The sequence below is a fragment of the Pseudomonas sp. ENNP23 genome, from assembly GCF_001728945.1.
Taxonomy (GTDB): domain Bacteria; phylum Pseudomonadota; class Gammaproteobacteria; order Pseudomonadales; family Pseudomonadaceae; genus Metapseudomonas; species Metapseudomonas otitidis.
The window spans coordinates 170388-281809 of sequence record NZ_LYSP01000001.1 but is presented as its reverse complement, the minus strand read 5'-3'; the positions used below and the strand labels follow the sequence as shown (position 1 = coordinate 281809).

The 111422-nt window shown below is 67.3% G+C and carries 103 protein-coding genes, 2 pseudogenes and 1 riboswitch (2 of these 106 cut by a window edge); of the genes and pseudogenes, 47 read left to right on the top strand and 58 right to left on the bottom strand.

Annotated features, from left to right (window positions below):
- From A9G05_RS01205 to A9G05_RS27010, 8 genes and pseudogenes are all read right to left on the bottom strand, one after another.
- Positions 1–1050 carry the 5' portion of a DEAD/DEAH box helicase gene (locus A9G05_RS01205; protein ID WP_069559231.1) on the bottom strand. 3039 nt of this gene lie to the left of the window's left edge, so 1050 of the gene's 4089 nt are visible here — the first part of the coding sequence; it begins with the start codon at positions 1048–1050; its stop codon lies off the left edge, out of view.
- 54 nt (positions 1051–1104) lie between these two features.
- On the bottom strand, positions 1105–1569 hold the full coding sequence (locus A9G05_RS01200) for a metallophosphoesterase family protein (RefSeq protein ID WP_139131050.1): 465 nt from the start codon (positions 1567–1569) through the stop codon (positions 1105–1107).
- 36 nt (positions 1570–1605) lie between these two features.
- On the bottom strand, positions 1606–2985 hold the full coding sequence (locus A9G05_RS01195) for a nucleobase:cation symporter-2 family protein (protein WP_069559230.1): 1380 nt from the start codon (positions 2983–2985) through the stop codon (positions 1606–1608).
- 212 nt (positions 2986–3197) lie between these two features.
- Positions 3198–3539 carry a hypothetical protein gene (locus A9G05_RS01190; protein ID WP_139131049.1) on the bottom strand — a complete coding sequence of 114 codons (342 nt, stop codon included), beginning with the start codon at positions 3537–3539 and terminating at the stop codon, positions 3198–3200.
- Between the two features lie 82 nt (positions 3540–3621).
- Positions 3622–5463 (bottom strand): dihydroxy-acid dehydratase, encoded by a 1842-nt coding sequence (ilvD, locus tag A9G05_RS01185; protein WP_069559229.1) that lies wholly within the window; start codon positions 5461–5463, stop codon positions 3622–3624.
- Between the two features lie 217 nt (positions 5464–5680).
- A complete protein-coding gene (locus A9G05_RS01180) occupies positions 5681–6499 on the bottom strand; it encodes an alpha/beta fold hydrolase (RefSeq protein ID WP_069559228.1) in 819 nt (272 codons plus the stop codon).
- A 2-nt stretch (positions 6500–6501) separates the two neighbouring features.
- Entirely contained in the window at positions 6502–7698 is a 1197-nt protein-coding gene (locus tag A9G05_RS01175) for a class I SAM-dependent rRNA methyltransferase (protein ID WP_069559227.1), read from the bottom strand.
- Between the two features lie 83 nt (positions 7699–7781).
- Positions 7782–7871 (bottom strand): annotated as a pseudogene (locus A9G05_RS27010) (protease); the annotation flags it as partial.
- 194 nt (positions 7872–8065) lie between these two features.
- On the opposite strand from A9G05_RS27010, the gene A9G05_RS01170 reads away from it, so the two are divergent.
- The 5 genes from A9G05_RS01170 to A9G05_RS01150 all read left to right on the top strand — a co-directional run bounded on the left by A9G05_RS01170 (position 8066) and on the right by A9G05_RS01150 (position 12723).
- Positions 8066–8878, top strand: a complete 813-nt coding sequence (locus A9G05_RS01170; protein ID WP_165664898.1) for an HDOD domain-containing protein — start codon at positions 8066–8068, stop codon at positions 8876–8878.
- Positions 8879–8908: 30 nt separating this feature from the next.
- On the top strand, positions 8909–9721 hold the full coding sequence (gene mutM / locus A9G05_RS01165) for a bifunctional DNA-formamidopyrimidine glycosylase/DNA-(apurinic or apyrimidinic site) lyase (RefSeq protein WP_069559225.1): 813 nt from the start codon (positions 8909–8911) through the stop codon (positions 9719–9721).
- A gap of 47 nt (positions 9722–9768) precedes the next feature.
- Positions 9769–10347, top strand: a complete 579-nt coding sequence (locus tag A9G05_RS01160) for a lysophospholipid acyltransferase family protein (protein WP_069559224.1) — start codon at positions 9769–9771, stop codon at positions 10345–10347.
- An 81-nt stretch (positions 10348–10428) separates the two neighbouring features.
- Complete coding sequence (locus A9G05_RS01155) at positions 10429–10770, top strand: multidrug transporter (protein WP_069559223.1); 342 nt, start codon at positions 10429–10431, stop codon at positions 10768–10770.
- Positions 10771–10884: 114 nt separating this feature from the next.
- Positions 10885–12723: a Na/Pi cotransporter family protein gene (locus A9G05_RS01150; RefSeq protein WP_069559222.1), complete on the top strand. Its 1839-nt coding sequence runs from the start codon at positions 10885–10887 to the stop codon at positions 12721–12723.
- Here A9G05_RS01150 and ggt read toward each other — a convergent pair.
- The 6 genes from ggt to A9G05_RS01120 form a co-directional block, all read right to left on the bottom strand.
- Complete coding sequence (gene ggt, locus A9G05_RS01145; RefSeq protein WP_069559221.1) at positions 12707–14434, bottom strand: gamma-glutamyltransferase; 1728 nt, start codon at positions 14432–14434, stop codon at positions 12707–12709. The two genes, A9G05_RS01150 and ggt, sit on opposite strands and share 17 nt — an antisense overlap.
- 5 nt (positions 14435–14439) lie before the next feature.
- Positions 14440–14691, bottom strand: a complete 252-nt coding sequence (locus A9G05_RS01140; RefSeq protein ID WP_044403636.1) for a YfhL family 4Fe-4S dicluster ferredoxin — start codon at positions 14689–14691, stop codon at positions 14440–14442.
- A 102-nt stretch (positions 14692–14793) separates the two neighbouring features.
- Positions 14794–15273: a pantetheine-phosphate adenylyltransferase gene (coaD, locus tag A9G05_RS01135; RefSeq protein WP_044403635.1), complete on the bottom strand. Its 480-nt coding sequence runs from the start codon at positions 15271–15273 to the stop codon at positions 14794–14796.
- A 130-nt stretch (positions 15274–15403) separates the two neighbouring features.
- Complete coding sequence (locus A9G05_RS01130; RefSeq protein WP_069559220.1) at positions 15404–16999, bottom strand: GMC family oxidoreductase; 1596 nt, start codon at positions 16997–16999, stop codon at positions 15404–15406.
- Positions 17000–17069: 70 nt separating this feature from the next.
- A complete protein-coding gene (locus A9G05_RS01125; RefSeq protein ID WP_069559219.1) occupies positions 17070–17615 on the bottom strand; it encodes a twin-arginine translocation pathway signal protein in 546 nt (181 codons plus the stop codon).
- A gap of 33 nt (positions 17616–17648) precedes the next feature.
- The gene (locus tag A9G05_RS01120; RefSeq protein ID WP_044403632.1) at positions 17649–19079 is read right to left on the bottom strand and encodes a coniferyl aldehyde dehydrogenase; all 1431 of its coding nucleotides are present in this window, start codon (positions 19077–19079) and stop codon (positions 17649–17651) included.
- A 201-nt stretch (positions 19080–19280) separates the two neighbouring features.
- Here A9G05_RS01120 and A9G05_RS01115 point away from each other — a divergent pair, with 201 nt between their 5' ends.
- Positions 19281–19952, top strand: a complete 672-nt coding sequence (locus A9G05_RS01115; protein ID WP_069559218.1) for a TetR/AcrR family transcriptional regulator — start codon at positions 19281–19283, stop codon at positions 19950–19952.
- A 21-nt stretch (positions 19953–19973) separates the two neighbouring features.
- Here the strand turns inward: A9G05_RS01115 and A9G05_RS01110 are convergent, their stop codons facing one another.
- Genes A9G05_RS01110 through A9G05_RS01095 form a run of 4 tightly spaced genes read right to left on the bottom strand, consistent with a single transcriptional unit; the run spans position 19974 to position 24379 of the window.
- A complete protein-coding gene (locus A9G05_RS01110) occupies positions 19974–20957 on the bottom strand; it encodes a hydrolase (RefSeq protein ID WP_069559217.1) in 984 nt (327 codons plus the stop codon).
- The gene (gene rsmD, locus A9G05_RS01105; protein ID WP_069559216.1) at positions 20954–21550 is read right to left on the bottom strand and encodes a 16S rRNA (guanine(966)-N(2))-methyltransferase RsmD; all 597 of its coding nucleotides are present in this window, start codon (positions 21548–21550) and stop codon (positions 20954–20956) included. The genes A9G05_RS01110 and rsmD overlap by 4 nt, the downstream gene beginning before the upstream one ends.
- Entirely contained in the window at positions 21550–23031 is a 1482-nt protein-coding gene (locus A9G05_RS01100; protein WP_069559215.1) for a pitrilysin family protein, read from the bottom strand. Before A9G05_RS01100 ends, rsmD begins: the two co-directional genes overlap by 1 nt.
- Positions 23024–24379 carry a pitrilysin family protein gene (locus tag A9G05_RS01095; protein WP_069559214.1) on the bottom strand — a complete coding sequence of 452 codons (1356 nt, stop codon included), beginning with the start codon at positions 24377–24379 and terminating at the stop codon, positions 23024–23026. The genes A9G05_RS01100 and A9G05_RS01095 overlap by 8 nt, the downstream gene beginning before the upstream one ends.
- Before the next feature lie 141 nt (positions 24380–24520).
- Here A9G05_RS01095 and ftsY point away from each other — a divergent pair, with 141 nt between their 5' ends.
- From ftsY to A9G05_RS01070, 5 genes are all read left to right on the top strand, one after another.
- Positions 24521–25984 (top strand): signal recognition particle-docking protein FtsY, encoded by a 1464-nt coding sequence (gene ftsY, locus A9G05_RS01090; protein WP_069559213.1) that lies wholly within the window; start codon positions 24521–24523, stop codon positions 25982–25984.
- Entirely contained in the window at positions 25981–26649 is a 669-nt protein-coding gene (ftsE, locus tag A9G05_RS01085; protein ID WP_069559212.1) for a cell division ATP-binding protein FtsE, read from the top strand. Before ftsY ends, ftsE begins: the two co-directional genes overlap by 4 nt.
- Positions 26649–27668 carry a permease-like cell division protein FtsX gene (gene ftsX / locus A9G05_RS01080; RefSeq protein WP_069559211.1) on the top strand — a complete coding sequence of 340 codons (1020 nt, stop codon included), beginning with the start codon at positions 26649–26651 and terminating at the stop codon, positions 27666–27668. Before ftsE ends, ftsX begins: the two co-directional genes overlap by 1 nt.
- A gap of 114 nt (positions 27669–27782) precedes the next feature.
- Positions 27783–28637 carry an RNA polymerase sigma factor RpoH gene (gene rpoH, locus A9G05_RS01075; RefSeq protein WP_069559210.1) on the top strand — a complete coding sequence of 285 codons (855 nt, stop codon included), beginning with the start codon at positions 27783–27785 and terminating at the stop codon, positions 28635–28637.
- 61 nt (positions 28638–28698) lie between these two features.
- The gene (locus tag A9G05_RS01070) at positions 28699–29304 is read left to right on the top strand and encodes a hypothetical protein (RefSeq protein WP_083272477.1); all 606 of its coding nucleotides are present in this window, start codon (positions 28699–28701) and stop codon (positions 29302–29304) included.
- On the opposite strand, the gene mtgA is transcribed toward A9G05_RS01070, so the two are convergent.
- A complete protein-coding gene (gene mtgA, locus A9G05_RS01065; RefSeq protein WP_371850544.1) occupies positions 29305–30048 on the bottom strand; it encodes a monofunctional biosynthetic peptidoglycan transglycosylase in 744 nt (247 codons plus the stop codon).
- 35 nt (positions 30049–30083) lie between these two features.
- On the opposite strand from mtgA, the gene A9G05_RS01060 reads away from it, so the two are divergent.
- The 5 genes from A9G05_RS01060 (at position 30084) to A9G05_RS01040 (ending at position 33841) form a co-directional block, all read left to right on the top strand.
- Complete coding sequence (locus A9G05_RS01060) at positions 30084–30461, top strand: DUF423 domain-containing protein (protein WP_069559209.1); 378 nt, start codon at positions 30084–30086, stop codon at positions 30459–30461.
- 112 nt (positions 30462–30573) lie between these two features.
- Positions 30574–30774: a sulfur carrier protein ThiS gene (gene thiS, locus A9G05_RS01055; RefSeq protein ID WP_069559208.1), complete on the top strand. Its 201-nt coding sequence runs from the start codon at positions 30574–30576 to the stop codon at positions 30772–30774.
- A 19-nt stretch (positions 30775–30793) separates the two neighbouring features.
- The gene (locus tag A9G05_RS01050; RefSeq protein ID WP_069559207.1) at positions 30794–31588 is read left to right on the top strand and encodes a thiazole synthase; all 795 of its coding nucleotides are present in this window, start codon (positions 30794–30796) and stop codon (positions 31586–31588) included.
- Positions 31589–31596: 8 nt separating this feature from the next.
- A complete protein-coding gene (gene trmB, locus A9G05_RS01045) occupies positions 31597–32313 on the top strand; it encodes a tRNA (guanosine(46)-N7)-methyltransferase TrmB (protein WP_044403615.1) in 717 nt (238 codons plus the stop codon).
- Positions 32314–32497: 184 nt separating this feature from the next.
- Positions 32498–33841 (top strand): DUF1329 domain-containing protein, encoded by a 1344-nt coding sequence (locus tag A9G05_RS01040; RefSeq protein ID WP_069559206.1) that lies wholly within the window; start codon positions 32498–32500, stop codon positions 33839–33841.
- Positions 33842–33980: 139 nt separating this feature from the next.
- Here A9G05_RS01040 and A9G05_RS01035 read toward each other — a convergent pair whose 3' ends face one another.
- The 12 genes from A9G05_RS01035 to A9G05_RS00980 form a co-directional block, all read right to left on the bottom strand.
- Positions 33981–34304 carry a DUF3392 domain-containing protein gene (locus A9G05_RS01035; protein ID WP_069559205.1) on the bottom strand — a complete coding sequence of 108 codons (324 nt, stop codon included), beginning with the start codon at positions 34302–34304 and terminating at the stop codon, positions 33981–33983.
- Positions 34305–34321: 17 nt separating this feature from the next.
- On the bottom strand, positions 34322–35527 hold the full coding sequence (gene hemW / locus A9G05_RS01030; protein WP_083272476.1) for a radical SAM family heme chaperone HemW: 1206 nt from the start codon (positions 35525–35527) through the stop codon (positions 34322–34324).
- Entirely contained in the window at positions 35524–36117 is a 594-nt protein-coding gene (gene rdgB, locus A9G05_RS01025) for an RdgB/HAM1 family non-canonical purine NTP pyrophosphatase (RefSeq protein ID WP_069559204.1), read from the bottom strand. Before rdgB ends, hemW begins: the two co-directional genes overlap by 4 nt.
- Positions 36114–36533 (bottom strand): DUF4426 domain-containing protein, encoded by a 420-nt coding sequence (locus A9G05_RS01020; protein ID WP_069559203.1) that lies wholly within the window; start codon positions 36531–36533, stop codon positions 36114–36116. The genes rdgB and A9G05_RS01020 overlap by 4 nt, the downstream gene beginning before the upstream one ends.
- A 17-nt stretch (positions 36534–36550) precedes the next feature.
- The gene (gene metW / locus A9G05_RS01015) at positions 36551–37171 is read right to left on the bottom strand and encodes a methionine biosynthesis protein MetW (RefSeq protein ID WP_069559202.1); all 621 of its coding nucleotides are present in this window, start codon (positions 37169–37171) and stop codon (positions 36551–36553) included.
- A gap of 14 nt (positions 37172–37185) precedes the next feature.
- Positions 37186–38325 carry a homoserine O-acetyltransferase gene (locus A9G05_RS01010; protein WP_069559201.1) on the bottom strand — a complete coding sequence of 380 codons (1140 nt, stop codon included), beginning with the start codon at positions 38323–38325 and terminating at the stop codon, positions 37186–37188.
- Between the two features lie 95 nt (positions 38326–38420).
- Complete coding sequence (locus tag A9G05_RS01005) at positions 38421–40391, bottom strand: dynamin-like GTPase family protein (protein WP_069559200.1); 1971 nt, start codon at positions 40389–40391, stop codon at positions 38421–38423.
- Positions 40392–40563: 172 nt separating this feature from the next.
- Positions 40564–40860, bottom strand: coding sequence for a DUF167 domain-containing protein (locus A9G05_RS01000; RefSeq protein ID WP_069559199.1), 297 nt, complete (start codon positions 40858–40860; stop codon positions 40564–40566).
- A complete protein-coding gene (locus A9G05_RS00995; protein WP_069559198.1) occupies positions 40860–41453 on the bottom strand; it encodes a YggT family protein in 594 nt (197 codons plus the stop codon). The genes A9G05_RS01000 and A9G05_RS00995 overlap by 1 nt, the downstream gene beginning before the upstream one ends.
- 91 nt (positions 41454–41544) lie before the next feature.
- Positions 41545–42732, bottom strand: a complete 1188-nt coding sequence (locus A9G05_RS00990; protein WP_069559197.1) for a hypothetical protein — start codon at positions 42730–42732, stop codon at positions 41545–41547.
- A 2-nt stretch (positions 42733–42734) separates the two neighbouring features.
- A complete protein-coding gene (proC, locus tag A9G05_RS00985; RefSeq protein WP_069559196.1) occupies positions 42735–43553 on the bottom strand; it encodes a pyrroline-5-carboxylate reductase in 819 nt (272 codons plus the stop codon).
- 17 nt (positions 43554–43570) lie between these two features.
- The gene (locus tag A9G05_RS00980; RefSeq protein ID WP_069559195.1) at positions 43571–44263 is read right to left on the bottom strand and encodes a YggS family pyridoxal phosphate-dependent enzyme; all 693 of its coding nucleotides are present in this window, start codon (positions 44261–44263) and stop codon (positions 43571–43573) included.
- Positions 44264–44331: 68 nt separating this feature from the next.
- On the opposite strand from A9G05_RS00980, the gene pilT reads away from it, so the two are divergent.
- Both pilT and A9G05_RS00970 read left to right on the top strand, forming a co-directional pair.
- Positions 44332–45366 (top strand): type IV pilus twitching motility protein PilT, encoded by a 1035-nt coding sequence (pilT, locus tag A9G05_RS00975; RefSeq protein WP_069559194.1) that lies wholly within the window; start codon positions 44332–44334, stop codon positions 45364–45366.
- A gap of 108 nt (positions 45367–45474) precedes the next feature.
- Positions 45475–46620 carry a PilT/PilU family type 4a pilus ATPase gene (locus A9G05_RS00970; RefSeq protein WP_044403589.1) on the top strand — a complete coding sequence of 382 codons (1146 nt, stop codon included), beginning with the start codon at positions 45475–45477 and terminating at the stop codon, positions 46618–46620.
- On the opposite strand, the gene A9G05_RS00965 is transcribed toward A9G05_RS00970, so the two are convergent.
- On the bottom strand, positions 46562–48007 hold the full coding sequence (locus A9G05_RS00965; RefSeq protein ID WP_069559193.1) for a TIGR03915 family putative DNA repair protein: 1446 nt from the start codon (positions 48005–48007) through the stop codon (positions 46562–46564). The two genes, A9G05_RS00970 and A9G05_RS00965, sit on opposite strands and share 59 nt — an antisense overlap.
- Positions 48007–49218, bottom strand: coding sequence for a putative DNA modification/repair radical SAM protein (locus A9G05_RS00960; RefSeq protein ID WP_069559192.1), 1212 nt, complete (start codon positions 49216–49218; stop codon positions 48007–48009). Before A9G05_RS00960 ends, A9G05_RS00965 begins: the two co-directional genes overlap by 1 nt.
- A gap of 106 nt (positions 49219–49324) precedes the next feature.
- Here A9G05_RS00960 and A9G05_RS00955 point away from each other — a divergent pair, with 106 nt between their 5' ends.
- Entirely contained in the window at positions 49325–49720 is a 396-nt protein-coding gene (locus A9G05_RS00955; RefSeq protein WP_069559191.1) for a TM2 domain-containing protein, read from the top strand.
- Between the two features lie 53 nt (positions 49721–49773).
- On the opposite strand, the gene A9G05_RS00950 is transcribed toward A9G05_RS00955, so the two are convergent.
- The 7 genes from A9G05_RS00950 to gshB form a co-directional block, all read right to left on the bottom strand.
- Entirely contained in the window at positions 49774–51045 is a 1272-nt protein-coding gene (locus A9G05_RS00950; RefSeq protein ID WP_069559190.1) for a dihydroorotase, read from the bottom strand.
- Positions 51045–52049 carry an aspartate carbamoyltransferase catalytic subunit gene (locus tag A9G05_RS00945; protein WP_069559189.1) on the bottom strand — a complete coding sequence of 335 codons (1005 nt, stop codon included), beginning with the start codon at positions 52047–52049 and terminating at the stop codon, positions 51045–51047. The genes A9G05_RS00950 and A9G05_RS00945 overlap by 1 nt, the downstream gene beginning before the upstream one ends.
- Positions 52050–52074: 25 nt before the next feature.
- Positions 52075–52584: a bifunctional pyr operon transcriptional regulator/uracil phosphoribosyltransferase PyrR gene (gene pyrR, locus A9G05_RS00940; protein ID WP_069559188.1), complete on the bottom strand. Its 510-nt coding sequence runs from the start codon at positions 52582–52584 to the stop codon at positions 52075–52077.
- A gap of 12 nt (positions 52585–52596) precedes the next feature.
- Complete coding sequence (gene ruvX, locus A9G05_RS00935) at positions 52597–53040, bottom strand: Holliday junction resolvase RuvX (protein WP_044403573.1); 444 nt, start codon at positions 53038–53040, stop codon at positions 52597–52599.
- A complete protein-coding gene (locus tag A9G05_RS00930; protein ID WP_069559187.1) occupies positions 53040–53609 on the bottom strand; it encodes a YqgE/AlgH family protein in 570 nt (189 codons plus the stop codon). The genes ruvX and A9G05_RS00930 overlap by 1 nt, the downstream gene beginning before the upstream one ends.
- A gap of 46 nt (positions 53610–53655) precedes the next feature.
- The gene (locus tag A9G05_RS00925; RefSeq protein ID WP_069559186.1) at positions 53656–54549 is read right to left on the bottom strand and encodes an energy transducer TonB; all 894 of its coding nucleotides are present in this window, start codon (positions 54547–54549) and stop codon (positions 53656–53658) included.
- 87 nt (positions 54550–54636) lie between these two features.
- The gene (gshB, locus tag A9G05_RS00920; RefSeq protein WP_069559185.1) at positions 54637–55608 is read right to left on the bottom strand and encodes a glutathione synthase; all 972 of its coding nucleotides are present in this window, start codon (positions 55606–55608) and stop codon (positions 54637–54639) included.
- Between the two features lie 265 nt (positions 55609–55873).
- Between gshB and pilG the strand changes: the two genes are divergently transcribed.
- The 8 genes from pilG (at position 55874) to A9G05_RS00880 (ending at position 69883) form a co-directional block, all read left to right on the top strand.
- The gene (gene pilG / locus A9G05_RS00915; RefSeq protein ID WP_021218373.1) at positions 55874–56281 is read left to right on the top strand and encodes a twitching motility response regulator PilG; all 408 of its coding nucleotides are present in this window, start codon (positions 55874–55876) and stop codon (positions 56279–56281) included.
- A gap of 47 nt (positions 56282–56328) precedes the next feature.
- Complete coding sequence (gene pilH, locus A9G05_RS00910) at positions 56329–56694, top strand: twitching motility response regulator PilH (RefSeq protein ID WP_003458790.1); 366 nt, start codon at positions 56329–56331, stop codon at positions 56692–56694.
- A 43-nt stretch (positions 56695–56737) separates the two neighbouring features.
- Complete coding sequence (locus A9G05_RS00905; RefSeq protein ID WP_069559184.1) at positions 56738–57274, top strand: chemotaxis protein CheW; 537 nt, start codon at positions 56738–56740, stop codon at positions 57272–57274.
- A gap of 193 nt (positions 57275–57467) precedes the next feature.
- Positions 57468–59513 carry a methyl-accepting chemotaxis protein gene (locus A9G05_RS00900; RefSeq protein ID WP_069559183.1) on the top strand — a complete coding sequence of 682 codons (2046 nt, stop codon included), beginning with the start codon at positions 57468–57470 and terminating at the stop codon, positions 59511–59513.
- 62 nt (positions 59514–59575) lie between these two features.
- Positions 59576–60436, top strand: coding sequence for a protein-glutamate O-methyltransferase CheR (locus tag A9G05_RS00895; protein ID WP_069559241.1), 861 nt, complete (start codon positions 59576–59578; stop codon positions 60434–60436).
- Between the two features lie 9 nt (positions 60437–60445).
- Entirely contained in the window at positions 60446–68359 is a 7914-nt protein-coding gene (locus tag A9G05_RS00890) for an Hpt domain-containing protein (protein WP_069559182.1), read from the top strand.
- Positions 68352–69371, top strand: coding sequence for a chemotaxis protein CheB (locus tag A9G05_RS00885; RefSeq protein WP_069559181.1), 1020 nt, complete (start codon positions 68352–68354; stop codon positions 69369–69371). Before A9G05_RS00890 ends, A9G05_RS00885 begins: the two co-directional genes overlap by 8 nt.
- 41 nt (positions 69372–69412) lie before the next feature.
- Positions 69413–69883: a chemotaxis protein CheW gene (locus A9G05_RS00880; protein ID WP_069559180.1), complete on the top strand. Its 471-nt coding sequence runs from the start codon at positions 69413–69415 to the stop codon at positions 69881–69883.
- Positions 69884–69913: 30 nt separating this feature from the next.
- On the opposite strand, the gene A9G05_RS00875 is transcribed toward A9G05_RS00880, so the two are convergent.
- Positions 69914–70633, bottom strand: coding sequence for a 16S rRNA (uracil(1498)-N(3))-methyltransferase (locus A9G05_RS00875; protein ID WP_069559179.1), 720 nt, complete (start codon positions 70631–70633; stop codon positions 69914–69916).
- 84 nt (positions 70634–70717) lie between these two features.
- A complete protein-coding gene (locus tag A9G05_RS00870; RefSeq protein ID WP_069559178.1) occupies positions 70718–72124 on the bottom strand; it encodes an adenosylmethionine--8-amino-7-oxononanoate transaminase in 1407 nt (468 codons plus the stop codon).
- A 160-nt stretch (positions 72125–72284) separates the two neighbouring features.
- Here A9G05_RS00870 and A9G05_RS00865 point away from each other — a divergent pair.
- From A9G05_RS00865 to A9G05_RS00855, 3 genes and pseudogenes are all read left to right on the top strand, one after another.
- Positions 72285–73760, top strand: a pseudogene (locus A9G05_RS00865) (flavin monoamine oxidase family protein); the annotation flags it as partial.
- 203 nt (positions 73761–73963) lie between these two features.
- On the top strand, positions 73964–74518 hold the full coding sequence (locus A9G05_RS00860; RefSeq protein ID WP_069559176.1) for a cytochrome b: 555 nt from the start codon (positions 73964–73966) through the stop codon (positions 74516–74518).
- Between the two features lie 28 nt (positions 74519–74546).
- Complete coding sequence (locus tag A9G05_RS00855; RefSeq protein WP_069559175.1) at positions 74547–75122, top strand: YceI family protein; 576 nt, start codon at positions 74547–74549, stop codon at positions 75120–75122.
- A gap of 126 nt (positions 75123–75248) precedes the next feature.
- Here the strand turns inward: A9G05_RS00855 and A9G05_RS00850 are convergent, their stop codons facing one another.
- The 5 genes from A9G05_RS00850 to ahcY form a co-directional block, all read right to left on the bottom strand.
- Positions 75249–77114, bottom strand: coding sequence for a DEAD/DEAH box helicase (locus A9G05_RS00850; RefSeq protein WP_069559174.1), 1866 nt, complete (start codon positions 77112–77114; stop codon positions 75249–75251).
- Between the two features lie 248 nt (positions 77115–77362).
- Positions 77363–78088 carry a DUF3142 domain-containing protein gene (locus A9G05_RS00845; RefSeq protein ID WP_069559173.1) on the bottom strand — a complete coding sequence of 242 codons (726 nt, stop codon included), beginning with the start codon at positions 78086–78088 and terminating at the stop codon, positions 77363–77365.
- Entirely contained in the window at positions 78088–80286 is a 2199-nt protein-coding gene (locus A9G05_RS00840) for a hypothetical protein (RefSeq protein WP_069559172.1), read from the bottom strand. Before A9G05_RS00840 ends, A9G05_RS00845 begins: the two co-directional genes overlap by 1 nt.
- Positions 80287–80400: 114 nt before the next feature.
- The gene (gene metF / locus A9G05_RS00835) at positions 80401–81246 is read right to left on the bottom strand and encodes a methylenetetrahydrofolate reductase [NAD(P)H] (RefSeq protein WP_069559171.1); all 846 of its coding nucleotides are present in this window, start codon (positions 81244–81246) and stop codon (positions 80401–80403) included.
- A gap of 63 nt (positions 81247–81309) precedes the next feature.
- Entirely contained in the window at positions 81310–82719 is a 1410-nt protein-coding gene (ahcY, locus tag A9G05_RS00830) for an adenosylhomocysteinase (RefSeq protein ID WP_069559170.1), read from the bottom strand.
- Positions 82720–82740: 21 nt separating this feature from the next.
- Positions 82741–82834, bottom strand: a riboswitch (S-adenosyl-L-homocysteine riboswitch).
- A 171-nt stretch (positions 82835–83005) separates the two neighbouring features.
- Here ahcY and A9G05_RS00825 point away from each other — a divergent pair.
- From A9G05_RS00825 to A9G05_RS00815, 3 genes are all read left to right on the top strand, one after another.
- Positions 83006–83395 (top strand): acyl-CoA thioesterase, encoded by a 390-nt coding sequence (locus A9G05_RS00825; protein WP_069559169.1) that lies wholly within the window; start codon positions 83006–83008, stop codon positions 83393–83395.
- A gap of 102 nt (positions 83396–83497) precedes the next feature.
- Entirely contained in the window at positions 83498–83884 is a 387-nt protein-coding gene (locus A9G05_RS00820) for an MAPEG family protein (protein WP_069559168.1), read from the top strand.
- A gap of 114 nt (positions 83885–83998) precedes the next feature.
- Entirely contained in the window at positions 83999–84451 is a 453-nt protein-coding gene (locus A9G05_RS00815; RefSeq protein ID WP_069559167.1) for a cytochrome c, read from the top strand.
- On the opposite strand, the gene ligB is transcribed toward A9G05_RS00815, so the two are convergent.
- From ligB to A9G05_RS00790, 5 genes are all read right to left on the bottom strand, one after another.
- On the bottom strand, positions 84445–86136 hold the full coding sequence (ligB, locus tag A9G05_RS00810) for an NAD-dependent DNA ligase LigB (protein ID WP_069559166.1): 1692 nt from the start codon (positions 86134–86136) through the stop codon (positions 84445–84447). The two genes, A9G05_RS00815 and ligB, sit on opposite strands and share 7 nt — an antisense overlap.
- A 105-nt stretch (positions 86137–86241) precedes the next feature.
- Positions 86242–86505: a hypothetical protein gene (locus A9G05_RS00805; RefSeq protein WP_069559165.1), complete on the bottom strand. Its 264-nt coding sequence runs from the start codon at positions 86503–86505 to the stop codon at positions 86242–86244.
- Positions 86506–86728: 223 nt separating this feature from the next.
- Positions 86729–87919, bottom strand: a complete 1191-nt coding sequence (gene metK / locus A9G05_RS00800) for a methionine adenosyltransferase (RefSeq protein ID WP_069559164.1) — start codon at positions 87917–87919, stop codon at positions 86729–86731.
- Positions 87920–87935: 16 nt separating this feature from the next.
- Positions 87936–88937, bottom strand: a complete 1002-nt coding sequence (locus A9G05_RS00795; RefSeq protein ID WP_069559163.1) for a metalloregulator ArsR/SmtB family transcription factor — start codon at positions 88935–88937, stop codon at positions 87936–87938.
- Positions 88938–88982: 45 nt separating this feature from the next.
- Positions 88983–89894 (bottom strand): LysR family transcriptional regulator, encoded by a 912-nt coding sequence (locus A9G05_RS00790; RefSeq protein WP_069559162.1) that lies wholly within the window; start codon positions 89892–89894, stop codon positions 88983–88985.
- A 105-nt stretch (positions 89895–89999) separates the two neighbouring features.
- On the opposite strand from A9G05_RS00790, the gene A9G05_RS00785 reads away from it, so the two are divergent.
- From A9G05_RS00785 to fba, 7 genes are all read left to right on the top strand, one after another.
- On the top strand, positions 90000–91118 hold the full coding sequence (locus A9G05_RS00785; protein ID WP_069559161.1) for a TDT family transporter: 1119 nt from the start codon (positions 90000–90002) through the stop codon (positions 91116–91118).
- 107 nt (positions 91119–91225) lie between these two features.
- The gene (gene tkt / locus A9G05_RS00780) at positions 91226–93226 is read left to right on the top strand and encodes a transketolase (protein ID WP_069559160.1); all 2001 of its coding nucleotides are present in this window, start codon (positions 91226–91228) and stop codon (positions 93224–93226) included.
- 68 nt (positions 93227–93294) lie between these two features.
- Positions 93295–94344: an erythrose-4-phosphate dehydrogenase gene (gene epd / locus A9G05_RS00775; RefSeq protein WP_069559159.1), complete on the top strand. Its 1050-nt coding sequence runs from the start codon at positions 93295–93297 to the stop codon at positions 94342–94344.
- 27 nt (positions 94345–94371) lie between these two features.
- The gene (locus A9G05_RS00770; protein WP_069559158.1) at positions 94372–95535 is read left to right on the top strand and encodes a phosphoglycerate kinase; all 1164 of its coding nucleotides are present in this window, start codon (positions 94372–94374) and stop codon (positions 95533–95535) included.
- A gap of 69 nt (positions 95536–95604) precedes the next feature.
- Positions 95605–95799 (top strand): hypothetical protein, encoded by a 195-nt coding sequence (locus A9G05_RS00765; RefSeq protein ID WP_044403506.1) that lies wholly within the window; start codon positions 95605–95607, stop codon positions 95797–95799.
- Positions 95800–95831: 32 nt separating this feature from the next.
- Positions 95832–96149 carry an MliC family protein gene (locus tag A9G05_RS00760; protein ID WP_069559157.1) on the top strand — a complete coding sequence of 106 codons (318 nt, stop codon included), beginning with the start codon at positions 95832–95834 and terminating at the stop codon, positions 96147–96149.
- Between the two features lie 123 nt (positions 96150–96272).
- Positions 96273–97337 (top strand): class II fructose-bisphosphate aldolase, encoded by a 1065-nt coding sequence (fba, locus tag A9G05_RS00755; RefSeq protein WP_044403502.1) that lies wholly within the window; start codon positions 96273–96275, stop codon positions 97335–97337.
- Positions 97338–97406: 69 nt separating this feature from the next.
- On the opposite strand, the gene A9G05_RS00750 is transcribed toward fba, so the two are convergent.
- On the bottom strand, positions 97407–98090 hold the full coding sequence (locus A9G05_RS00750) for a polysaccharide lyase family 7 protein (protein WP_069559156.1): 684 nt from the start codon (positions 98088–98090) through the stop codon (positions 97407–97409).
- A 272-nt stretch (positions 98091–98362) separates the two neighbouring features.
- Positions 98363–98566, bottom strand: a complete 204-nt coding sequence (locus tag A9G05_RS00745; protein WP_069559155.1) for a hypothetical protein — start codon at positions 98564–98566, stop codon at positions 98363–98365.
- Positions 98567–98632: 66 nt separating this feature from the next.
- Between A9G05_RS00745 and A9G05_RS00740 the strand changes: the two genes are divergently transcribed.
- From A9G05_RS00740 to A9G05_RS00725, 4 genes are all read left to right on the top strand, one after another.
- Positions 98633–99133 (top strand): M48 family metallopeptidase, encoded by a 501-nt coding sequence (locus A9G05_RS00740; protein ID WP_069559154.1) that lies wholly within the window; start codon positions 98633–98635, stop codon positions 99131–99133.
- Positions 99134–99326: 193 nt separating this feature from the next.
- Positions 99327–100082, top strand: coding sequence for an ABC transporter substrate-binding protein (locus tag A9G05_RS00735; protein WP_069559153.1), 756 nt, complete (start codon positions 99327–99329; stop codon positions 100080–100082).
- 70 nt (positions 100083–100152) lie between these two features.
- A complete protein-coding gene (locus A9G05_RS00730) occupies positions 100153–101013 on the top strand; it encodes an HDOD domain-containing protein (protein ID WP_069559152.1) in 861 nt (286 codons plus the stop codon).
- Between the two features lie 120 nt (positions 101014–101133).
- A complete protein-coding gene (locus tag A9G05_RS00725; protein ID WP_069559151.1) occupies positions 101134–103161 on the top strand; it encodes a methyl-accepting chemotaxis protein in 2028 nt (675 codons plus the stop codon).
- Positions 103162–103165: 4 nt separating this feature from the next.
- Here the strand turns inward: A9G05_RS00725 and A9G05_RS00720 are convergent, their stop codons facing one another.
- On the bottom strand, positions 103166–103396 hold the full coding sequence (locus tag A9G05_RS00720; protein WP_069559150.1) for a DUF1127 domain-containing protein: 231 nt from the start codon (positions 103394–103396) through the stop codon (positions 103166–103168).
- 177 nt (positions 103397–103573) lie between these two features.
- Here A9G05_RS00720 and A9G05_RS00715 point away from each other — a divergent pair, with 177 nt between their 5' ends.
- A complete protein-coding gene (locus A9G05_RS00715; RefSeq protein ID WP_069559149.1) occupies positions 103574–105043 on the top strand; it encodes a PLP-dependent aminotransferase family protein in 1470 nt (489 codons plus the stop codon).
- 128 nt (positions 105044–105171) lie between these two features.
- Positions 105172–105621: a transposase gene (locus A9G05_RS00710; RefSeq protein WP_069559148.1), complete on the top strand. Its 450-nt coding sequence runs from the start codon at positions 105172–105174 to the stop codon at positions 105619–105621.
- Between the two features lie 69 nt (positions 105622–105690).
- Here the strand turns inward: A9G05_RS00710 and yccS are convergent, their stop codons facing one another.
- Positions 105691–107865, bottom strand: coding sequence for a YccS family putative transporter (gene yccS, locus A9G05_RS00705; RefSeq protein ID WP_069559147.1), 2175 nt, complete (start codon positions 107863–107865; stop codon positions 105691–105693).
- 239 nt (positions 107866–108104) lie between these two features.
- Here yccS and A9G05_RS00700 point away from each other — a divergent pair, with 239 nt between their 5' ends.
- Complete coding sequence (locus A9G05_RS00700) at positions 108105–108845, top strand: ABC transporter substrate-binding protein (protein WP_069559146.1); 741 nt, start codon at positions 108105–108107, stop codon at positions 108843–108845.
- Between the two features lie 32 nt (positions 108846–108877).
- Here A9G05_RS00700 and A9G05_RS00695 read toward each other — a convergent pair whose 3' ends face one another.
- Together A9G05_RS00695 and dbpA are read right to left on the bottom strand one after the other, a co-directional pair.
- Positions 108878–110110, bottom strand: coding sequence for a diguanylate cyclase domain-containing protein (locus A9G05_RS00695; RefSeq protein WP_069559145.1), 1233 nt, complete (start codon positions 110108–110110; stop codon positions 108878–108880).
- A gap of 75 nt (positions 110111–110185) precedes the next feature.
- A protein-coding gene (gene dbpA, locus A9G05_RS00690) for an ATP-dependent RNA helicase DbpA (protein ID WP_371850543.1) crosses the window boundary here: on the bottom strand, positions 110186–111422 show its 3' portion. It continues 164 nt past the right edge of the window; only the last 1237 of its 1401 coding nucleotides appear in the window; its start codon lies beyond the right edge, outside the window; its stop codon occupies positions 110186–110188.

Below are 111422 nucleotides of genomic sequence, written 5' to 3'. Positions count from 1 at the left end.
CGAGGGCAGGTAGCCCCTGGTTTTTCTGCTGGCTGCGCCTTGCAGTCGTTCGTGGAACATCTCGAGGACCGGGTAGGCATAACCGCGATGCTCCCTCTCCCCCTGGGTCAGCGCCTGCTTGAGTGCGTGGCGCCGGGAGGGCTCGTAGGCCCCGATCAGCGCGAGGGTGTAGAGGCTGTTGAGCACGGGGGCCCACACCGGGTTGCGTTGGCCCGTCTGTTTGCGCAGCTGGGCGCGCCAGGCTTCCAGGTGGTTCAGCGCCTCGCCGGCTTCGCCTCTGACGCTGTGGATGATGACCTGTCCGAAGACAGTGAACGAAGGGTGGCTGAGGGCTTCCAGGCGGGGCCAGTCACCTCGCCAGAAGGCCTGCAGCAGCAGCTCCAGGGCCAGGTCGTCGTCGTACTGCCGGTCGATCAGTGCCAGGCCCTGTTCATAGGCCTTCGTGGCCGGGGCCAGTACCCGGTTGGCGTTGCGCAGGTAGTGGGTCAGCAGGCAGCACTGGATCGCTGCGGGCAACTGCTGGAAGAGTTGCGTGCCTGCTTCGTCGGTTTCCAGCAGTTGAAAGGTCGGGTGCTCGCGCAGCGATTCGGAGGCATGGGTGCGCGGCGCGTAGCGATTGATGCAGCGCTGGAGTTCCTTGAGGTCGCCGTCGAGCAGGAAGCACCACAGCCCCTGCAGGATGAGCTCCGGCCCCGGTGCGTTCCAGGTGCCCAGTGTGGTCAGGTAGCGCCGGGTGAGGTTGAGGCACAGGGGCCCTTCAGGCGCGTTGAACAGGTGCAGGAGCACGGTGTTGCGTTGATCGGGTGGGAGCCGGTAGGTCCAGCCGCGCTTCGCCTGCTCATGCGTCAGCCAGCAAGCTCGCTCCAGGGTAGTCAGCCAGTTGTCCACCTCTTCGATCGAGATGGCCCGGGATGCGGTGCGGGCGAATGGGCACTGCTGCAGGTGCTTGTGCAGGGCGGTCCGGCCTCGGCCTTCGGCGCACAGTGCCAGTTGGTAGAGAATCGCCCGGGCGGTGGCGGGCAGGTTGTCCAGTGGCGTAGCAGGCTTCATGGGGCGTCTTATCGGTCGCGGTATGAAGGGGCCTATTTTGCCCGAGCCCAGGCCTCAGGGATCAAGGGTTTGCAATTCGCCCCGTACCCTGCCGTTTTCCACCCACAGCACACCCATCGACACCGGCAGCTTGAAGCGCCGGGGCCCGGCGCTGCCCGGGTTGATGTGGAGGATGCCGTCACGCTGGGTGATCAGCGGCTTGTGGGAGTGGCCGGTGACGATGGCGTCGACGCCGCGCGTGGCGAGGTCGGCGGGGATATCGGCCTGGTCGTGGACCAGGTAGAGGTGGGCGCCCCTCAACTGCAGGCTGAGGTCGTGGGGAATGGCCTGGGCCCAGTCCTGGGTGTCGTTGTTGCCGCGCACCACGCTGAGGGGCGCGAGCTGGCGCAGGGCGTCGAGGATCTCGGGCTTGCCGATGTCACCGGCGTGGAGAATGTGGTCGCAGCCTTCCAGCGCCGCCAGGGCCTGGGGCCTCAGCAGGCCGTGGGTGTCGGCGATCAGGCCGATGCGCAGGGTCATGGAAGGGGCCTCGTGGGGAAACGCGCCCATTCTGCCTCACGCGGCGTGGCGCGGGGTTTCCGGCAGGAACCAGTTCAGTACCAGGGCGCACAGGCCGCCGGTGGCCACGCCGGACTCCAGCACGTTGCGCACCGCTGCCGGCATGTGGGCGAGGAACTCCGGCACCTGGGACACGCCCAGGCCCAGGGCCAGGGACACGGCGATGATCAGCAGGGCGCGGCGGTCCAGCTCGATGCCGGCGAGGATGTTGATGCCCGAGGCGGCCACGGCGCCGAACATCACCATCACGGCGCCGCCGAGCACCGGTTCGGGCATGGCCTGGAGCACGCCGGCCACGGCCGGGAACAGGCCCAGCAGGATCAGCATCAGGGCGATCCAGCCGCCGATGTGGCGGCTGGCGATGCCGGTGAGCTGGATCACCCCGTTGTTCTGGGCGAACACCGAGCTGGGGAAGGTATTGAGCACGCCGGCCAGCAGGGAGTTGGCACCGTTGACCAGCACGCCGCCCTTGATCCGTTGCATCCACAGCGGGCCTTCCACCGGTTGGCGGGAGACCTTGCTGGTGGCGGTGACGTCGCCGATGGCTTCCAGGGAGGTCACCAGGTAGATGACCAGCATCGGCACGAACAGCGACCAGGAGAAGCCGAGGCCGAAGTGCAGCGGGGTCGGCACCTGGACCAGCGGCGCCTCGTGCATGCCGCTGAAGTCCAGGCGGCCCAGGGCGCCGGCCAGGGCGTAGCCCACCAGCAGGGCGATGACGATGGCGCAGCTGCGCATCCACACCACCGGGATGCGGTTGAGCACCAGGATCACCGCCAGCACGGTGCCGGAGAGCAGCAGGTTCTCGCCGTTGGCGAAGGTGCCGTTGGCCATGGCGCCGAAGCCGCCGCCCATGCTGATGAGGCCGACCTTGATCAGGGTGAGGCCGATCATCAGCACCACGATGCCGGTCACCAGGGGGCTGATCAGGCGCTTGATGAACGGCAGGATGCGCGACACGCCCATCTCGATGAAGGCGCCGGCCATGACCACGCCAAAGATCGCCGCCATCACCGCTTCCACCGGGGTGCCCTGCTTGACCATCAGCGCGCCGCCGGCGATCAGCGGGCCGACGAAGTTGAAGCTGGTGCCCTGGACGATCAGCAGCCCGGCGCCGAAGGGGCCGAAGCGGCGGCACTGCACGTAGGTGGCGATGCCGGAGACCACCAGGGACATGGAGACGATCAGGTTGGTGTCGCGGGCCGACACGCCCAGCGCCTGGCAGATCAGCAGGCCGGGGGTGACGATGGGGACGATGATCGCCAGCAGGTGCTGCAGGGCGGCCAGGATCGCTGCCAGCGGGCGCGGCTTGTCCTCCAGGCCGTAGACCAGTTCGTTGCGGGACTCGGGGGCGGAGGGGTTTTCCAGTGAGGTCATGGTGGGGCGGCCGGCGAAAAAGCGGCGATTCTACCTGAATGGTCGAGGGCGGCGAGGGGCGTTGAGCGCTTCGTAGGAGCGAGCTCTGCTCGCGAACCGCCTGCTGCGGACGCGGCTGTGTAGGGGCGAATTCATTCGCCCGCTTCCGGCCGGGCATGGGGCCGCTGCACGGCCTTGGGCGACTGAAGTCGCCCCTACATGACAGGTGCATCCTACGGAGCACTGAAGGCGCGAATGATCAGGCTCGTTTCGCGGTTATCGGTGGAGCGTTGGCACCGGTCCAGTGCATCGATCATGCGTTGTAGCGTGGGCTGTGGGTCTATGCCGAGTTCGGCCAGGGCGTCGAGCTCGTCGAAGCCTTCCAGAACCTCCATCAACTCCGTGCTGATAGAGGTGATTGCCAAGGCGTTGCGCAATACAGGGCGGCCCAGGGACCAGATTCCGGTCTCGGCAGTCAGGGCGCCGCTCTTGATGCCTTCGAGAATTCCTCTCGCAAGCGAGGCGATGTAGAACTCGGCGGCGTCCTCTTCGAATTCGAGCTTCAGGTTCTGCATGAGGTCCGGCAGGCTCCTGATGAACAGCAATGGGAATAAAAAGCCCGGCACGAGGCCGGGCTTTTCCGTTCGCAGGCAGCGCTTACAGGTCTTCCAGCATCGCCTTGTTGCGCACGGCGCCCTTGTCGGCGCTGGTGGCCAGCAGGGCGTAGGCCTTGAGGGCGGTGGAGACCTTGCGGGCGCGGGGCTGCGCGGGTTTCCAGCCTTTCTTTTCCTGCTCGACGCGGCGAGCGGCCAGCTCTTCATCGGACACCAGCAGGTTGATGCTGCGGTTGGGGATGTCGATCAGCACCTTGTCGCCGTCCTTCACCAGGCCGATGGCGCCACCGGCGGCGGCTTCCGGGGAAGCGTGGCCGATGGACAGGCCCGAGGTGCCGCCGGAGAAGCGACCGTCGGTGAGCAAGGCGCATTGCTTGCCCAGGCCCTTGGACTTCAGGTAGCTGGTGGGGTACAGCATTTCCTGCATGCCCGGGCCGCCTTTCGGGCCTTCGTAGCGGATGATGACGATGTCGCCCGGCTTCACTTCGTCAGCGAGGATGCCCTTCACGGCGCCGTCCTGGCTTTCGAAGATCTTCGCGGTGCCTTCGAACACGTGGATGGATTCGTCCACGCCGGCGGTCTTCACCACGCAGCCGTCCAGGGCGATGTTGCCGTAGAGCACGGCCAGGCCGCCCTCCTGGGAGTAGGCGTGCTCGACGGAGCGGATGCAGCCGTTGGCGCGGTCGTCGTCCAGGCTGTCCCAGCGGGTGCTCTGGCTGAAGGCGACCTGGGTCGGGATGCCGGCCGGGCCCGCCTTGAAGAAGGTGTGCACGGCTTCGTCGTCGGTCTGGGTGATGTCCCACTGGGCGATGGCGTCGGCCATGCTCGGGCTGTGCACGGTGGGCACGTCGGTGTGCAGCAGGCCGCCACGGGCCAGCTCGCCGAGGATGCTGAAGATGCCACCGGCACGGTGCACGTCTTCCATGTGGTACTTCTGGATGTTCGGCGCCACTTTGCACAGCTGCGGCACCTTGCGCGACAGGCGATCGATGTCGCGCAGGTCGAAGGCCACTTCCGCCTCCTGGGCGGCAGCCAGCAGATGCAGGATGGTGTTGGTGGAGCCGCCCATGGCGATGTCCAGGGTCATGGCGTTCTCGAACGCCTTGAAGCTGGCGACGTTGCGCGGCAGCACGGAGGCGTCGCCTTCGCCGTAGTAGCGCTGGCACAGCTCGACGGCCAGGCGGCCGGCACGCAGGAACAGTTGCTCGCGGTCGCTGTGGGTGGCCAGGGTGGAGCCGTTGCCCGGCAGCGACAGGCCCAGGGCCTCGGTCAGGCAGTTCATGGAGTTGGCGGTGAACATGCCGGAGCAGGAGCCGCAGGTGGGGCAGGCGCTGCGCTCGTACTCGGCGACCTTCTCGTCGGAGCAGGAGTCGTCGGCGGCCACCACCATGGCGTCCACCAGGTCCAGGCCGTGGTTGGCCAGCTTGGTCTTGCCGGCTTCCATCGGGCCGCCGGAGACGAACACCACGGGGATGTTGAGGCGCAGGGCGGCCATCAGCATGCCGGGGGTGATCTTGTCGCAGTTGCTGATGCAGACGATGGCGTCGGCGCAGTGGGCGTTGACCATGTACTCCACGGAGTCGGCGATGATCTCGCGGCTCGGCAGGGAATAGAGCATGCCGTCGTGGCCCATGGCGATGCCGTCGTCCACGGCGATGGTGTTGAACTCCTTGGCCACACCGCCGTGCTTCTCGATCTCGCGGGCGACCAGTTGGCCCAGGTCCTTCAGGTGCACGTGGCCGGGCACGAACTGGGTGAAGGAGTTGGCGATGGCGATGATCGGTTTCTTGAAGTCTTCGTCCTTCATCCCGGTGGCGCGCCAGAGGGCGCGGGCGCCGGCCATGTTGCGGCCGTGGGTGGAGGTCTTCGAGCGGTAATCGGGCATTTCGGTGTCCTGCAGGCTGATCAGGTAATGGTCGTGTCGTGAGCGTGAAGGTGCCGGTGGAGAGGGGATGTACCCGTCGTGTCCGGAGATGGCGTGAGGGCGCTGCGGGATCACCGTGCGCTCGGCCGGGGCTCACTGGCCCGCCTGAGGGTGTGGCAGGGGAATCGGGATTCTAATCCCAGGCAGGCGCCGGGCGGAAGGCCGGCGCGACCGGTGCTCAGGGCTGCCGGTGACAGGCCTGCATCAGCGCGTCTGCACTGTGCAGCAACGTGCCGTAGTGGCCGAGGCCGGGCTGCCAGCGCAGGGTGGCGGCACGCAGGTGCTGCACCAGCCCTCGGGCCATGCCCGGTGGCGCCCAGCGGTCGTCCTCGCCGTGCCAGAGGCTGACGGGTGCCGCCAGGTTGTCCAGCTCATCGGCCCAGGGCTGGCAGTAAAGCTGCACATCCCGCAGGTAGGCGCTTGGTCCTTCGACCAGGGCGCCTTCAAGCACGGCCTTCAACCGGGGGCGCTGTTCCCGGGCGAGGTGGCGCTCGGCACGACCGACGCCCTGGAACAGCAGGCGTGCCAGCAGTCCGGGGGCGTGCCGGGCCAGCGTGCACTGCAGGCGGGCGATCCGTGCCAGGCGTTCGGGGTGGCGCTGGGCGAGGCGGAAGGTGTGGCGTCCGGCACCCATGCCGTCCCAGCTCTGTGGCCATTCCAGCGGCGCGGCAGCGGAGACCAGCAGGCACTGCAGATCAGCGTCGGGCAGTGCCGCGGCGACGCGCAAGGCGAGGTGCGCGCCGATGGAGAAGCCCACCAGGCTGGCGGGTTGCCCGTCCAGGGTGTTGGCCGCCCAGTCGATCAGGGTGTGGAGGTAGTCGTGCCCGGTCCGGCCCGGTGCCAGGCTGGCGCGGTCCAGGGCGAGCAGGTGGATGCCGTAGCGCTGGGCGGCGGCCTCCAGCCAGCAGGCCTCCCGGGCGCAGCCCGGGGTGCCGTGGAAGTACAGGGCTAGGGGGCCGTCGGCGCTGCCGAAGGCCCGGACCTGCGGGGCGCTCATGCTCAGCTGTTGGGCAGCAGGCGGACGGTGAGGCTCTTGATGTAGCGGGTCTCGGCGATGGCCGGGTGCACCGGGTGGTCCGGGCCCTGGCCGCCGCGCTCCAGCAGCTGGATGTTGCGGTCCAGGTGACGGGCGCTGCCGAGCAGGATGTTCTGCAGGTCGTCCTCGGGCAGGTGCATGGAGCAGGAGGCGCTGACCAGGATGCCGTCCTTGTTCAGCAGGCGCATGGCCTGTTCGTTGAGGCGTCGGTAGGCAGCCTCGCCGTTCTTCAGGTCCTTCTTGCGCTTGATGAAGGCCGGCGGGTCGGCCACCACCACGTCGAAGCGCTCTTCGGCGGCCTTCAGCTCCTTGAGGGCTTCGAACACGTCGCCTTCCACGCAGGTGATCTTCTCGGCCACGCCGTTGAGGGTGGCGTTGCGCTCGACGCCGTCGAGGGCGAAGCCGGAGGCGTCGACGCAGAACACTTCACTGGCGCCGAAGGCCGCGGCCTGCACGCCCCAGCCGCCGATGTAGCTGAACAGGTCGAGCACGCGCTTGCCTTCCACGTAGGGGGCCAGGCGGGCGCGGTTCATGCGGTGGTCGTAGAACCAGCCGGTCTTCTGGCCTTCCAGCACCGGGGCTTCGAACTTCACGCCGTTCTCTTCCAGGGCGACCCACTCGGGCACCACGCCGAAGGCGGTGTCCACGTAGCGCTCCAGGCCTTCGGCATCACGGGCGGCGGAGTCGTTCTTCCACAGCACGCCACGGGGCTTGAGCACCTGCACCAGGGCATCCAGCACGGCGTCCTTGTTGCGCTCCATGGCGGCGGAGGCCAGTTGCACCACCAGGTGGTCACCGAAGCGGTCCACCACCAGGCCGGGGAGCAGGTCGGAGTCGCCATAGACCAGGCGGTAGAAGGGCTTGTCGAACAGGCGCTCGCGCAGGCTCAGGGCGACATTGAGGCGGTGCACCAGCAGCGACTTGTCCAGCACGTGCTTGACGTCGCGGGAGACCAGGCGGGCGCAGATCAGGTTGTTCGGGCTCAGGGCGACCACGCCCAGCGGCTTGCCGCCGGCGGCTTCGAGGATGGCTTGGTCGCCCGGCTGGAAGGCGTTCAGCGGGGTGGCGACCACGTCCACCTCGTTGCTGTAGACCCACAGGTGGCCGGCGCGCAGGCGTCGATCGGCATTGGCTTTGAGGCGCAGGCTGGGCAGGGACATGGGTCGCTCTCCGGAAAAAAGAGCGGAAGTATACCCGAAGGCGCCCGCCGAGCCTGCTACCGGCGGGCGTCGGCTCAGGCGGCCAGGGCCTGGCGGGGGCCGGTCAGTTCTACCTGTTGGAAGTCGTCGGTAACCCGCAGCGCCACGCGCTTGCCCTTGATCGAGGGGTTCATGCTGCCTCCTGTCCGTGTTGGGGGCATGCAGGTTCCGAGCCGTGGTGCCGACGGAAAGTTCAGCTCAAAGGAGTGTTCTGGCCATCGCCGGCTAGAGTTAGACTGTCGTCCCGAATTACCCACCCTTGGTCTCCGTTGTCATGGCCCAAGAACTCTCCGCCGAACAGATCCGCCACTTCCTCCAGGGGATCAGCGTGCCGCCGCAGCCGCAGATCATGGTGGACCTGCAGATGGAACAGGTCATGCCCAACCCGGACCTGCGCACCATCGCCAAGCTCATCAGTCACGACCCGGGGCTTTCCGGGGCGCTGCTGAAGATCGTCAACTCGCCGTTCTACGGGCTGACCAATCGCATCGCCTCGATCCAGCAGGCGGTGAACCTGCTGGGCTGCAACACGGTGATCAACCTGATCAACGCGCAGTCGATCAAGGGCGAGATGAGCGACGAGACCATCGTCACCCTCAACCGCTTCTGGGACACCGCCCAGGACGTGGCCATGACCTGCCTGACCCTGGCCAAGCGCATCGGCTACCAGCAGGCGGACGAAGCCTACGCGCTGGGGCTGTTCCACAACTGCGGCATCCCGCTGATGCTCAAGCGCTTCCCGGACTACATGGTGGTGCTGGAGGAGGCCTACGCCAGCGCCTGCGACGAGCGCCGCATCGTCGACACTGAGAACCGCCTGCTGAACACCAACCACGCGGTGGTGGGCTACTTCACCGCGCGTTCCTGGCGCTTGCCGGAGCACCTGTGCGAGGCCATCGCCAACCACCACAACGCCCTGGCGATCTTCAGCGACGACTCCGGTCGCGACGCGCCGCTGAAGACGCTGCTGGCGATCCTGAAGATGTCCGAGCACATCTGCTCGTCGCACCTGGTCCTGGGAGGCCAGGCGGACGACCACGAGTGGCACAGCATCCACCGGCTGGTGCTCGACTACGTCGGTCTCTCCGACTACGACTTCGACAACCTCAAGGAAAACATCCGCGAACTGGGCGCCAACTGAGCGCCCTCCCCGCTGTCTGCCGAGATCCACATGCCTGAACTACCCGAAGTCGAAACCACGCGGCGGGGCATCGCTCCCTACCTCGAAGGGCAGCGCGTGAGTCGCGTCGTCGTGCGTGAGCGCCGCCTGCGCTGGCCGATTCCCGAGGACCTGGACGTGCGCCTGTCCGGGCAGCACTTCGTCGCCGTCGAGCGGCGGGCCAAGTACCTGCTGCTGCAGGCCGAGGCAGGAACGCTGATCAGCCACCTGGGCATGTCCGGCAGCCTGCGCCTGGTGGAAGCCGGGCTGGAGGCTGCGCGCCACGAGCATGTGGACATCGAGCTGGAGTCGGGCCTGGCCCTTCGCTACACCGATCCACGCCGCTTCGGTGCTCTGCTCTGGAGTCTCGATCCCCACGGGCACGAGTTGCTGCGCAACCTGGGGCCCGAGCCGCTGACCGATGCCTTCGGTGGCGAGCGGCTGTTCAGCCTGTCCCGCGGGCGCAGCATGGCGGTGAAGCCCTTCATCATGGACAACGCGGTGGTGGTGGGCGTGGGCAATATCTACGCCACCGAGGCGCTGTTCGCCGCCGGCATCGACCCGCGCCGGGAGGCCGGCAGCGTGTCCCGCGCCCGCTATCTGAAGCTCGCCGGGGAGATCAAGCGCATTCTCGCCAATGCCATCGAGCGCGGCGGCACCACGCTGCGGGACTTCGTCGGTGGCGATGGCCAACCCGGCTACTTCCAGCAGGAGCTGTTCGCCTATGGGCGCGGCGGGGACTTCTGCAAGGTCTGCGGCTCTACCCTGCGGGAGGTCAGGCTGGGCCAGCGGGCCAGCGTCTACTGCCCACGCTGCCAACGCTAGGGACCGCTCCACCGACACCTGCCGAGAACAAGAACAAGAGGTGAACAATGTCCGGCAACTACCTGCCCCGCAATGCGGTTGCGGAGGCACTCGGCCATGCCGTCTTCCGGCTCATGGGCTGGCGCATCGAGGGGCAACTGCCGCCCCTCGACAAGTTCGTGGTGATCGGCGCCCACCACACCTCCAACTGGGACTTCGTGCTGTTCATCGCTGCCAAGTTCATCCTGCGGTTGAACGCCCGCTGGTTCGGCAAACACAGCATCTTCCGCTGGCCCTTCGGCGCGCTTATGCGCTACTGGGGCGGCATTCCCATCCGTCGGCACCTGAAGCTCAACACCGTGGAGCAGGCCATCGAGGCCTTCGCCGAGCACCGCCAGTTCATCCTGGTGCTGTCGCCGGAAGGCACGCGGCGCAAGGTGGAGCGCTGGAAGAGCGGCTTCTACCACATCGCCTGCGGGGCGGGCGTGCCCATCGTGCCGGCGGCGCTGGACTTCCAGCACCGGCGCATCGTCATCGGCGCACCGTTTCAACCCTGCGGCGATGAAGTGGCCGATCTGCGCCAGTTGCTGGCGTTCTACCGGCCCTATGTGCCGAAGAATCCCGACTACGCTTTTAACGGCGATTGATGGCCGTCACGCTGACAAGCCAAATGGCGCTGTTATAGTTAGCCGCACGATTACTCCTACAAATAGCCGAAGGATTGCATCATGAACCTGTTTCGCACTTCCGCTGCCGTCCTGGCGCTGACCACCGGCCTCATGGCGCTTCCGGCGCAGGCCGAGACGGTGCAGCAGCAGAATGTCAGCGGCGACCCCACCTACACCGTCAGTGCTCCGTCCGGTTTTGCCATGGCCGGTGACCTGCTCATCGCCCGTCCGCTGCTGATCGGCGCCACGGCCATCGGTGCCGGCCTGTTCGTGGTCAGCCTGCCGTTCAGCGCCCTGGGCGGTAATGTGGGCGCCGCCGGCAAGGCACTGGTGGTGGAGCCGGGTCGCGAGGCCTTCGTCCGTTGCCTGGGCTGCACCAGCAGCGGCTACCAGAAGGACTGATCCGTTTCGGCTGCGGCCGTCAGGCCGTCCACGGCCCCTTGCCCGCTAACGGGCAAGGGGCCGTTTGCATTGGGGCCGTCACGGGACCGGCTTCGCCAGGGATGGGGGATGTGAATGAAGGGTGGGCAACTGATCGCGCTGCTGGTGCTGGGGGCGGCCGGATTGGCGGCGAGCTTCTGGTACAGCCCGGGCTGGCTGCAGTTGTGCGCGGGGCTGGCACTGTTCCTGTTCGGCATGCAGTGCCTGGAGGACGGGCTGCGGCAGCTGGCCGGCGGCAAGCTGGAGCAGGTGCTGGCCCGCAGCACCGCGACGCCCTTCAAGGGGCTGATGTTCGGCGTGGGCGGCACGCTGTTGCTGCAGTCGAGCACCCTGGTGGCGCTGCTCACCATCGCTTTCATCAGCACCGGGCTGATCCAGTTGGCCGGCGGCATCGCCATCCTCTTCGGCGCCAACCTCGGCGCCACCAGCGGCATCTGGCTGCTGGCCATGGCCGGACAGAACCTCAGCCTCTCGCCGCTGGCCCTGCCGTTGCTGGTGTTCGGGGTGCTGGCCGGGTTCATCGGCCCGCGCAGCAAGGCCGCCGGGCGCATCGTGCTGGGTATCGCCTTCGTCTTCCTCGGCATCGATCAGATCAAGGAGGGTTTCTCCACCTTCGGCGACGGCTTCGACATGACCGGGCTGCGGGTCGATGGCGTGCTCGGTAGCCTGCTGTTCATGGCGGTGGGGATGTTGGTGACCGTGGTGCTGCAGTCCAGCCATGCGGCGCTGATGCTGACCCTCGCGGCGCTCGCCGGTGGCCAATTGGAGCTGGGCCAGAGCCTGGCGATCGCCATCGGCTCCAATGTCGGCAGCAGCGTCACCACGGCCTTCGTTGGCTCCCTTGGGGGCAACCGTAGCGGCCAGCGACTGGCCCTGGCCCACGTGCTGTTCAACCTGGTGAGCGCGGTGGTGGCCTTCGCCCTGCTTTCGCCGCTGACCTGGCTGGTGCGGGCCCTGGCCGAGCCGGTGGGCCTGGAAGGCAATGCGCTGATCCAGCTGGCGATGTTCCACACCCTGTTCAACGCCCTGGGTGTAGCCCTGTTCTGGCCCTGGCAGCAACGCCTGGCCGGCGCTCTGGTGCGTTGGCTGCCGGATCGCGAGGAGCCCCAGGTGCTGATCACCGAGCTGGCGACCGGACCGGTGGAGCCGGAGCGCACCACTGCGCGCTACCTGAGCGCCCGGGCGCTGGACTCCTCCGAGGCGGCCTGCAGTGCCGTGCTGCAGGAGCTGCGCCACTTGGGGCGACTGAGCCTGGAGGTGATCTGCCATGCGCTCTACCTGCCGGTGGACCAACTCAACCGCTCGCACCCGGACGAGGACGCCTTGCAGATCATCCCTGAGCGCCTGCACCTGGATGCCGAGGCGCTCTACCAGCGCCATGTGAAGGGCGTCTACGGCGACCTGCTGAGTTTCATGGGGCGCCTGGAAGTGCAGTTGGACGAACCCCACCAGCGCCTCTGGCTGAGCTGCCAGGTGGCGGCCCTGCAACTGGTGGATGCGGTGAAGGACGCCAAGCACCTGCAGAAGAATCTTGGCCGCTACCTCGGCGAAGGCCCCTCGGCGGTACGTGATGCCTACCTGGACCTGCGCCGGCACCTGCTGGGCGCCTTGCAGAAGGTGCGTGAGCTGGGGCGTTCGGAGCTGCCCGTGGAGGTCTGGAACCAGCACCTGGAATGGCTGGACGAGCAAGCGGCAGCCTTCGACGGCGCCTTCCGCGAACACCTGTTCGCGGCGGTGCGTGCGGGGCAACTGGATGGCTTGCAGACCAGCTCGCTGATGAACGACCTGGGCTATGCCAGCCGCATCATCCAGAGCCTGCGCAACGTGCTGATGATCGGTCAGGGGCAGGGGCTGTTCAGCGTGATGCGCACGCTCGAAGACGAGGGCGAGGGGAGCCTCATCGAGCTCCGCTGACCGCCGCAGGTGCCCGGGGTGCCAGGGTTTCCGCCAGGCCCACGCCCCTTGGGTCGCTGGCCACCTCGATCTGCCCGCCGCGCTTGTCCCAGAGCAGCACCTGTTGGTTGCCGTAGCGGCGGTTCACCTGCTTGAGGCTGTAGCCACGGGTCTGCAGCTCGGCCTTCTCGGCAGCGCTGAAGGTGTCCGGCTCATGCTCGATCACGTCCGGCAGGTACTGGTGGTGGTAGCGCGGCGCGGCTGCCCAGCGGTTCACGGGCTGGTCGTCGAGGTATTCGAGGATCGACAGTAGCACCATGCTGGGGATGCGGCTGCCGCCGGGGGTGCCGAAGGCGGTGAACTGCGCGTCGCTCTCGATGAAGGTGGGGCTCATGCTCGACAGCGGGCGCTTGCCGGCGGCCACGGCGTTGGCCTGGCTGCCGGCCAGGCCGTAGGCATTGGCGCCGTTGGGATCGGCGGCGAAGTCGTCCATCTCGTTGTTGAGCAGCACACCGGTGCCGGGCGGCACGAAGGCGGCGCCGAAGGGCAGGTTCACCGAGAGGGTGGCGGCCACCGCGTTGCCGTCCTGGTCGATGACCACGAAGTGGGTGGTGTGGTCGCCCTCACGCCAGGCGGGCGCGGGCGGCAGGCTGGCGCTGGGGGTGGCACGGCGTGGGTCGATGCCGGCGGCGAGCTGCTTGAGGTAGGCCGGTGCCAGCAGGTTGTCCAGCGGGTTGCGGACGAAGTCCGGGTCTCCCAGCAGGCCCCGGTCGCGGTAGGCGCGGCGCAGCGCCTCGACCACGTAATGGGTGCGTTGCAGGCGGTCACCGTCGCGCCAGGGCAGTTGCTGCAGCATCGCCAGGCTCTGGGCCAGGGCCACGCCACCGGCGGAGGGTGGCGGTGCGCCGATCAGTTCGCGGCCATCGGCCAGGGGGTAGCGCAGCGGCTGGCGTTCCACCACGCGGTAGCTGTCCAGGTCCTTCAGGGTCCAGATGCCGCCGGCCTTGCGCACACCGGCCACCAGCTTCTCTGCAGTCTCGCCGGCGTAGAAGCCAGCCTTGCCGTAGCGCGCCAGGCGCTCCAGGGTCCGTGCCAGCTCCGGCTGGCGCAGCAGGCTGAATTCTTCGGGCACCTGGCCCTTGAGGTCGAGGAAGATGCGCGCGGTCTCGGGGTCGTCGCGCATGGCGGCGACGCGGAAACCGGCGCGTTCGATGTACATCCGGTCCACGGAGATGCCGTCCTTTGCCAGGCGGATCGCCGGAGCCAGGCTGTCGGCCAGGGGCAGGCGGCCATGGTGGCCGGCCAGGTCCGCCAGGGCGGCGGGCAGGCCGGGAATGGCAGCGGCCAGCGGCCCGTTGATGGACAGCTGCGGCTGCACCTTGCCGTCGCGCACGTAAAGGTCGGGGCGGGCGGCCAGGGGCGCGCGTTCGCGGGCGTCGAGGAACAGGTATTCGGGCTTGGCGCCACCCTTGCGCAGCAGGAAGAACCCGCCGCCGCCGAGGCCCGAGCCATGGGGCTCGGTGACTGCCAGGGCGGCGCTTATGGCGACGGCGGCGTCGAAGGCATTGCCGCCCAGGGCCAGGGTTTCCAGGCCGGCAACGGTGGCGGCGGGCTGGGCGCTGGCGACGGCGGCGCGTTGTGGGGCGGCAGCCTGGAGGGCGCTGCTGGCCAGCAGGGCCAGGGCCGCGATCAGCCCCCGCTGCCAGGGCCTGCCGAGCACCGGGCTGCCCATGCCGGTCAGGCCTTGCCGGTGAGCTTGAGGTACTTGGCCATCAGCTCGTCGCGGCTTTCGACGTTGGCATCGTCGAGGGGGATGCAGTCCACCGGGCAGACCTGCTGACACTGCGGTTCGTCGTAGTGGCCGACGCACTCGGTGCAGAGGTTGGGGTCGATGACGTAGATCTCTTCACCCTGGGAGATGGCGCCGTTGGGGCACTCGGGTTCGCAGACGTCGCAGTTGATGCAATCGTCGGTGATCTTGAGGGACATGGAACAACTCCAGCCGTCCAAACACGGCGGTCTATCGGAACAGGAGCGGAATTGTGCCGGAATGCGGGGGCCGGCGCACCACCTGTGCGCGCCGGCCGGCGGTCAGCGCTTGAAGCGCTCGGCCAGGGCGTCGGCCACGGCGGGGTGGACGAACTTGCTGATGTCGCCGCCCAGGGCCGCGATTTCGCGCACCAGGGTGGAGGAGATGAAGGAGTACTTCTCGGACGGGGTGAGGAACATGCTTTCCACGTCCGGGGCGAGCTGGCGGTTCATGTTGGCCAGCTGGAATTCGTACTCGAAGTCGGAGACGGCGCGCAGACCACGGAGGAACACGTTGGCGTTCTGTTCCTTGACGAAGTGCGCCAGCAGGGTGGAGAAGCCCACCACTTCGACGTTGGGCAGGTGCTTGGTGACTTCCTTGGCCAGCCCGACGCGCTGCTCCAGGGAGAACAGGGGGTTCTTCTTGGGGCTGGCGGCGACCGCGATGATCACGGTGTCGAACAGGCGGGAAGCACGCTCGATCAGATCGGCATGGCCCTTGGTAATCGGGTCGAAGGTGCCCGGATACAGCACTCGGTTCATCGCTACGTCCTGGGGTGGGTCCGTAAGGGAGTCGGATGGTAGCGCAGGCCGCACCCAGCGGCAAAGGCGCACAGGTGTGGTTCATGTGGTCCGTCGGATGCCGGGCCCGCCGGGCGCGGGCCCGGGGGCGTCAGGCCTTGCCCAGGCGCTTGGCCAGCTCGGTGGAGAGCTGGGCGGTGAGGCCGTAGACCGACAGCTGGGGGTTGGCGCCGATGCTGGTGGGGAACAGCGATCCGTCGTGGATCGACAGGTTCTCCAACTGGTGGTGGCGTCCGAGGCTGTCGGTGACGGCCTGCTTCGGGTCTTCGCCCATGGCGCAGCCGCCCATGACGTGGGCGCTGCCCAGGCGGGTGCGGTACAGCTCCAGGGGCAGGCGGTCGATCAGTTCGCGGGCTTCGGCCGGGGTCTTCACGTAGTCGGCGTCGGCGTGCAGCGGCAGCACGGCCTTGGCGCCGGCGGCGAACTGGATCTCGGCCATGGTGTGGAAGGCCCGGCGCAGGCCGTCCCAGGTGTAGTCGGTGAGGCGGTAGTCGAGCACCGGGCTGCCGTCGCCGCGCAGCTCCACGGTGCCTTCGGCGCTCTCCGGGTGGAAGCCGTCGCGCAGCAACGCCAGCATCACGTTGGTGTGGGGCAACTGCTCCATGCGCAGGGCGTTGTCCTCGCCGAAGCGGCCGAGCAGGGTGGCGGTGAGCGCCGGTTGTAGCGGCGGCACTTCGAGCTTGTAGGACATGCGCCCGGTGGTGCCGTCGTCCCACTGGTAGTGGTCGGAGTAGATGGACTGCGGCGCGCCGTAGAACGGGTTGATGACCTGGTCGAACTGCGCGGCGGAGAAGTTCACCAGGTGCAGGAAGGTGCGCTTGCCGGTGCGGCCGTGGGGGTCGGGGGCGTCGGAGCGCAGCAGCAGGCCGGGGGTATTGATGCCGCCGCCGGCCAGCACGTAGTGGCGGGCCTTGACGGTGATGGTGCGGCCGGTGGGGGCGACGCAGCGCTCGTCCATGGCCTGGCATTCGATGCCGGTGACCGTGTCGCCCTGGATCAGCAGGCGCTGGGCGCGGGCCAGGTAGAGCAGCTCGCCGCCCTTGTCGAGGGTGGCGGGGATGGTGGTGACCAGCATCGACTGCTTGGCGTTGGTCGGGCAGCCCATGCCGCAGTAGCCGAGGTTCCAGCAGCCGCGCACGTTGCGCGGGATGACCTTCCAGTGCAGGCCGAGCTTCTCGCAGCCCTGGCGCAGCACGTCGTTGTTGGCGTTCGGCGGGATGGCCCAGGGCGCGACGCCCAGGCGCTGTTCCATCTTCTCGAACCAGGGGGCCATCTCGGCCGGGCTGTGCCCTTTGACGCCGTGCTCCTTGGCCCAGTGTTCCAGGGTCGGCTCGGGGGTGCGGAAGCTGGAGGTCCAGTTCACCAGGGTGGTGCCGCCGACGGCACGGCCTTGCATGATGGTGACGGCGCCGTCCTTGGACATGCGGCCGATGCCTTCCTGGTAGAGGGAGGGGTAGGCCTCGGCTTCCTGCATCTTGAAGTCGCTGCTGGTCTTCAGCGGGCCTTCTTCGATGATCAGCACCTTGTAGCCGGCGGCGCTGAGGATCTCGGCGGTGGTGCCGCCACCGGCGCCGCTGCCGACGATGGCGACGTCGGCTTCCAGGGTCAGGTCCTGCTCCAGGCGGGAGCCGTTGTGGGTTTTCCAGCCGCGGGCCAGGCCCTCGGCGAACAGATCAGGTACGGGCATCAGCTCAATCCTCGGTCGCGCCGGCCGGCCTGGCGGTCGGGGCGCGGGGTTCTTGTTGTGGTAGCGGCGCTCAGACGGTCGGCGGACCGGGGTAGCCGCAGTGCGCCCAGGCTTCCTGCCGGCTGTACCAGGCCATCATCACCAGCTGCAGCAGGGAGGCGTGCCCCATCTTCAGCAGGCCGATGAAGCTGTTCTGCCAGCGCGAGAGGAAGTTGCGCACGTCGTCGGCGCTGGCGTTCTCCCAGCTGCCCCAGATGCCGGTGAGCGGGCCCCGGGTGATGGGCAGGGCGAGCACGTCGAACAGCTGCACGGTGAGCTTGAGCATCTCCGGGGAGAGGTGGGCCAGGGCGTTGTCCAGGCTCTGGAGGGTGCCGGCGACGGCCTGGGGCATCTGCTCGGCGGCAACGGCACCGGCGAGCATCACCGGGATCAGCGCCTTCAGACAGGGCAGGTCGGAGTCCCGCAGCACGACCATGCCGTTGGCCGGTGTTGAGGCGGAGCAGCCGGTGAGGGTGGCGGTGACCCCGGCGGTGGCGAGGAATGCGCCGCCGACGAGGCCGACTTTCAGCAGGCCGCGCCGGGTAAGCCCCGGCGCTTGGAGGGTGGTGTCTGTCATTGTTGTTGTGACCCCATCAGGTCCCTTGCAGGGTTAGCGAACGAACAGCTTGTAGACCAGTTTCTGGATGGCTTTGCCGTAAGGCGGGTAGATCATCCGGGCGGCGTTGAAGCGCTGCTTGGCGAACACCGCCTTGGCCTTGCTGAAGGTGAGGAAGCCTTCATGGCCGTGGTAGTGGCCCATGCCGGACGGGCCGATGCCGCCGAAGGGCATGTCGTCCTGGGCGACGTGCAGCAGGGTGTCGTTCAGGCAGACGCCGCCGGAGTGGGTCTGTTCCAGCACGTGCTGCTGCTCGCGCTTGTCGTAGCCGAAGTAGTAGAGGGCCAGGGGGCGCGGGCGCTGGTTGACGTAGGCGAGGGCATCGTCGAGGCGGTCGTAGGGCACCACCGGCAGCAGCGGGCCGAAGATCTCGTCCTGCATCAGCTTCATGTCGTCGTTCACGTCCAGCACCAGGGTGTGGGCCAGGCGGCGGGCCTGGTCGCCGGGGAACAGCGGGATGAGCCGCGCGCCCTTGGCTTCGGCGTCCTGCAGGTAGCCCTTCAGGCGCTGCAGCTGGCGCTCGTTGATGATGGCGGTGTAGTCGGGGTTGTCCGCCAGCTTCGGGTAGAAGCGGTTGACCGCCTCGCGGTAGGCATCGATGAAGCCCTGCACGCGGTCCCTCGGGACCAGCACGTAGTCGGGGGCGACGCAGGTCTGGCCGGCGTTCATGGTCTTGCCGAAGGCGATGCGTTCGGCGGCGTCCGCCAGGGGGACGCCGGCGGAGACGATGGCCGGCGACTTGCCGCCCAGCTCCAGGGTCACCGGGGTGAGGTTCTCGGCGGCGGCGCGCATCACGTGGCGGCCGATGCTGGTGGCACCGGTGAACAGCAGGTGGTCGAAGGGCAGCTTGGAGAAGGCGACGCCCACGTCGGCCTCGCCCAGCACCACGGCGACCTGGTCCTCGGGGAAGATGCGCGCCATCAGCTCCTTGAACAGCTGGGAGGTGGCCGGGGTGGATTCGCTCATCTTGATCATCACCCGGTTGCCGGCGGCCAGCGCACCCACCAGCGGGCCGATGGCGAGGAACAGCGGGTAGTTCCACGGCACGATCACGCCGACCACGCCCAGGGGTTGGTAGACCACCTTGGCGGAGGCGGGCTGGAAGGCCAGGCCGACGGCGCGGCGGGAGGGCTTCATCCAGCGGCGGATGCGGCGGCGGGCGTAGTGGATGCCGTGCAGGCTGGGCATGATCTCGGCCAGCAGGGTCTCGTCCGCCGAGCGGTTGCTGAAATCCTGGCTGACGGCGCGGATCAGGGCGTCCTGCTCGTTGAAAATCAGGTCGCGCAGCGACTGCAGCCACTGCATGCGCTGCTCGGCGCTGGGCATCGGGTGGTTGCCATAGGCGGCACGTTGGCGGGCGAACAGTTCTTCCAGCTGGCTGATCTGCTGCTGGGTCTGCTGCAGGTAGGCGACATCAGCGACCATGGCGGCACCTCTTCGTTATTGTTGGACATGCCGATTTCTAGAGTAATTGCTCTAGAGTGTCAAATAGCATGACGCGGCCGGCCGACGCTTGCCTACCAAACGAAAAGCTGGGCTGCCCGCCCCCGGGGCGCCGATTCACGGCCTCTGGGTAGTTTTGTTACCCTCGGCCACCTTTTTGGCGCCTGTGAGACCGACCCGCCCATGGCCCCACGCATCAAGACCCGCGAACGCATCGTGCAGAGCAGCCTGGAGCTGTTCAACGCCCAGGGCGAGCGGACGGTCACCACCAACCACATCGCCGCCCACCTGGGGATGTCACCGGGCAACCTGTACTACCACTTCCGCAACAAGCAGATGATCATCGCGGAGCTGTTCGCCGAGTACGAGGCGCGGGTAGATACCTTCCTGCGCCTGCCCCAGGATCGCCCGCTGAACATGGACGACAAGACCTTCTACCTGGAGGCGCTGCTGGCGGCCATGTGGCACTACCGCTTCCTGCACCGCGACCTGGAGCACCTGCTGGAGTCCGATGACGATCTGGCGGCGCGCTACCGGGTGTTCGCCCAGCGCTGCCTGGGGCATGCCCAGGCGATCTACCGGGGCTTCGTCGAGGTGGGGATTCTGCGCATGGATGCGGCGCAGATCGAGGCGCTGGCGCTGAACAGCTGGATCATCATGACCTCCTGGGTGCGCTTCCTCTGCACCACCCGCAGCGCCCCGGGCGACCTGGACCAGCGCCTGCTGATGCGCGGCATCTACCAGGTGCTGGCGCTGGAGGCGGGCTACGTCACCGAAGGCTGCCGGGAGGCCGTGGCGACGCTCCAGACCCGCTTGTTCGTGCCGCTGGAGCAGGTGGTGCCGCCGCTGGCCTGACGTTGGCCTGGCGCAGGCCTGTCAGCGCGGCAGCGCGGCCAGCCAGGCGGGGATGCGCCGTTCCAGGTAGTAGTCGGGCTGGCGCGGCGAACCGCCGATGAAGCCCACATGACCTCCTTTGTCGTGCAGCTCCAGTCGGGTGCTGGCGGACAGCTCGTGGGCCTCCGGCACGCTGTGGCGGAACACGAAGGGGTCGTCCGCCGACTGGATCAGCAGCGTCGGCACGCGGATGGCACCGAGGAAGAAGCGGCTGGAGGCGCGCCGGTAGTAGTCGTCGGCATCGGCGTAGCCGTGCAGCGGCGCGGTGATGCGCCCGTCGAAGTCCCAGAAGGTGCGCAGGCCGTCCAGCGGGCCGAGCTGCTCCAGCACCGACAGGCGGTCGGCCATGCCCTGGTGGGCGAACAGGCGCTGCTTGTCGCGCACGTAGGCGACCATCTCGCGCATGAAGTGCCGCTGGTAGACCCTGGAGAAGCCCAGGCCGATGCGGTCGGCGCACTGGTCCAGGCGGAACGGCACCGACACCGCCACCGCACCTTGCAGCGGGCAGGCCTCGCCGGATTCCCCCAGGTACTTCAGCAGCACGTTGCCGCCCAGGGAGTAGCCCACCGCATGGAGCGGCGCCAGGGGGCGGGTGCGGCGCAGGTGTTCGACGGTGGCGGCCAGGTCCTCGCTGGCGCCGGAGTGGTAGCCCCGGGGCAACAGGTTGGGCTCGCCGGAGCAGCCGCGCCAGTTGATCGCCACGCTGGCCCAGCCCTGCTGCGCCAGGCGCTGCTGCAGGCCGAGCACGTAGAGCGAGCTGGACGAGCCGGTCAGCCCGTGGAGCACCAGCACCAGCGGGGCATGGGCGTCATGGGGGCCGCACCAGTCCAGGTCGATGAAGTCGCCATCCTCCAGCCACAGGCGCTCGCGCTGGCGCTCCAATTGGGGCGGGTTGCGGAAGAAGGGCGACCACAGCGTCTGCAGGTGCGGGCCGGGCAGCCACCAGGCGGGGCGGAAGTCGTTCACGCGGTGCGGTGCCAGAGGGCGTAGTGGACGTTGCCGGTCTTCTTCTCCCGGTGCAGTCGCCAGTTGCCGGGCAGGCCGAGTGAGGACGGTGCGGCTTCGCTTTCGGTGTACACCCAGGCGTCGTTGGCCAGCCAGCCGCGCTCTTCCAGCAACGCACACACCGGTTGCAGCAGGCCGAGGTTGAACGGCGGGTCGAGGAACACCAGGTCGTAGGGCGTCGCGGCCTGGTTGGCCAGGTAGCGCAGGGCGTCGGCCTGCAGCAGTTGGCCGGTGCCGCAGCGCAGGGTGTCCAGGGTGCCGCGCAGGGCGGCCACCGAGTCGGGGTTGAGGTCCAGCGCCAGGGCTTCGCGGGCGCCACGGGAGAGCGCTTCCAGGTAGAGCGCGCCGCTCCCGGTGAAGGGGTCCAGCACCCGCGCGCCCGCTATATGGGGGGCGAGCCAGTTGAACAGCGTCTCGCGGACCCGATCAGGCGTCGGACGCAGGCCGGGGCCGTCGGGGAAGGCGAAGCGGCGCGAACGCCACTCGCCGCCGATGATGCGCAGCTGGCCCTGGCCGCCATGGGCCGGGGGCTTCTTCGGGGATCGTATGGCCATCAGTGCTCCGGGATGCCAAAGCTGGGTTTGAAGCGCTTCTCGGTCGGTGCCGGCAGTTCCTTCTGGGGAACCGTGGGGCCGGCGGTGACGATGATGAAGCGGTCCGGGTCGAGGTGGCGGGCCATGGCCGCCTTCACCTGCTCGACGCTGAGGCCCTGGACCTGCTTCATGAAGTCCTCCAGGTAGGTCAGCGGCAGGCCGTAGAAGCCGATGGCGCCCAGTTGGCCGACGATGTCGGCGTTGCTGGCGGTGGACAGCGGGAAGCTGCCGGCCAGCTCGCGCTTGGCGTCGTCCAGCTCCTTCTGGGTCGGGCCCTGGGCCAGGTAGTCGCGGACGATGTCCTTGACCAGCTTGAGGGTGCCGTCGCTGAGTCCGGCGCGGGTCTGCAGGCCGATCATGAACGGGCCCTGCACCTGCATGGCGGTGAAGCCGGAGCTGACGCCGTAGGTGAGGCCGCGCTTCTCCCGCACTTCTTCCATCAGGCGGGTGCCGAAGCCGCCGCCGCCGAGGATCTGGTTGCCCAGGTAGAGCGCGGCATAGTCCGGTTCGGCGCGGTCGATGCCGAGCTGGGCCAGCAGCAGGTGGGTCTGCGCCGAGGGGAATTCGATGTGGGTGGTGCCGGGCTCCGGCACCTTGGGCGCCTCGGTCCTGGCCAGGCGCGGGCCCTTGGGCAGTGCCTGGGAAACGCGGTTGGCGATGGCCTCGGCTTCCTCGCGGGACAGGTCGCCGACCAGGGCGATCACCACGTTGCCGGCGGCGTAGCCCTTCTGGTGGAAGGCCTTGAGCTGGGCGACGGTGATGCCCGGCACGCTCTTCGCGTCGCCTTCGCTGGGGTGGGCGTAGGGGTGCTGGCCGTAAAGCTTCTCGAACAGGGCGAGACCGGCGAGCTTGCCGGGGTTCTGCTTCTGGTACTCGAAGCCGGCGAGCATCTGGTTCTTGATGCGGGCCAGGGAGTCCTCGGGGAAGGTCGGCGCGCCCACCACCTGGGTGAACAGCTCCAGGGCCGGCTCGCGCTGGGCCGGGTCGGTGAGGCTGCGCAGGCCGGCGATGGCCATGTCGCGGTAGGCGCCGTTGCTGAAGTCCGCACCCAGGCCTTCGAAGCCCTGGGCGATGGCGGTGACGTCCTTGCCCTTCACGCCTTCGTTGAGCATGGCGTTGGTCAGGGTGGCCAGGCCGGGGGTGTCACCGTCCTGGCTGCTGCCGGCGGCGAAGGTCAGGCGCAGGTCGAACATCGGCAGCTCGGGGGCGGCGACGAACAGCACCCGGGCGCCTTCGGCGGTTTCCCACTGCTGGATGTCCAGCTTGCGGCTGGCCGGGGCCTTGCCGTCGAGTTCGGCGATGGAGGCCAGCTTGGGGGCGTCGCTCGCCTCGGTGGCGGCCACGGCCTCCCCGGGGCGGTTGACGATCAGGACGAGCACGCCCAGCAGGGCGATCAGGGCCAGGCCGAGCAGGCCGTAACGCAGGCCGTTGCGCTCACTCATGGCGGGGTTCCTCGGGCAGTACGTGGGCGACGCTGAGGCGGTCGCGGGTGAAGAAGGTGCGGGCAGCGGCCTGGATATCCGCCGGGGTGACGGCTTCCAGGGCGGCGAGGTCCTGGTCCATGAGGCGCCAGGACAGGCCGACGGTCTCCAACTGGCCGATGGTGGTGGCCTGGCTGGTGATGGAGTCACGCTCGTAGACCAGGCCGGCGATGACCTGTGCGCGCACGCGCTGGAGTTCGTCTTCGCTGGGCGGCGTCTGCTTGAGGGCCTCCAGCTCACGCCAGAGGCCGGCTTCGGCCTGCTCCAGGGTCTTACCCTTCTGGGTGTTGGGGGTGGCGCTGAGGATGAACAGGCTGTCGCCCCGGCTGTAGCCGTCGTAGCTGGCGGAGGCACCGCTCACCAGTTCTTCGCCGCGCTCCAGGTGGCTGGGCAGGCGCGCGCTGTAGCCACCGTCCAGCAGGGCCGAGGCCAGGCGCAGGGCGTGTACCTGGCGGGCGTCCTTGGCGGTGGCCAGGCTGGGCACGTTGAAGGCCATCATCAGGCTGGGCAACTGGGTTTTCACATGAAGGACGAGGCGCCGCTCGCCAGGGGCAGGCAGCTCCAGGGGCTGCTTCGCCGGTGGCACCGGGCGCGCGGGGATGGCGCCGAACCAGCGCTGGGCCAGGGCCTTGACCTCCTCACCGGTGACGTCGCCCACCACTACCAGGGTGGCGTTGTTGGGCACGTACCAGGCTTCGTACCAGTGGCGCAGCTCCTCGACCTTCATGCGTTCGAGGTCGGCCATCCAGCCGATGGTGGGGGTGTGGTAGCCGCTGGCCGGGTAGGCCATGGCCTTGAAGCGCTCGAAGGCCTTGGCACCGGGGCGATCGTCGGTGCGCAGGCGGCGCTCTTCCTTGATCACCTCGATCTCGCGCTGGAACTCCTCGGGCGGCAGGCGGAGGCTGGCCATGCGGTCGGCCTCCAGCTCGAAGGCCACACCGAGGCGGTCCTTGGCCAGTACCTGGTAGTAGGCGGTGTAGTCGTCGCTGGTGAAGGCGTTCTCCTCCGCGCCGAGGTCGCGCAGGACGAGGGATGCCTCGCCGGGGCCAAGCTTGCTGCTGCCCTTGAACATCATGTGTTCGAGGGCGTGGGAGAGGCCGGTCTGCCCGGGCGTCTCGTAGCTGGAACCGACCTTGTACCAAAGTTGTGAAACCACCACGGGGGCCCTGTGGTCTTCTCTGACGATGACTTTCAGGCCGTTTTCGAGGGTGTATTCATGGGTGGGTTGGGTCTCGGCGGCGAAGGCCGCCATGGGCAGCAACAGGCTGCCGAGCAGCAGGCCGGTGGCCTGGCGGGTGATTGCTTTCATCAATACTGGGGACCTGTCCGACGGGCCCGCGGGGCGTACCGCCTGCGGGCGAAGAGGTGCTAGGATACTCCATCCTTTTCCGGCGCGGCCAAGCTGTCGGGCCAGGCCCGCAGCGGCCGCTCCTTGAGATGCAAGCTACCCATGTTTGGTTCCAACGACGACAAGAAGACGCCGGCCGAGTCGGCCGAGAAGAAATCCCTGTTCGGCTGGTTCCGCCGCAAGTCCCAGGACGCGGCATCGGCGCAGCCTGAGCCCACCCCTGAAGCCGCACCGGCTGTCGAAACCGCCGAGGTTCCGACACCCGCTCTGGCGCCCGAGCCGGTGAGCGCCGCTCAGCCCGAGTCGGTTGCGCCCGCGCCCATCATCCCCGAGCCTGTTGCACCTGCACCTGCACCTGCACCTGCACCTGCACCTGCACCTGCACCTGCACCGGAAGTGGTCGCCCCCGCCGAGCCGACAGTGCCCGTCGAACCGGTTGCGCCGGTCGAGCCCGTCGTGGCCCAGGCCGAGCAGCCCGTTGCAGAGGTCCCCGCCGTGGCGCCCTCGCCGGCGCCGGTTGCCGTGCCGGTGGAACCGCTGCCCGAGGTGGCGGCGGTCGTTCCGGCTGCCGAGGCTCAGCCCGTGGCCGAGGCCGTCCCCGAGGCGGTTGCACCGGTGGCCGCCGAGCCGGCCCGCGCCGGCTTCTTCGCCCGTCTCAAGCAGGGCCTGTCGAAGACCAGCGCCAGCATCGGCGAGGGCATGGCCAGCCTGTTCCTCGGGCGCAAGGCCATCGATGACGACCTGCTGGACGAGATCGAGACCCGCCTGCTGACCGCCGACGTCGGCGTCGAGGCCACTACCGCCATCGTCCAGAGCCTGACCCAGAAGGTCGCGCGCAAGCAGCTGGCCGACGCCGATGCGCTGTACAAGGCGCTGCAGGACGAGCTGGCCAGCCTGCTCAAGCCCGTCGAGCAGAAGCTGGTGATCGACAGCGCCAAGCGTCCCTACGTGATCCTCGTGGTCGGCGTGAACGGCGTCGGCAAGACCACCACCATCGGCAAGCTGGCCAAGAAGCTGCAGCTGGAGGGCAAGAAGGTCATGCTCGCCGCCGGTGACACCTTCCGCGCCGCCGCAGTCGAGCAGCTGCAGGTATGGGGCGAACGCAACAACATCGCCGTGATCGCCCAGCACACCGGTGCCGACTCCGCCTCGGTGATCTTCGACGCCGTGCAGGCCGCCAAGGCCCGTGGTGTGGATGTGCTGATCGCCGACACCGCGGGGCGCCTGCACACCAAGGACAACCTCATGGAGGAGCTGAAGAAGGTGCGCCGCGTGATCGGCAAGCTGGACGAGACCGCTCCCCACGAAGTGCTGCTGGTGCTGGACGCCGGCACCGGCCAGAACGCCATCAACCAGGCCAAGCAGTTCCACCAGGCGGTGAGCCTGTCGGGCCTGGCGCTGACCAAGCTGGACGGCACCGCCAAGGGCGGCGTGATCTTCGCCCTGGCCAAGCAATTCGCCCTGCCGATCCGCTACATCGGCGTCGGCGAGGGCATCGACGACCTGCGCGACTTCGAGGCCGAGGCCTTCGTCCGCGCCCTGTTCGCCGAGCAGGAGCGCGCATGATCCGCTTCGAGCAGGTCGGCAAGCGCTATCCCAATGGCCATGTCGGCCTGCATGAACTGAGTTTCCGTGTCCGCCGGGGCGAGTTCCTCTTCGTCACCGGCCATTCCGGCGCCGGCAAGAGCACCCTGTTGCGGCTGCTGCTGGCCATGGAGCGTCCCACCACCGGCAAGCTGCTGCTGGCCGGGCAGGACCTTTCCACCATCACCAATTCCCAGATCCCCTTCCTGCGCCGGCAGATCGGCGTGGTGTTCCAGAACCACCAGCTGCTGTTCGATCGCACCGTGTTCGACAACGTGGCGCTGCCGCTGCAGATCCACGGCCTGTCCAAGCTGGAGATCGCCAAGCGCGTGGGCATCGCCCTGGAGCGCGTCTCCCTGTCGGACAAGGCCGAGCTGTTCCCGGCCGACCTGTCCACCGGGCAGCAGCAGCGCGTGGGCATCGCCCGCGCCGTGGTGCATCGCCCGGCCCTGCTGCTGGCGGACGAACCCACCGGCAACCTGGACCCGCGCCTGGCTGCCGAGATCATGGGCGTTTTCGAGGACATCAACCGCTTGGGTACCACGGTTCTGATCGCCAGCCACGACCTGGCGCTGATCGCCCGCATGCGTCATCGCATGCTGACCTTGCAACGCGGCCGCCTGATCGGCGATGGGGAGGCTGGCTGATGAGCGCATCCCGCATGCCACCGCCCAAGCCCGCCGAGCGCGTGGGCGCCACGGCCCGTCCCGAGGAGTCGCAGAAAGGCGGCGATGACGGCCCGGATTTCCGCACCCTGCTGGCGGCCTGGCTGGAAAGCCACCGCGCCAGCCTGATGGACAGCCTGCGCCGCCTGGGCCGGCAGCCCATCGGCAGCTTCTTCACCAGCCTGGTGATGGCCATTGCCCTGAGCCTGCCCATGGGGCTGTCGCTGTTGCTCAACAACGTCGAGCGCCTGGGTGGTTCCTGGCAACGCGCGGCGCAGATTTCCCTGTTCCTGCAGATGGACGCCAGCGAGGCTGACGGCCGCAAGCTGCGCGACGAGATCGCCGGCATGCCCGACGTGGCCGAAGCCGAGTGGATCAGCCGCGAACAGGCGCTGGAAGAGTTCCAGCAGCAGACCGGGCTGGGGCAGGCACTCAAGGAGCTGCCGGAGAACCCCTTGCCCGGCGTGATCCTGGTCACGCCCAAGGAAGTCGACAAGACCACCCTGGAAGCGTTGCGCCAACGCCTGGCCGAACTGCCCCGTGTGGAGCAGGCCCAGCTCGACCTGGTGTGGGTCGAGCGCCTGAGCGCCATTCTCAAGCTGGGCGAGCGTTTCATCTTCGGCCTGACCGTGCTGCTGGTGCTGGCGCTGTTGCTGGTGATCGGCAATACCATCCGCCTGCACATCGAGAACCGTCGGATCGAAATCGAAGTGATCAAGCTGGTAGGTGGAACCGACAGCTACGTGCGGCGTCCCTTCCTTTATATGGGCGCGCTGTATGGCGTGGGTGCAGGCCTGCTGGCCTGGCTGGTGCTGGCCTACGGGCTGGACTGGCTGAATGACGCCGTGGTGCGCCTGGCCGGCCTGTACGGCAGTGACTTCGCCCTTGCCGGCGTGCCGCTGGGCGACGGATTGTCGCTGCTGCTCGGCGCCATCCTGCTGGGCTACATCGGCGCCTGGCTGGCGGTGGCGCGCCACCTCAGCGAGCTGGCGCCGCGCTAGCAGAACCGCTCCGGGACGGGGCGGAAACGAGGGGTGTAACGAAACTTTTACGCCCCCTTGCAGTCATAAAGGCCAGTGCTACACTGCGCGAGCTTAGTGAATCGGAGGATTCGCATGACCACTTCCCTGCAACCTGTCTATGCCCTGGCCCCCGGTGCGAACCTGGATGCCTACGTGCATGCGGTCAACGGCATCCCGCTGCTGACGGTCGAACAGGAGCGCGAACTGGCCGAACGCCTCTTCTACCAACAGGATCTGGAAGCGGCGCGGCAAATGGTGTTGGCGCACCTGCGCTTCGTTGTACACATCGCCAAGAGTTATTCCGGCTACGGCCTGGCCCAGGCCGACCTGATCCAGGAAGGCAACGTCGGCCTGATGAAGGCCGTGAAGCGCTTCAATCCCGAAATGGGCGTGCGCCTGGTGTCCTTCGCGGTGCACTGGATCAAGGCCGAGATCCACGAGTTCATTCTGCGCAACTGGCGCATCGTCAAGGTCGCCACCACCAAGGCGCAGCGCAAGCTGTTCTTCAACCTGCGCAGCCAGAAGAAGCGCCTGTCCTGGCTGAACAACGAAGAAGTCCATGCCGTGGCCCAGAGCCTGGGCGTGGAGCCCCATGAAGTACGCGAGATGGAAAGCCGACTGACCGGCCATGACATGGCCTTCGACCCGGCGGCGGATGCCGACGACGACGCGGCCTACCAGTCCCCCGCGCATTACCTGGAAGACCACCGCTACGACCCGGCGCGCCAGTTGGAGGAAGCGGACTGGAGTGATAGCTCCACCGCCAGCCTGCATGAAGCGCTGGAAGGTCTGGACGAGCGCAGTCGCGACATCCTCTACCAGCGCTGGCTGGCCGAGGAGAAGGCCACGCTGCACGACCTGGCCGCCAAGTACAACGTCTCCGCCGAGCGAATTCGCCAGTTGGAGAAGAACGCGATGAACAAGCTCAAGGGCTTCATCCAGGCCTGAGCCGTCGCATGATCGAAAGCCGCCCCAACGGGCGGCTTTTTTCTGCCCGGAGAAATCGACCATGGCGATGCCGTCCCTTCGTCCCGCCCACGGCGTGTTGTTTGCGCTGACAGCCGTGCTGTTCTTCGGCCTGGCGATGTGGATGCAGCGCGGCAGTGGGCCCGCCGCGCCCCTGGCGTGCCTGGAAACCTGGCAAGCGCCGCTGCTGGAGCCCATGGCCGAAGGCACGCTGACCCTGGCGGCGCTGGACGGCCAGGCGCCGGGCGAGCTCTGGCTGCGCAACGCCGGCGAGGGCCCGCAACTGCTGTTCCGCAGCGAAGGGGAAGGCGAGGATGCCTGCAACCTGGAAGGTGAGCTAGCCCTGGACGATGCCGAGCGTGCGAGCCTGCTCAAGGCCCTGGGCGGCCAGTCCCCGGACGGCGAGCAGCCTCTGAGCCGGCAGATGCTCGACCAACTGGGGCAGCACCGCTTGTCGGCCCTGGACGTGCGCCCCCAGCAATTGCCGGACGCGGAGCGGCTGGTGGCCAGCGTCGGCCAGCCCCGCCTGCGGCTCCAGTTGGGGGTGGGAGAAGCCTGGGTCTACCCGGTGGAAGGCCTGACCGCCCAGGTGGTGGATGGCCAGGTGCACCGCATCCGCGTGGTGCCCCGCGCCACCCTCAAACAGTGATCAGAACGGCACGGCCGGCTTGAGCTGCTCCAGGTAGTGGCTGCCGCCCAGTTGGTGCATCTGCTGGCGAATCCAGCCGGCGCGACGGGCGACGTAGCTGCTTGGGTGTCCGGCACTCCATTCCCTGGGGTTGGGTAGCACGGCGGCCAGCAGGCTGGCCTGACGCCGAGACAGGTAGGGCGCGCCGATGCCGAAGTGATGACGGGCGGCGGCTTCGGCGCCGAACACGCCATCACCCCATTCCACACTGTTGAGGTAGACCTCGAGGATGCGCTGCTTCGGCCAGAGCGTCTCGATCAGCACCGTGAACCAGGCTTCCAGCCCCTTGCGCAGCCAACTGCGGCCGGACCAGAGGAACAGGTTCTTCGCCACCTGCTGGCTCAGGGTGCTGGCCCCGCGCAGGGAGCCGCCGCGCTCGTTGTGTGCCAGGGCGGCGCGGATTGCTGCCAGATCGAAGCCCCAGTGCTCAGCGAACTTCTGATCCTCGGCGGCGATCACCGCCACCTTAAGGTCGTCGGGCAGTTCCTTCCAGGGGCGCCAGGTGCGCTGCAGATCGATGGGCTCGCCATCGATCCACGACTCCACCTTGCGCTCCACCATGATCATGCTGCCGGGTGGCGGCACCCAGCGGAACAGCAGCACCAGCAGGACGGAACCGGCGGCGAACCAGATCAGCAGCTTGAACAGGCGACGACTCAGGGATCGGATCATGCGTGGCTTGGCCTGGGCGGGTTGGCGCGCCATTATAGCGGCCGCTCTCATCCTGTCTGGAGTGCCCAATGGCCCGGTTTTTCCTGCTGCTCGCCGCCTTCACCGGCTTCACCGGCGTCGCCCTCGGCGCCTTCGCTGCCCACGGCCTCAAGGCCCGGCTGAGCCCGGAGCACCTGGCGGTGTTCCAGACCGGCACCCACTACCAGTTGATCCACGCCCTGGCGCTGTTCGGCGTCGCCCTGCTCAGCCTCCACGCACCGGGGCGCCTGGTGAACGCGGCCGGCGCCTGCTTCGCCCTCGGCATCCTGCTGTTCTCCGGCAGCCTCTACCTGCTCACCCTCAGCGGCATCGGCAAGCTGGGCATCATCACCCCCTTCGGTGGCGTGTCCTTCCTGGCCGGCTGGCTGTGCCTGGGGCTCGCCGCGTGGCGCCTCAGCGGGCGCTGAGGCAGGCCTGACCCTGGCGTCAAAAAGCAGGACGAATGGCGTTATTCAGCCTTGGTCATCCCGGAGGTTCGGGGCTAGAATGCGGGCCCCCCAATGTTGTGACCGTCCCGTCATGCGCATCCAGTTGAACGGCGAATCCCACGAACTGCCCGACGGCGTGACCGTCGCGGACCTGATCGTCCGACTCGACCTGGCTGGCCGCCGTGTCGCGGTCGAGCTCAACCTCGACATCGTGCCGCGCAGCCAGCATGCCGCCACCGTCCTGCGCGATGGTGACCAGGTGGAAGTGGTACACGCCATCGGAGGCGGCTAGCCGCCCGCAAGGAGTCCACATGAGTCAGAAGCCGATCGACAAGCCATTCACCCTGGCAGGTCGGACCTATGAGTCGCGCCTGCTGGTCGGCACCGGCAAGTACAAGGACCTCGACGAAACCCGTCTGGCCATCGAAGCCTCCGGCGCCGAGATCGTCACCGTGGCGGTGCGTCGCACCAACATCGGCCAGAACCCCGGCGAGCCCAACCTGCTCGACGTGATCCCGCCCAGCCGCTACACCATCCTGCCGAACACCGCTGGCTGCTACGACGCCTCCGAGGCCGTGCGCACCTGCCGCCTGGCCCGTGAGCTGCTCGACGGTCACAACCTGGTGAAGCTGGAAGTCCTGGCCGACCAGAAGACCCTGTTCCCCAACGTCATCGAGACCCTCAAGGCCGCCGAAGTGCTGGTCAAGGAAGGCTTTGACGTGATGGTGTACACCAGCGACGACCCCATCGTCGCCCGCCAACTGGCCGAGATCGGTTGCATCGCCATCATGCCGCTGGCCGGCCTGATCGGTTCCGGCCTCGGCATCTGCAACCCCTACAACCTGCGGATCATCCTCGAGGAGACCCGCGTGCCCGTGCTGGTCGACGCCGGTGTCGGCACCGCCTCCGACGCCACCATCGCCATGGAGATGGGCTGCGACGCGGTGCTGATGAACAGCGCCATCGCCCACGCCCAGGACCCGGTGATGATGGGCGAGGCCATGAAGCACGCCATCGTCGCCGGCCGCCTGGCCTACCTGGCCGGCCGCATGCCCCGCAAGCTTTACGCCAGCGCCTCCTCGCCGCTGGATGGTCTGATTCGCTGAGAACCTCCATGACTGAACAGCTGGATTCGCCGAACGAGAACGGCGAAGTACGCCACCGCACCATCAAGAGCTTCGTGATGCGCGCCGGCCGCATGACCGACGGCCAGCAGCGCGGGCTCGATCAGGGCCTGCCGCGCTTCGGCCTGGAACTGGCCGACGGCCTGCAGGACTTCGACGCGGTGTTCGGACGCCGCGCGCCGCGCACCTTCGAGATCGGCTTCGGCATGGGGCACTCGACCCTGGAAATGGCCGCCGCCTCGCGGGACGAGGACTTCATCGGCGTCGAGGTGCACCGCCCCGGCGTCGGCGCGCTGCTCAACGGCATGCTGACCCAGAACCTCGACAACATCCGCGTCTACACCTGCGATGCCCTCGAAGTCCTGCGGGACTGCGTCGCCGACGCCAGCCTCGACCGCGTCCTGCTGTTCTTCCCGGACCCGTGGCACAAGGCCCGCCATCACAAGCGCCGTATCGTCCAGCCCAGCTTCGCCGAACTGGTGCGCAGCAAGCTCAAGGTCGGCGGCGTGCTGCACATGGCCACCGACTGGGAACACTACGCCGAGCACATGCTCGAGGTGATGAACGCCGCCCCGGGCTACCGCAACCTCGCCGAGGACGGCCGCTACGTGCCGCGCCCCGAAGAGCGCCCGGTGACCAAGTTCGAACGTCGTGGCGAGCGCCTCGGCCACGGTGTCTGGGACCTGAAGTTCCAGCGCATCGACTGATACACCGCAGTACCCGCCCCGTGCCCTGGCAGCACGGGGCATCCAGGAGCGACTCCATACACAGACCGGGACCACCCGGCCGCCAGGACGGCACCCCTCACCTGATCCGACACTGAACAGGCCCCGCCGGCGGTGGCACAAGAACAAGAGCGACGCCATTCGTGAGCGCCGCGAGGAGAAGGTTGTGTTGAGAAAGTTAGCGATTCTGCTGCTGGCGTGCTGCGCCCTGCAGGCCCAGGCCAAGGTCGATGCCGACCAGGCCGCGCGTTTGGGAGGGGACCTGACGCCGCTGGGCGGCCAGCGCGCCGGTAACGCCGAGGGCTCCATTCCTGCCTGGGACGGCGGCCTGTCCACCCCGCCCGCCAGCTATCAGCCGGGCATGCACCACCCCGATCCCTACGCTGGCGAGTCGCCCAGCTACGTGATCACGGCCCGCAATGCCAGCCAGTACGCCGCGCAACTGCCGGCCGGCCTGAAGGCGCTGGTGGAAACCTACCCCGACTATTCCATCCGGGTCTTCCCGACCCACCGCAGCGCAGCCGCGCCCCAGCGCATCTACGACGCGACCCGCTTCAACGCCCTCAATGGCGAGCTGATCGCCGGCGGCAACGGCGTGCGGGGCGTGGCGGCGGGTATCCCGTTCCCGATTCCGGCCAGCGGGCAGGAGGTGATCTGGAACCACATCCTGCGCTACCGAGGTGACCAGATTCATTTCGTCACCAACCAGGCGGCGGTGCTGGCCAACGGCAGCTACAACCTGCTGAAGCTGGATCGCAACATCTACTTCGTCTATGGCCGCGACGGCGTGACTCCGAAGGACCTGGAAAACACCATCTTCTATTACAAGTACGCAGTGATAGCCCCGGCCAAGCTCGCGGGCTCGGCGCTGGTGGTGCAGGAAACCCTCGACCAGGTGCTGTCCATCCGCAAGGCCTGGCGCTTCAACCGGGGCGAGCGTCGCGTCCGCCGCCTGCCGATGCTGGCCTACGACACCCTGCAGCCGGACACCAACGGCATGGCCACCGCCGACGTGGTGGACTCCTACAACGGTGCTCCGGAACGCTACGACTGGACGCTGGTGGGCAAGCAGGAAATGCTCGTGCCGTACAACAGCTACGCCGTGCATCAGAAGGGCATCCCCTACGATCGGATTCTCAAGACCAAGTTCGTCAACCCGGACCTGCTGCGCTACGAGCTGCACCGCGTCTGGATCGTCGAAGCCTCGCTGCGCAAGGGGTTCACCCACCCCTATGCCAAGCGCCGCTTCTACATCGACGAGGACAGTTGGCAGATCCTCGCGGTGGACCTGTACGGCAAGGACGGAAAACTGACCGGCCTGCAGGAAAGCCACCCGATCAGCTACTACGATGTCCCCATGTTCGGCAGCACCCTGGAGACCATCTACGACTTCGCCGGCTCGCGTTATTTCGCCGATGGCCTGGACAACAACGAACCGATGTATGACTTCAAGGCATCCCTCGGCCCGCGTGACTTCACGCCCCAGGCCCTGCGCCGCGAAGGCAACTGATATTCCGGCCTGCCTGGCCACGCTCCAACCGCCCTTCGGGGCGGTTTTTTATTGCCGCTGATTCCTGTGGCGAAAGGCTGCCGACTTCGTTCGGTGCTGTGAGAAGGGATGCACCCTGCCTGACAGGCAGGGTATGGACTCAGCTCCGATCAGCCAGGACGCCGATCAGAAAGAACACCAGGAGCAGGACGGGGGCCAGGGTGTAGTTGTTGAAGTAGCCCAGGCCCTTGGCCAGCCAGGGCGTGAGGAAGATCATCGCCAGCCCATAGCCCAGCGCGCAGAGCGTGACGAACAGCAGGGTGCGGAAGAGGAAGTTGAGTCCGCCGATGCGCTGCTGGATCCAGGCGTTGATGCCCGGGCCAAGCAGCACCAGCAGGGTGGCCATGATGGCCAGGGAGATGTCGTAGAGGTGGCCACGGCTCCAGCGTGAGAGGGTGGCTATCAGGTCCAGGATCAGGTCCATCGATCGTCCTTAGCCCCTCAGGGCAGGAAGCGTTGCAGCAGGTCGTTGAGAAAAAGCTGGCCCTTGGGCGTAGCCGCCAGGCGCGCGGGGTCGGCCTGGAGCAGGCCCTGGGCCTCGGCTTCGCGGCGTGAGGCTGCCAGGTCGGCCAGGGGCAGCCCGGTGCGCTGGGGGTAGAGCCCGGCGGGGACGCCGTCGGTGAGGCGCAGGGCGTTCATCAGGAACTCGAAGGGCAGCTCGCCGGCGTCCAGCTCCCGTGCGCCGGCCTGGAAGGTCTTGGCCGGGTCGAGGTAGTCCTTGGGCAGGCGGGTCTTCCAGGTGCGCTGGATGCGGCCCTCGGGGCTGCTCAACTTGGCGTGGGCGCCAGCGCCGATGCCGAGGAAGTCGCCGAAGGTCCAGTAGTTGAAGTTGTGCCGGGCCTGGTGCCCCGTGCGGGCGTAGGCGGACACTTCGTACTGGGCGTAGCCGGCCTCGGCCAGGAGGGCCTGGCCGGCTTCCTGGATGTCCCACAGCAGGTCGTCTTCCGGCAACTGGGGCGGCTGGGACCAGAACACCGTGTTCGGCTCCATGGTCAGCTGGTACCAGGAGAGGTGGGTCGGCCCTTGGGCGATGGCAGTGCGCAGGTCGTACAGGGCGTCGTCCAGGCTCTGCTCCGGCAGGCCGTGCATCAGGTCCAGGTTGAAGTTGTCGAAGCCGGCGTTGCGCGCCATGTCGGCGGCACGGATCGCCTCGCTGCCGTCGTGGATGCGTCCCAGGGCCTTGAGCTTGTCGCCCTGGAAGCTCTGCACGCCGATGGACAGGCGGTTGATGCCGAGCTGGCGGTAGGCGGAGAACTTGGCCTGCTCGAAGGTGCCCGGGTTGGCTTCCAGGGTGATCTCGATGTCAGGGGCGAAGGACACCCGGCGCTCGATGCCCTCCAGCAGCCGGCCCAGGGCTGCGGCGCTGAACAGGCTGGGGGTGCCGCCGCCGAAGAAGATCGAGGTCAGCGGGCGGCCGTGGACGTGGACGAGGTCCTGTTCCAGGTCCGCCAGCACGGCGTCGACGTACTCCGTCTCGGGCAACTCCGGGCCGGCGGCGTGGGAGTTGAAGTCGCAGTACGGGCATTTGCGCACGCACCAGGGGATGTGCACGTAGGCCGCCAGGGGCGGCAGCTGGAAGCCCTGGGGCAGGTGCTCCGGTGCGTCGGATGTGGCGTGCGACGCGGGGCTTCCGGCGTCTGGCTTCATATCCCCAACCGCTGCTTGAGCAGGGCCATGGCGCGGGCGCGGTGGCTCAGGCGGTTCTTGTCCGCCGGGGCCAGTTCGGCGGCGGAGGCGTTGCATTCGGCGACCCAGAACAGCGGGTCGTAGCCGAAGCCGTGCTCGCCGCGCGCCTCGAAGAGGATGCTGCCGCGCCAGAGGCCCTCGCAGAGGATCGGCAGCGGGTCGTCGGCGTGGCGCATCAGCGCCAGGGAGCAGATGAACTGCGCACCACGGCCGGCTTCCGGTACGTCCTTCAGGGCGTCCAGCAGCTTGGCGTTGTTGGCAGCATCGCCTTGGCCACCGGCGTAGCGCGCGGAGTAGATGCCGGGGGCGCCGCCGAGGAAGTCCACCGCCAGGCCGGAGTCGTCCGCCAGGGCCGGCAGGCCCGAGACGCGCGCGGCGTTGCGGGCCTTGAGGATGGCGTTCTCGACGAAGGTCAGGCCGGTCTCTTCGGGCTCGATGTCGCTGAACTCGCTGATGGAGCGCACGCGCACGCTGTCACCCAGCATGGCCTGGAGTTCCTTGAGCTTGCCGGCGTTGTGACTGGCCAGCACCAGTTCCTTGAAGGGCATCATTCGTCTGGGAAGAATTCCTGGTCGAAAGTGAAGGTGTGCGGGGCGCCATCGCCCTGCTGCACCGTGAGGGTGAACTTGAGCATCTCGCGCTGGGTGAAGGGGAACTGCGCCAGGTAGTAGATGGCGCCCCCTTCGCTGACCTGGCGGAAGGTCAGGGGTGTGGCCTTGCCGAGCAGGTCCTTGACCTGGCCGCTGACCTGGGCGGTGCTGGGCTTGCCGGTCTTGAGCACGGCGATGTTCACCACGCCCTGGGTCTTGCTGCGCACCAGGCCGGCTGCGGCGGCGATGTCCGGCTGCAGGAAGCCGGAGTTGAAGGCGCTGTAGTGCACGTCGAGCTCGCCGAAGGTCTGTTTGCGCTCCGCGAGGGCGGGCAGGGACAGGCAAAGGGCGAAGAGGCAGAAGATGAGGCGACGCATGGTGGAGGTCCTCCAGGTCAGATCGCAATGCGGCTTTCAGGCAGGCCGGGGCCACTGACTCGATAGATGCCGATCTCGCCCAGCAGGTTGGGCCACAGGCGGCTCGGCAGATTGTGCCTGTGCAGACGGTCGACGGCCAGGCGATCCAGCACCCGAACCTTGAGCTCCTGACAGAGGGCTTCGAAATCGTGGAAGGTGCAGAAGTGGATGTTCGGCGTGTTGTACCAGGTGTAGGGCAGGAAGTCGGAAACCGGCATCCGTCCGTTGCGTGCCAGGTACCAGCGGCAGCGCCAGTGGCCGAAGTTGGGGAAGGTGATGATGCACTCGCGGCCGACGCGGAGCATTTCCTCCAGCAGCTTGTCCGGGTAGTGCACGGCCTGCAGGGCCTGGGTCATCACCACCACGTCGAAGCTGTTGCTGGCGAAGTTGCCGAGGCCCTTGTCCAGGTCCTGTTCGATGACGTTGACGCCGTTCTGCAGGCAGCGGGCGATGTTGTCCGGGTCGATCTCCAGGCCGTAGCCGGTGACCTCCTTGTGGTCACGCAGCCAGGCCAGCAGGTCGCCATCGCCGCAGCCCAGGTCGAGCACGCGGCTGCCGGCGGGAATCCAGTCCTTGATGATTTCGAGGTCGGCTCGCACGGGGGGCTTCCTAGTCAGAGGGCGATGCGGTTCATGTAGCCGCTGAAGGCCTGCAGATAGCGCGGGATCGGTATGAGAAAGGCGTCGTGGCCCTGGGGCGCGTCGATTTCCAGGTAGCTGACGTTCTTCCGCGCAGCGGTCAGGGCGTCGACGATCTCCCGCGAGCGGGCTGGGGAAAAACGCCAGTCGGTGGTGAAGGACATCACCAGGAAGTTCGCCTTGGCCGCCGACAGGGTGCGCGCCAGGTCGCCGCCATGGGCGGCGGCGGGGTCGAAGTAGTCCAGCGCCTTGGTCATCAGCAGGTAGGTGTTGGCGTCGAAACGCCCGGAGAACTCCTCGCCCTGGTAGCGCAGGTAGCTTTCCACCTGGAATTCGACGCTGTGGAAGTCGTAGTTGAGCTTCTCGCTCTTAAGGCCACGGCCGAATTTCTCGCCCATGGCGTCGTCGGAGAGGTAAGTGATGTGGCCGACCATGCGCGCCAGCATCAGGCCGCGCTTGGGGATCACGCCCTGTTCCTGGAAGTGCCCGCCGTGGAACTCCGGGTCGGTGAGGATGGCCTGGCGGGCCACCTCGTTGAAGGCGATGTTCTGGGCCGACAGCTTGGGTGCCGAGGCGATGGCCAGGCAGTGGCGGACGCGGTCCGGGTAGCTGATGGTCCATTGCAGCGCCTGCATGCCACCGAGACTGCCGCCCACCACTGCGGCCCATTGGGTGATGTCCAGGGCATCGGCGAGGCGGGCCTGGCTGTGCACCCAGTCTTCCACCGTCATCACCGGGAAGTCGGCGCCATAGGGCTTGCCGGTGGCCGGGTTGAGGCTGGAGGGGCCGGTGGAGCCGTTGCAGCCGCCGAGGTTGTTGAGGCTGACGACGAAGAAGCGACGGGTGTCGATGGCCTTGCCGGGGCCGATGCAGCTGTCCCACCAGCCGGGCTTGCGGTCTTCCATGCTGTGGTAGCCGGCGGCATGGTGGTGGCCGGACAGTGCATGGCAGATGAGGACCGCATTGCTGCGGCTGGCGTTGAGTTCGCCGTAGGTCTCGTAGACCAGCTCGTAGTCGGCCAGGGTGCGGCCGCAGGCCAAGGGCAGCGGCTCGCTGAAGCGCTGCACCTGGGGCGTCACCAGGCCGACGGAGTCTTCGGGAATGACGGTGGGCATCGCTACCGCTGCTCTTTTTTCAGGAAGGGCGCCAGTCTAAAGAGCACTGCAGCACCCGGCAAGCGCGCGGCTGCGCGTGCCGGGAGGGGGTTGGATCACTGCTGGCGGGCCACTCGCGGCAGGGTGACCACCTTGCCCTGGCGCTGGATCGGCGCCGGGCGACGCAGGGCGCGGAGCATGTCGTTGGCCTGGCTGAGCTGGCGTTCCAGCTCGTCCACGTAGCGGGTGAGCTGGAGCACGCGCTGGCGGGCCTGCTGGGTGTTCTGGGCAAGAGCCTTGAGACGCAGCATGTGGGTTTCCAGCAGCTGCTTGTGCTCCAGGGTGTTCTGCATCAGCGGCATCAGCGCTTCGGCGGCCCATTGGGCGACTTCCTGGCGCAGGCGCTGGTGCAGGCCGATCACTTCCTGCACCAGGGTGGAGAAGAAGCGTCGGGTCAGCAGGCGCTGCTCGGTGAGCAGGGTCTTCAGGTGCAGGCGGAACTGATCGCCCTTCTGCCGCAGTTGCCCCAGTTCGCGGTAATAGCGGGTGAGGTCGAACTGCGGTGCGTCGATGCCCTGCAGTGGGCTTTCCTCGTTATGCCGGCGGTACAGCGCGGCGACCATGCGGTTGGCGGCGTCGGCCTCGTGGTCGAGGGCGTGCAGGTCGGTCTCTACCGCGCGGAAGAAGTGCAGGATGGCCTGGTTGATGCCGACGGTGGTCCAACTGCCGGTCAGGTCGCGGCGCACGCGCGCCAGGTGTTCCTCCAGACGCTCGGGGCGCACGGCGGCGCGCAGCAGCTCGCCCTGGCGCTTGACCAGGCGCTGGTTGGTCTTCAGGCCCAGCAGCCGCCGATGGTGCCTGGCGTGGTCCTCCTTGGTGCGGGCGGTCAGCTCGAACAGCAGCTGACCGTTGTCGTTCTGGTGGTTGCTGAGCAGTGCCTGCTGCTCGCGGACCTTCTCCAGGCGCAGGTTGAGCACGTGCTGGCTGTTCTGCAGCAGTGCCAGGACCTGGTTGACTACGCGGGTCTCCAGCAGGCGTTCCTTCTGGGCGACGATGCGTTCGCAGAGCAGGCGCTCGAGGTTGGCCATCTGGCTGCGGGCGAGCAGTTCGTCGTCCTTGCGCACCTTGGCCAGCAGGGCCTGCTTGGCGGATAGCGGCAGCACGTCCTCGCGGCGGATGCCGAGCTGGCGGGCGGTGGCGTCCTGGATCTGGCGGATGGCGTTCTGCACGAAGGTCTCGCCGGCCAGGTCGTCCCAGAGCACGTCGATCTTGTTGAGCACGGCGAACAGGCTGGTCTGGGTGTCGTCGTCCAGCTGGCGGATGTGCTGCAGCCAGATGTCCATGTCGCTGGCGGTCACGCCGGTGTCGGCGGACAGCAGGAAGATCACCGCCTGGGCGGCGGGCAGCATGGACAGGGTGAGTTCGGGTTCGGCGCCCAGGGCGTTCAGGCCGGGGGTGTCGAGGATGCGCAGGCCCTGGCGCAGCAGCGGGTGGTCGAAGTTGACCATGGCGTGTCGCCAGGCGGGCACCAGCACCATGCCGGGACGGCCGGCGGGCTCCAGGGTGTCGGGGTGGAAGCCGAGCTGGATAGCCTGCTCCACCGGCATCGGCTTGGTCTTGGCCACCTGGGTGAAGGCCTGGACCATGTTGTCCGGGTCGCTGGTGTCCAGGGGGATGTTCACCCAGTGGCGGGGGATGCGCTTGAACTGGGCGACGCTGGCCGAGGCGGTGCGGGTCTCGATGGGCAGCAGGCGGATGTAGGGGCGTTCCGAGCGCGGGTCGTGGAACAGCTCGGTGGGGCACATGGTGGTGCGCCCGGCCTGGGACGGCAGCATGCGCTGGCCGTACTCGGAGAAGAACAGGCTGTTGATCAGCTCGGTCTTGCCGCGGGAGAACTCGCCGACGAAGGCCAGGGTGATGTGGTCGGTGCGCAGCAGGCGCAGGGCGCGCTCGAGCTTGTCCTGCACGGCGGCGGTGCTCAGGCGGCTGTGTTCCAACCAGCTACGGTAGCGGGTGATTTCCCGCATCAGCTCGCGCTTCCAGGCGACGTAGGCGTCCACCTGCTGACTCAGTCGTTCCATGCTCATCCTGGCTCTCCTTCCGCTTACGCGTCCTGCGTTCAGAAACTAAGGGGGGAACTCGACAACGATGGTGCGGCCGTCTCGACAGCGGGCCGATGCCTGGGCGGGCGTGCGGCAATTATCCGCCGTCTTGGCTGGCCGTCAATCGGGCGGCTTCACAGTCCCGCCTTAAGGTCTGTCAGGGTTGCCGAGCGGTCAGTCCGGGCAGCGCCGTCAGCGTGCGCGGGGTGCGGATGCGCACGCGCTTCTGGCGGTTCAGTTCACCGCCCTCCAGGCTCACCTGGCTCTTCGCGACGCCGAAGGCGTCGGCGAGGAAGGCCATCAGGTGGGCGTTTGCGCGCCCTTCGATGGGCGGTGCGGTGAGGCGGATCTTCAGGCGGTCGCCGTGCAGCCCGGCGAACTCGTCGCGGCTCGCCTTGGGCTGCAGGTGGCAGGCGAGGATCAGGTCCTCGCCATCCCAGCGGAACCAGCTCATCAGAGGAAGGGGCTGAGCTGCGGCGGCATCTGGGTCATGGCGGCCAGGCCACCGATGACGAAGCGATCCAGCAGGTTCAGTGCAATGAAGGCGAAGATCGGCGAAATATCCAGCCCGCCCAAATTCGGCAGCAGCTTGCGGAAGGGCGCCAGCAGCGGCTCGCAGATCTGGTTCACCAACTGGGCGCCAGGGTTGTAGCTGCCCGGGGAGACCCAGGAGAGGATCACGCTGATGATCATGGCGAAGAAGAACACCTTGAGGAACAGCGAGGTGATGCTGATCACCGACCACACCAGCAGTTGCGGCAGCGCGCCCAGGGGGTTGGCGCCCATCAGCAGCAGCACCACGATCATCAGCAGCCATTGCAGCAGCACGGCCAGCACCATGGAGGCCAGGTCGAGCCCGCCGAGGCCGGGGATGATCTTGCGCAGAGGGTTCAGCAGGGGCTTGGTGGCCCGCACCACGAACTGGCTGAGGGGGTTGTAGAAGTCGGCCCGTACCAACTGCAGGATGAAGCGCAGCAGTACGACCAGCAGGTAGAGGCTGCCAAGGGTCTGGATCACGTAGATCGCGGCGGAGGCGAGTCCGGTCATTGGGCGTTCCTTGTGGGGGTGGGCGCACGGCCAGCGGGGGTGCCGGTCATGCGGGCTACTTTATCGGGATTCCCGGTGCGCATGGAGGGTGTCACTGTCCGGCCATCAGGTCCGGTCCGTTGCAGTGCATGTCCTCATGGTCGCCGAGGGTCATCAGGGTGAAACCGTCGGGTCGCTGGAGGATGGTGGCGTAGGCATAGGCCAGGTCGTGCAGGTCCTTCTTGCTGTCGTACAGCTGGATCTCCACCTGGAAGCGGTCGGCGTCCTTGCAGGGGCGCACCGGGCCGTAGAACAGGGTGATGCCGGCGGCAGCGCGCTGCGTTCTGAGCTGTTCGCGGGCGGTCAGGTTCTGCTGGCGTTGCTCCGGGTCGCTCCAGTCGCTGGCCAGTGCATCGTCCACCGTCAGCCATTCGTCGACGAAGCCCCTGCCATTGCTGGCAGCCGGCTGGATGCGCTGCAGGGCGTCGCCATCCAGGCGGTAACGGTAGATGCCGGCGCGGGTCATGCGGTCGGCGTCCAGGCTGCCGACTTCTGCACGCAGCTCGAAGCCGTCGTGCCGGGCCTTCAGGCGTGGTTCGGTTTCGTCACGCACGTAGCCTTGCTGCAGGTGGTGCAGGTTGCGCTGGGCGGTCTCGCCATTGCGCGGCTGCACCACATCCACGGCCAACCGGCTCCAGCGCGAGGTGCACCAGGGGGTGCCGTGGGCGATGACGAACTGCCCGCCCGGCAGGCGCACGTACTGATAGAAGTCGCCGTAGGCGTCGGAGAGCTCCTTCAGTGGCGGACTGCGCCATTCCAGGGCGCGTACCCAGCGGTCGCCTTCCCGGGCATAGCCGAGCAGCAGGATGTCGCCGCCGCAGGGGATGGAAGTGGCGGCCTGGATGACCACCATTGGCGGCAGCCCCGGCTCGTCATGGCGGATCGCCGCGTAGGGGCTCACCGTGGTTTCCTCGTCTTCCGGTGCTGGCTGGGGCGGCATCAGCTCGCGGGCCATTTCCTGCTGCAGGGCGTCGGCATCGAGGTCGGCACCGCTGCACGCCAGGCGCGCATCCAGGGCGCGGGTGATGGCGTCCTTGTGGGCCTCCACGGCGGTGGCGATGGCCGGGGAGACGTCGGTGGGCAGCTCTTCGTCCTGCCCGTCCAGGCCGGCCTGCACCTGCTCGTAGGCGGTGCGTGCAGCCTGGGCCAGGTCGGGTTGCAGGGCGCAGGTGTCCGCCAGCGCTGGCAGGCCCAGCGAGAGCAGCAGGGGTGCCAGCGTCCAGGCGACTGAGCGCGGCATGTTCATTGCCCGAGCTGGTCGGCCAGTTCGGCGGAGCGGCGGTCGGCGGCGCTCAGGGCCTGCTCCACCAGGGACTCGAAGCCGTTGCCCTGGAAGGAGTTGATGGCCGCCTCGGTGGTGCCATTGGGGGAGGTGACGCGGCGGCGCAGTTCGGCCGGGCCGACATCGCTGCCCACGGCCATGCGCGCGGCGCCCAGGGCGGTCTGCAGGGTCAGCCGGGCGGCCACTTCGGGGCTCAGGCCCAGCTTCTCGCCGGCGGCGGTCATGGCTTCCATCAGCAGGAAGAAGTAGGCCGGGCCACTGCCGGAGACGGCGGTGACGGCGTCGATCTGCTTCTCCTCGTTGAGCCACAGGGCGATGCCCACGGCTTGCAGCAGTTGCTCGGCCTGGCGGCGCTGCTCGTCGCTGACGGCGGCGGTGGCGTACAGGCCGCTGGCGCCTTCGCCCAGCAGGGCCGGGGTGTTGGGCATGCAGCGCACGATGCTGTCGACGCCCAGCCAGCGGGCCAGGCTGGCGCAGGGGATGCCGGCGGCGATGGACACGACCAGTTGGCCAGCGGACAGGCTCGGGGCCAGCGCTTCGCACACGGCCTTCATGACCTGGGGCTTGGTGGCCAGGACCACCACATCGGCGCCGCGCACGGCGTCGGCGTTGTTCTCGACCACTTCGATGCCGTGCTCGGCGGCGATGCGGGCGCGCTGTTCGGCACCGGGGTCGCTGGCACGGATGTGGTCGGCCGGAACGCCCTGGGCGCGCAGGCCGCCGATCAGGCTGGCGGCCATGTTGCCGGCGCCGATGAATGCAATGCGGGGAGTGCTCATGTCGTGTTCCTTCCTTATTAGGGGGCCGGCTGCCCGTAGTCGCGGGCGCCGAACAGGGCGGTGCCGATGCGCACCCAGGTGGCGCCTTCGGCGATCGCCGCTTCGAGGTCGTGGCTCATGCCCATGGACAGGGTGTCGAGGGCGAGGTCCAGGTCGGTCATCAACTGGCGCAGGCGGGCGAAGGCGGCGTGCTGGGCCGCGACGTCGTCAGTGGGCTCGGGAATCGCCATCAGTCCGCGCAGGCGCAGGTTCGGCAGGCCGGAAACGGCCTTGGCCAGGGCTGGGAGGTCCTCCGGTGCGCAGCCCGACTTGCTGGCTTCGCCGCTGACGTTGACCTGCAGGCAGATGTTCAGCGGCGGCAGGTGGGCGGGGCGCTGGGCGGAGAGGCGCTCGGCGATCTTCAGCCGGTCCACCGAGTGCACCCAGTGGAAGTGCTCGGCGATGGGCTTGGTCTTGTTCGACTGGATCGGGCCGATGAAATGCCAGGTCAGCGGCAGGTCGGTGAGTTCGGCCTGCTTGGCCAGCGCTTCCTGGAGGTAGTTCTCGCCAAAATCGGCCACGCCCTCGGCGTGGGCCTCGCGAATGGCGTCGGCGGGTTTGGTCTTGCTCACGGCCAGCAGGCCGATGGTGGATGAATCCCTTCCAGAGGCTTGCGCCGCCTCACGGATACGCGCGCGAACCTTTGCAATATTCTTTGCTATCGTGGACATTACCTGCGCTCTACAGCCCGGCCTGAGTGGGTCTGCGGCATTCTAACCGCTTGGAATTGGGGAGTCCCATGGATATTACTGAGCTGCTCGCGTTCAGCGCCAAGCAGGGCGCTTCGGACCTGCATCTCTCGGCCGGGCTGCCGCCCATGATCCGCGTCGACGGCGATGTTCGCCGCATCAACCTGCCCCCTCTGGATCACAAGCAGGTGCACGCGCTGATCTACGACATCATGAACGACAAGCAGCGCAAGGATTACGAGGAGTTCCTCGAAACCGACTTCTCGTTCGAGGTGCCCGGCGTGGCCCGCTTCCGGGTCAACGCCTTCAACCAGAACCGCGGCGCCGGCGCCGTGTTCCGTACCATTCCCTCCAAGGTGCTGTCCATGGAGGACCTGGGCATGGGCGAGATCTTCAAGAAGATCTCCGACGTGCCGCGCGGCCTGGTGCTGGTCACCGGCCCCACCGGTTCGGGCAAGTCCACCACCCTGGCGGCGATGCTCGACTACCTCAACGGCACCAAGTACCACCACATCCTGACCGTGGAAGACCCGATCGAATTCGTCCACGAGTCGAAGAAGTGCCTGATCAACCAGCGTGAGGTGCACCGCGACACCCTCGGCTTCAACGAGGCGCTGCGCTCGGCCCTGCGGGAAGACCCGGACATCATCCTGGTGGGTGAGATGCGCGACCTGGAGACCATCCGCCTGGCGCTGACTGCCGCGGAAACCGGCCACCTGGTATTCGGCACGCTGCACACCACCTCCGCTGCCAAGACCATCGACCGGGTGGTCGACGTGTTCCCGGCCGAGGAGAAGGCGATGGTGCGTTCCATGCTCTCCGAGTCCCTGCAGGCGGTCATTTCCCAGACCCTGCTGAAGAAGATCGGCGGCGGCCGGGTGGCGGCCCACGAGATCATGATCGGTACCCCCGCCATCCGTAACCTGATCCGCGAGGACAAGGTGGCGCAGATGTATTCCGCCATCCAGACCGGCGGCTCCCTGGGCATGCAAACCCTGGACAGCTGCCTGAAGGGTCTGGTGGCCAAGGGCCTGGTCAGCCGCGAAAGCGCGCGCGAAAAGGCCAAGACGCCGGAAAACTTCTAGACCCGACAGGGCGCCCCGGCAGGCGCCCTGTCTGCTTGAACGGGGCGGCTGCCCGAACTGGCCTGTGCGCGAGCGAACAGGTTGGCCATCCACATTGCGAGAAAGACCATGGAATTCGAGAAACTGTTGCGCCTGATGGTCGAGAAGGGCGGTTCTGACCTGTTCATCACGGCCGGTGTGCCGCCATCGATGAAGGTCAACGGCAAGGTCATGCCGGTCACCAAGAACCCCATGTCGCCGGAGCAGACCCGTGAAACCGTGCTGGGGGTGATGAACGAGCAGCAGCGCCGCGACTTCGCCGAGAACCACGAGTGCAACTTCGCCATCAGTGCTCGCGGCATCGGCCGTTTCCGCGTCAGCGCCTTCTACCAGCGCAATCTGGTGGGCATGGTGCTGCGCCGCATCGAGACCAACATCCCCACCCTGGAGCAGCTCAAGCTGCCCGAGGTGCTGAAGAAGCTGGCCATGACCAAGCGCGGCCTGGTGCTCTTCGTTGGCGCCACCGGCACCGGCAAGTCCACGTCTCTGGCGGCGATGATCGGCTACCGCAACAAGAACAGCTCCGGCCACATCATCTCCATCGAAGACCCCATCGAGTACATCCACCAGCACCAGGGCTGCATCGTCACCCAGCGTGAAGTGGGGATCGACACCGAATCCTTCGAAGTGGCCCTGAAGAACACCCTGCGTCAGGCGCCGGACGTGATCCTCATCGGCGAGGTGCGGACCCGCGAGACCATGGACCACGCCGTGGCCTTCGCCGAAACCGGCCACCTGTGCCTGGCCACCCTGCACGCCAACAACGCCAACCAGGCGCTGGACCGGATCATCAACTTCTTCCCCGCCGACCGTCAGCAGCAGGTGTGGATGGACCTGTCCCTCAACCTCAAGGCCATCGTCGCCCAGCAACTGGTGCCGACCCCGGATGGCAAGGGGCGCCGCGCGGTGATCGAGGTGTTGATCAACACCCCGCTGGTGGCCGACCTGATCCGCAAGGGCGAGGTCCACGAGCTCAAGCCGCTGATGAAGCGCTCCACCGAGCAGGGCATGCAGACCTTCGACCAGGCGCTGTACAACCTCTACTCCCAGGGCGAGATCACCTACGAAGACGCCCTGCTCTACGCCGACTCGGCGAACGACCTGCGCCTGATGATCAAGCTCGGTTCCGAGACCGACGGCGAGCACCTGACCAGCATCAGTGGCGGGCTGTCCCTGGAAGTCTCGGAAGACGATCCGGGCCGTCGTTTCCGCTGAGTGGCGCCAGCCACTGCGCCGCCCGGCGCGCCAAGGCCTCCAGTGTTTCGTTCCCCGCAGGCCAGGGAACCGCGATCCAGGCGCCGAAAGGCGCCTGTTTCGTTTCCAGCACCTCGCCACCGTGCTCCGCCAGGTGCGGCGGAATGAAACCGCGCAGGGCCGCGCGGGCGCCGTCGCCGAGGGCGATCACCAGTCGTGGCCGGAGCTGCTGCAACTCCGCCTCCAGCCAGGGGGCACAGGCCGTCAGCTCGGCTTCCGTCACCGGCAGCGCCTCGCGCTCGCTGCGCAGCCCCTGGCTGTGCCAGGCGAAGTGCTTCACGGCGTGGGTGAAGTACAGGCGTTCGCGGGCCAGCCCGGCGCTGGCCAGGGCTTCGCGCAGGCGGATGCCGGTGGGGTCGCTGAAGGGCTGCCCGCTCAGGTCGTCCTGATCGGAAGGTTGGCTGCCGAGCACCATCACATCGGCGGTTTCCGGACCTTGCCCGGCCACCGCACAGGTCGCAGCGTGCCAGCGCGGGCAGGCCTGGCAACGTTCCAGGGCCGAGGTGGCCTCGCGCACCGGCTGGGCTTTCAGTGGGCTGATCAGCACCGTCTTGCCGTCCTGGGCGCCGACCGCCGGGGCCTGGGCCAGGCGCTGCTGGCCGGTGCGGGCCGCGCTGACCAGGGCGGGGATCAGCGGCCCTTCCGGCAGGTGGCGCCAGAAGCGTGCGGGCATGTGGCCGCGCATCACCTTCGGGTTGAGCCGGGCCGGGTTGAAGGTGCTGCGGTAGTAGGCCTGCCACAGCGATTGATCCGGGTCGTCGCGCTCCTCGATGGCGGCCTGCAGGCCGGGTGGCCCCGGGGGCAGGTAGGCCAGGCGCTCGCCGTTGAAGCAGGCCACGCCGCCGGGCGTGGCGATCAGCCAGCTGTGCCGCCCCATGCGCGGGACGAAGTGTTCGGCGGCGAGGTCGAGCACCTCGTGTGCCGGTTCGATCCAGGCCAGGTAGTCCGGCTCGCCTCGCTGGGCCTGGCCCGGGCGGAAGCGCAGGAAGGCGTGGATGTGGTGGGCTTCCCGCCCCACGGCCTTGAGCCGCCGGTGCAGCTCGGCGCCGTCGCGGTCGCCCGGCAGCATGGCGCTGCGGTCACCCCGGGCAGCCCGCCAGAGCACCCGGTAGAGCAGGGACCAGCGGTCCTGCTGGTGGAAGCGTGCAGCCAGGGTCAGCAACTCCGGCAGTTCGCGAGGGATGCGTACTGTGCCGCCTGGGGCTTCCGCCGGGGCGGGGTCGAGGCTGTCGAACAGGCCGACATCCGGCGTCCAGTCCACCTGGTGCGGGGCGATCCCGGCCTGCAGCAGGCGCCGGGCTTCGCTGCGCCAGCCTTCGAAGCTGCCGTCGAAGCGGGGCCGGTGCATCACCAGAGCGCCATCTGTGCCGGGGCGTCGCCGAGCTGGCGGCGCAGGGCGGTGGATTCGAGGTCGGCCAGCCGGGGCCTGTAATCCTGGGTGATGATGAACGGCCGGGCCTTGTCCATGGCGCAGCGCAGGCGCACCACGTCCTGGTAGCGGATGCGCCGCTCGCGGCGCAGGTCCGCCAGGCGCCGGGCGCTGAGCACGCCGATGCCGGGCACGCGGGCGATCATCGCCGGCTCGGCGCGGTTGAGGTCGAGGGGGAACTGTTCGCGGTTGGCCAGCGCCCAGGCCAGCTTGGGGTCGATATCCAGGGGCAGGTTGCCGGGGCTGCTGATCAGCTCCTCGACGCGGAAGCCATAGCCGCGCAGGAGGAAGTCGGCCTGGTACAGGCGGTGTTCGCGCATGAGCGGTGGCGGCTCGGCCGGCAGCCCGCCGGGGGCGCTGGGGATGGGGCTGAAGGCGGAGTAGTAGACGCGCTTGAGCCGGTAGGCGCTGTAGAGCGATTGGGCGGTGCCGAGGATGGTGCGGTCGTCGGTGGCGTCGGCGCCGACGATCATCTGGGTGCTCTGCCCGGCCGGGGCGAAGGCGGGTCCACGCCGTTCCTCCTGCGCTTCTTCCACGCCCAGGCGGATGCGACCCATGGCGCGTCGGATCGGCGCCACGCGCTTTTCCGGCGCCAGGCGCGCCAGCCCGGATTCGGTGGGCAGCTCGATGTTCACGCTCAGGCGGTCGGCGTACAGGCCGGCCTCGGCGATCAGCTCCGGGCTGGCGTCGGGGATGGTCTTCAGGTGGATGTAGCCGCGGAAGTGGTGTTCTTCCCGCAGCAGCCGGGCCACGCGCACCAGTTGCTCCATGGTGTAGTCCGCGGAGCGGATGATCCCGGAGCTGAGGAACAGCCCGCTGATGCAGTTGCGCCGGTAGAAGTCGAGGGTCAGCCGGACCACTTCTTCCGGGGTGAAGCGGGCGCGCGGCACATCGCTGGAGCGGCGGTTGACGCAGTACTGGCAGTCGTAGATGCAGAAGTTGGTGAGCAGGATCTTCAGCAGGGCCACGCAGCGGCCATCGGGGGTGAAACTGTGGCAGATGCCCATGCCGTTGGTGGACCCGATGCCGGCCTTGCCGGTGGAGCCACGCTTGGGTGCGCCGCTGCTGGCGCAGGACACGTCGTACTTGGCGGCGTCGGCCAGCACGGTTAGCTTGTCGATCAGTTCCATGGTCGGATTCTGAAGTTAACTGTATGTGCATACAGTATTTCGGCGACCGGAACCTGCGCAAGTCCGTCGACGACCTTCGGTCGTCGGCCCGTCATCAGGAGATCACATGCAACGCCCGGATACCCACAGCACCCTGATCGGCTACCTCCTGTGGATCTTCGGATTCCTTGGGGCGCACCGCTTCTATTACGGCCGGCCGGTGACCGGCACCCTGTGGTTCTTCACCCTGGGGCTGTTCTTCATCGGCTGGATCATCGACCTGTTCCTGATTCCGTCCATGGAGCGCGAGGCCGCTCTGCGCTTCAGTGCGGGCCCTTACGATTACACGGTGGCCTGGCTGCTGCTGACCTTCCTCGGTGTGTTCGGGGTGCACCGCATGTACCAGGGCAAATGGATCACCGGCGTCCTCTACCTGTTCACCGGCGGGTTTTTCCTGCTGGGGGTGCTCTACGACTTCTGGACATTGAACACGCAGATCTCGGTGCTCAACGCCCAGCGTTGAGCCGGAAAAGCAAAAGGGGCCGTCGATGACGGCCCCTTTCGTTTGCAGCGCCTTCAGCCCTGGAAGGTCAGGTGGCCGTCCATGAGGGTGTAGCGGACGCGGCCGGGCAGCGAGTCGCCGATGAACGGGCAGTTGCGACCACGCGAGTGCCAGGCCTCGCCGGCCTGGGTGCGGCCCTGCGGATCGAACAGCACCAGGTCCGCCGGGGCGCCGACCGCGATGCGGCCTGCCGGCAAGCGCAGGGCGCGGGCCGGGCCGGCGGTGAGGCGGGCCAGCAGGGTGGGCAGGTCCAGCAGGCCGTCTTCCACCAGGCTCAGGGCCAGCGGCAGCAGCAGTTCGACGCTGCTGATGCCGGGCTCGGTGGCGGCGAACGGCGCCAGCTTGGCGTCGGCTTCGTGGGGCTGGTGGTGGCTGGCGATGGCGCCGATCACGCCACTCTTCACCGCCTGGCGCAGGCCTTCGCGGTCCGCCTGGCTGCGCAGCGGCGGCTGCACGTGGTAGAGGCTGGAGAAGCCGGTGAGGGCGTCGTCGGTCAGCAGCAACTGGTACATGGCGACATCGGCGGTGACCGGCAGGCCGCGGGCCTGGGCCTCGGCGATCATTTCTGCGCTACGGGCGCTGGTGATCTGGCTGAAGTGCGCACGCACGCCGCTCTGTTCCACCAGCAGCAGGTCACGGGCCAGGGCCACGGTCTCGGCGCTCTCGGGAATTCCGGCCAGACCGAGGAAGCCGGCGGTGGCGCCTTCGTGGGCGAGGCCGCCTTCCGCCAGGTCGGCGTCCTGGGGTTGCAGCACCAGGGTCAGGTCGAAGGTGGCGGCGTACTCCATGGCGCGGCGCAGGGTGCGGCTGCTGCTCATGGGGGCCAGGCCGTTGCCGAAGGCGACGCAGCCGGTGTCACGCAGGGCGACCAGTTCGGCCAGTTGCTCGCCGGCGAGGTTGCGGGTGAGGGCGCCGATGGGGAAGACCTTGGCGTGGCCGGCCTCGCGGGCGCGGTCGAGGATCAGTTCGGCCACGGCGGGGGTGTCCAGCACCGGGCGGGTCAGCGGCGGGCAGCACAGGCTGGTCACGCCACCGGCGGCGGCGGCACGGGTCTCGCTGTCGACGTTGCCCTTGCGGCTGTAGCCGGGTTCGCGCAGGGCAGCGTTGAGGTCCACCAGGCCGGGGGCGGCCACCAGGCCCTGGGCGTCGATGCGGGTCTCGGCCTCGAAGCCGGCCGGCGCCTGGCCGATGGCGCTGATCTTGCCGGCCTGGAGGAACAGGTCGGTGATCTGGTCGGTGCCGCTGGCGGGGTCGATGAGGCGGGCGCCGATGATGTGGGTACGCATCAGTTCTGCACCTCGGCTTCCTGATTGATCTGGCGTTGGGTGTTCTGGCCGCTCATGGCCATGGAGAGTACGGCCATGCGGATGGCGATGCCGTAGGTGACCTGGTTGAGGATCACCGAGTGGCTGCCGTCGGCGACGGCGGACTCGATCTCCACGCCGCGATTGATCGGCCCCGGGTGCATGACGATGGCGTCGGGCCTGGCCAGCTTGAGGCGCTGGGTGGTCAGCCCGTAGAGGCGGTAGAACTCGCCCTCGCTGGGCAGCAGGCCGCCCTGCATGCGCTCGCGTTGCAGGCGCAGCATGATCACCACGTCCACGTCCTTGAGCCCTTCAGCCAGGTTGGTGTAGACGCTGACACCGTACTGCTCGATGCCGATGGGCAGCAGGGTGCGCGGTGCGATCACGCGGATGTCCGGGCAACCCAGGGCCTTGAGGGCGAGCATGTCGGAGCGGGCGACGCGCGAGTGCAGGATGTCGCCGACGATGGCCACCGAGAGGTTTTCGAAGCTGCCCTTGTGGCGGCGGATGGTGAGCATGTCGAGCATGCCCTGGGTCGGGTGCGCGTGGCGCCCGTCGCCGCCGTTGATGATGGCGACGTCAGGGCAGACGTGCTCGGCGATGAAGTGGGCGGCGCCGGAGTCGGCATGGCGCACCACGAACATGTCGGCGGCCATGGCCTCCAGGTTGCGCAGGGTGTCGAACAGCGTCTCACCCTTGCTGGTGGAGGAGGTGGAGACGTTCAGGCTGATGACGTCCGCAGAGAGGCGCTGGGCCGCCAGCTCGAAGGTGGTGCGGGTGCGCGTGGAGTTCTCGAAGAACACGTTGCACACCGTCTTGCCGCGCAGCAGGGGCACCTTCTTGACGGCGCGGGCGCCGACTTCGAGGAAGGAGTCGGCGGTGTCGAGGATTTCGGTCAGCAGCTCACGGGGCAGGCCGTCGAGCGAGAGGAAGTGGCGCAGCTGGCCCTGGTCGTTGAGCTGCAGCGGGCGCTTGGCGTTCGGCATGGGGCGGGCCCTGGGGGTCGGGTTTTCAGGAGGCGGCGAGGACCTGGCGCTCGAGTGCGAGCGGCGCGGGGCCGAGCAATTTTACCCGCTCGTGGGTGGCCAGGGACAGGGTGGCGCCGACCACGTCGGGGCGGATCGGCAGCTCCCGGGCGTTGAGGTCCAGCAGGCAGACCAGGGTCACGCTGGCCGGGCGGCCGTAGTCGAACAGTTCGTTGAGGGCGGCGCGCACGGTGCGCCCGCTCATCAGTACGTCGTCGATCAGCACCAGGTGCTGGCCTTCGATCTCGAAGGGCAGCTCGGACGGCTGCACCTGGGGATGCAGGCCGTTCTGGGTGAAGTCGTCGCGGTAGAAGGAGACGTCGAGCACGCCCATGGCGTCGTCGCGGCCCAGGGCTTCCATCAGGGCCTGGGCGACCCAGACGCCGCCGGTGCGGATGCCGACGAAGCGCGGTGTGTCGATGTGCCGGGCCGCCAGGTGGTCGGTCAGGGCGCGGGCCATCTGCGGCAGCAGTTCGGCCGGGTTGGGCAGTGTCATGGGCGTTCCTCGCTAGTCGTGTCCGGGGTGCTCGGCCAGCCAGCCTTCCAGCAGCAGGGCGGCGGCCAGGGCGTCCACCGGGCGTTCGCGGTAGCCGCCGCGCTGGCCCTGCGCCAGGCGGTGGCCCTTGGCTTCGAAGGTGGTCAGGCGTTCATCGTGGGTGAAGACGGGCAGGTTGAAGCGGCCATTGAGGCGCCGGCCGAACTTCTCGGCGCGCTCGCTCATCTCGCTGGGGGTGCCGTCCATGTTCAGCGGCAGGCCGACGACGATGGCGTCGGGCTGCCACTCCTTGATCAGGGCTTCGACCTTCTGCCAGTCGGGTACGCCGTTCTGTGCCTTGAGCACGCACAGTTCGCGGGCCTGGCCGGTGACGGCCTGGCCGACGGCGACGCCGATCTGGCGGGTGCCGTAGTCGAAGCCGAGGAGCAGGCGGGGTGCGGTTGTCGGGCCGGCCATCAGGCGTGCCCGGCCTGGCTGGTGAGCAGGTTGAGGTTGACCCCCAGCCGTGCAGCGGCAGCGGCGAGGCGCTGGTCGCTGGGTGTGTCGAAGAGGATGGCCGGGTCGGCAGGGCAGGTGAGCCAGGCGTTTTCGGCCAGCTCGGCCTCCAGTTGCCCGGCCTGCCAGCCGGCATAGCCAAGGGCGATGAGGCTCTTCTGCGGGCCGCGGCCGTCGGCGATGGCGAACAGCACGTCCTGGGAGGTGGACAGCGCTAGGTCGCCCAGGTCCAGGGTGGCCTGGTACTGCAGGCCGCTGGGGTGCAGGACGAAGCCGCGGTCGGTCTGCACGGGGCCGCCGGCGTAGATGGGCAGGCTCTGGCAGTGGGCGGGGGCGGTGTCGTCGGGGCGCAGTTGTTCGAGCACGTCACCGAGGCTGAGGCCGTTGGGGCGGTTGATCACCAGCCCCATGGCGCCTTGGTCGTTGTGCTCGACCAGGTAGGTGACGGTCTGCGCGAAGTTGGGATCGTCCATGTGGGGCATGGCGATCAGGAAGTGGTGCTTGAGGTAGCTGGGCGCGGTACTTTTCATGGGCGCTAGTGTCGATCTTCGCGCCGCCGGCTTCAAGGGTGCCGGCTCAGTTGCTGGAGAGCCTGTCGCCCCGCTCGAAACGCCAGGTGCGAATGATTTCCAGGCGGTCGATGTCGGCCAGGTCACCGGTGAACGGGGAGAAGGGGGCGGCAAGGCGGACGATGCGCATGGCGGCCTGGTCCAGCACCTGCTGGCCGGAGGATTCCAGCACCTGCACTTCATAGAGGGTGCCGTCGCGGTTGATCGATACCAGCAACCTCAACGAGCCATAGATGCGCTGACGGCGGGCCTCTTCGGGGTAGTTGAGGTTGCCGACGCGTTCGATCTTCTTGCGCCATTCGTCCTTGTACCAGGCTCCTTTGTCACGCATGGTCGAGGCCGCGTTGAGGCGGTGGATGCGCGGGCGCTTGGCGTAGCGCTGCTGCTCCTGGGACAGTTCGGCCTCCAGGCTGGCGATTTCGGAGGACAATTGGGCGCTGTCGAATATCGGGGCCGGCGGGGTCTCAGGCTCGGGCTTGGCTTCCTCGCGCTTGACCGGGGTTTTCTGCGGTTTGGGTGCAGTGGTGGCGATGGCCGCCTTGGGGGCTTCCTGGCGCTGGGTCTGCTGGGGCGCGGCGGGCGGAGTGACCTTGCGGATCTCCTGATCCTGGAACATCGCCTGCTCGGTAGTCTTGGGCGTGTCCCTGTGCTCCAGGGTGCCGCTGCCTTGCTGGTCATTCTGGGCCAGGTAGTCGGCTTCCTTCGGCTTCTCGTCACTCTTGAAGGTGGCGAGGGTGACTTCCAGCGTCTTGCTGATCTGGCTGGGGTCGCTGAAGGTGAAGCCGACACCGAGGATGAGCGCGATGTGCAGCACCGCGGCGAGGAACAGGGTGAAGCCGAGCCTGTCCGCCGGGCGCACGCTGGCGGAGGGGAAGCGAGGGAGGTCAGCGGCTGCGTTCATCGCACATCGGGTCTGCTCAAAGTGGCGCGCAGTCTGCCGAACTGGGGCGGCAGGCTGCAAGCCGCAAGCTGCAAGGTGTTGACTGCGTCAAGCTTGCGGCTTGCTCTGGTTCGCCTCCAGACGGGTGGCAATGACGTCCATCAGGCGTTCGCCGATGCGGGTGTCGTATGCGGCGTCGATCTCGCGGATGCAGGTCGGGCTGGTGACGTTGATCTCGGTGAGGTGGTCGCCGATCACGTCGAGGCCGACGAACAGCAAGCCCTTCTCCCGCAGTACCGGACCGACGGTAGCAGCGATCTCGCGGTCCCGATCGGTCAGCGGGCGGGCTTCGCCCCGCCCCCCGGCGGCGAGGTTGCCGCGGGTCTCGCCGGCAGCGGGAATGCGTGCCAGGCAGTAAGGTACCGGTTCGCCGTCTATCATCAGGATACGTTTGTCGCCGTCGACGATTGCCGGCAGGTAGCGCTGCGCCATGATCTGCTCGGCGCCGTGGCGGGTGAGGGTCTCCAGGATCACCGAAAGGTTCGGGTCGCCCTCGCGGTGACGAAAAATCATCGAACCGCCCATGCCATCAAGGGGTTTGAGAATGATGTCACGCTGCTCTTTTGCAAACTCGCGCAGAATGTCGGGCCGTCGACTCACCAGGGTCGTCGGGGTGAGGTGCGGGAAGAGCGTGGCGAAGAACTTCTCGTTGCAGTCGCGCAGGCTTTGCGGACGGTTCACCACCAGCACGCCGGCGCGCTCGGCCTGCTCCAGCAGGTAGGTGGAGTAGATGAACTCGTTGTCGAAGGGCGGATCCTTGCGCATGAGGATCACATCGAGGTCGGCGAGCGGGGTGTCCTGCTCATCCCCGAGGACATACCAGCCCGTAGGGTCGGCTTTCACCTCGAGTGGTTTCATGCGGGCACGGGCTACGCCTGCTGCCTGGTAAAGATCCTGCTGCTCCATATAGAAGAGGGACCAGCCACGAGCCTGGGCCGCGAGAAGCATGGCCAGGGAGCTGTCCTTCTTGAAGTTGATCTGCGCAATGGGGTCCATGACGATCCCGAGGCGAACGCTCATGGGTGGTGTCTCCGCAACTCGTGAAGTGAAGAAGGGGCCTCGATCGGGCCCCGGAAGAGGCGCTCAGGGTGGCGCTGGAGGCGATTGCGGTCAAGGGAAACCTCGCCGTACGAACTGGCAAATCCATGGCGTAGGCGGTTTCTGGCTTGCGTCTGGAGAGTGTGCTAAAAAGGCCCGACGATTGGGTCGCAGCCCGTCGCTGACAGGGCCTCAGGCGCACTGAACGAAGCTAATAACGACTCACCGAGGCGATGGTAGGGCGAACATGGAACAGCATTCCGAGGGTTTGAAGGTGATGGTGATCGACGATTCGAAGACGATTCGTCGCACCGCTGAAACTCTGCTGAAGAAGGTGGGTTGCGAGGTCATCACGGCTGTCGACGGTTTCGATGCTCTGGCCAAGATCGCGGACACACACCCGAACATCATCTTTGTCGACATCATGATGCCGCGTCTCGACGGTTATCAGACCTGCGCCCTGATCAAGAACAACAGTGCTTTCAAATCCACCCCGGTGATCATGCTGTCCTCCAAGGACGGCCTGTTCGACAAGGCCAAGGGTCGCATCGTCGGTTCCGACCAGTACCTCACCAAGCCCTTCAGCAAGGAAGAACTGCTCGGCGCGATCAAGACCCATGTGCCTGATTTCACCCCGGTGGAACAAGCCTCCTGAAGTCCGGCCCGTGTGGCTGGAAGTGCCTTTCCGTATTGGGGACAAACATGGCTCGTATTCTGATTGTTGATGACTCGCCGACCGAAATGTACAAGCTGACCGCCATGCTCGAAAAACATGGTCATCAGGTACTTAAGGCGGAAAATGGCGCCGATGGCGTCGCCCTGGCTCGCCAGGAAAAGCCCGATGCCGTGCTGATGGATATCGTCATGCCCGGCCTCAATGGCTTTCAGGCGACTCGTCAGCTGACCAAGGACGCCGAAACCAGCCACATTCCGGTGATCATCGTCACCACCAAGGATCAGGAAACCGACAAGGTCTGGGGTAAGCGCCAGGGCGCGAAGGATTACCTGACCAAGCCGATCGATGAAGACACGCTGCTGAAAACCCTTAACGCGGTGCTGGCCGGCTGATGCCGGTAGCACCGTGAAGTCCTAGAAGAAGGCTCAGCCCCGCATGTCGGATGCAAAGACCCCATTCCAGATACTCCTCGAGATCGACCAGCGCTGCCGCGCCCTGGCGGCGGGCTTGCCCGCCCAGCAGGAAACGGTCCAGACCTGGAGTGGGATCGGCTTCCGCATGGGTGAGCGCTTCTTCGTGGCGTCCATGGGTGAAGTGGGCGAGGTGCTCCACGAGCCCCGTTACACCTTGCTTCCGGGGGTAAAACCCTGGGTCAAGGGCGTCGCAAACGTCCGTGGCCGGCTGCTGCCGATCATGGACCTGTGCGGATTCTTCGGCGGCGAGCTGTCATCCCTGCGCAAGCAGCGCCGGGTGCTGGTGGTGGACCATCAGGAAATCTTCGCCGGCCTCATCGTCGACGAAGTCTTCGGTATGCAGCACTTCCCGGTGGATTCGTTCTCCGAGGAGCTGCCGCCGCTCGAAGCCAATATCCAGTCATTCATCCACGGCGTGTTCCAGCGTGAGCATCCCTGGCTGGTGTTCAGCCCTCATGCGCTGGCCCAGCACCAGGTGTTCCTGGACGTCGCGGTCTAGTTCCCAGCGCGCAGGCTCTCGGGCCTGCGCGCAGGGCCGTTTCCGGGAGGGGCGGTCCGATCGGTCGGAGTGCAGTGTCTCCGGCTGACCCAGGCACCATCGTGTGCCGTTGATCCACGGTTGGGCCGGTCTATACCGGCCCTTGGCGTTACATGGAAATCGTTGTGTAGTTGGTCCAGGCGGGGGCCCGATAATGAAAAAACTGAACGCAGGCAATCTACTCGCGGGTGCGCGCAGCAGTACGTTGATCGCCGGACTCTTCGTGGTCCTGATCGTCTCCATCGTGCTGCTGTTCGCCAACTTCGCGTACCTCAACACGCAGGCGAACCACGACCAGGAATACCTCGGCCACTCCGGTGAGCTGCGGGTTCTGTCCCAGCGTATCGCCAAGAACGCCACCGAAGCGGCGGCGGGCAAGCCCGAGGCCTTCGTTCTGTTGAAGGAAGCGCGCAACGACTTCGAGAAACGCTGGAATATTCTGATGAGCGGCGACGCGGAGACCGGCCTGCCGCCGGCGCCCGAGGCCGTGAAGACAGAGATGGATGCCGTGCAGGCCGACTGGAACAGCCTGAGGCAGAACTCCGACGCCATCTTGGCCAGCGAGCAGACCGTACTCTCCCTGCACCAGGTAGCCGGCACCCTCGCCGAGACCATCCCGCAGCTGCAGGTCGAGTACGAGGAAGTCGTGGACATCCTGCTGGAAAGCGGCGCCCCCGCAGCCCAGGTTTCCGTGGCCCAGCGTCAGTCGCTGCTGGCCGAACGGATCCTCGGCTCCGTGAACAAGGTACTGGCCGGTGATCAGGACTCCGTGCAGGCTGCCGACATGTTCGGTCGCGACGCCAGCCTGTTCGGCCGCGTACTGAACGCGATGCTCGAAGGCAACGCCGCCATGGAAATCACCAAGGTGACCGACAGTGAGGCCCTGGAGCGCCTGCAGGAGATTTCCGAACTGTTCGAGTTCGTCTCCGGTTCCGTGGACGAGATTCTCGAAACCTCGCCCGAACTCTTCCAGGTCCGCGAATCCGCCAACACCATCTTCACCGGCTCCCAGACCCTGCTGGACAAAGCGTCCCAACTGGCCGCCGGCTTCGAGGAACAGGCCGATGGCCGCAGCCTGAACACCCTGGCTGGTTACGTCCTCGGTGCCCTGGCACTGGGCTCGATCATCCTGATCGGCCTGGTCATGGTTCAGACCACCCGCCAGCGTCTGGCCGAGACCGCCGAGAAGAACGAACGTAACCAGGCTGCGATTCTGCGACTGCTCGACGAGATCGCCGACCTTGCAGACGGTGACTTGACCGTAGCAGCGACCGTAACCGAGGACTTCACCGGTGCGATCGCGGACTCGATCAACTACTCCATCGACCAGCTCCGCGAACTGGTAGAGACCATCAACCTGACCGCCGTGCAGGTAGCCGCCGCTGCCCAGGAAACCCAGGCCACCGCCATGCACCTGGCCGAGGCTTCCGAGCACCAGGCCCAGGAAATCGCCGGTGCGTCCGCCGCGATCAACGAAATGGCCGTGTCGATTGACCAGGTATCGGCGAACGCCTCGGAGTCCTCCGCGGTAGCGGAGCGTTCCGTAGCCATCGCCAACAAGGGCAACGAAGTGGTGCACAACACCATCACCGGCATGGACAACATCCGCGAGCAGATCCAGGACACCTCCAAGCGAATCAAGCGTCTCGGTGAATCGTCCCAGGAGATCGGTGACATCGTGAGCCTGATTAACGACATCGCCGACCAGACCAACATCCTTGCACTGAACGCCGCGATCCAGGCGTCCATGGCGGGCGACGCGGGTCGAGGCTTCGCCGTGGTAGCGGACGAGGTACAGCGCCTCGCAGAACGCTCCTCCGCCGCGACCAAGCAGATTGAGGCCCTGGTTAAAACCATTCAGACCGACACCAACGAAGCAGTTATCTCCATGGAGCAGACCACCTCCGAAGTGGTACGCGGTGCCCGCCTCGCGCAGGACGCCGGTGTGGCCCTGGAGGAGATCGAGAAGGTATCCAAGACCCTCGCGGCCCTGATCCAGAACATCTCCAACGCGGCGCGCCAGCAGGCGTCGTCCGCGGGCCACATTTCCAACACCATGAACGTCATTCAGGAGATCACCTCGCAGACCTCCGCCGGTACCACGGCAACCGCCAAGAGCATCGGTAACCTCGCCAAGATGGCGAGTGAGATGCGCAAGTCGGTATCCGGCTTCAACCTGCCGGACGCAGACCGGGCCTGAACAAGGGAGGTGCCGCAGCCTGAGGCTGCGGCGCAACGGCCATGAGCGAGAGGCACGACAGCATGCAGCCTGGCGGCGTGTGGGCCTTGAAACCCATGGCCGATATGACCCCCGCGCAGTTCCATGACTGGCAATCGCTGCTCGAGGAACGCACCGGCGTGGTCATCAACGAGCAGCGACGCTCGTTCCTGCAGACCAACCTAACCGCGCGGATGCGTGAGCTGGGCGTAGACGACTACACCCTCTACTTCCGCCAGGTCACCGACGGGCCGCGTGGTGCCGTCGAATGGTCGACCCTGCTGGACCGCCTCACCGTTCAGGAAACCCGTTTCTTCCGCCATGGCCCCTCGTTCGACCTGCTCTGCACTTACCTGCGCGAGCGCGTCGCGAGGGGGCTGGACAGCCCCCTCGCCCTCTGGAGCGTCGGCTGTTCCAGTGGCGAAGAACCGTATTCCCTGGCCATTGCGGCCGCCGAGGCCCTCATGGGCAGCGAGCGGCCCGATTATTTTGGTGTCACCGGCACCGACATCAGCCTCAGCGCGCTGAACAAGGCTCGCGAGGGGGTGTACGGCGCCCGGCGCCTGGAGCACCTGGACGGCGACATGGGCGAGCGCTACTTCCAGTCTCTGGGCGATGGCCGTTTCAAAGTTGTGGAGAGCCTGGCCGCGCGCGTGTGTTGCGCCCGGCTCAATGTGCTGGAACTGGCGAAGGCGCCAATGTCCGGCATGGACGTAATCTTCTGTCAGAACCTGCTGATCTATTTCCGCCGCTGGCGTCGCCGTGAAATCCTCAATCGCCTGGCCGAGCGCCTGGCGCCCGGTGGGCTCATGGTGATCGGCGTCGGTGAAGTGGTTGGTTGGCACCATCCGGACCTGGAGCCGGTGGCCGACGATCAGGTTCTGGCATTCACCCGGAAGGGATAGCAGACGGCTATGAGTGATCGGCACGATTATGTCGCCCTGGAGTGGGTCAAGGGCGAGATCGCGGAAACCCTGAAGCAGGCCCGCCAGGCCCTGGAGGCGTTCGTCGAGAACACCCAGGACCCGACGCGCATGCGTTTCTGCCAGACCTACGTGCACCAGGTCCACGGCACCCTGCAGATGGTCGAGTTCTACGGCGCGGCCCTGCTCGCCGAGGAAATGGAGCAGCTCGCCCAGGCGCTGATGGAAGGCCGCGTGACCAACCAGGGCGAAGCCCTGGAAGTGCTCATGCAGGCCATCCTGCAACTGCCGGTCTATCTGGATCGCATCCAGAGCGCACGCCGCGACCTGCCCATGGTCGTCCTGCCGCTGCTCAACGACCTGCGCGCCGCCCGTGGCGAGAAGCTGCTGTCCGAAACCAGCCTGTTCTCCCCTGATCTCTCCAGCCGCACCCCCGCACTCTCGGTGGATGCGCTGGCCCGCATGCGCACCGCCGAACTGCCGGTACTGCTGCGCAAGCTGCGGCAGATGCTGCAGATGGCCCTGGTGGGAATCATCCGTGGCCAGGACCTGGCCACCAACCTCGGCTACATGGCCCGCGTCTTCGCCCGCCTCGAATCGCTGTGCAAGGAGGCCCCGTTGGGTACCTTGTGGCCCATCGCCTCCGGCATGGTCGAAGGCCTGGCCAATGGCAGCGTGGTCAACGGCACCTCCGTCCGCACCCTGCTGCGTCAGATCGACAAGGAGCTCAAGCGCCTGGTCGACCAGGGCGCCGATGGCATCAACCAGCCGGCCCCGGACGAACTGGTCAAGAATCTGCTGTTCTACATCGCCAAGGCCCCGGCCCAGTCACCGCGCATCCGTGCCCTGAAGGAGCAGTACCGCCTCGACGAAGCCCTGCCCGACACCGACGTGGTGGACGAGGAGCGCGCCCGCCTGGCCGGCCCCGACCGCGACGCCATGCGCTCGGTGGTCACCGCCCTCTGCGAAGAGCTGGTCCGCGTCAAGGACAGCCTCGACATCTTCGTGCGCAGCGACCGCCGCGGCGTCACCGAGCTGGATGCCCTGCTCGCGCCCCTCAAGCAGATCGCAGACACCCTCGCCGTGCTCGGTTTCGGCCAGCCGCGCCGGGTCATTCTCGACCAGATCGACGTCATCCACAGCCTGTCCCTCGGCCAGCGCGAGCCCAACGACGCTGTCCTCATGGATGTCGCCGGCGCCCTGCTGTACGTCGAGGCAACCCTCGCCGGCATGGTCGGCCCGGCCGATGATGGCTCCAGCGAAGAGAGCCACCTGCCCACCACCGACGTGGCGCAGATTCATCAACTGGTGATCAAGGAAGCGCGCAACGGCCTCGAACAGGCCAAGGACGCGATCATCGAGTTCATCGCGTCCCAGTGGAACCACGAACACCTGGCCCGCGTACCGGATCTGCTGACCCAGGTCCGTGGCGGCCTGGCGATGATCCCGCTGGCACGCGCTGCCGCCCTGCTGGAAGCCTGCAACCGCTACATCCAGGAACAGCTCCTGGCCCGCAAGGCCGTGCCCAACTGGCAGAGCCTGGATACCCTGGCCGACGCCATCACCAGCGTCGAGTACTACCTGGAGCGCCTCTCCGAAGACCATGCCACCCAAGGTGACATGATCCTCGACGTGGCCGAGGAGAGCCTGGAGAACCTGGGTTACCCGCTCAAGGCCAAGCCCTCCATTCTCGATCTTCCGGAGTTCCAGACCGAAGAACCCGCCCCGCTGGCCGACCCGGTTGAGGAAATCGAAGTTCTCGCCGAGGAAGCACCCGCGACGGTCGAGCCCCTGGCCTTCGAACCCTTGCCGGTCGAGCCGGAAATCACGCTCGATGCCGGCTTCGCCGAGGTTCCTGCCCCGGTGGAAGAGGTGCCCGCACTGGTGGATGCCCTGCCGGAACTCGAACCGCTGGACAGCGCCGAGCCGGTGGCCTTCGACGCACTGCCCGAACTGGAGCCGCTGCCCGAGCTGGATGCGCAGCCGCTGCTGGACGAACCCCTGGAGCTGGGCACCCTCGACAGCTTCGAGACCACCGAGCTGAAGGCCGATGATGCGCCGACGCTGCTGGTCTCCGATGACAACTGGAACCTCGGTGAGCCGGAGGCCCAGTCGCCCGACGTCATCGACTTCAGCCTCGACGCCCCGCTGGAGCTGGAATCCCTCGATCAGCCCAAGCCGGCCGACGAGCCCTTCGCCTCCTTCGACCTCGAGGCACTGGAGCCGCTGCCGGCTGCCGAGCCTCTCGAACCGATGCTGGACGAGCCCCTCAGCCTCGCGCCGCTGCCCGAATCCACCCCCAACTGGGACGACGTGGAACTGAGCGGCCTCGACCTGCCGGAGGTCGACCTGCCTTCCGCTCCGCTGGCGCCCGTCGCTGCCCCGGTCGAGGAAGCGCCCCGCGCGCTGTCCATGGCCGATGTCATGGCCGCCCCGGTGCAGCCCATCAACCCGCCCGCCGGCGAAGTTCCGCCCAGCCTGTTGCCGCCGCCTGCCGACGAAGAGCCGGTGGACGACGAACTGCTGGAGGTCTTCATCGAAGAAGCCGGCGAAGTGCTGGAAACCATTGGCGACTACCTGCCGCGCTGGTGCGCCAACACCGACGACAAGGATGCGCTGACCGAAGTCCGCCGCGCCTTCCACACCCTCAAGGGCAGCGGCCGCATGGTCCGCGCGCTGGTCATCGGCGAGCTGTCATGGTCCATCGAGAACCTGCTCAACCGCGTGCTCGACCGCAGCATCCAGCCGGATGAAGACGTCAAGGGCGTGGTCAACGACGTGGTCGCCCTGCTGCCACAACTGGTGGACGAATTCGCCGCCAAGGCCCAGCGCCAGCGTGACGATGTCGACCACCTGGCCGCCGAGGCGCACGCCCTGGCCAAGGGGCAGCGCCTCCCAAAATCTGAAGCCCCGGTCTCCGTACAGGCTGCCGAGCCCGTGGGCGAGCTTCCTTCTCAGCCCGAAGTGGCCGCGCCGACCGCTGTTTACAGCGCGTCGACCGATGAAGAGCCGCTCGACCCGCAGTTGCTGGACATCTTCCGCAACGAGGCCGAAGCCCATCTGGAAACCCTCGTCGGCTTCCTTGCCGATTGTTCGCAGTCCCTGCCGCAGCCGGTGACCGACAACCTCCAGCGCGCCCTGCACACCCTCAAGGGCAGTGCACACATGGCCGGCATCCTGCCGATCGCCGCCATCGCCATGCCGCTGGAGAAACTGGCCAAGGAGTACAAGACCAACCTGATCCAGATGGACCTGGTGGATGCCGAACTGCTGCGCGATGCCGAGCAGCTCTTCCGCATCGGCCTGGAGCAACTGGAAACTGCCCCGTTGCGCCCGATCCCCGGGACCGAGGCCTTCCTCGAGCGCGTCCAGCGTCTGCACGCCGAGCGTATCGGCGCCGCCGAAGCCGCTCGCCTGGGCGAGCAGGGCCAGTCCGGGCGCGACCCGCAACTGATCTCCATCTTCCTCGCCGAAGGCATGGACATCCTCCTGGATGCCGAGGACCTGCTGCGCCGCTGGCGCGAGCACCCCTCCGAACGCCAGGAACTGGGCGCCCTGCTGGAAGAGCTGAACACCCTCGGCCGAGGTGCCGAGATGGCCGAGCTGCCGCAGATCGAAGAACTCTGCGAAGCCCTGCTGGACACCTACGGTGCCGTCGAGGAAGGCAGCCTGCCGGTCAGCGAACGCTTCTTCGACGAGGCCGAGCGGGCCCACGAAGCGCTGATCAGCATGATGGACCAGGTCGCCGCGGCCCTTCAGGTCACGCCTCAACCGGAGCGGGTCCAGGCCCTGCGCGACCTGCTCCAGCAGGCCGTCGACCCGGCAGCCCTCGCGCTGCTGGACATGGATCGCGACACCGGGCTGCTGGTCGAAGAGCAGGACCAGGTGTTGCCGCCTGCCGCCGAGCCCGAGCTGCCGCCCGCGGACGACGCCGCACTGCCGCCGCTGCCCGAGCTGGATGAAGTGCCGGCCTTTGAGCAGGTGACCCTGCCGGAGCTGGTGGATGAGGCCATCGAGCCGATGTCTGCTCCGGTCGCCGAGCCTGCCGCAGCCGTCGAAGCGGCTACCGCACCGTTGGCCTACGAGAACCTCGATGAAGAGATGGTCTCCATCTTCCTCGAAGAGGCCGTGGACATCCTGGAAAGCGCCGGCCAGGCGCTGGAACGCTGGCTCGACGAGCCGGACAATCACGCGCCGCTGCACTCGCTGCAGCGTGACCTGCACACCCTCAAGGGCGGTGCGCGCATGGCCGAGATCGCCCCCATCGGCGACCTCGCCCACGAACTCGAGTCCCTCTACGAAGGGCTGGTGGACCGCCGCTTCAACCATTCCCCGGCATTGGCCGGCCTGCTCCAGGCCAGCCATGACGACCTGGCCGTGATGCTCGACCAGCTCCAGGCCCGTCAGCCGCTGCGTAACCCGGAGGCGCTGATCCAGGCGATTCGCGCGTTTCGCCAAGGCGGTACGGTAAGCCTGCCCGTCGCGCCGGTGGCCGAGGCCCCGGTTGACGAAGTCATCGTCCCGCCGGCAGAGGCGCAAGCGCCTGCCTTGCCGGATGAGGTGTCCGAAGAGTCCCTCGAATTGAATGCCGGCCTGCTTGAGCTGGACGATGACGTCCTGCCGCTGCCGGCCCTCGACGAGCCTGACGCCGACATCCCGCTGGTGCTGGAAGAACTGCCCCTGCCGGAGGCCGACGAGCCGGCGCCCGAGACCGTAGAAAGCCCCGAGGCCGATGCCTGGCTGCTTGACGAGACCGAAGGCGACCTTTCGCCTGCCCCCGAAGCCGAAGCCGAAGCCGAAGCCGAAGCCGAAGCCGAAGCCGAAGCCGAAGCCGAAGCCGAAGCCGAAGCCGAAGCCGAAGCCGAAGCCGAAGCCGAAGCCGAAGCCACACTTTCTCCCGAGCCCGAGCCCGAGCCCGAGCCCGAGCCCGAGCCCGAGCTGGACGCCGAATGGCTGCCGGTGGATGAAGCCCCGGCGCTGCCGGAGGTGGACGACGAGCCGAGCATCGAGCTGGCGCTGCCCGAGGTGGCCGAGACCCCAGCCCCGGTCGAGCCGGTTGTACCGGCTCCCGTGGTGAGCGAGCCGGTCCACAGCGCCTTCGATGACCGTGATCCCGAACTGGTGGAAATCTTCCTCGAGGAAGGCTTCGACATCATCGAAAGCGCCGGCAACGCCCTGCAGCGCTGGATGGAGGACGTCGACAACCTGCTGGAAGTCGAGGCCCTGCAACGCGACCTGCACACCCTCAAGGGTGGTGCGCGCATGGCCGAGATCCGCGAGATCGGCGACCTCGCCCACGAACTGGAGTTCCTCTACGAAGGCCTCTGTGGCGGCCGCCTGCGCGCCAGCCCGACCTTGTTCGGGTTGCTGCAGTCCTGCCATGACCGCCTCGCCGAGATGCTCGAAGCCGTGCGTGACAAGCGCGCGGTACCGGACGGCAGTGTGCTGATCGACGCGATCCGCCGCTTCCGTGCCAACCCCGACGAACAACTCAGCATGCCCTCCAGCGTGCACCTGCAGCCTGTAGCCGCTGCGCCGGTGGTGGAGGACGAGGAAGCAGAAGCCGACATCCTCGACATCTTCCTCGAAGAGGGTGATGACCTGCTGGAAGCGATGGAGCGCACCATTGGCCGCTGGGAAGAGAAGCGTGACGACAGCGCCCAGATCGACGACCTGCTGCGCCTGTTGCACACCCTCAAGGGCGGTGCGCGCCTGGCCGGCCAGAAGCGCCTGGGCGACCTCAGTCACGACCTGGAGCAGCACCTGACCGAAGCGCTGCAACAGGGCGCGCCCTGGCCCGAGAGCCTGTTCCTCGACGTGCAGTCCGGCTTCGAAGGCCTGCAGGCCGAGCTCGACCAACTGCGTCAGCGCCTGGATGCCAGCCTTGCGGACGAGCCTGAAGCAACTGCCGAAGCGGCTCCCGAGCCGATGCCCCAGCCGACCCTCGCAGCCCCTATCGTGGCGGCGAGCGCCCTACCGGTGGCAGTGAGCGAAGACAAGATCCTGCCGTTCGTGCTCAAGGCCCAGGAGGCCGCCCAGGACGCTGCCGCGCGTCGTGCGCCGCAGGAAATGGTCAAGGTGCCGGCCGACCTGCTGGAAGGCCTGGTCAACCTGGCGGGCGAAACGTCCATCTTCCGTGGCCGTGTCGAGCAGCAGGTGAGCGACTTCAGCTTCACCCTGAGCGAAATGGAATCCACCATCGAGCGGGTTCGCGACCAGCTCCGTCGTCTCGACACCGAGACCCAGGCGCAGATCCTCAGCCGCTACCAGGCCGAGGCCGAGCGCGCCGGCTACGAAGACTTCGACCCGCTGGAAATGGACCGCCATTCCCAGCTGCAACAGCTCTCCCGCGCGCTGTTCGAGTCCGCGTCCGACTTGCTGGACCTGAAGGAAACCCTGGCGGCGCGTAACCGCGACGCCGAAACCCTGCTGCTGCAACAGGCACGGGTCAACACCGAGCTTCAGGAAGGTCTCATGCGCACCCGCATGGTGCCCTTCGACCGCCTCGTACCGCGCCTGCGTCGCATCGTGCGCCAGGTGGCCAGCGAGCTGGGCAAGCAGGTGGAGTTCCTCGTCGGCAACGCCGAGGGCGAAATGGACCGGACCGTGCTCGAGCGCATCGTCGCGCCCCTGGAGCACATGCTGCGCAACGCCGTCGACCATGGCATCGAGCCGGTCGAACTGCGCCGCGCCGCCGGCAAGCCCGACGCCGGTACCATCCGCCTGACCCTGGGCCGCGAGGGTGGCGACATTCTCCTGACCCTGGCCGATGACGGTGGCGGTATCCGCCTCGACGCCGTGCGCCGCAAGGCCATCGAGCGCGGGCTGATGGACGCCGACTCCCAGCTTTCCGACCACGAGGTGCTGCAGTTCATCCTCGAGGCCGGTTTCTCCACCGCCGAAAGGGTCACGCAGATCTCCGGGCGTGGCGTGGGCATGGACGTGGTGCACTCCGAGGTCAAGCAGCTCGGTGGCTCCATGAGCATCGAGTCGACCCCGGGCGAGGGCTCGCGCTTCCTCATCCGCCTGCCGTTCACCGTGTCGGTCAACCGTGCACTGATGGTGCTCTCCGGTGAGGACCTCTACGCCATCCCGCTGAACACCATCGAAGGCATCGTGCGGGTCTCCCCGTATGAGCTGGAGACCTACTACCAGCCGGACGCGCCGCGCTTCGAGTACGCCGGCCAGGCCTACGAGCTGAAATACCTGGGCGACCTGCTGAACAACGGCCAGCATCCCAAGCTGGTGGGCCAGAGCCTGCCGCTGCCGGTGATCCTGGTGCGTTCCACCGAGCACGCCGTGGCCGTCCAGGTGGACGCCCTGGCCGGCTCCCGCGAGATCGTGGTAAAGGGCCTCGGCCCGCAGTTCGCCGGGGTGCAGGGCATCTCCGGTGCCACCATCCTCGGGGACGGCCGCGTGGTGGTGATTCTCGACCTGCTGGCGACCATTCGTGCGCGCCATGCGCACCAGGTGCAGATGCTGCCGCGCACCACCAGCCAGGCCGCCCTGCCGGCGGAGCTGGACCACGACCGCCCGCCAGTGGTCATGGTGGTGGACGATTCGGTCACCGTGCGCAAGGTCACCAGCCGCCTGCTGGAACGCAATGGCATGAACGTGCTGACCGCCAAGGACGGGGTGGATGCCATCGCCCAGCTGCAGGAGCACCGCCCCGACGTCATGCTGCTGGACATCGAAATGCCGCGCATGGACGGCTTCGAAGTGGCCACCCTGGTACGCCACGACGCGAGCCTGAAGGACCTGCCGATCATCATGATCACCTCCCGTACCGGCGAGAAACACCGCGAGCGGGCGATGGCCATCGGCGTCAACGACTACCTGGGCAAGCCGTACCAGGAGTCCCTGCTGCTTGAAACCATCCAGCGACTGGTCAAGGGACATGACTGAGAAGACCTCTGCACGCATCGCCGTCATCGCCGACACCTCGCTGCAGCGCCATGTGCTGCAGCAGGCGCTGGTCGGCAACGGCTACCAGGTGATCCTCAACAGTGACCCGGCCCGTCTCGACGACGACGCCCTGAGCGCCTGTGACGCCGACCTCTGGTTGGTGGACCTGGCCCAGTCGGAAGACTCGCCGCTGGTGGACAGCCTGCTGGAGCGCGCCAGCGCCCCGGTGCTGTTCGGTGAAGGGCATGCCCCCGAGCGCCATTCGGAAAACTACCCGCGCTGGGAGCGCCGCCTGTTCGGCAAGCTCAAGCGCCTGGTGGGAGACCCCGCCGTGGCGGTCGGCCCGAGCCTGGAAGCGCTGATGGTCGAAGCCCAACGCCCTGCGCGTCTGGACCTGCCGCGTTCCCTGGCGGAGACCCCGCTGGTGGCTGGCGAGCCGGCTCGCCAGGTCTGGCTGCTGGCGGCATCCCTCGGCGGTCCGGCAGCGGTCAAGGCCTTCCTTGATGCACTGCCCGGCGGCCTGCCGGTGGGCTTCCTCTACGCCCAGCACATCGATCCCGCCTTCGAAAGCATCCTGCCCCAGGCTGTAGGCCGCCACAGCCAGTGGCCGGTCAACCTGGCTCGCCCCGGCGACCGCGTGCGCGCCGGCGAGGTGGTGGTGGTACCGATCGCCCAGGAGCTGACCTTTGCCGAAGACGGCGCGATGCTCATGGGCAATCGTCCCTGGCCCGAGCCCTATAGCCCGTCCATCGACCAGATCATGCTCAACCTCGCCCAGCACTTCGGCGAGCAGTGCGGCGTGATCGCCTTCAGCGGCATGGGCAGCGACGGCAGCGCTGCCGCCGCCTACGTGCGCCGCCAGGGGGCGCCGATCTGGACCCAGCGCGCCGAGAGCTGCGTCTGTTCGAGCATGCCCGACAGCCTGCGTGAAGGCGGCTACAGCAATTTCAGTGCCGACCCGCGCGAGCTGGCCCAGGCGCTGGTGAACCACCTGGCCGAGCAGTGCGCCTGAGGCGCCGCCGGTGGTCTTGAAGAATCCTTGAAGGAAACGCCATGAGCCAAGCCGTCGCCAACACCCAGAGTGCCAACAGCCTGACCGGGTTGCTGCTGCCGCTGTCCGACCGCACCCTGCTGGTGCCCAACGTGGCCGTGGCGGAGCTGATCCCCTACCGGGCGCCCCAGGCGTCCGCCGGGATGCCGGCCTGGTTCCTCGGCCAGGTGGCCTGGCGCGACCTGCGCCTACCCCTGCTGTCGTTCGAGGCGGCCAGCGGTGGCCAGCCCCAGGTGGGCTCCAGCGCGCGGGTGGTGGTGCTCAACGCCCTGGGCAGCCGTGCCCATGTGAAGTTCATCGCCCTGCTGGTGCAGGGCATTCCGCGTTCCCTCAAGGTCGACACCGACCTGCCCTCGGCGAATGCCGAGCTGCTGCCCCTGGAGCTGGGCTCGGTGCAGTTGGAGGACGGTATCGCCAAGATCCCGGACCTGGTCGCCCTGGAGCAACTCCTGGCGGATGCCGGCCTGATCTGAGCCGGCCGGGCCGCTGCGGCGGCCTGCTCCCTAGAAATCCCCCCACAACTGCTGGGCGACGCTCAGCGCGACCACCGGCGCGGTTTCCGTGCGCAGCACGCGCGGGCCCAGGCGTGCCGCCTGGAAGCCCTGCTGTTGGGCGGCTTCCACTTCGGCGTCGGACAGCCCGCCCTCCGGGCCGATGAGGAACGCCAGCGTGGCCGGTCGTGCATGGCTGGCCAGGGGCTCTGCCACCGGGTGAAGGACCAGCTTGAGGTCCGCCTCCACCTGCTTCTGCCACTCCCCCAGCGTCACCGGCGGGTGGATCACCGGCAGCACCGAGCGGCCGCATTGCTCGCAGGCGCTGATGGCCACCTGGCGCCAGTGGGCCAGGCGCTTGTCGGCACGCTCATCCTTCAGGCGCACTTCGCAGCGCTCGCTCACCAGGGGGGTGATCTCCGCTACCCCCAGCTCGGTGGCCTTCTGGATGGCCCAGTCCATGCGCTCGCCCCGGGACAGGCCCTGGCCGAGGTGGACCTTCAGCGGCGACTCGACCAGGCCGGCGAAGGCTTCGCGCAGTTCGACGCGGACGCTCTTCTTGCCGAGTTCCACCAGTTCGCCGATGAATTCCTGGCCCGAGCCGTCGAACAACTGGACGGCATCACCTTCAGTGAGGCGCAGCACGCGACCGATGTAGTGGGCCTGGGCCTCGGGCAGGGTGTGTTGTCCGAGGGCGAGGGGGGCGTCGATGAAAAAGCGGGAAAGGCGCATGGATTCGGCGGGCTGAAGAGGGAAAGCCGCAAGCTTACCCGCTTCGCCGCCCGCCGTTAAACCGCCTGACAGGCCGCTGCCCGGCTAGCCCGGGTCGCGGTGATTGGGGTGCAGGTCGGTCGCGACGGCCACGCTCACCCCGTCACGGGTGGCGATGTCGATGCCTTCGCTGGCCACCTCGGCGAGGAAGTCGATCTCCTCCGGGGTGATCACGTAGGGCGGCAGGAAGTACACCACGTTGCCCAGCGGACGAAGCAAAGCGCCGCGCTCCAGGGCGTGCTGGAACACCTTCAGGCCACGGCGCTCCTGCCAGGGGTAGGGCGTGCGGCTGGCCTTGTCCTGGACCATCTCCATGGCCAGCACCATGCCGGTCTGGCGGATCTCGGCAACGTGGGCGTGGTCGGCGAGGTGCGCGGTGGCGCTGGCCATGCGCGCGGCCAGGGCGCGGTTGGCCTCGATGACGTTGTCCTGCTCGAAGATGTCCAGGGTCGCCAGGGCGGCGGCGCAGGCCAGCGGATTGCCGGTGTAGGTGTGCGAGTGGAGGAAGGCGCGCAGGGTCTGGTAGTCGTCGTAGAAGCCCTGGTAGACGGCCTCCGAGGTGAGCACGGCGGCCATCGGCAGGTAGCCGCCGGTGAGTGCCTTGGAGAGCACCAGGAAGTCCGGGGCGATGCCGGCCTGCTCGCAGGCGAACATTGTGCCGGTGCGGCCGAAGCCGACGGCGATCTCGTCGTGGATCAGGTGCACGCCGTAGCGGTCGCAGGCCTCGCGCAGCAGCGTGAGGTAGATCGGGTGGTACATGCGCATGCCGCCGGCGCCCTGGATCAGCGGCTCGACGATCACGGCGGCGACCTCCTCGTGGTGTTCGGCGAGGGTCTGCTCCATGTGGGCGAACATGGCCCGCGAGTGGGCCTCCCAATTGACGCCTTCCGGGCGCAGGTAACAGTCCGGGGTCGGCACCTTGAGGGTGTCCATCAGCAGGGATTTGTAGGTTTCGGTGAACAGCGCCACGTCGCCGACCGACATCGCCGCGACGGTTTCACCGTGGTAGCTGTTGGTCAGGGTGACGAAGCGCTTCTTGCGCTCCAGGCCCTGGTTGCGCCAGAAGTGGTAGCTCATCTTCAGCGCCACCTCGATGCCCGAGGAGCCGTTGTCGGCATAGAAGACGCGGTCCAGTCCCTGGGGCGCGAGCTTCACCAGCCGCTCGGACAGCTCGATCACCGGCTGGTGGCTGAAGCCGGCGAGGATGACGTGCTCCAGTTGCTCGACCTGGTCCTTGATGCGCTGGTTGATGCGCGGGTTGGCGTGGCCGAACACGTTGACCCACCAGGAGCTGACCGCGTCCAGGTAGCGCTTGCCTTCGAAGTCCTCCAGCCACACGCCCTCGCCGCGGCGGATCGGCACCACCGGCAGGCGCTCGTGGTCCTTCATCTGGGTACAGGGATGCCACAGCACGGCGAGGTCGCGCTGCATCCAGTCGGCGTTTTGGCCCATGGTCGGTCTCCGGAAAGGTCGGGGAAGCCTATGCAATAGGGGTGAGATGGACAAGCGGGCCGATCCGGCACATCGCCGACGGGGTTCTCTGGTGGGGGCAGGGGCGCCTGGCGTATCCTGCGCGCCATTTGAAAGACGCTCGCTTTTCCTGGGGGAACCAATGTCTGCTGCCTGGCTGCGCGGGTGCGCGCTGATCCTGATCGGTTTGTTCTGCGTCGGTGCGCAGGGCAAGGAGAAACAACCCGCCGCGATCGTCGTCGGTGGCGGCATGGCCGGCCTGACGGCGGCTTATGAGCTTCAGCAGCAGGGCTGGCAGGTCACCCTGCTGGAGGCCAAGCCGTCCATCGGTGGCCGTTCCGGCCTGGCCACCACCGAGTGGATCGGCTCCGCCAAGCTGCAACCGACCCTCCACGCCTACCTCAAGGATTTCAAGCTCGGCACCATCCCGGCACCGGACTATGTGCGCGCTCCTGGCTACCTGGTGAGCGGTCGCTACTTCACCGAGGCCGACCTGCTGAAGGAAGCGCCTTCCACCGTCGAGGGCCTGAAGCGCTTCGACAAGAGTCTGGATGACCTCGCCGCGTCCATCGACGACCCGCTCAAGCCGCTGGTCAACCACACCCTGCAAAGCCTGGACGCCATCACCGCGTCCCGCTGGCTGGACAAGCTGGCCCTGCCGCCCACTGCCCGTGCCCTGGTGGACCAGCGTATTCGCTCCCGCTACGACGAGCCGTCGCGCCTGTCGCTGCTCTACCTGGCCCAGCAGGCCCGCGTCTACCGGGGCCTGCCGGAAGGTGACCTGCGCGCCGCGCGCCTGCCCGGCGGCAGCGCAGCCCTGGCCCAGGCGCTGGCGAAGAAACTGAAGACGGTTAAGACCAACGCCCGTGTCTCGGCCATCGTCCAGGACAAGGACGGCGTGACCGTGAAGGTTGGTGGCGCCGGCTACCGTGCCGACTACGTGGTGCTGGCCGTGCCGCTGCCGGCACTGGACAAGATCAGCCTCACACCGGCGCTGTCGGCGCTGCAGCTCAAGGCGCTGAAGGACATCAACTACGGCTGGCGTGACCAGTTGCTGCTCAAGTTCAAGAAGCCGGTCTGGGGCAAGAGCCGCCTTTCCGGTGAGGTCTACAGCGACCAGGGTCTGGGCATGTTGTGGGTCGAGCCGGCCCTGAAGGGCGGTGCCAACCTGCTGGTGAACATCTCCGGCGACAGCGCCCGCTTGCTGCAGGCCTTTGGCGACCGGCAGATGGTGGACCAGGTGCTGATCCGCCTGGACAAGTTCTTCCCCGGCGCCCGCGAGCAGTTCCAGGGCTTCGAGGTCCGTCGTTACGGCAAGGATGCGCTGGCCGGCGGCGCCTACCTGGCCTACGGCCCGGGCGAGATCAGCCAGTACTGGCGCCTGTGGGAAAAGCCGCTGCAGCGGGTGATCTTCGCCGGCGAGCACACCGACGCCCTCTACCCGGGCACCCTGGAAGGCGCCCTGCGCAGTGGCCAGCGCGCCGCCGGCCAGGCTCGCGACCTGTTCGCCGGCAAACCGCTGGAGCCTGTGGAGCAGGTCGCCGCGGCTGCGCCTGCCGCCCCGGCCAAGGCCGAGGCAGCCAAGCCGGAGAAGAAGGGCTTCTTCTCTTGGCTGTTCTGATTCCCTCGCCCTTTCACCCGTCCGGCGGCTGTACCAGCCGTCGGACATCTCTGTCAGACCTGTCCTATCGCTAAATTTTCCGCGTGCCGGGTCGTCTCCTATGATCGTATTGCTCGATATTTCAAAGCGACATTTTCTACTTTAATTCGATCTTTTTGCCGCTAGGCTTGTGGCCATTCGTTTTCAAGGGACCCTTCCTGATGCAGTGGCGCAACACTTCCGACCGCTTCGGCGCAATCAGCATTTTCCTGCACTGGGGCGTAGCCCTGGTGGTCTTCGGCCTGTTCGGCCTGGGGCTGTGGATGGTCGGCCTGGACTACTACAGCGGCTGGTACAAGACCGCGCCGGACATCCACAAAGGCCTCGGCGTGCTGCTGTTCCTGGTGATGGGGCTGCGTCTGGTGTGGCGCTTCCTGAGCCCTCCGCCACCGGCACCTGCCAATCACGGCCGCATGACCCGCCTGGGTTCCAAACTGGGCCACCTGGCGCTGTACGCCGGCCTCTTCGCCCTGATGATCTCCGGCTACCTGATTTCCACTGCCGATGGCCGTGGCATCGAGGTGTTCGGGCTGTTCGAAGTGCCCGCCACCCTGACCACCATTCCCGACCAGGAAGACGTGGCCGGTGTGGTCCACGAGTACCTCGCCTGGGGTCTGGTAATCTTCGCCGGCCTGCATGCCCTGGCTGCTCTCAAGCACCACTTCATCGATCGCGACGCCACCCTGGTCCGCATGCTCGGGCGCGCCGCCAAATAACGCTGCACCCTCACAAGGAGAAACACTGATGCTGAAGAAATCCCTCGCCGCGCTGACCCTCGGTGCTGCCCTGTTCGCCGGCCAGGCCATGGCTGCCGACTACGCCATCGACAAACAGGGCCAGCACGCCTTCGTCAACTTCAAGATCAGCCACCTGGGCTACAGCTGGCTCTACGGCACCTTCAAGGACTTCGACGGCACCTTCAGCTTCGACGCCAAGGCGCCCGAAGCCAGCAAGGTGAAGGTCGAGCTGAAGACCGGCAGTGTCGACACCAACCATGCCGAGCGCGACAAGCACATCAAGAGCGGTGACTTCCTGAACGTCAGCAAGCACCCGACCGCCACCTTCGAGTCCACCGGTGTGAAATCCACCGGCGAAGGCACCGCCGACGTGACCGGCAACCTGACCCTCAACGGCGTGACCAAGCCGGTGGTGATCAAGGCCAAGTTCATCGGCGAAGGCAGCGACCCGTGGGGCGGCTACCGTGCCGGCTTCGAAGGCACCACCACCCTGAAGCTGAAGGACTTCGACATCCAGAAGGACCTCGGCCCGGCTTCCCAGGAAGTCGAGCTGATCATCTCCTTCGAAGGTGTGCGCAAGTAACCTTCCCCAGGGAAACAGAAACGCCGGCGCAAGCCGGCGTTTCTGTTTCTGGCAGTTGGCCTGGCGTTACCGGGCACTGCACATGAAAACGCCGGCTTTCGCCGGCGTTTTCAATGGGGCTTGCTGTCAGCGGTTGCGGGTCAGCAGGGCGGGTTTTTCACCGCGCGGCCGGTTGCCGTTGCTCAGCTCGTCCAGTTGTTCCGGCGTCGGGAAGCGGTCGGCGCGGGATTCCTTGTGGATGATCTTCGGAGCCGGTTTGCGCGGCTCCTGAACAGCCGGCTCCTCGCGACGACGGGGTTCTTCCCGACGACCCTGGTTGCCACCGCCCTGGGCACGCTGGCCGCCGCTGCCGCCACGGCGTTGGCCATTGCCACCACCGCTGCTGCCGGCGCCACCCTGGTTACGGGAGCGACCGCCATTGCCAGCGCCGCTTCCGCTGTTGCTGCGGGCGCCCTGACCCTGGCCTTGGCCATTGCCGCCGCGACGGCCACGGCCCTTGTCTTGGTACGGGCTGACGTAGTCGGCACGGTTGCCGAAGTTGTCCACGTCATCGTCCAGGAACTCTTCCGGGTCGCGGTCCCTCGGGACCGGCGGGGGGCCGGCAGGGCGGGAGGCTTGCTTGCCAGCCGGGTTCGCCGACTGCTGCTGCGGTTGGGCGCCGTCCGCCTTGCCCTTGCCCTTGCCGCGGCGCTTGCGGCTCTTCTTGGCCTTGCCTTCGCCATCGGCGGCAGCCTGGGCGGCCTGGGGCTTGTCGCCGTTGCTCGGCTCACGCTTGGGCTTGTCGGCGCGGGGCTTGCGCTCCGGCTTCGGCGGGCGTGCCTCGGGGCGCTCGGCCTCGACGGTGGAGGGGTCGAAGCCCTGCAGGTCGCCGTCGGGGATGCGCTGCTTGGTTAGGCGCTCGATGGCCTTGAGCAGTTTCTCTTCGTCCGGGGCCACCAGCGAGATGGCCTCGCCACTGCGACCGGCACGGCCGGTACGGCCGATGCGGTGGACGTAGTCTTCCTCGACGTTGGGCAGCTCGTAGTTGACCACGTGGGGCAACTGGTCGATGTCCAGGCCGCGCGCGGCGATGTCGGTGGCCACGAGGATGCGGATGGCGTTGGCCTTGAAGTCGGCCAGGGCCTTGGTGCGGGCGTTCTGGCTCTTGTTGCCGTGGATCGCAGCGGCCGGCAGGCCGTGCTTGTCCAGGTACTCGGCCAGGCGGTTGGCGCCGTGCTTGGTGCGGGTGAAGACCAGCACCTGTTCCCAGGCGCCGACGGTGACCAGGTGCGCCAGCAGGGCGCGCTTCTGGTTGGCCGGCAGGCGGAACACGCGTTGCTCGATGCGTTCGACCGTGGTGTTCGGCGGCGTGACCTCGATACGCTCGGGGTCTTGCAGCAGCTTGTTCGCCAGGTCGGTGATGTCCTTGGAGAAGGTCGCCGAGAACAGCAGGTTCTGGCGCTGCGCAGGCAGACGCGCGAGGACCTTCTTGACGTCGTGGATGAAGCCCATGTCGAGCATGCGGTCGGCTTCGTCCAGGACCAGGATCTCCACATGGGAGAGGTCGATGCTGCCCTGACCCATCAGGTCCAGCAGGCGGCCGGGGCAGGCCACCAGCACGTCGATGCCCTTGGACAGGGCCTGCACCTGGGGATTCATGCCGACGCCGCCGAAGATGCAGGCGCTGGCCAGGGGCAGGTCGCGGGCGTACACCTTGAAGCTGTCGTGCACCTGGGCGGCCAGCTCGCGGGTCGGGGTCAGGACCAGTACCCGGGCTTGGCGCGCGACGCGGCGGTGGGATTTGTCCGGGTGGCCGTTGGGGAAGAGGCGTTCGAGAACCGGGAGGGCGAAGCCCCCGGTCTTGCCAGTGCCAGTCTGCGCCGCAACCATCAGGTCGCGACCTTGCAACACGGCGGGAATGGCCCGCTGTTGCACGGGAGTGGGCTGGGCGTAGCCGGCGGCTTCCACCGCGCCGACTAATGCCTCGGAGAGACCGAGGGAGGCAAAGGACATGGATGATCCTGTCTAGTTAGGGCTGGGCCCGGGGACTTGTCAGCCTGGCGAGGTACTGGACGAAAAGTGCTTTTCGTACAGGCCTTAGCAGCCGCTATGGGGAGCGCGGTGCCGTCCGGTCCCACTGGCGGAATGGAGGGCCAGTGTCCGGGCGAATGCCTGGCGGGAGTGCGGAGTATAACAGAGGCTTTCCCGTATGCAGCCCATTCAACCGCTCAACGGTTCGATCGCTTCACATCCCGGCGCGTTCATGGATTCAGCAGGAACACCACATAGCCTCTGAACCAGGGGCTCGCTGCCAGGTAGTCGGGTGCCTGCCATTCACCGTTCTGTACCAGGCCGATGCGGAACGGCAGGCGCAGGCGTGCCACGCGCGGCAGGTAGCGACCGTACTCGGGGATGGTGTGGCGGCCCTGGTAGGTCTGCACCACCACTTCGTCCACCACCTGGGCCAGGCGATTGATCACCTCGGGATCGCCGTTGCTGCCCCAGTCGAGCAGGCCGGTGATGCTCAGACGGTATTCAGCCGGCAGGCGCCGGCGCAGAGTCTGGAGAAAGTCGGCGTACTCGGCCAAGTAGAGGGTGCCGGCGTCGAAGTCGATCTGGATGCCGGTGACGGTATTGCCAGCACGCTTCCAGCGCGAAAGCTGAGCGAGCAGGGTCCGGTGCACGTCCTCGGTCCAGCGCAGGGTGTGGGCGCGATAGACCACCCAGATCTCGCCCTGGCGCAGGCGTGGTACGGCCATGCCCTGGGCGATGAAGCGCGCCGCCGGGTCGCCCGCGCGGCGCGGTCCGTCGATCTGGCCCTGGAGGATGTAGAGGGTCTTGGCCTTGGCCAGCAGGGGTTGCGGGCGCACGCCGCTCCACAGCCAGAAGGCGTCGTGGGTGGCGGCGTCGACCCGCTCGCTGGCGCCGAGCAGCGGGCTGGCCAGGATCAGCCCGAGGGCCAGGACTCTGGCGAACCCGAGGGGCATCACCAGTAGTACTTCAGCGCCTCGGCCCAGGTGCTCTTGGCGTAGCGCGTCTTCAGCGTCTGGAACCACTGCTTGCGCTGGGCCTTGCTGATGTCCTGGCCGTCGCAGGTGTTGTAGCCGGCGGGGGCGTAGCAGTTCACGGCACGGTACAGGGCGTAGGCGCGGTCGTTCTCGCTGGCCTTGGCATCGTCGATCACCGCCATGTAGCCGGCCAGGCGGGAATACGGCTTGCCGGGGAACTGGCTGGCGGAGCCACCCAGTTCGTCCTTCGGCGGCTGGGTGTTGAGGCTGAAACCGTCGAAGCCGTTGGTGCGGATGAACTCGCCGAGGCAGTTGCCGGCCTGGGCGTCCTTGGCGTTGCCCTGCAGGCGTGTGGCGATTTCGGTCAGATTGGGGCAGGCATAGCCGTCCTGCTGGCCGGCCCAGGCGAAACGGCCGACCGCCAGCTCGTTGCCGTCCTCGACCTTGGGCGTCGGGGAGGGGATCAGCGGCTGGTCCTTGAGGAAGGCGGCGTAGTCGCCGAACACCAGGTCCTTGTAGAGCAGGGTGAACAGTGCGGTGTCGCGTTCGCGTTGCGGCGCTGCGTTGTCTACCGCCTGGCGGCGCAGCAGGTCGGCGGAGGCGACGTTGCGCAGGAGGATCTCGCGGATCGGCGCGGTGCGCACCGGCGAGTCGGCGGCGAACAGCGGGTCGACCTGGCCGGCGCGGGCGCGGTTGAGGGCGACGGCCAGCTCCAGTTGGCCGCGCTGAAGTTCGTTGGGGTGGCGTTGCAGCAGGCGCTGCCAGAGCGCGTAGGCGCTTTCGGCGTCCCCCTTGGCTTCCAGCGCCAGGCCGCGCAGGGTTTCCTGGCTGAAGGTGACCAGGTCCAAGCGTGCCTGCGGGTCTTCCGCCGGCAGGGCCGCGAGGGCCTTGGCGGCGTCGTGGCCCCGGTAGAAGTGCCAGGCAGCGACCAGGTAGGTATGCAGCGCCGGGCGGTCGGCGAAGCGCTGCTTCTGCGCCTGCAACTGCTCCAGGCTGATCAGCGGCGGCTCGCCTTCGGCCGGGCGGCGCAGGCGCATCAGATCGGCCATGGCCAGCAGGGCCGGGTCCTGCAGGTCCTCGGGCTTCAGCGTGGGCAGCAGCTTGATGTCCAGCTCTTCCACCAGTTGGGGCAGGTCGAGGTTGCGCTTGGCGTCGTCCTGGGCGAACTGCCAGGCAAATTCGGCAGCGAAGCGACGGTTGTCGTTCAGCAACCAGTAGATGCGGCGCAGCAGGCCGCGCGCGGAGGTGGCATAGGCGCCTTCCGGGTAGGCGGCGAGGTAGGCCTTGAATTCGTTGTCGCTGGCGTCCAGCAGGGCGCGGTCCACCTTGGTCAGGTCGGGGATGCCGAACTCGTCGAAGGCGCCTTCCTGGGCCTGGTTCAGCGAGACCCGCGCCTTCAGGTAAAGGGCGGCCTCCTTTAGCCAGGGCTGGGGGCTGTCGGCGAGTAGGGTGAAGCGTTCACGGGCTGTGCCGAAGTCACCCCGGTAGAAGGCGTCGGCACCTGTCAGGTAGGCGAGGTAGGCCTGGCCGTCGGCAGAGGTGACGGTACCGGCGGCCGGCAGTACGTCGGCCGGTTGCGGGTCGCCCTCGCCGCATACGCTGAGCAGGTTCACGCGGCTGGTGGCCAGGGCCTTGCGCTCTTCGGCGGACAGGCCGCCGGTGCTGGCCAACTGCCCGACGAAGGCCTGGGTGGTGTCCAGGTTGTTGGTACGGCAGCGGTTGCCTTCACCTTCGGCGAACTGCTGTTCGGCCAGGGCGCCGTCTTCCAGCTTCACGCCGATTTGCTCCAGGGCCAGGGCCAGGTTCTCCACGCGGGGCGAGACCGACTCGGTGGCGGTGGAGTCCGCTTCCGCCGGCGTTTCGGGGACTTCGCTCTCTGGGGTAGCGGGGCTGAGCATGTCCAGGGCGAAGGGTGCCTGGGCGTAGCCACCTTCGTAATCGCTGGAGGGTTGCAGCGGGCTCGGCAGGCTCAGGCGGCCGGCGTCGGCGAGCAGCAGCTTGAGGTTGGCGCGGCTGTCGTTGCCTGGGCTGAGGAAGGGCAGGTTGCTGCAGGTGTTCAGGCTGTCTTCTACCAGCGCCCAGGTGGGGCTGCAGAAGAAGTCGAAGCTGGCGTGTGCAGCAGGGCTGGCGAGTACGCCTAGGATCAGCAGCGGGAGGAGGCGTGGCGCGGTCTTCATGGCATCGTCCTTGGGGAGGAGGGGCCGGTGTGCTTCCACCACCCGCCCGGGTCTCTATGGGTATCGCTAAAGGCTGCCTGCGTTGTCATCCCCGCCCAGGTTTCCGGCGGCGCCCTAGCGGGGAAGCTTGAGGTTGTTCCAGATGGCGAGGCTGGGCTCGGCCTGGTTCAGGGTGTAGAAGTGCAGGCCCGGAGCGCCGCCTTGCAGCAGGCGTTCGCACATCTCGGTGATCACCTGCTCGCCGAAGGCCTGGATACTGGCTGTGTCGTCGGCGTAGGCCTCCAGTTGCTTGCGCACCCAGCGCGGGATTTCCGCGCCGCAGGCGTCGGAGAAGCGCGCCAGCTTGCTGTAGTTGGTGATCGGCATGATGCCCGGGACGATCGGGATCTCGACGCCTTGCTGGCGGGCGCGATCGACGAAGTAGAAGTAGCTGTCGGCATTGAAGAAGTACTGGGTGATGGCGCTGTCGGCGCCGGCCTTCACCTTGTTGACGAAGTGCTTGAGGTCTTCTTCGAAATTGCGTGCCTGGGGGTGTACCTCGGGGTAGGCGGCCACTTCGATGTGGAAGTGATCACCGGTCTCGGCGCGGATGAACGCCACCAGGTCGTTGGCGTGGCGGAGCTCGCCGCTGGCCATGCCCATGCCGGAGGGCAGGTCGCCGCGCAGGGCGACGATACGGCGGATGCCGGCGTCCTTGTAGTGGGCCAGCAGGGCGCGCAGTTCGGCCTTGCTGTCGCCGACGCAGGACAGGTGCGGGGCGGTCGGCACCTGGATCTCGCCATCCAGTTGCAGCACGGTCTGCAGGGTGCGGTCGCGGGTGGAACCGCCGGCGCCGTAGGTGCAGGAGAAGAAATCGGGGTTGTAGCCGGCGAAGGTGCGGGCAGTGGCCAGGAGCTTCTCGTGGCCGGCCTCGGTCTTCGCGGGGAAGAATTCGAAGCTGTAACGACGGTCTTGGGACATGGAAAGCAGTCTCGTTCCAGCGGCAGGCCGTGGACCGCGGGTGCGGTCCACGGCCTGGGGCTGTCAGTAGCGGTAGGTGTCCGGCTTGAACGGGCCGGAGGCGTCGACGCCGATGTAGTCGGCCTGCTGCTTGGTCAGTTGGGTGACCACGCCGCCGAAGCCCTTGACCATCTCCAGGGCCACTTCTTCGTCCAGCTTCTTGGGCAGGACTTCCACGGTCAGGCGCTCAGCTTTCTTCTCGACAGGGAGATCGGCGAACTTCTGTTCGAACAGGAAGATCTGCGCCAGTACCTGGTTGGCGAAGGAACCGTCCATGATGCGGCTCGGGTGGCCGGTGGCGTTGCCCAGGTTCACCAGGCGGCCTTCGGCCAGCAGGATCAGGTAGTCGTCGTTGGCCGGATCGAAGCTGCCGGCGCCGGTGCGGTGGATCTTGTGCACCTGCGGCTTGACCTCTTCCCACGCCCAGTTCTTGCGCATGAAGGCGGTGTCGATCTCGTTGTCGAAGTGGCCGATGTTGCACACCACGGCGCGCTTCTTCAGCGCCTTGAGCATGTGGGCGTCGCAGACGTTGACGTTGCCGGTGGTGGTGACGATCAGGTCGATCTTGCCCAGCAGGGCGGTGTCGATGCTGGCTTCGGTGCCGTCATTGATGCCGTCCTTGTAGGGGGAGACCAGCTCGAAGCCGTCCATGCAGGCCTGCATGGCGCAGATCGGGTCGATCTCGGAGACCTTCACGATCATGCCTTCCTGGCGCAGGGACTGGGCGGAGCCCTTGCCCACGTCGCCGTAGCCGATCACCAGGGCCTGCTTGCCCGACAGCAGGTGGTCGGTGCCGCGCTTGATGGCGTCGTTCAGGCTGTGGCGGCAGCCGTACTTGTTGTCGTTCTTGCTCTTGGTGACCGCGTCGTTGACGTTGATCGCCGGGACTTTCAGGGTGCCCGCCTTGAGCATGTCCAGCAGGCGGTGCACGCCGGTGGTGGTCTCTTCGGTGATGCCGTGGATCCTGTCCAGCATCTGCGGGTACTTCTTGTGCAGGATCTCGGTCAGGTCACCGCCGTCGTCCAGCACCATGTTGGCGTCCCATGGCTTGCCGTCCTTGAGGATGGTCTGCTCGATGCACCACTCGTACTCCTGCTCGGTCTCGCCCTTCCAGGCGAATACCGGGATGCCGGCGGCGGCGATGGCGGCAGCGGCCTGGTCCTGGGTGGAGAAGATGTTGCAGGACGACCAGCGCACTTCGGCGCCCAGGGCGACCAGGGTCTCGATCAGCACGCCGGTCTGGATGGTCATGTGGATGCAGCCGAGGATCTTCGCGCCTTTCAGCGGTTGGCTGGCGGCGTACTTGCGACGCAGGCCCATCAGGGCCGGCATCTCGGACTCGGCGATGGTCAGTTCCTTGCGGCCCCAGTCGGCCAGGGAAATGTCGGCGACCTTGTAATCGTTGAAATCGGCAGGCGTGATGACAGCGCTCATGCGAACTCTCCATTCGTTGGGTGCGAATGGGCGCCGTTGATGCGTTTGGGGAACGCCCCATCCGAGCCTGACAGGCGCCATCGAAGACAGCCCTGCTGCAGCGCCCCTCGGACAGGTGGCGGGAACGGCCCGGTGGGCCGTTTGAAGCGGTGGAGATTATAGCGGCCCGAACGGCACTCCCCAAGGCTTTCCGTCTGCTGCTATCGAGGCGATTGAGCGCATCGCTTGGACGAGCCGACAGCGCCCTGCGATCATCGCGCCATCACTCGCCAACCGGAGGGATTCCATGAATTTCCACACCCGCAAATGGGTCAAGCCCGAGGACCTCAACCCCAACGGCACGCTGTTCGGCGGCAGCCTGCTGAAGTGGATCGACGAGGAGGCCGCCATCTACGCCATCATCCAACTGGGCAGCCAGCGGGTGGTGACCAAGCTGATGTCGGAGATCAACTTCGTCAGCTCCGCGCGCCAGGGCGACATCATCGAGCTGGGCATCACCGCCACCGAGTTCGGCCGCACCTCCCTGACCCTGCGCTGCGAAGTGCGCAACAAGATCACCCGCAAGAGCATCCTCACCATCGACCGCATGGTCTTCGTCAATCTCGGCGACGACGGCAAGCCCGCGGCCCACGGCAAGACCGAAATCACCTACATCCGCGACCAGTTCAAGGACTAGCGCCGGATTGGCCGCCGTGCCGCGACCCCGGTTGCGGCGGCCATGGACAGCCCCGGCCAGGGCTGGGAGGCTTCGCGCTCCCCTTCCTGACTGGAGCCCGCCATGACCCTTGCCTACTGGTGCCTGCTGATCGCCCTGTTCCTGCCCTACCTCTCCACGGGGGTGGCGAAGTTCACCGGGGGGGACTTCGGGCCCCGGCAGAACCACGACCCGCGCACCTTCCTCGCCGGCCTCACCGGCTGGCGCAAGCGTGCCGACAACGCCCAGCACAACGCTTTCGAAGTCACGCCGGCCTTTGCCGCCGCGCTGCTGGTCGCCCACCAGATCGGCCAGGCGCCGCAGCAGACCCTCGACCTGCTGGCCGTCGGCTTCGTGGTCAGCCGCGTGGTGTATTTCGTCTGCTACCTGGCGGACTGGGCGCTGCTGCGTTCGCTGGTGTGGTTCGCCGGCATGGCCCTGATCGCCGCGTTCTTCTTCGTGTCCGCCTGATGGGCGACGCCGCCGGGCGCACAGGGCTGCGACAAACTGTCGCCACCCTTGGTATTTACCCGGTGGGTGTCGATACTGTGCGCCCCGCCGCCAGTTGTACGGTGCACCGCTCCCATGAAGAAGATCCCGGCCCTGATCCTGCTTTCCGCCTGCATCGCCCTCAGCGCATGCGGCGGTGTCGATCCCAACTCTCCGCTGGGCAAGCGCCAGGCGCTGTTCAAGCAGATGCTCCATGTCAGCGAAGACATGGGCGGCATGTTGCGCGGGCGGGTGACCTTCGACGAGCAGAAGTTCGCCGACAACGCCAAGCAGTTGGACCAGTTGGCCCACCAGCCTTGGCAGCACTTCCCCCAGGTGCGCGAGGATGAGCACGGCAGCGATGCCCGTGACGAGGTGTGGCAGCGCCAGGAGCGCTTCCAGACCCTGGCCCGTGAGCTGGAGGCCGCCACCGGCCAACTGGCGACCGCCACGGCCAACCGCCCGCTGCAGCCCCAGGTCATGGCGCCGCTGGTGCAGAAGGTGGAAGACGCCTGCGAGGCCTGCCACAAGGAATTCCGCGCCTACTGAACCGGCGTGAACCCCTCCACGCCCGCCGCTCCCAGGCGGGCGGCCAGGTCGGCGACCTGCGGATGATGAAAGAACGCCTTTAGCTGCGCGGCCCGCTTCGGGCCCACGCCGGGGCGCTGTCGCCAATCGGCCTCATCGAGCGCGGCCAGCGCTCGCCAGTCTTCTCCTTCAGCGACGCTATGCCCCGGCGGTGCCCCCAGTGCCTTCAGCCAGTCGGCGAACGGCTTGCGCAGGGCCCGCTCTCGGGCTTCGTGGAAGGCCTGGCTGCGCGCGTGGGAGAAGCCCGGCACCGTGTCGAGGCGGGTGGTTTCCAGGTCCAGCCAGTCCAGCAGCCCCTCCAGCTTTCCGGCCTGTAGCAACTGTTCCCAGGTGCCGGTGCCGATACCGCGCATGTCCAGCCCCTGCTTGCCCGATAGCCAGTCCAGGCGGGCGAGGAACTGGGGACGGCACATGGCCTCCGGCGTCCAGCAGCTCAGGGGGTGGAACAGCGCCGGGTCGGGCGCGTCCGGTGCCGGGCGTTCCGCCGCGCGGGTCACCACCGCGTCCACCCTCGGAATGGTCAGTCCGGCCAGTGCGACCGATACCCGATCACCGGGGCGGACGTCCAGCGCCTGCCAGCGTTCCAGGGAGCCCAGGCCGACACGCTGGATGCGCCGGTCCTCCAGGGTGACCGGCTCCAGGTGCAGCAGGGGTGTGATGCGCCCGGTTCGGCCGATGCGGAACTCCACCCGGCGTACTTCTGCCAGTGCCTGGGCGAAGGGGTACTTCCAGGCCACCGCCCAGTGGGGCGGTCGTGGCTCCCAGGTGTGTGGTGCCGGTGCGCGACCCTGGCGCACCACGATGCCGTCGCTGGCGAAGGGCAGGGGCGAGCGGTACCACTGCTCGCGCCACTGTTCGACCTCGACGGCGCTGTGCACCGGGCGGGTCAGCCGACGGGTGTCGTCCAGGCCCAGTTGTGCCAGGCGATCGAGCCGCGCAGCCATCTCGGCCGGGCCGCCGGGCCAATCCCAGACGAACAGGCCAATGCCCGCTGCGTCCTCGTCATTCAGTCGCTGGCGTGCCATCAGCCCGGCGACCCGTCCCCGCGCACCCTGGCCGCCTGCTTGTGCCTGCACGTGGCCGGGGCGTTTCCAGTACAGCTCACCCTGCAGGACCTGCCGCCCGGCCAGGTCCGGCAGCTCGGTGGGGACCGCCGGCAACTGGCGGGCGCGGGCCGTCCAGTCTTCGCCCTGGCGCCCGTCGCCCCGGCTGATCGCCTGCTCCAGATGGCCGTCCCGGTACACCAGGGTCACGGCCACGCCGTCCACTTTCGGTTGCACCCAGAGGTCCTCGCGCCCCCGCATCCAGCGAGCGATAGCGTTGGCGTCGACCAGCTTGTCGAGGCCGGTCTGGGGCACCGGGTGCAACTGCTTGCCGCCAGCGCCGTCGAGGGGGGCGGCCGGGGAGCCGGCGACGGAGGGGAAGCACCGGCCGAGTCGGCCGCGTTCGGCCAGCGCCTGGTCGTACAGCTCGTCGGCCACCGGTGAATGCCCTTCGAGGTGATAGGCCTGGTTCCAGGCGGTGAGCTGGGTGTCGAGGGCGGTGAGTTCCTGGCGGGCCTTGTCTACGGGCCAGTCCGGGCAGGAGGGGGTGGCGAAAGTGGCGAAGGGGAAGGTCAGCAGGAGCAGCAGGGCGGGTGCGCGCATGGTGTCTCCAATGGCCGCGTCCTGGCGAGGTTACGGCCGATGCTGCCGGTCGCGGAGGGGAATGGTGGCGTGGAGAAGTGCATGGAAGGGCAGGGCGCCGGGGCGTCAGCCCTCGCTGGCGTCGTCGGGGTTGCCGCAGGCGTCGTCCAGGTGCTTGCTCACCTCGTTCTTCACCGAACCCAGCAGGGAGGCGGCCAGGCCGCCGCTGCCTTTCCCCGATCCGTCCTTCTCGGCCTGCAGTTCGGCACGCTGCTTGTCACAAGCGTCCTTCCTGGCTTGCTCCAGCTGCCCTTGCAGCTCGTCTGCCTGGACGCTGCCCAGGGTGGTTGCCAGGCCGGCGGCTGCCAGCAATGCCATCAACTTCTGCATGTCGTTCTCTCTCCTTGAATTGCCGGACGCAATGTCCCGCCGCGTCGTCCGGGCATACAGGGATGCGGCGGGGGCGCCAGTCTCGTCGAGGGGGCGTGCTTTGTGGGCCGAGAGGGTTGTGGGAAAGCGCCGGTGAGCGCGCGGGGCGTTGGGTGGTGTGCCGGCAGAGTGAGTGCAAACAAAAAGCCCCGCACGGTGGCGGGGCTTTTCGCTTTGCGTCGGCTTAGAGGCCGGCGGCGGCACGCAGGGCGTCGACCTTGTCGGTCTTCTCCCAGGTGAAGGTGCTGAAGGTGTCGTTGCCGACGGTCTTCTGCTGCGGGGTGCGGCCGAAGTGGCCGTATGCGGCGGTCTCGCGGTACATCGGGTGGAGCAGGTCGAGCATCTTGGTGATGGCGTAGGGACGCAGGTCGAACACCTCGCGCACCAGCTTGATGATCGTGTCTTCGGCGATCTTGTGGGTGCCGAAGGTGTTGATCGAGATGGAGGTGGGCTGGGCCACGCCGATGGCGTAGGAGACCTGGATCTCGCAGCGGTCGGCCAGGCCGGCGGCGACGATGTTCTTGGCCACGTAGCGACCGGCGTAGGCAGCGGAACGGTCCACCTTGGACGGGTCCTTGCCGGAGAAGGCGCCGCCGCCGTGGCGGGCCATGCCGCCGTAGGAGTCGACGATGATCTTGCGGCCGGTCAGGCCGCAGTCGCCCACCGGACCGCCGATCACGAAGTTGCCGGTCGGGTTGATGTGGAACTGGGTGTCCTTGTGCAGCAGCTCGGCGGGCAGGCAGTGCTTGATGATCAGCTCCATCACGCCTTCGCGCAGGTCAGCCATGGACACTTCGGGGTTGTGCTGGGTGGAGAGCACGACCGCGTCGATGCCGGCGACCTTGCCGTTCTCGTAGCGGCAGGTGACCTGGCTCTTGGCGTCCGGGCGCAGCCACGGCAGCAGGCCGGACTTGCGGGCCTCGGCCTGGCGCTCTACCAGGGCGTGGGAGAAGCGGATCGGGGCCGGCATCAGCACGTCGGTTTCGTTGCTGGCGTAGCCGAACATCAGGCCCTGGTCACCGGCGCCCTGGTCTTCCGGCTTGGAGCGGTCGACGCCCTGGGCGATGTCCACGGACTGCTTGCCGATGATGTTGATCACGCCGCAGGTGGAGCCGTCGAATCCGACGTTGGAGCTGGTGTAGCCGATGTCGTTGATCACGTCGCGGACGATCTGCTCGAGGTCGACCCAGGCGCTGGTGGTCACTTCGCCGGCGACGATGGCGACACCGGTCTTGACCAGGGTTTCCACGGCCACGCGGGCGTGCTTGTCCTGCTCGATGATGGCGTCGAGGACGGCATCGGAAATCTGGTCGGCGATCTTGTCCGGATGGCCTTCGGACACGGATTCGGAGGTAAACAGGGAGTATTCGCTCATCTATCGGTTTCCTTTACTACCGGTGGGTGAGGTCGCTTCGCGAGTCCGGTTTGGCGAAGTGCCGCACCTGAATCTGAAAGCCGTTCTTCAAGCCAATGTAGAGGCTCTCGCCGGGCGTGAGCCCCGCGGCATCGGCCCAACGGGCCAAATCGTCCTGTTCGAAGCCCAACCAGAGATCGCCGCAGGCCTCCCTGGCCCAACTCTGGTTGTGGCTGCACAACTCGGTTACCAGCAGAGCGCCGCCGGGTAGCAGGTGGCGGGCCAGCTGTTTCAGGGCCTCGGCCGGGGCGGCGAAATGGTGCAGGACCATGTTCAGCACCACACAGTCGGCGGCTTCCTGTTCATCATCCAGGGCATCGGCGAGCTTCAGCTCGACGTTCCCCAGTCCTTCGGCGTCGCAGCGCAGGCGCGCCAGCTCCAGCATCGCCGGGCTGTTGTCCAGCGCGACCACCTGCTGGAAGCGGCGGGCGAGGTCCGGCAGGAACCCGCCATCGCCCGGGCCGATCTCCACGGCGCTGGCCGTCTCGGGCAGTCGCAGCGCGTCCAGCAGTGCCAGCACACTGTCACGGTATTGCGGCAGTCCTGCGATCAGGTCCTGTTGGGCCTGAAACTTCTCCGCCGTGCGGGCGAAGAACTCGCGGCTGGCGGCTTCACGTCGCGCGTGCACCTCGGCAATGCGGCCCAGTACGTCGTCCGGCAGCGCCAGGGCATCCACCTCGACCAGCAGGGCGGCGTGCAGGGCGCCACCCAGGCTGTCGCTGCGGGCGATGGCGCGGCGGTAGAAGATCGCGTTGCCTTCGCGGCGCGTCGCCACCAGCCCGGCCTGGGCCAATACCTTGAGGTGATGGCTCATGCCCGATTGGCCGATGGCGAAGATCTGCGCCAGCTCCAGTACGCCGAACGAATCGTTGGCCAGCGCCCGTAGCACGTTCAGCCGCAGCGGATCGCCGCCGGCCTTGCACAGGGCGGCCAGCTCGTCGCAATCGTCATGGCGGATCTGGGGCACGCGCAGGTTCATGGAGGCGCAGTCTAGTCAGCGCTCCCCTGGCTCGCAATCCCAATATCAAGATTCTTTGATATTGCTGATCGGCGGCGTCTGGCCATCCAGGGCCAGCGCCAGGAAGGCCGCCGGCGCCGGGGCCAGGCTGCGGCCCGGCAGCCAGAGCACGTGCAGTTCGCGCTCGATGTGCAGGTCGTCCACCGCCAGGGCGACCAGGCGCCCCGCTGCCAGCTCGTCCGCCACGGCCCGGCGGGACAGCCAGGCCAGGCCGGGGCCCTGGGCCACCAGGTGCTTCAGCGCCTCGGTGCTGCCGATCGCCAGGCGCGGGTCGGTGCCGAGGCCGTGGGCGTGGTAGGCCTGCTCGATGCTGGCGCGGGTGCCGGAGCCCTCCTCCCGCAGGTACAGCGGGTAGTCGGTCAGGTCGCGGGCGCGGAGGGTGCCTCGCCGAGCCAGGGGGTGATCGGGGGCGCACACCGCCACCAGGCTGTCCTGCTCCAGGCGCTGGAAGGCGCAGGCCTGGCGGTCGAATTCACCTTCCACGAAGCCAAGGGCGATGCGCTGGTCCTGCAGGTCGCGGAGGATGCTGCGGGTGTTGTCCACCCGCAGCTCGACGCGGATCTGCGGGTGGGCCTGGTGGAAGCGGGCGATCAACGGCGGCAGCACGTAGCTGCCGAGGGTGGCGCTGGCGCCCAGGTGCAGCTCGCCATCGCCCAGCCCGGCGAAGGCCTGCAGCTCGCGCTCAGCGGCCTGCTCCAGGGCGAAGATGCGCTCGGCATAGGCCAGCAGACGCTGGCCGGCTTCGGTCAGGGCTACGCCCCTGGGTTGGCGATCGAACAGTGGCAGGCCCAGGCGCCCCTCCAGCTCGCGGATTTCCCGCGTGACGGCCGGCTGGCTGATGTGCAGGCGCTCGGCGCCAGCGCTGATGGCGCCGGTCTCGGCGACGGCGAGGAAGACCTTGAGGTGGTGCAGATTCATAAATGAAAGGTATGTCTGGCATATCGAGGATGTATTTTTCGTATAGCACGCCCGGTCGTATCGTGCAGGCATCGTCTGACACGGGACCACCCGACCGGAGCCGCCATGCCTCGCCCCTTCACTCGCCTCGATCATCCCAGCGCCCTGGTGCGCCACTTCATCCCCGGCTGGTTCGCCGTGACCATGGGCACTGGCGTGCTGGCGCTGGTGCTCGGCAACCTGCCGGGCCCCTTGGTTGCCTTGCGGCCGCTGGGGGAGGTGGTCTGGGCGCTGGACCTGGTGCTGTTCCTGGCCTTCAGCCTGCTGTTCATCGGTCGCCTGGTGGCGTTCCCGGAAACCGTCGGGCCCATGCTGGCGCACCCGGTCCAGTCGATGTTCCTGGGGGCCATCCCCATGGGGCTGGCAACGCTGATCAACGGGCTGGTGCTCTACGGCGGCCCGCGCTGGGGCGAGGCGGCCTATGCCCTGGCCCACGGGCTGTGGTGGCTGGACATGCTGCTGGCCCTGGGCAGTGCCCTCTTGGTGCCGTACCTGATGTTCACCCACCAGCGCCATGCCCTGGAGTCCCTGACGGCGGTGTGGCTGCTACCCATCGTCGCACCCGAGGTGGCGGCGGCGAGCGCCGGGGTGCTGGCCCCGCACCTGGCACCGGAGCTGGCGCGGCCGCTGCTGGTGAGCGGCTACCTGCTGTGGGGCCTGTCCCTGACCCTGGCCTTCTCCCTGATCACCCTGGTGCTGCTGCGCCTGGCCCTGCACAAGTTGCCGGACACCGCCTTCGCCGCCACCAGCTGGCTGCCCCTGGGGCCGCTGGCAACCGGCTGCCTGGGACTGATGACCCTGGGCCACGCGGCCCCGGCAGCGTTTGCCGGTACGCATCTGGAAGGGCTGGGCACCCTGGCGCCCGCCGCTGGCCTGATGGGCGCATTCGTGCTCTGGGGCGCCGGGTTCTGGTGGCTGGTGATCGCCCTGCTGTTCACCCTGCATTACCGGCGCCAGCGCATGGCCTTCAACCTGGGGTGGTGGGGCTTCACCTTCCCCCTTGGGGTGTTCGCCCTGGCCAGCCTGGAGCTGCAGCGGCAGACCGATGTGGCCGCCTTCGGGGCCTTCGGACTGCTGCTGGCCGCCGGCCTGGCGATGGTCTGGGTCCTGGTGATGCGCCGCACGCTGGCTGGCCTGTGGCACGGTGAGCTGTTCCGTGCGCCCTGCCTGAACAGCCCGGCCTGAGGGAAGCTGCGCCTCTTCGACCATCTGTCATTGCCCCGAGCCTGCCCGCTGGGCGAAAATAGCCGCCTTTTTTCGTTCAGCGTCATTCAACCCGCAGGAGATCAGCGATGCCCAGCCGTCGTGAGCGTGCCAATGCCATTCGTGCCCTCAGCATGGATGCGGTGCAAAAAGCCAACAGCGGCCACCCCGGCGCCCCCATGGGCATGGCCGATATCGCCGAAGTGCTCTGGCGTGACTACATGCAGCACAACCCGAGCAACCCGCAGTGGGCCAACCGCGACCGCTTCGTGCTGTCCAACGGCCACGGTTCGATGCTCATCTATTCCCTGCTGCACCTGACCGGTTACGACCTGTCCATCGATGACCTGAAGAACTTCCGCCAACTGCACAGCCGCACCCCGGGCCACCCGGAGTACGGCTACACCGCCGGCGTCGAGACCACCACCGGCCCGCTGGGCCAGGGCATTGCCAACGCCGTGGGTTTCGCCATCGCCGAGAAGGTGCTGGCCGCCCAGTTCAACCGCGAAGGCCACGCCATCGTCGACCACCACACCTACGTGTTCCTGGGCGACGGTTGCATGATGGAAGGCATCTCCCACGAGGTCTGCTCCCTGGCCGGCACCCTGGGCCTGGGCAAGCTGATCGCCTTCTACGACGACAACGGCATCTCCATCGATGGCGAAGTCCACGGCTGGTTCAGCGACGACACGCCGAAGCGCTTCGAAGCCTACGGCTGGCAGGTGATCCGCAATGTCGACGGCCATGACGCCGAAGAGATCCGCACCGCCATCGAGACCGCGCGCAAGGCCACCGACCGCCCGACCCTGATCTGCTGCAAGACCGTGATCGGCTTCGGCTCGCCGAACAAGCAGGGCAAGGAGGAGTGCCACGGCGCGCCCCTGGGCAACGACGAGATCGCCCTGACCCGCGCCACCCTGGGCTGGAACCACGGCCCGTTCGAAATCCCCGCCGACATCTATGCCGAGTGGGACGCCAAGGCCGCTGGTGCTGCCCGCGAGAGCGAGTGGAACCAGCGCTTTGCCGCCTACGCCGCCGCCCATCCCGAGCTGGCCGCCGAGTTCGAGCGCCGCATCAAGGGCGAACTGCCGGCCGACTTCGCCGAGAAGGCCGCTGCCTACGTCGCTGAAGTGGCCGCCAAGGGCGAGACCATCGCCAGCCGCAAGGCCAGCCAGAACGCCCTGAACGCCTTCGGCCCGCTGCTGCCCGAGTTCCTCGGCGGCTCCGCCGACCTGGCCGGCTCCAACCTGACCCTGTGGAAAGGCTGCAAGGGCGTCTCCGCCGATGACGCCGCCGGCAACTACCTGTTCTACGGCGTCCGCGAGTTCGGCATGAGCGCCATCATGAACGGCATCGCCCTGCACGGCGGCTTCATCCCCTACGGCGCCACTTTCCTGATCTTCATGGAATACGCCCGCAACGCCGTGCGCATGTCCGCCCTGATGAAGCAGCGCGTGCTCTACGTCTTCACCCACGACTCCATCGGCCTGGGCGAAGACGGCCCGACCCACCAGCCCATCGAGCAGCTCGCCAGCCTGCGTTCGACCCCGAACCTGGACACCTGGCGCCCCGCCGACGCGGTGGAATCCGCCGTGGCCTGGAAAGCCGCCATCGAGCGCAAGGACGGCCCGAGCGCGCTGATCTTCTCCCGCCAGAACCTGCCTCACCAGGCCCGTGATGCTGCCCAACTGGCCGACATCGCCCGAGGTGGCTACGTGCTCAAGGACAGCGTCGGCGAGCCCGAGCTGATCCTCATCGCCACCGGTTCCGAAGTGGGCCTGGCGGTGCAGGCCCATGACGCCCTGACCGCTGCCGGCCGCAAGGTGCGCGTGGTGTCGATGCCGTCCACCAGCCTGTTCGACCAGCAGGACGCCGCCTACAAGCAGGCCGTGCTGCCGGTCCAGGTGGGCGCGCGCATCGCCATCGAAGCCGCCCACGCCGACTACTGGTACAAGTACGTGGGCCTGGAAGGCCGCGTGATCGGCATGACCAGCTTCGGTGAGTCCGCCCCCGCGCCGGCGCTGTTCGAGCATTTCGGCTTCACCGTCGACAACATCGTCGCCACCGCCGAAGAACTGCTGGACGTCTGACCTGCACGGACCCGGGCCGTCATGGCCCGGGTCCGGGGTACTCATTCCTTTCGGCCCAGCGAGCGCCCATGTCCAGCCATCGCCCCTTCAAAGTCGCCCTGAACGGCTACGGCCGCATCGGTCGTTGCGTCCTGCGCGCGTTGTACGAGCGTGGCGGTCGTGACGGCTTCGAGATCGTCGCCCTCAATGACCTGGCCGACCAGGCCAGCATCGAGTATCTGACCCGCTTCGACTCCACCCACGGCCGTTTCCCCGGCGAAGTGAAGGTGGACGGCGACTGCCTGCACATCAACGGCAACTGCGTGAAGGTGCTGCGCAGCGCCGAGCCCGAGGGCATCGACTGGGCCGCCCTGGGCGTCGACCTGGTGCTGGAGTGCTCCGGCCAGTACACCACCCGCGCCGGGGGCGAGCGCTTCCTCGCCGCCGGTGCGCCGCGGGTGCTGTTCTCTCAGCCCATGGCCAGCGAGGCGGACATCGACGCCACGGTGGTCTTTGGCGTCAACCAGGCCAGCCTCAGCGGCACCGAGCGCCTGGTCTCCAACGCCTCCTGCACCACCAACTGCGGCGTACCGCTGCTGAAACTGCTCGACGAGGCGGTGGGTCTGGAGTACGTCTCCATCACCACCATCCACTCGGCCATGAACGACCAGCCGGTGATCGACGCCTACCACCATGAAGACCTGCGCCGCACGCGCTCGGCCTTCCAGTCGGTGATCCCGGTGTCCACCGGCCTGGCCCGGGGCATCGAGCGCCTGCTGCCGGAACTGGCCGGGCGCATCCAGGCCAAGGCGATCCGCGTGCCGACGGTGAATGTGTCCTGTCTCGACATCACCCTGCAGACCGCCCGCGACACCTCCGCCGCCGCCATCAACCGCGTGCTGCGCGAGGCCGCCGAAAGCGGCCCGTTGCAGGGCCTGCTGGCCTACACCGAGTTGCCCCACGCCAGTTGCGACTTCAACCATGACCCCCATTCGGCCATCGTCGACGGCAGCCAGACCCGTGTGTCCGGCCCGCGCCTGGTGAACCTGCTGGCCTGGTTCGACAACGAATGGGGCTTCGCCAACCGCATGCTCGACACCGCAGGCCACTACCTGCGGGCTGCTACTACAACCCGTTGACCTCCAGCCCCGTGAAGGACTGACCCCATGACCGTGTTGAAAATGACCGACCTCGACCTCCAGGGTAAGCGCGTGCTGATCCGCGAGGATCTCAACGTGCCGGTGAAGGATGGCGTCGTGAAGAGTGACGCACGCATCCTTGCTTCCCTGCCGACCATCAAACTGGCACTGGAGAAGGGCGCGGCGGTGATGGTCTGCTCCCACCTGGGCCGTCCCACCGAGGGCGAGTTCTCCGAGGAGAACAGCCTCAAGCCGGTGGCCGACTACCTGTCCAAGGCTCTGGGCCGCGAAGTGCCGCTGGTGGCCGACTACCTGGGTGGCGTCGACGTCGCCCCTGGCCAGGTCGTGCTGTTCGAGAACGTGCGCTTCAACAAGGGCGAGAAGAAGAACGCCGATGAGCTGGCGCAGCAATACGCCGCGCTGTGCGACGTGTTCGTGATGGATGCCTTCGGCACCGCCCACCGCGCCGAGGGTTCGACCCACGGCGTGGCCAAGTTCGCCAAGGTCGCCGCTGCCGGCCCGCTGCTGGCCGCCGAGCTGGACGCCCTGGGCAAGGCCCTGGGCAATCCGGCCCGCCCGATGGCTGCCATCGTTGCCGGCTCCAAGGTTTCCACCAAGCTGGACGTGCTCAATTCCCTGAGCCAGATCTGCGACCAGTTGATCGTCGGCGGCGGCATCGCCAACACCTTCCTCGCTGCGGCGGGCTACAAGGTCGGCAAGTCCCTCTACGAAGCCGACCTGGTGGACACCGCCAAGGCCATCGCCGCCAAGGTCAGCGTGCCGCTGCCGGTGGACGTGGTGGTTGCCAAGGAGTTCGCCGAAACCGCCGCTGCCACCGTCAAGCTCATCGCCGACGTGGCGGATGACGACATGATCCTCGACATCGGCCCGCAGACCGCCGCCCAGTTCGCCGAGCTGCTGAAGTCGTCGAAGACCATCCTCTGGAACGGCCCGGTCGGCGTATTCGAGTTCGACCCGTTCGGCGAAGGCACCAAGGCCCTGGCCCTGGCCATCGCCGAGAGCGATGCCTTCTCCATCGCCGGCGGTGGCGACACCCTGGCCGCCATCGACAAGTACGACGTGGCCCAGCGCATCTCCTACATTTCCACCGGTGGTGGCGCGTTCCTCGAGTTCGTCGAGGGCAAGGTGCTGCCGGCCGTAGAGGTGCTGGAGCAGCGCGCCAAGGCCTGAAAGATGGCCTGAATCATGGCGATGGCATGCGGTCTCTCGTTCAGGGAAACCGATAAAGGAGTCATCGCCATGTGGATCAGAACCTTGCTGTTGCCCTTGTTCGTCGTGCTCGGCGGGTGTGCCGGAGGCCCGGCACCCCAGCCCTGCGAGGTGCTCAGCCCGCCCCAGGTCGTCCTGCCGCAGACGCGCGACGACCAGCGGGTGGAAGCCCAGAGCAGCGGGGACCCGACCCTGGGCAGCAGCGCGGAACAGCATTGTCAGTGAGCCGACGGCAACGCCCGGCCATGGAGTGAAGGATGAAAGGCATTCTCGCCCTCGCAGCGCTGCTGGCGCTGGCCGGGTGCGCCAGCCAGAAGGCGCCCGAGGACAACTGGACCCACTGGGTCTGCGACAGCCAGGCCGAAGTGTTCTGGCGCTTCGCCGACAAGGCCCAGCAGGACGTGGACGTGCGCCTGGGCGGCGGTGACATCGTTTATCGCCTCAAGGCAGAACCTTCCGGCTCCGGCGCGCTCTACAGCGACGACCGCCTGGCTTTCCACACCAAGGGTGACGAAGGCCTGGTCTATTGGGTGGCCACCGACGACCTGATCGGTCGCGGCTGCAAGGCGCCCTGAGTCGCCTCACCCTTGAGAACATCCGCTTTCGCGGTGGTATTCACCGCGAAGCTTGAACCCGGCCTGCCCCTGCGGCAGGCTTCGCATTTCGACAGCCCACCCCACTTGGGAGACTGAAACACCATGGCACTCATCAGCATGCGCCAGATGCTGGACCACGCCGCCGAGTTCGGCTACGGCGTCCCGGCCTTCAACGTCAACAACCTGGAACAGATGCGCGCCATCATGGAAGCGGCCGACAAGACCGATTCCCCGGTGATCGTCCAGGCCTCCGCCGGTGCCCGCAAATACGCCGGTGCGCCCTTCCTGCGCCACCTGATCCTGGCTGCCATCGAAGAATTCCCCCACATCCCGGTGTGCATGCACCAGGACCACGGCACCAGCCCCGACGTGTGCCAGCGCTCCATCCAACTGGGCTTTTCCTCGGTGATGATGGACGGCTCCCTGCGTGAAGACGGCAAGACCCCGGCCGACTACGAATACAACGTCCGCGTGACCCAGCAGACCGTGGCATTCGCCCACGCCTGCGGCGTGTCCGTGGAAGGCGAGCTGGGCTGCCTGGGCAGCCTGGAGACCGGCCAGGCCGGTGAAGAAGACGGCGTCGGCGCCGAGGGCATCCTCGACCACAGCCAGATGCTGACCGACCCGGAAGAGGCCGCCGACTTCGTCAAGAAGACCCAGGTGGACGCTCTGGCCATCGCCATCGGCACCAGCCACGGCGCCTACAAGTTCACCAAGCCGCCGACCGGTGACATCCTCGCCATCGACCGCATCAAGGAAATCCACAAGCGCATCCCCAACACCCACCTGGTGATGCACGGTTCCTCCTCGGTGCCCCAGGACTGGCTGGCGATCATCAACGAATTCGGCGGCGACATTAAGGAAACCTACGGCGTCCCGGTCGAAGAGATCGTCGAAGGCATCAAGCACGGCGTGCGCAAGGTGAACATCGACACCGACCTGCGTCTGGCTTCCACCGGTGCCATCCGTCGCTACATGAGCCAGCACCCGAGCGAGTTCGACCCGCGCAAATTCTTCAGCGAAACCGTGAAGGCCATGCGCGACATCTGCATCGCCCGCTACGAAGCCTTCGGCACCGCCGGCAATGCCTCCAAGATCAAGCCGATCTCCCTGGAAGGCATGTTCCAGCGTTATGCCAAGGGTGAGCTGGACGCCAAGGTCAACTGATCCGGCGTTGGTGCATGGAGAAAGCCCCGCTTCGGCGGGGCTTTTTCATGGGCGTTCGTCAGGCTGGGCTCAGTTCACGGCGGTCAGCGCCCGGTGCTCGGTCTTCAGGTTGTAGAAGGTGGCGCTGCCGGCTTCACTGTCGGCCCCGGCGTTGTCCTGGGTGTAGACGCCCGCCTTGAAGTAGAGCGGCTTGGGCGCCCAGGTGCCGTCGAGCTGCTGGCTGAACTGGGTGTCATTCACCAGGATGCTCAGGCGACCCTGGGGTGACAGGTTGATCACGTAGGTGAAGCGCTGGCCCAGCTTCACGCCGGTGAGCAGGGTGCTCACTGCGCCGCTCGGATCGGTCGGGGAGTTGCGGATCTTGGCGACGATGTTCCCGGTGCCGGTCTTGGTCTTGTACTGGTACTCCAGTTTCAGCAGCGGGCTGGTGCTGCCGTAGGAGTGGATCTGGCCCACCACGATCTTGCCGGTGGAGGGCACCTGGTCCACCGCCAGGTTCGCGCTCATGTAGTTGTCCGCGGCGCTGTAGTTCCAGTTGCGCAGGCGGCCGTCGGCGAAGGTTTCGCGCAGTTCGCTGCGGGGGTAGATGGCGTTGGCAGTGGTGCTGCCGTTGACCGGGGTCCAGAAGAACAGCGTGCCGTTGCTGGCCTTGAAGTAGTTGTCCTGGTAACCGCCGACCAGGGCGGGGGTATCGATGGTGACGGAGGGGGCGCCGACGGGGATGGTCAGGTTCCAGGTTCCAAGGTCGATCATGACTGAGTTCTCGAAGAGAACTTTCAGTGGGGTGCAACTCATCCACGAGCGTGTAATCACTTGCGGCCATCTCCAAAAACGATCTGCGTTGTCATCGCTGCGCTTTTAGAGACGCCCTTACACTGGCAATCCGGCCAACTGCACACGAACCAAAAGTAGGGTGGTTAAGTGCGGCCTGAGCCGCTGTTCGTGCTGGGCGTCCCGTGGTGGGGCACCTGGCGGATGGCTTTATACGGCGTGAAAAACCGCCCGTGAATCACTGTTCGTCAAATTCATGCCGCCATAAAAATGGCGAAATCGGCGTTTGACATCGCCATGCCATCGCAGAAAGTAACCAACCGGTACATCGCTTTTTCGGGAAAGCCGCTTACTGTGCGGAGGCGCTCCGGCGCGGCCGTCAAATAGCCGTAAGCGAGGCGGTTTGCCGGGGGCGAAATCGCACCGACGAACGGCGATGCTGGCGTTGTGATGGTCATGACAAAACCGGTCACCTGCTGCCGCGCCCGGTACAATGGGCGCCCTTTCACGACACCTGCCCGACCATGGACCCGCTGCGCTACCTGAAGGCCTACCCCTCCCACCTGCAGGAACAGGTGCGGCAGATGATCGACCAGGGCCGCCTGGGCGAATACCTGGCCCGCCGCTACCCCGACCGCCACGACGTACAGAGCGACCGTGCGCTCTACGGCTACACCAATGCCTTGCGCCAGGAGCACATGCGCAGTGCACCGGCCATCGACAAGGTGGTCTACGACAACAAGCTGGACGTGGTGCAGAAGGCGCTTGGCCTGCATACCGCCGTGTCCCGCGTGCAGGGTGGACGGCTGAAGGCGAAGAAGGAGATCCGCGTCGCCTCGTTGTTCAAGGAGGCCGCGCCGGAGTTCCTGAGGATGATCGTGGTGCACGAGCTGGCGCACCTGCGCGAGCGCGACCACAACAAGGCCTTCTACCAGCTCTGCGAGCACATGCTGCCGGGGTATCACCAACTGGAGTTCGACTTGCGCCTGTACCTGACCTGGCGTGACTTGGGGGAGAGGGGCTGAGGAGCCATGCCCGCCCCAGCTGTGGAGGGCTGCAGGATGCGCAGTCCTGAGGCGGGCATGGCGCAACGGACTATAGCCGGCGGCCCCTGGCTCGGGGTGTAGGGTCTTTCCGAGAGAGGCTGACGCAAGTGCCTGACGAGGGCGCAAAGCCTGCTAGGCTCTGACGCTGTCCCCCCGCGAGATCCCCCTAGGCATGAAGCGCACGTCCTGGTTGCCCAGTCTGGTGTTGTCGTGCCTGCTGCTCGCTCCTCTGGCCCAAGCCCGGGAATGGTTGGCCGTCGGTACCGATTTCCCGCAGTTGTACGGACAGGATGGGCAGGGCCGCTTCATCGGCCTGGGCGCCGACCTGTTGCGTGTTGTGCTGGGCGAGATGGGCGACAGCGTGCGCTTCGAGCTGTATCCCTGGGCGCGGGCACAGCTCATGGTCGCCGAAGGCCGCGCCGACATCCTTGTCGGCCCCTACCGTACGCCTGAGCGGGAAAGGCACATGCTGTTCACCCGCCACGCCTTCTACCGCGATCGTCTGGTGTTCTATGCCCGCAGCGACCAGCCCCTCGAATGGGGAGGTGACTACGCCCGGCTGCAGGGGCTGCGAGTCGCTGCCATCCGTGGCTGGGTTTACGGCGACCGTTTCGACCACGCCCGCGCCCATCTCGACCTGCGCAGCGTCGAGGGCGTGGACAATGCGCTGCTGATGCTGCAGCACGGTCGCATCGATCTGCTGGCGACAAACGAGCGCAACTCCCGCCCCTGGATCGAAGCCCTGCCGGCCGGCAGCCTGGTCCGGCTACAGCCGGCCATCGACAGCAAGGACGGCTACTTCGCCTTCCCCCGGCGCGAGCCTTACGAGGCGCTCAAAGTCCGGTTCGACGAGGCCTTCCAGCGCCTGCTGGAAGACGGCCGCTTCGCCCGCATGGCGGCCGAGGCCGGCGTTCAGGTACCTGAATAACGTGCGTCGCCCCACTGTGTGGGCCACTGGCGGCTGACTAGAATGGCAAAGGGCCACGTGAGGAACGCCGGTGAGTACTGAAGAGTCGGATTATTCGATCTACCGCAAGCTGGTATCCCAGTTGATGAACGGCGAGGAACAGCTGCCCAGCCTGCCCATGATCACCATGGAAATCCGCCGTGCCCTGGCCGATCCCAACGCCACCACCGGCTCCCTGGCCCGGGTCATCAGCAAGGACCCGGCGCTGAGCGCCACCCTGGTCAAGCACGCCTCCAGCGCCCGTCTGCGTGGCACGCCGCCACCCAAGAGCCTGGAAGAGGTCATCCGCCAGTTGGGCATGCTGGAGGTGGACCGCATCACCATGATCCACAGCATCAAGAGCCTGTTCCCGCTGTACAGCCCGGCGCACAAGAAGCTGTTCCTCGACACCTGGCACCGCCTGGCCCGCCGGGCTGCCATCAGTGCCGTGCTGGGGCGCCTGCTCGGCCATGTTTCCAGTGAACATGTGCTGTTGGCGACTATCCTCAGTGAGGTGGGCGCCATGGCCATCCTTTCTGCGTTCAAGGCGGCCGACCAGGTGCCCGCCACCGAACTCTACAACCGTCTGTGCCGGGAATACGGCAAGTCGCTGGGGGTGGTGGTGTTGAAGACGTGGGCGGTGGATCAGAGCTACATCGAGGTGGTTCGCGGCGCCGGCCTGTGGGAGGAGTCCCCTGGGCCCGCCCTGAGTCTGGTGGATCTGGTCAACCTCGGGCTCTACCACGCCATTCGTGAGAATGGCCCGACCGCCCAGTTGCCGCCTTTCAGGGAGTTGGCGGCCTACCGCAAGCTGCTGCCACCGCAGAACGCGCTGGACGCCAGCGGCAACGGCCTGGCCCTGGTGGCCAGCCAGCGGGTAGAGATCCAGCGGATGGAGTCGCTGCTGCATTGAGTCACGGCATGCCGCCTGGCATGCGCGGTCCCGCGTAAGGAGCCGTCGCGGGGCTTGATGGCCGGAGCGCCTCTTGTACGAACACGGCCAGGGGCCGACCGGATTCAGAGAGGTCTCGTCATGAATGCACTGTTCAGCCCGGGTGTCCGCCTCCTCGAGGGGTTCAGCTTCGCCCGCAAGTTCCAGATCCTGTTCCTGCTGTTCGCCTTGCCCCTGGGGTACGCCCTGTGGGTCATCGCCGGCCTTTATCAGGAGCGCCTGACACAGATCGATGGTGAGCTCAGCGGCTTGCGGGTGATCGTCGTCCTCGACGATGCCCTCGGTGAGGCCATTGCCCAGCGCACCCTGCTGGCACGCTGGAAGGGCACCGAGGTTGCCGCCAAGGCCACCCTGGAGCAACGCGCCGGGCAACTGGAAGCGATGCTGGACAAGGTCGATGCGCAGTTGAAGGCCGAATCCCTGGAGGGGCCCAACCGCACCCTGTTCGACGAGCTGAAGAGCCGCAGCGAAGCCATCCGCCCCCAGGTGCTGGCGAGCGTCGCCCTGCCCGATGCCCTGGAACGCTATCAGGCAGTGCTGCAGAGCCTGCAGTCCCTGCGTGAGCAGGTGGCCACCAGCAGCGGGTTGATCCTCGACCCGGTGATGGACACCTACCTGATGATGGAGCAGGTCACCTACGTGCAGCCGCGTACCCGCGAGCTGCTCGGCAACTTCGTCGCCAGCGCCCACGGTGCCGTGATTTCCCGCCACTTCACCCTGCAGAGCCGAGTCGCCGTGCGTGACCTGCGCCGTGCCCTCGACGACTCCGTGCGGCAGTTGCGCAAGGCCCGCGAGGCCATTGCCGGCAAGGGCCTGCCCAACGCCGAGCTCGACGGGTTGTTCAGCCAGGCCGAAGAAGCCCTCTCGAGCTACCTCGCCGTCGTCGACAAGGGCATGTTCGACGCCAACCCCTTCACCCTCGAAGCGGCGGACTTCATCAACCAGGCCGAGCAGGCCGGGAGCCAGCTCGCGGTCCTGCAGACCGCGCTCGGTGAACGCCTGCGCCTGCGCCTCAGTGTGTTCCGTGGCGAGGCCGTCGCCAGCATGAGCGAAGTGATCGGCGGCTTCGCCGTGCTGACCTTGCTGGCGCTGTACATGCTGCTGTGCCTGAACGCGGCGATCCGCCGGGGCACCGCTGCCATCACCGAGGCTGCCGAGGGCTTGCGTGCCGGGGACCTGCGGGTCAATGCCGCCGTGCACGGCAGGGATGACCTGGCACAGATCGCCGAGGCCCTCAACGCCGCGCTGGTGCAGTTGCGCAACTCCCTGGACGGGGTGAACCGCGAAAGCCAGCAACTGGGTGGCACCGTGCGCCAGTTGAACGACCAGGCCGAGGAAACCCTCGTTTCGGTGGAGCAGCAGCAAGGCCAGGTCAGTCAGATTGCAGCCGCTGCCCATCAGTTGGCAGCCACGGCCCAGACGGTGGCGGAAAGCTGCGAAGGTGCCGCTGCCGACGCCCAGCAGACCCGCCAGATCGCCATGCAGAGCAACCAGCGCAGCGCCCGCACCGGGGCCAGCATGCGCGAACTCAGCAGCCGCCTCGGCGAGACGGTCACCGCCTTGCAGCAACTGCGCGAGCAGACCCAGCAGATCAACCGCGTGGTGGACGTGATCAAGGGCATTGCCGAGCAGACCAACCTGTTGGCCCTCAATGCTGCCATCGAAGCCGCCCGCGCCGGCGAACAGGGCCGAGGCTTCGCCGTGGTGGCCGACGAAGTGCGCAGCCTGTCCCAGCGCACCCAGGATTCCACCCAGGAGATCGGCGACACCGTCTCCAGCCTGCAAGGCGTGGTCGGTCAGGCCGTGGCGCTGATGGAGGCCGCCTACCGCCAGGCCGAGGGCGACGTCGGCAGCGTGTTGAGCATGGGTGATGACCTGTCGGGGATCGCCGACGCCGTGCAACGGGTGAGCGACCGCCTGGCGCAGATCGCCACCGCCGCCGAACAGCAGGCGGCCACCGCCGACGAGGTCAGTGGCAACATCCAGCAGGTGGACCGGGCCGCCGCGCTGCTGCTGGGCGGAGCGCGCTCGGTGCAGAGTGTGGCCGAACAACTGCGCCTGGGCAGTCAGGCCCTGCACGACAACACCTCGCGCTTCCGCCTGGGGTGAGCCGCTAGCCGCGCCAGAATGGCTTGAGCCCTTCCTCCAGCGCCTGGGCGCGGGTCAGGCCTATGTCCTTCAGGGCATGCTCGTCCAGCTCCAGCAGTGCCTTGCGGGTCGTCAGGCGCAGCCAGAAGCGCTGCCAGGTACTGCCGGGCAGGCGCACCGATGCGGCGGTGCGTTCTCCGGCCTGCATCAGTTCCTGTGGGTGAAGGGTCAGCCGTACATCGCTCAAGCCGCTCATCTCCGGACTCCTGGCGTTTTGGGGGTGAAGCCATTGTCCGGCGACGGGGGCTGTTCGATACAGATTCAAGATTGAAGGATTTTCTTCATACAGATTGTCGGGATCGGCATCTGAATCCACAATCGGCGGCGAATCTGTATGGTCGGCGGCCACGTGTGAGTCGCCAGGGAGAACAGCATGACGCTCTACAGCCAGCTCGCCGAAACCCTGGGTGAGCGCATCGAGCAGGGCTACTACCGCCCCGGCGACCGCCTGCCCTCGGTGCGCGCCCTGAGCCAGGAGCACGGCGTCAGCCTCAGTACCGTGCAGCAGGCCTACCGGGTGCTGGAGGACCAGGGCCTGGCGGAGCCCCGGCCCAAGTCCGGCTACTTCGTCTCTCTGCGCCGGCAGATGCCCGAGTTGCCCGCCGTGGCGCGGGCCGCCCAACGGCCGGTGGAGGTGTCGCAGTGGAGTGACCTGCTGGAGCTGGTGCGTCGCGGCGCGCGGGATGGACTGGTGCAACTGGGGCGCGGTATGCCCGACATCACCAGTCCCACCCTGCGCCCACTGCTGCGCAACCTGGCCCAGGCTGCCCGGCGCAGCGATCTCGGCGGGTTGTATTACGACAGCCTGCAGGGCTCCCAGGCGCTGCGCGAACAGGTCGCGCGCCTGCTGCTGGACAGCGGCAACCGCATACCCGCCAGCGATCTGATCATCACCACTGGCTGCCATGAAGCGCTCTCCACGGCGATCCGCACCGTGTGCCAGCCTGGCGACATCGTCGCGGTGGACTCGCCCAGCTTCCATGGCGCCATGCAGGCCCTGAAGGGCTTCGGCATGAAGGCTCTGGAACTGCCCACCGACCCGCTCAACGGCATCAGCCTGGAGGCGCTGGAGATGGCCCTGGAGCAGTGGCCGATCAAGCTCATCCAGCTCACCCCCAGTTGCAACAACCCGCTGGGCTACATCATGCCCGAGGTCCGCAAGCGCGCCCTGCTGGAGCTGGCCCAGCGCTATGACGTGGCGATCCTCGAGGACGACGTCTACGGCGACCTCGCCTACCGCTACCCGCGTCCGCGCACCATCAAGTCCTTCGACGAGGACGGTCGCGTGCTGCTTTGCAGCTCCTTCTCCAAGACCGTCGCGCCGGGCCTGCGCATGGGTTGGATCGCCCCCGGGCGCTACTTCGACCGCCTGCTGCACATGAAGTACATCTCCTCCGGCGCCACCGCCACCCAGCCGCAACTGGCGCTGGCCGAGTTCATCGCCAGCGGCGCCTACGAACCTCACGTGCGGCGTATGCGCGCCCAGTACCAGCAGGGGCGCGACCAGATGATCGACTGGGTGATGACGCACTTCCCCGAGGGCACCCGCGTCAGCCGCCCCCAGGGCGGCTTCATGCTTTGGGTGGAGCTGGCGGCCGGCTTCGACACCCTGCGCCTCAACCGCGAGTTGCTGCAGGATGGGGTGCAGATCGCCCCCGGCAGCCTCTTTTCCGCCTCCGGCAAGTACCGCAACTGCCTGCGCATGAACTACGCCCCCCGCCCCAGTGCCGCCCAGGAAGCGGCCGTACGCAAGGTGGGCGAGCGGGTGAAGGTGTTGATGGCGCAAAGCGAGGGTGCACAGGAGGAGGGCCCTGTGGGAGCGAATTCATTCGCGAGGGTATGAGCACCGATGGCTTCCGGCGTGCGATAGCAGTCCTACCCACTGATCCGATGTTTCCGGCGCTCACCCTTGCGACCGAACGGCCCTCGCCTGGCTAGAGTCCGATCTTTCCACCGGAAGAGGAGAGGCTCGTGGGCAGCCGTGATCTGCGCAAGGGACGTGTTTCCCAACTCGGCAGGGTCTATCTCGTTACCGCGACAACCGCTGATCGACGCCCGTTCTTTGCCCACTTCGCCCATGCCCGGTTGCTGGTCGGCGAGTTGAGGCGCCTGCAGCGCTTCGAGCTGGCGTACTCATTGGCCTGGGTGGTCATGCCCAATCACTTCCACTGGCTTATGCGGCTCGATGCACCGGTGTCGCTGTCTTCAGTGGTCAAGGTCTTGAAGGGGCGTACGGCCAGGCACCTGGGGCTGTTGATGGGAGAACGCTGTGCGGTCTGGCAGCCGGGTTTCCATGACCGGGCGTTGCGGCGCGAAAGTGAGCTGCTGCCGGTTGCGCGCTATGTGGTGGCGAACCCGCTGAGGGCTGGTTTGGTGAAACGCCTGGGTGATTACCCGCATTGGGATGCCATGTGGCTGTGAGTGCCTGGCGGCCCTTCGGGCCGCGTCGCGAATGAATTCGCTCCCACAGCTTCAGGGGAGTGCGCTCCGCTACTCCGTCTTCTCCCCACCCGCCAGATGCCCCGCCAAGGTCCGCAGGGCGCCGAGCTGGCGGCAGATCAGGGCCAGTTCGGTCTGCACCAGGCGTACGCGCTCGTCCATGTCTTCCGGCAACTGCTCCAGTGTCTTGGCCTGGGCCTCTTCGCTATCGCTGTGGATGGCCACCGGCTGGCGCTGGGCCATGGCGGCGGCGATGGCTTCCAGGGTGGCGGCGATGCGTTCGCCGGCCTCGGCCAGGGCCGGCTCCAGCACCAGCGGCTCGGCACTGCGGTGGGCGCCGAGGGCGGAGAGGTAGCTGAGCAGGGTGTGGGACAGCACCAGAAAGCGGAAGCCCATCTCGGCGTCCTTCCGGAAGTGCCCGGGTTCCATGAGCATGTTGGCCAGGGTAGTGGACAGCGCTGCGTCGGCGTTGTGGGCGTTGCGCCGGGCCAGGCGGTAGGCCAGGTCGTCGCGCTTGCCGCTGGTGTACTGCTGGAGGATCTGCCGCAGGTAGTGGGCGTTGTAGACCAGGGTGGTGGAGACCACTCGGTGCAACCCGCGACCCTGCCAGTCGGGGAGGATGAAGATCACCGCCAGGGCGGCGATCAGGCTGCCCAGCAGGGTATCCACCAGGCGCGGCACGAACAGGCCGTAGCTGTCGCCGACCTGGTTGAAGCAGAACAGCACCATCAGGGTGATCGCCGCCGTCGCCAGGGTGTAGCGGGTGGCGCGGTTGGTGAAGAAGATCACCCCGGCCACCACGGCGAACATCGATTGCACCAGGGCGCTGGGGAACAGGTCGAACAGTGCCCAGCCCAGGACCAGGCCGATCACCGTGCCGATGATCCGCTGCACCAGCTTGCGCCGCGTGGCGCCGAAGTTGGGCTGGCAGACAAAGACCGTGGTCAGCAGGATCCAGTAGCCCTGGCTCGGGTGGATCAGGTGCAGCACGCCGTAGCCGGCGGACAGGGCGATGGCCATGCGCAGGGCATGGCGGAACACCACCGAGGTGGGGGTGAAGTTCTGCTTCAGGCGCTCCCAGACGTCCTTCAAGCCCTTGGGCGAGCGGTCCAGCAGGCTGCTGTCCTGAGCCTCGGCGAGGGCGTCGGGGTTGCTGGCGTCGGTCAGTAGCCGATCCAGGGTGGAGAGGTTGCTGGCCAGGGCGTTGAGCGAGCGCAGCAGGCCGCGCCAGGCCGGGTTGCTCTGGATGCGCAGGTGCTCCAGGGAGCGGTGCAGGTCTTGCAGGGCCTGGGTGCCGTCGTGGTACTCGAACGGCTGGCGCATCTGGATGGCCTGGCCCAGGGCCTGGCAGGCGCCGCCCTGCTGGCGCAGCAGGCGCTGGCAGCGGAACAGCACGTCGCTGTGGAAGAAGGCCTCGGCCAACTGGTTGTAGGGGTAGTGGGAGGAGCTGGCGCGCTCGTGGATGTCCTGGGCCAGGAAGTACAGCTTCAGGTAGCGGCTGACCTTGGGCCGCGGCCGGGCGTTGCCGACCCGGTGCAGGATGATTTCCTTGGCGGCGTTGAGCGCGCTGACCACCTTGCCGTTCTGCTGGGCCAGCTCCAGGCGCTTGGCCTCTACGTCCAGCTCCCGCAGGGGCTCGAACAGGCTGGACTTGAGCTTGAGGTACTGCCCCAGCTCGCGGTAGAGCCGCGCCAGGCTCTGCTGCACTGGCTGGTGGGTGAACAGCGCCTGCCAGATCACCGAGAGCAGGCCGTACCAGGCGGCGCCGCTCACCAGCAGTGCCGGTTCGCGCCAGAGGTCGTCGGGCACGCCATTGCGCTGGTCGACGCCGATCATGCTGTAGATCGACAGGATCAGCGTCGCCGAGGCGATGGTGGCGTAACGCTCGCCCAGTGCGCCGAGCATGGTCAGGCCGAAGCTGGCCAGCGCCAGGGCGGCGACGAACAACCAGGGGTAGGGGAACAGCAACTCCACCGAGAGCGAAGCGATGCTGAAGCAGCCCAGGGTCACCAGCAGCGCCTGGATACGCCCTTGCCAACTGTCGTCAGTTTCCGCGAGGGCGCTGGCGATGATGCCGAGGAACAGCGGGATGAGGGCGTCCATCCGGTCCAGGGACCAGCACAACGCCATGCTGCCGGTCAGCGCAATGGAGACCCGCAGGCTGTAGCTGAACTTGTCCTGGGCCCAGAGGCGGCGCAGGGAATGGCTGAACGACGTAGCGGACATGGTGGCCTTGTGAGCGGGCGATTCGGAACGGCAGCCGCATAGAGCGGCCTGCCTGAGGTTACCGCTTGGATGTTTCCCGGGCGAGGTGGGTTACAGCGATACGCCGCGTTTGTGCAGTGCCTGGCGCCGGTGGGCATGCTGGCGTCAGGCGATTGTTCGGCGCCTCCGTCTGAAGCGGTCTACCCTGAGAAGGCGGCCTCCCGGGTGCTGCCGTCTCTGCCTGGAAGTGGGACTCTCCTATGACCAAGACTCTTCGCTTGCTGTTCCTGTTCCTGTTCTTGCTGCTGGGTGCGGCTGGCCTGCGCGCCGAGCCGCTGCGGCTGGCCGGTGACGTCTGGCCGCCCTTCACCGATGCGCGCTTGCCGGGAAATGGCCTCGCCGTGCAGTTGGTGGAGGCCGCCCTGCAGCGCGCCGGCTACACCACGAAGTACTTTGAGGTGCCCTGGGCCCGAGTGCTGCAGGGCGTGCAGGTGGGTGACTATGACGTGGTGGTGAGCGCCTGGTACAAGGACGACCGGGTGGTCTATGGGCTGTACTCCGAGCCTTACCTGGTCAACCGTATCCGCTTCGTGCAGCGCCGCGGCGCCGGTCTCCACTACACGAAGCTGGATGACCTGTTGCCCTACAGCCTGGCGGTGGTGCGCGGCTATGCCTATTTCCCTGGCTTCGACCAGGACGCCCGCCTGAAGCGGCTGTCGGTGGTGGGCTTCGAGATGGGCGCGCGGATGGTGGCGGCGGGGCGGGTGAACCTGACCCTGGAGGACGAGCTGGTGGCCCGCTACCACTTCGGCCGTGGGCTCAAGGGCATCCGCGATGAGCTGGAGTTCCTGCCGCAACCACTGTCGGAGAACAACCTGGCGATCCTCGTGCGCCGCAGTCTGCCCCAGCACCGTGAGGTGGTGGAGCGTTTCAACCGGGCACTGCAAGAGATGCGCGAGGACGGCACCTACCAGCGCATCCTCGACGCTCAGGGGCTCTGAGCGCCTGCTCCAGCGCGAAGCAGGTCTGAGCGTCAGAGCAGGGTGCGCCCGCGCCCCTGGCTCTTGGCTTCGTAGAGGCGCTGGTCGGCTTTCTGCAGCAGGGCTTCCAACTCCTCCGGCTCGCCGTGGTAGACCCCTGCGCTGAACGACAGCGGCGGTGCCTCATCGGCATAGCGCAGCCGTGCGCAATTGCGCCGCAACTGGTCCAGCGTCGCCTGAACGGTCACGCCGTCGGCGTCGCTGAGCAGGGCGAACTCCTCGCCGCCCAGGCGGCCCAGCACGGCATCGGGGAAGCTGTGGCGGAACACCTTGGCGAACATCACCAGGGCGGTGTCGCCGCTGGCGTGGCCGTAGTCGTCGTTGATGCGCTTGAAGAAGTCCAGATCGATCATCGCCACGCTGATCGGCTGGCTGTTGCGCCGGGCCTGCTGCAGGCGTTCGGCGCACTGCTCGTAGAACGCACGGCGGTTGAACAGCTCGGTGAGCGAGTCGTACAGCGCGGCCTGGCGCAGGGCCTTGAGCATGTCGCGGCGCTCCAGGCTGAACATCACCCGGCAGTTCAGCTCCTCGGTGCAGAAGGGCTTGCGCAGGAAGTCATCGGCACCGTGCTTGATGAACATGGCGCTGAGCGAGCCCTTTGCGTCGGCCGACAGGCCGAGGATGATCAACTCGTTGCGGCGCATCTTCTGGCGCAGGGTCTTCACCAGCTCGAAGCCGCTGATACCGGGCATGCCGTGGTCAACCAGCAGCAGGTCGATGTCGGTCTGCTCCTGGAGGATGCGCAAGGCCTCGTCGCCGTCGCAGGCTTCGATCACCTGGTACTGGTGGGGTGTCAGCACCCGGCGGACGAACTTGCGGGTGGCGTCGGAATCCTCGGCCACCAGGATCTTCACCCCGCGGTTGCGCTCCAGGCGGTGCAGCAGGCGGAAGGCGTACTCGTAGGAGTGCTGACTTTCCTTGAGCACGTAGTCCACCACGCCCTTGAGCAGCAGGTTGTCGCGGCGTTGCTCGTCGTAGGAGCCGGTGAGGACGATGCAGGGCACGGCATGGCGCAGCACCAGATCGACCACCTCGCCGTCCGGGGCATCCGGCAGGTTGAGGTCGACGATGGCGGCGAAGAACAGCGCGGCCGAGGTTTCCAGCAGCACTTCGGCCTCGCCCATGCTGGCGCAGAACAGCGGCTGCAGGTCCGGCTCCTGGCGGAACAGGTGCTCCAGGATCTTAAGGACCAGCGGGCTGTCTTCGATGACCAGAATGTTGCGCACTACTTGCTCCATTGCCTCGACGACAGGCACGTTGTCGCCAGCGCTGTGTTTCGATCGATCCGTTCCGGGGTGTCGCTAGAGGAGGCGCACCTTGAAGATACGCCCCTTGATCCGGCCTTCCGCAAGACGCTGGAGTGCCTGGCGGGCAATGCTCCTGTCCACGGCCACGAAGGCCTGGAAGTCGAAGATGGCTATCTTGCCCACCTGCGTGCCGGGAATTCCAGCCTCGCCGGTGAGTGCGCCGAGGATATCGCCAGGGCGAACCTTGTCCTTGCGCCCTCCACTGATACACAGCGTAGCCATAGGTGGCAGAAGCGGCTCGCGATTCTTCACCACTAATTCATCCAGGCGCTGCCAGTTCAGCGGCGCCTGCTGCAGGGCTTCGATGGCCGAGGCGCGGCTGGCCTCGGCCGGGGCCACCAGGCTCAGGGCCAGGCCCTTCTCCCCGGCACGGCCGCTGCGGCCGACGCGGTGGATGTGCACTTCGGCATCGCGGGACAGCTCGACGTTGATCACCGCTTCCAGCCCGGCAATGTCCAGGCCACGGGCGGCGACGTCGGTGGCCACCAGCACGCAGAGGCTGCGATTGGCGAACAGGGTCAGCACCTGGTCGCGGTCGCGCTGCTCCATTTCGCCGTGCAGGCTCTGTGCCGAAATACGCAGGGACTGCAGGTGTGCCACCAGCTCCTGGCACTGCTGCCGGGTCTGGCAGAAGGCGATGCAGGACTGCGGGCGCACGTGCATGAGCAGGTGGGCCACGGCTTCGAAGCGCTGGCGCGGGTCGATCTCGTAGAAGCGCTGCTCGATCTGCTGGTCGTCGTGCCGCGACTCCACTTCGACCCGCTGCGGGTCACGCAGGAAGCGCGAGGCCAATCGGCCGATGCCATCGGGGTAGGTGGCGGAAAACAGCAGGGTCTGGCGCTTGGCCGGGGCCAGGCTGACGACTTCCTCGATGGCCTCGATGAAGCCCATGTCGAGCATGCGGTCGGCCTCGTCCAGCACCAGGGTGCGCAGGCCGTCGAGCACCAGGCTGGCCCGGCGAAGGTGCTCCAGCACACGGCCCGGGGTGCCGACGACGATGTGCGCGCCGTGCTCCAGGGAGCCGATCTGCGGGCCCAGCGGCATGCCGCCGCACAGGGTGAGGATCTTGATGTTGTCTGCCGCACGGGCCAGCCGGCGCAGTTCCTTGGCCACCTGGTCGGCCAGTTCGCGGGTGGGGCATAGCACCAGGGCCTGGCAGCCGAAGAAGCGCGGGTTGAGCCCTTCCAGCAGGCCGATGCCGAAGGCGGCGGTCTTGCCGCTGCCGGTCTTG

Excerpts from the sequence above, each read along its gene's own strand:
- A9G05_RS01200 (WP_139131050.1), bottom strand. The coding sequence starts at position 1,569 with ATGACCCTGCGCATCGGCCTGATCGCCGACACCCACGGCCTGCTGAGG.
- A9G05_RS01195 (WP_069559230.1), bottom strand. The coding sequence starts at position 2,985 with ATGACCTCACTGGAAAACCCCTCCGCCCCCGAGTCCCGCAACGAACTG.
- A9G05_RS01190 (WP_139131049.1), bottom strand. The coding sequence starts at position 3,539 with ATGCAGAACCTGAAGCTCGAATTCGAAGAGGACGCCGCCGAGTTCTAC.
- ilvD (WP_069559229.1), bottom strand. The coding sequence starts at position 5,463 with ATGCCCGATTACCGCTCGAAGACCTCCACCCACGGCCGCAACATGGCC.
- A9G05_RS01180 (WP_069559228.1), bottom strand. The coding sequence starts at position 6,499 with ATGAGCGCCCCGCAGGTCCGGGCCTTCGGCAGCGCCGACGGCCCCCTA.
- A9G05_RS01175 (WP_069559227.1), bottom strand. The coding sequence starts at position 7,698 with ATGTCCCTGCCCAGCCTGCGCCTCAAAGCCAATGCCGATCGACGCCTG.
- mutM (WP_069559225.1), top strand. The coding sequence starts at position 8,909 with ATGCCTGAACTACCCGAAGTCGAAACCACGCGGCGGGGCATCGCTCCC.
- A9G05_RS01160 (WP_069559224.1), top strand. The coding sequence starts at position 9,769 with ATGTCCGGCAACTACCTGCCCCGCAATGCGGTTGCGGAGGCACTCGGC.
- A9G05_RS01155 (WP_069559223.1), top strand. The coding sequence starts at position 10,429 with ATGAACCTGTTTCGCACTTCCGCTGCCGTCCTGGCGCTGACCACCGGC.
- A9G05_RS01150 (WP_069559222.1), top strand. The coding sequence starts at position 10,885 with ATGAAGGGTGGGCAACTGATCGCGCTGCTGGTGCTGGGGGCGGCCGGA.
- ggt (WP_069559221.1), bottom strand. The coding sequence starts at position 14,434 with ATGGGCAGCCCGGTGCTCGGCAGGCCCTGGCAGCGGGGGCTGATCGCG.
- A9G05_RS01140 (WP_044403636.1), bottom strand. The coding sequence starts at position 14,691 with ATGTCCCTCAAGATCACCGACGATTGCATCAACTGCGACGTCTGCGAA.
- coaD (WP_044403635.1), bottom strand. The coding sequence starts at position 15,273 with ATGAACCGAGTGCTGTATCCGGGCACCTTCGACCCGATTACCAAGGGC.
- A9G05_RS01130 (WP_069559220.1), bottom strand. The coding sequence starts at position 16,999 with ATGCCCGTACCTGATCTGTTCGCCGAGGGCCTGGCCCGCGGCTGGAAA.
- A9G05_RS01125 (WP_069559219.1), bottom strand. The coding sequence starts at position 17,615 with ATGACAGACACCACCCTCCAAGCGCCGGGGCTTACCCGGCGCGGCCTG.
- A9G05_RS01120 (WP_044403632.1), bottom strand. The coding sequence starts at position 19,079 with ATGGTCGCTGATGTCGCCTACCTGCAGCAGACCCAGCAGCAGATCAGC.
- A9G05_RS01115 (WP_069559218.1), top strand. The coding sequence starts at position 19,281 with ATGGCCCCACGCATCAAGACCCGCGAACGCATCGTGCAGAGCAGCCTG.
- rsmD (WP_069559216.1), bottom strand. The coding sequence starts at position 21,550 with ATGGCCATACGATCCCCGAAGAAGCCCCCGGCCCATGGCGGCCAGGGC.
- A9G05_RS01100 (WP_069559215.1), bottom strand. The coding sequence starts at position 23,031 with ATGAGTGAGCGCAACGGCCTGCGTTACGGCCTGCTCGGCCTGGCCCTG.
- A9G05_RS01095 (WP_069559214.1), bottom strand. The coding sequence starts at position 24,379 with ATGAAAGCAATCACCCGCCAGGCCACCGGCCTGCTGCTCGGCAGCCTG.
- ftsY (WP_069559213.1), top strand. The coding sequence starts at position 24,521 with ATGTTTGGTTCCAACGACGACAAGAAGACGCCGGCCGAGTCGGCCGAG.
- ftsE (WP_069559212.1), top strand. The coding sequence starts at position 25,981 with ATGATCCGCTTCGAGCAGGTCGGCAAGCGCTATCCCAATGGCCATGTC.
- ftsX (WP_069559211.1), top strand. The coding sequence starts at position 26,649 with ATGAGCGCATCCCGCATGCCACCGCCCAAGCCCGCCGAGCGCGTGGGC.
- rpoH (WP_069559210.1), top strand. The coding sequence starts at position 27,783 with ATGACCACTTCCCTGCAACCTGTCTATGCCCTGGCCCCCGGTGCGAAC.
- A9G05_RS01070 (WP_083272477.1), top strand. The coding sequence starts at position 28,699 with ATGGCGATGCCGTCCCTTCGTCCCGCCCACGGCGTGTTGTTTGCGCTG.
- mtgA (WP_371850544.1), bottom strand. The coding sequence starts at position 30,048 with ATGGCGCGCCAACCCGCCCAGGCCAAGCCACGCATGATCCGATCCCTG.
- A9G05_RS01060 (WP_069559209.1), top strand. The coding sequence starts at position 30,084 with ATGGCCCGGTTTTTCCTGCTGCTCGCCGCCTTCACCGGCTTCACCGGC.
- thiS (WP_069559208.1), top strand. The coding sequence starts at position 30,574 with ATGCGCATCCAGTTGAACGGCGAATCCCACGAACTGCCCGACGGCGTG.
- A9G05_RS01050 (WP_069559207.1), top strand. The coding sequence starts at position 30,794 with ATGAGTCAGAAGCCGATCGACAAGCCATTCACCCTGGCAGGTCGGACC.
- trmB (WP_044403615.1), top strand. The coding sequence starts at position 31,597 with ATGACTGAACAGCTGGATTCGCCGAACGAGAACGGCGAAGTACGCCAC.
- A9G05_RS01035 (WP_069559205.1), bottom strand. The coding sequence starts at position 34,304 with ATGGACCTGATCCTGGACCTGATAGCCACCCTCTCACGCTGGAGCCGT.
- hemW (WP_083272476.1), bottom strand. The coding sequence starts at position 35,527 with ATGAAGCCAGACGCCGGAAGCCCCGCGTCGCACGCCACATCCGACGCA.
- rdgB (WP_069559204.1), bottom strand. The coding sequence starts at position 36,117 with ATGATGCCCTTCAAGGAACTGGTGCTGGCCAGTCACAACGCCGGCAAG.
- A9G05_RS01020 (WP_069559203.1), bottom strand. The coding sequence starts at position 36,533 with ATGCGTCGCCTCATCTTCTGCCTCTTCGCCCTTTGCCTGTCCCTGCCC.
- A9G05_RS01010 (WP_069559201.1), bottom strand. The coding sequence starts at position 38,325 with ATGCCCACCGTCATTCCCGAAGACTCCGTCGGCCTGGTGACGCCCCAG.
- A9G05_RS01005 (WP_069559200.1), bottom strand. The coding sequence starts at position 40,391 with ATGAGCATGGAACGACTGAGTCAGCAGGTGGACGCCTACGTCGCCTGG.
- A9G05_RS01000 (WP_069559199.1), bottom strand. The coding sequence starts at position 40,860 with ATGAGCTGGTTCCGCTGGGATGGCGAGGACCTGATCCTCGCCTGCCAC.
- A9G05_RS00995 (WP_069559198.1), bottom strand. The coding sequence starts at position 41,453 with ATGACCGGACTCGCCTCCGCCGCGATCTACGTGATCCAGACCCTTGGC.
- A9G05_RS00990 (WP_069559197.1), bottom strand. The coding sequence starts at position 42,732 with ATGCCGCGCTCAGTCGCCTGGACGCTGGCACCCCTGCTGCTCTCGCTG.
- proC (WP_069559196.1), bottom strand. The coding sequence starts at position 43,553 with ATGAGCACTCCCCGCATTGCATTCATCGGCGCCGGCAACATGGCCGCC.
- A9G05_RS00980 (WP_069559195.1), bottom strand. The coding sequence starts at position 44,263 with ATGTCCACGATAGCAAAGAATATTGCAAAGGTTCGCGCGCGTATCCGT.
- pilT (WP_069559194.1), top strand. The coding sequence starts at position 44,332 with ATGGATATTACTGAGCTGCTCGCGTTCAGCGCCAAGCAGGGCGCTTCG.
- A9G05_RS00970 (WP_044403589.1), top strand. The coding sequence starts at position 45,475 with ATGGAATTCGAGAAACTGTTGCGCCTGATGGTCGAGAAGGGCGGTTCT.
- A9G05_RS00965 (WP_069559193.1), bottom strand. The coding sequence starts at position 48,007 with ATGCACCGGCCCCGCTTCGACGGCAGCTTCGAAGGCTGGCGCAGCGAA.
- A9G05_RS00960 (WP_069559192.1), bottom strand. The coding sequence starts at position 49,218 with ATGGAACTGATCGACAAGCTAACCGTGCTGGCCGACGCCGCCAAGTAC.
- A9G05_RS00955 (WP_069559191.1), top strand. The coding sequence starts at position 49,325 with ATGCAACGCCCGGATACCCACAGCACCCTGATCGGCTACCTCCTGTGG.
- A9G05_RS00950 (WP_069559190.1), bottom strand. The coding sequence starts at position 51,045 with ATGCGTACCCACATCATCGGCGCCCGCCTCATCGACCCCGCCAGCGGC.
- A9G05_RS00945 (WP_069559189.1), bottom strand. The coding sequence starts at position 52,049 with ATGCCGAACGCCAAGCGCCCGCTGCAGCTCAACGACCAGGGCCAGCTG.
- pyrR (WP_069559188.1), bottom strand. The coding sequence starts at position 52,584 with ATGACACTGCCCAACCCGGCCGAACTGCTGCCGCAGATGGCCCGCGCC.
- ruvX (WP_044403573.1), bottom strand. The coding sequence starts at position 53,040 with ATGGCCGGCCCGACAACCGCACCCCGCCTGCTCCTCGGCTTCGACTAC.
- A9G05_RS00930 (WP_069559187.1), bottom strand. The coding sequence starts at position 53,609 with ATGAAAAGTACCGCGCCCAGCTACCTCAAGCACCACTTCCTGATCGCC.
- A9G05_RS00925 (WP_069559186.1), bottom strand. The coding sequence starts at position 54,549 with ATGAACGCAGCCGCTGACCTCCCTCGCTTCCCCTCCGCCAGCGTGCGC.
- gshB (WP_069559185.1), bottom strand. The coding sequence starts at position 55,608 with ATGAGCGTTCGCCTCGGGATCGTCATGGACCCCATTGCGCAGATCAAC.
- pilG (WP_021218373.1), top strand. The coding sequence starts at position 55,874 with ATGGAACAGCATTCCGAGGGTTTGAAGGTGATGGTGATCGACGATTCG.
- pilH (WP_003458790.1), top strand. The coding sequence starts at position 56,329 with ATGGCTCGTATTCTGATTGTTGATGACTCGCCGACCGAAATGTACAAG.
- A9G05_RS00905 (WP_069559184.1), top strand. The coding sequence starts at position 56,738 with ATGTCGGATGCAAAGACCCCATTCCAGATACTCCTCGAGATCGACCAG.
- A9G05_RS00900 (WP_069559183.1), top strand. The coding sequence starts at position 57,468 with ATGAAAAAACTGAACGCAGGCAATCTACTCGCGGGTGCGCGCAGCAGT.
- A9G05_RS00895 (WP_069559241.1), top strand. The coding sequence starts at position 59,576 with ATGCAGCCTGGCGGCGTGTGGGCCTTGAAACCCATGGCCGATATGACC.
- A9G05_RS00890 (WP_069559182.1), top strand. The coding sequence starts at position 60,446 with ATGAGTGATCGGCACGATTATGTCGCCCTGGAGTGGGTCAAGGGCGAG.
- A9G05_RS00885 (WP_069559181.1), top strand. The coding sequence starts at position 68,352 with ATGACTGAGAAGACCTCTGCACGCATCGCCGTCATCGCCGACACCTCG.
- A9G05_RS00880 (WP_069559180.1), top strand. The coding sequence starts at position 69,413 with ATGAGCCAAGCCGTCGCCAACACCCAGAGTGCCAACAGCCTGACCGGG.
- A9G05_RS00875 (WP_069559179.1), bottom strand. The coding sequence starts at position 70,633 with ATGCGCCTTTCCCGCTTTTTCATCGACGCCCCCCTCGCCCTCGGACAA.
- A9G05_RS00870 (WP_069559178.1), bottom strand. The coding sequence starts at position 72,124 with ATGGGCCAAAACGCCGACTGGATGCAGCGCGACCTCGCCGTGCTGTGG.
- A9G05_RS00860 (WP_069559176.1), top strand. The coding sequence starts at position 73,964 with ATGCAGTGGCGCAACACTTCCGACCGCTTCGGCGCAATCAGCATTTTC.
- A9G05_RS00855 (WP_069559175.1), top strand. The coding sequence starts at position 74,547 with ATGCTGAAGAAATCCCTCGCCGCGCTGACCCTCGGTGCTGCCCTGTTC.
- A9G05_RS00850 (WP_069559174.1), bottom strand. The coding sequence starts at position 77,114 with ATGTCCTTTGCCTCCCTCGGTCTCTCCGAGGCATTAGTCGGCGCGGTG.
- A9G05_RS00845 (WP_069559173.1), bottom strand. The coding sequence starts at position 78,088 with ATGCCCCTCGGGTTCGCCAGAGTCCTGGCCCTCGGGCTGATCCTGGCC.
- A9G05_RS00840 (WP_069559172.1), bottom strand. The coding sequence starts at position 80,286 with ATGAAGACCGCGCCACGCCTCCTCCCGCTGCTGATCCTAGGCGTACTC.
- metF (WP_069559171.1), bottom strand. The coding sequence starts at position 81,246 with ATGTCCCAAGACCGTCGTTACAGCTTCGAATTCTTCCCCGCGAAGACC.
- ahcY (WP_069559170.1), bottom strand. The coding sequence starts at position 82,719 with ATGAGCGCTGTCATCACGCCTGCCGATTTCAACGATTACAAGGTCGCC.
- A9G05_RS00825 (WP_069559169.1), top strand. The coding sequence starts at position 83,006 with ATGAATTTCCACACCCGCAAATGGGTCAAGCCCGAGGACCTCAACCCC.
- A9G05_RS00820 (WP_069559168.1), top strand. The coding sequence starts at position 83,498 with ATGACCCTTGCCTACTGGTGCCTGCTGATCGCCCTGTTCCTGCCCTAC.
- A9G05_RS00815 (WP_069559167.1), top strand. The coding sequence starts at position 83,999 with ATGAAGAAGATCCCGGCCCTGATCCTGCTTTCCGCCTGCATCGCCCTC.
- ligB (WP_069559166.1), bottom strand. The coding sequence starts at position 86,136 with ATGCGCGCACCCGCCCTGCTGCTCCTGCTGACCTTCCCCTTCGCCACT.
- A9G05_RS00805 (WP_069559165.1), bottom strand. The coding sequence starts at position 86,505 with ATGCAGAAGTTGATGGCATTGCTGGCAGCCGCCGGCCTGGCAACCACC.
- metK (WP_069559164.1), bottom strand. The coding sequence starts at position 87,919 with ATGAGCGAATACTCCCTGTTTACCTCCGAATCCGTGTCCGAAGGCCAT.
- A9G05_RS00795 (WP_069559163.1), bottom strand. The coding sequence starts at position 88,937 with ATGAACCTGCGCGTGCCCCAGATCCGCCATGACGATTGCGACGAGCTG.
- A9G05_RS00790 (WP_069559162.1), bottom strand. The coding sequence starts at position 89,894 with ATGAATCTGCACCACCTCAAGGTCTTCCTCGCCGTCGCCGAGACCGGC.
- A9G05_RS00785 (WP_069559161.1), top strand. The coding sequence starts at position 90,000 with ATGCCTCGCCCCTTCACTCGCCTCGATCATCCCAGCGCCCTGGTGCGC.
- tkt (WP_069559160.1), top strand. The coding sequence starts at position 91,226 with ATGCCCAGCCGTCGTGAGCGTGCCAATGCCATTCGTGCCCTCAGCATG.
- epd (WP_069559159.1), top strand. The coding sequence starts at position 93,295 with ATGTCCAGCCATCGCCCCTTCAAAGTCGCCCTGAACGGCTACGGCCGC.
- A9G05_RS00770 (WP_069559158.1), top strand. The coding sequence starts at position 94,372 with ATGACCGTGTTGAAAATGACCGACCTCGACCTCCAGGGTAAGCGCGTG.
- A9G05_RS00765 (WP_044403506.1), top strand. The coding sequence starts at position 95,605 with ATGTGGATCAGAACCTTGCTGTTGCCCTTGTTCGTCGTGCTCGGCGGG.
- A9G05_RS00760 (WP_069559157.1), top strand. The coding sequence starts at position 95,832 with ATGAAAGGCATTCTCGCCCTCGCAGCGCTGCTGGCGCTGGCCGGGTGC.
- fba (WP_044403502.1), top strand. The coding sequence starts at position 96,273 with ATGGCACTCATCAGCATGCGCCAGATGCTGGACCACGCCGCCGAGTTC.
- A9G05_RS00750 (WP_069559156.1), bottom strand. The coding sequence starts at position 98,090 with ATGATCGACCTTGGAACCTGGAACCTGACCATCCCCGTCGGCGCCCCC.
- A9G05_RS00745 (WP_069559155.1), bottom strand. The coding sequence starts at position 98,566 with ATGACCATCACAACGCCAGCATCGCCGTTCGTCGGTGCGATTTCGCCC.
- A9G05_RS00740 (WP_069559154.1), top strand. The coding sequence starts at position 98,633 with ATGGACCCGCTGCGCTACCTGAAGGCCTACCCCTCCCACCTGCAGGAA.
- A9G05_RS00735 (WP_069559153.1), top strand. The coding sequence starts at position 99,327 with ATGAAGCGCACGTCCTGGTTGCCCAGTCTGGTGTTGTCGTGCCTGCTG.
- A9G05_RS00725 (WP_069559151.1), top strand. The coding sequence starts at position 101,134 with ATGAATGCACTGTTCAGCCCGGGTGTCCGCCTCCTCGAGGGGTTCAGC.
- A9G05_RS00720 (WP_069559150.1), bottom strand. The coding sequence starts at position 103,396 with ATGAGCGGCTTGAGCGATGTACGGCTGACCCTTCACCCACAGGAACTG.
- A9G05_RS00715 (WP_069559149.1), top strand. The coding sequence starts at position 103,574 with ATGACGCTCTACAGCCAGCTCGCCGAAACCCTGGGTGAGCGCATCGAG.
- yccS (WP_069559147.1), bottom strand. The coding sequence starts at position 107,865 with ATGTCCGCTACGTCGTTCAGCCATTCCCTGCGCCGCCTCTGGGCCCAG.
- A9G05_RS00700 (WP_069559146.1), top strand. The coding sequence starts at position 108,105 with ATGACCAAGACTCTTCGCTTGCTGTTCCTGTTCCTGTTCTTGCTGCTG.